Here is a 115343-nt window from a genome sequence, read left to right as displayed (position 1 = left end):
AAGTGTTGTTGCAGCTCGAACCTCTGCAATAGCCCAAGAGCTGATCAGTTGTTCGTCGATGAACGAAGGATTTGACACATTCGGTAGCGTTGATGCTGAATTTCTCACATGATAAGCACGTAAGATCATCACAGCCATTTCTTCTCGAGAAATGGTTTCCTGAGGTGCGAATGTGAACTCATTCTTACCTTTCACTAATCCGCTGTGGTACGCCGTAGCAACTGCCGATGCATACCAAGCACTACTTTTAACGTCCGTGAAGGATGATACACCACTACCTTGATCATTCAGGTTCAAGGCACGAACAAGCATGGCTGCGAACTCCGCGCGTGTCACCAGTTGCTCAGGACTAAATGTACTGTCTGTCGTTCCGTTCACCACATGTTTGGCCGTCAGCTCCTTAACAGCCGTTTGTGCCCAATGACCTTCCAAATCTGCAAACGATTTGTTGTATTCTAATACGGCATACTTGCTGAAATGGTATACGTCTACTTTCAGCTTGCTGTTCTCCCAATAACCACCGACATATTCCAATTCACCGTTGTCCCTGATAAAGTACACCCCAAGGAGTTTTTTATCTGCTGAAGGATCAACGTTGAAGATTAGCGTAATTGGGGTTACGAAACGATCGATCTTCACTTCTTTCCCATCCTTCGTTATGACTGAAAGACTGAAATTGAACATCTTACTCGCCAATTTCAACTTGATTGTCGAGCTATCTGATTTACCAATAAGAGATTGTGCTACAGATTCTTCCACTTCATCCATCTTAAATGAAATGATAGCACCCTCCGATTGATCAGCGGCGATTGATTCTTGAATGGCTTTCAATAATGACGGAGGAACCTCAACCGTGAAGTTACCTTTATTGATTACGATTGGCTTGGATCCTACAAACTCCGCAGACTTCAACGGTAGTAGAACCCCATTTTCCTTATCTCCTAGATCAATGGTTACTTTCTCTTTACCATTCTTCAGCAATTCCTCACTAATGTTCCTCTGGGTCAATTTATTGTTACCGCTGGCAGTACCACTTCCACTAGCGACACCACTGCCATCTTTTCCTGTTTTATTACCATTACCATGATCAATCGGTGGTATGACTGCTGCTGTATCTTGCTTAATAATGACTGCCGTTAATGGATCAAGGGTGATGGAATTCGCCGTAAGGACAAATCCTGATTTGGTAGTAACCTCGTCGACCCCCGCCTCATCATTATCTGCTAGTACCTTCCCTGTTGTTAAATCTTCACTAAGTGTCAGGGTTCTTGACGTGCTGTCTGCATTCAAAAATACATAATAATTACCAGTTCCATCTATTGCTTTGTTCTTATAACCAATAATGAGATCCCTTGATTTCATTTCCGGTGCTGATATCAAAGTGACATTGGAGTCTACTAGTGCTTTATCCCCGAGTCTAAACGCATCCGTTGATTTTCTTAATGCGATCAAACCAGCTGTATATTCTCTTGTTGTATTATTCTCAGGGTATTGCACTTCGTTCGTTGCTTTGTTCCAATCAAACATATTAATGGCATCGGAAGAGTCATAGGAATCATGTACAAAATATCCAAATACTTTTCCTGCTTCATCTGCTAATTCATGATATTTCTGTTCCGGCTTTCCTTGCCCCTTCCACTGTTTGGTACGGCCGTATTCTTGACCTGCATGGAGAAAAGCTGTACCTTGTGACGTTAATACCAGCATATTCCCAAGCCTCACACGTTTAAGAATTTCCTGGTCATTGGCTGGTATGGATGGGTTCTTCTTAATTGACTGAGCAATAATATCATATAAGGGCAGGTTATCGTGGGCTTCGATATATTGCACCATGTCACCCGGGTCATCATCAGCCGTATTGCTTGGCTGCGCTTTGATGTTATTGAGGATAACGTTGATGTCGCGCGCGCCACCTGTAATAAATCTCGGCTCACCTTCATTACCAAATCCAGATTTTAATTCATTTCTTATCTCGTCCGAGAACACGCCCACACTGTCGGTTTTATCCATCCAGTCCTGGTCTGCCCCTTTACCTGCTAACGAAGGATCTGATGCCGCTCCACCAAAGGTTTTCCAACCTTCCCCTATAAACAATGCCTTAGGATTGATTGCTGCTGCTGCATCATAGGCATTCTGCACAGCATCATAGGTTGCATCACCCATCATGTCCCAGCGCATGCCATCAATTTTGTATTCGTCAAACCAGTATTTAACGGAGTCAACCATTAATTTCTCAGCCATCTTATGGTTTGTCGCCAGATTGTTTCCGAAGCCACCAATGTTATTTCCGTTCGCATCTTGGAATGCATAATAATCGGGTACGATATCATCCAAGAAACTTGCTTTAGCCATATGGGTATATACAACATCCAAGACTACACCCATGCCGGCGTCATGTATGGCATCAATCATGTTCTTCAATTCTTTGATTCTGAGTTCCGGATCTGTAGGATCTTCAGAGTACGCACCATCCGGTGAGAAATAGTTATGCGGGTCATATCCCCAGTTGTACTCATTGAACTTCGTAGAATAGTTAAGTACTCTTTGATCCATCTTCGCTTCATCCCCGTAATACCAAGCCATTACAGGAAGTAATTGAATATGTGTAACACCAAGAGATTGAATGTATTCAAGCTTGCTTTTAAAGGCATCGAAAGATCCCCATGTTGCACTGTTCAAGTCATTCTCAATCGCTGGGTCTGATGTGAAGTCTCTCACATGGATCTCCCAAATGATTGCATCTTCTCTTTTTTTATATCCGTTAATATTGGCAAAATCAAAACCCTCAGGATCCGTTCCGCTCAAGTCCACGATAGCCGCTTTTCCAACAACATCTCCATCAGGGCCAACGTCACCTTTCGTATTGACTCTAAATTCAGCCATCGATTTGGCGTAAGGATCAAGCACGTTGGTGGTTACACCATTATTCGTTACTTCATACTGATAGAAATAGCCTTTAAGGTCTGTAATACTGGCACCTACCAGATCCCTTGGAGCAACCATAGCGGACCATACACCCTTATCACCTTTGGTTAAGTTAATGTTGCCCAAGAGCTGTACGGCATCATCTTTGTTATATACATTCGCAACAACAGAGCTTGCCTTAGGTGCCCAAAGTTTAAACATTACACTCCCTGCTTCATATGTTGCTCCGAGGTCATCACCCTCATAGTTGTACATTTCGTCGATCATTCTCCAGCCTGTGACAGCGGATACCGTTGTTCCTGAATATGTGATTCTTAACGGGGCATTTTCCAAAAGGAACGGTGTGGTAATGACTTCGATCGCTGTTGAACTTGTGATGTGGACGCTATTGACTGTCACGACATTATCGTTTTTGTCCGTAATCTTCAGTTCACTTTTCAATGCTCCTTCTTCTAGCCCATCGGTCATCGTAAAATTCACAAGCAGTTTACTTTCTGACAAGATCTCTGCGGACACTAGTCCGGTAGGTACTTCTCCGAAAGGAGAAACGTATACAGTGTTATCACCTTGTTTAATCCACAACTGATTGTGTCTATCCAAAAGATTGAAGCTTCTGTTACCCTCTTTATCTTCATTACCTAAGGTACGATGAACAACAAAGAATCCAATTTTTTTTGCATTATCTTTAAGTGAGATATCAACATATGCTCCATATTTGTCTACTTGGCCCGCTGGGAATGGGGTTGCACCTGATGACCAGCTATCCGAAGGTATTGCTACATCCTCCCAGTTCCAAATACCATAGGGGCTATAGTTATTGTCTGCTCTTTGATAATGTACGCGAACCGTGTTTGCCGGAATATCAACAGGCTCATACGGGGTAACTTGATCTGAACCCTCTTTAATCCACACTTCATTCGTCGCAGACGTCGTAATCGAAATATTCTTGTCGCCGCCATCTTTATCCCCGCTTACACGTTTTACAACGATGACTTTAATTGTTTTCGCTGAGCTTATGAGTGGAACATCCACAAAAGCACCATAATTGTCTACCTGTCCAGCCGGGAATGGCGTTGCTCCTAATGCCCAATTAGCTGATGGTGTTACAACATCTCCCCATAACCATAATCCAAGATCCGCATACTTCCCATCGGTTCTGTTGTAGTGGACTCGAAGGTGGTCCGCCGGCACAGTATCTGTATTACCGTATACATTGCCGTATACTTCTTTGGTAACGGAGTAACCATGGTCAACATCGGTCTCATTGATGATAGTCTGCACATCGCCTACCGACCCAACTTCACTCGAAGCAGCTGCACCAACTTGTAAGGGGTAGAATCCTATGCTTGAAATAATAAGAACAAGAATCATAAAAATAGACAACAATTTCTTTCCTCTAAGAACAGACCTCATCTAGGTAACACTCCCTCATTTAGAATTGCAATTCAAAAATGCAAACGATTGCACAAAACAGCAGTATCCCTCCTTTTTAAATTTAATCTGATGAAACAGCTGTGTTATGATATTCAGCTCCTCATGCAGACGATTCAAAATTTGATATTACCATGCTTATTTAATCATATGAAAGCGTTTGCACATATATACTATAATGCTTTTTACAATACGTCAATTTATATATTTGATATTTTTACCTATTCATCTATGGAATTGAAACTGTCGAAATTCGTCTCAACAAACTCTCCTAAAATTCGCGGATTTCTTTTGATGGCTCAGTTATTCATTTTTCGAACCATCATTTCAATCGCTAATATCTATATTGATTCATTTTTTCTATTTACAAAAAATATTTTATGGGGTATTTTAACATTAAGTAATATTTAAATGTTATGATATCCCAATTAATATTCAGTAAATTCAAACAAAGGTTACTAGGAGGTCAACATGAAGGATCTATTAAATAAAAATATCACTTTTGCTTACAACGAAGCCTTAGAAATGATTGTTTCTATGGGGATGGTCGCTTGTGAAGGGCAATTACTCGCACTGGCAGAGGAATTCAAAATTGAGCTAGATCCTCTCGCTTCGTCCTTTCATGATGAGACACACGAAAGATTGTCACCTCATACACTTCGAGAACTTCAGTTCTTCTTCCAATACCACTTCATACACAAAGGACTTGATTATGCTTTCTACGAATCCATCTGTTCATCAACGGAGGCACTTTCTGCTGAAGAATGGATAACGGTCCTAGCACAAAGTCCTGCTGATAAAGTCGTAGCACAAATGGTATACGGCGTATATTGGGATCAAATGGAGGATCTTCTTCAAGGACAAGAATGGGATGCTATTAAGATGGACCTTCGTATACTATCTGAACTCGTGCATGACACGAAACCACAACAAGAGCTTATCCAAGCTCATGAACCTTTACTTGAATGTCTTGCCCACCCTGAAGAGACGAAACTGCGATATATGCAACTTATACGTCTGTTTTACAATGAAGCCTTTGTACACTGGCGAGAACGCTTCAAGGAGGAGTCAGAACGCGCTTCAGTAATATATCAAGCTCAATTCCATGCCAATCCTGAGCGATTCATTCGTGATCTTAATAAAGTCGAACCTGCTGTTTATGACATCCCTACAAATTTTCATATTAGTTTCATATCACAAGTAGGTAACCACCACCTATCCTTTAATACCGGAACCTCTTGGAACGCATGGGTTATTTTTGGTATACATAACGATCGCGTATTCGGACCCGCTGCTGATCGAGAGAAGACCGAGTTGTTCTTAAAGGCATTCTCCGATAAAAGGCGTCTCGACTTCTTACTATTACTACAAGAACGCCCCCATTATGGGCAGGAAATAGCGACGAAACTAGGTATTACACCAGCCGCAGTCAATTATCATAGCAACTTCTTATTCTTCTTAAATCTTCTTGAAATGAAAAGGGAAGATCATCGCATGTATTACCATCTTAATATGGATAAACTGCGGGAGTTATTGGCTGTAACCACTAGCGTCCTGCTCGGTGAGGATGACTAACTAATCCCATATTTATCATTAATTATTGACCATGAGGAGGATGTAACTTGAGTAGAGAAATGAACGAGGAGGTTGTACATAACCGTGCAATCCCAGCTACGTCTAATACTTTGAAACGTTTAATGAAACTAGGCAAACCTTACTTGGGTCGGTATGTTATATTATGCCTCCTATCGGCAATCGTCTCTCTTGCGACTGTTGCCCTCGCTGAGTCATTACGTCGTATTATCAATGCCGCCACCAACCAGGATATGTCATTATTGCTCACTAGTCTCCTATTTGGTGGTGTCGTCGTTATCGTAGATGCTGGTGCAAACTTCCTCAGGACTTATTTATCAGGGATACTTGAATTCAAATCTACTTCCGCACTCCAGGCCTCTATTCTATCCAAGTTATTGAAAGTAAAACATAAGGATCTGGATCGTTATCATTCTGCCGATCTCATAAGCCGAATCAATGATTCCGCCGTCGTTGCCCAACAAGGTATTAATCAAAAAACAATCGAATTGATAAGCAATCTGATGCAACTCACCTTCCTACTTACGTATCTGTTATCCCTTCAATATGTATTGACCTTAGGAACTGTGATCATCTGCTCCATCGTTCCTCTAGTCCTACTCCCATTTACCTCTCGTCTACGTACCATGTATGGGAAAAGACAACAAATCGAATCTGAACAACAAGTTTTCATCCAAGATACGATACAAGGTGCCGAAGTCGTTCGAACCTTCTCACTTGCTCCCAAACTTCAAGCGCAATTTGCGCAACGAGTAAAGAAATATTTCAAAATTCATTTGCCTATATCGCGAATAGAAGCCGTGGGGTATAACATGCCCCTAGCCGTTATCCTTGGTGGGTTGCTGTATGTTCTATCCTATGGCGGTTACCTCGTCATTGATGGTCGCCTTGATGTAGGTGCCATCGCAGCATTTCTATTTTGTTTCGAGCAAATCACGAATCCCGTTTCTCGTCTTGCTAATCTATGGACTGAGATGCAAGTTTCCTTAGCACAGAGCAACCGATTGTTTGAAGTCCTTGATCTGGCGGAAGAAGGTGTAGGTGTTGAGCATAATACTTCTCTTCCTATTGATCCTTACATGAAGCCTATGGATGCCAGCAAGCAAGTAGTGAATCGATCTCATGCTATCAGATTCGAACGGGTCGGCTTCCGCTATGGCGATGATCAAGTGTTGACAGGTGTCTCACTTACGATCGAACCCGGAAAGGTGACAGCATTGGCAGGCCCTAGTGGCAGTGGTAAAAGTACCCTTCTTAATTTACTGCTTGCCGTATATGAACCCCACGAAGGACATATTCGTACGGGTGATGAATGTCTTAGCACAATTCACCCTCGTGTCTGGCGTCATGGTATTGCTTACGTGTCTCAAGAACCATATCTATTCTCTGGTACGTTGTATGAGAATATCGCTTGGGGAAGAGCCGGCGCCACACGTGATGACATCATTAAAGCCGCACAAAGTGCAGGTATTCACGAGTTCATCATGAGAACCCCCTTACAATATGAGACCTTCATCGGTGAACGAGGGCTCACATTATCGGGAGGAGAACGTCAACGATTATCTATCGCTAGAGCTTTCGTCAGTGAGCCACAACTATTGTTACTCGATGAACCCACAGCAGCACTCGATAGCCACAATGAAGAACTTGTCCAACAAGCACTTCAACAACTCATGTTCGGTCGAACGACGGTTGTTATTGCCCACAGATTATCCACGATAATAGATGCAGATCGGATCTATTATATGGAGTCCGGGTCTATTGTTGAAGCAGGTACACATTACGAATTAATGGCATCACAAAGTAAGTATAGAACGATGGTTGAGACCACCTTTTTGAAAGAGGATATCCTTGTTGAGCCTGTGGAGGTTAACGTATGAAAGAAAAAAGTCCTTCCACTCAATCATTGAGATATATTCTACCCAGACTGATATCTTATTCGGTACCCTACCGTATCGGGCTTATTCTTGCCATTCTCCTTCTGTCTGCTCATCTCGTGATGGACATTGGTTTTGCAGTCGTTCAGCAGGTATTCATTGATACCATCAATAGTTCAAGCATGGACTCTCTTAAGCGTGCGACGGTCATTTGTGCAATAGCTTGTGTCATTATTATCTGTTGTATCATGCTACAACATTATTTCCGATACGTTGTACAGAGCCGTATGTCTTGGGATTTTCGCTCCAGACTTTTTGACAAGAGTCATAGAATCCCTTTCAACCATGTCCAATCCATGCATTCAGGAGATCTGACATCACGCAATAATAAGGATGCAGGTATGGCAATAGGGATGATTAATAGCATCGTATACGATCTAGGCTACAATCTTCTTCTCTGCTTTGTTTCGTTTCTATATCTGGCCCAAATGGACGTGTGGATTGCGCTTCTAGCCCTTGGTTCAGGACCAATTGTATTTCTTTCTGGTCGTTTCTTTGATCGAAAGTTACGTAAGCTATCCACTGAGATCTATAAGAAAGAAGCAGAACTGCGTGGCTTATTGCAAGAAACTTTACAAGGAATGAAGGTTGTACGGGCGTTCGCCCTAGAAGATGTTCTCCTAAACCGATATGTACTTGAACGTGAGAAGTTGAACCAGTTGCAACGAAAAAGGACGATTATAAATGGACTTTTGTGGCAATCATCCGCATTTGTTAATAATCTAGTCTTGATCACTTGTGCTGGATTGATTGCAATGTCTGCCATAAGAGGTGGAACGACAACAGGTGAAGTCCTAGCATTTATCATTCTGATGGGGCGTGTGCAGTGGCCATTTGTCAATATGTCTCAGACTTGGGGTGGGGTACAAGAGGCGCTAGGGGCAGCTGATCGTGTGTTCGCTATACTCGAGATGCCTGATGAGGGGGCCGTTAAGAATTATTCAGAACCGACCTCAACCCCAGAGCATTCAAATGGAATCGCTGCATTGTCCTTAGAGAATATCCATTATACGCACCAATCGCTTGATGGAAGCGAATCACCACTTTTTGCAGGAATACATCTGAATATTGCCGCTGGAGAGACCATCGCTGTTGTGGGGCCAAGCGGATCTGGGAAGACGACACTTGCCCGATTATGTTGTGGGCTGTACGAACCGAATATCGGTATCATTTCCATTTACGGAAAGTCTGTTCAAGATCAACTAGAAGAAACACGCGCAATGATTACATATGTACCCCAGACCCCCTATTTGTTCTCCGGTACTATACGAGACAACATTGCTTTCAGTGCAAGCGATGCGACAGAAGAAGAAATTCATGAAGCAGCTAGACTAGCAGGTGCAGAAGACTTTATTTCAAAAATGCCCGCGGGTTTCGATACCCTGATAGGAGAACATGGTTCAACCTTATCCGGTGGACAAAGACAACGAATCGCCATTGCTAGAGCCTTCCTTCGCAATGCTCCACTTCTTCTTCTAGATGAGGCTACTTCAGCTTTGGATAATGAATCAGAACGGATTGTTCAACAATCCCTTGATTTACTTATGAAGGATAGAACAACGGTAGTCATTGCACACCGACTATCTACGGTACGAGAAGCTTCTAGAATTATCGTGTTAGATCAAGGTAGGATCATAGAGGAAGGGTCTCACGAAAGGTTATTAGAGCTGAACGGACTGTATGCCGAACTATACAACATTCAGTTTAGATCGTCCGAAGATAATGTCATTGATAAAGCATCTACAGTGTCCATAATCTAACCATAATAAAACGGTAGACCAAGCAACACTTTGGCCTACCGTTTCTTTCTTCTATATCTATATTCATCACATGAATTCAATCCATTTATACAATTACACCATGATAAACTCACATGAACTTCTTGGATACTCAGTACCCTCAATTCGAACAGCTTCCACCGTAAAAGATTCTACTCTACCCATAATGACTAGCTTTTGTTCCACCCATACTTCTATATTTCTTTGAAAAGTAATCGATCTTTGAAAATCTGTATCTAATGAACAACTTTTTCTGATCATGACTCTACTCCATTCTTATAGAAAACTCCGCGATTTGAGATAAATTCTTACAAGTAGTATATCATTTTCCATTCCTAATACTAAGACCCCTTCGATTCAATTCGTAGGGGTCTTATCTAATTAGCTATATCTTTCGTGATTAAAGCGCACTTCCGCCGAACAAGAATCGTTTCTCCCAGTGAGTTCCACTAATCTTGCTAATCGTAACACCACCGGATTCCTTAGAGTAGGTATGAAGAATTTCTCCATTTCCTAAATAAATGCCTGTGTGTGTAATGGTAGCTTTGGCTTTGTTCGCACTTGAATAAGCTGATGAGCTTGTTCCTTTATAGGACATGAAGAACATTACATCTCCGCGTTTCAGCTTGGACACATCCTTCACAACCGCACCTTTAGCCTTCACGTAATTGCCTTGTGCTCTTGAATCTGCTGGTAGCTTTATCCCAACACCGTCAATGAAAGCCTGACGTACAAAGTCGGAGCAATCGAATGTAGATGTATTGGAGCGGCTTGAACCATACTCATAAGGTGTTCCCAAATACTTCATTCCTGCTTTAATTACTTTCTCTACACTATTATTTATAGTGGTGTTGTTATCCGTACCAGTCGACACTGGTTGCGTATATTTAGACAACGAAGAAATATAACCAACTTTCCCCTTCGTGTCCTTGACTTTAAGAAATGCTGTTCCGGATTTCCCTAGAACTTCGACATTTTCACCTTTAGGGATCATTCTAATAATCGTTGACGTACTGGATGGAGCCTGACGTAAATTCACTCCCCAAATTACTTTTGAAGTTGTTGTTGTAGCAGCCTCTACTTGTTGTACAAAAGCTGTTGCGGACAAGCTTCCGAACAGCATTACTGCTGTTAGTGATGCAGTTATCACTTTTTTACTAATCATCATGTTGTTATTACCTCCTAAGATGCTAATGTTCCTGCATTGCTTGTCCCCATTGTAGAGTTCTTCCTGCCTAGAGATAATCGGTCTATGGTCTCAATTCACAATTAGTAATTCAGGTACAAAGAACTGTCACGTTATAAGTAAAAATCATAAATATCCCAATTATAATAAGTAAAAACTTTGTAACTAATAGGTTAAAATATTGTAACTATTATATATACCGCTACTTTCATCCACATATGCGAGAAAAATAGACACAAAAAACAGACTAGGTCTAAAGACCTAGTCTGTTTCAATGCAGCAATCTCTATTTACCATTAATTACTATGAAATAATCATCAACAATGGCAAGAAGTACAGCTATTTTCTAATAAGGATCAGTTAAACTGATGTAAACTGGCTGTTATATAACTCAGCATAATGCCCGCCACTCGCTAATAACTGTTCGTGGCTTCCACTTTCAACGACATCGCCGTTCTTCATATACAGAATCAAGTCTGCTTCTCTAATCGTGGATAGTCTGTGAGCAATCACAAAGCTCGTTCTACCTTCAATCATCTTCTGAAAAGCCTTCTGGATACGAATCTCAGTCCGAGTATCAATACTACTGGTTGCCTCATCTAAAATTAACATGGGTGGGTCGACTAACATCACGCGTGCAATCGTCAGAAGTTGTTCCTGTCCTTGGGATAGGCTTCCTCCTGCACCCGTAATCAGCGTGTCATACCCCTCAGGTAATCGCTTGATGAAGCTATGCGCATGGGCTGATTTCGCTGCCGCAACGACCTCTTCGTCAGTCGCATCCTGTTTCCCGTAAGCTATATTATCCCGTATGCTAGCCCCATACAACCATGTTTCTTGTAGCACCATACCGAAATTTTGCCGTAAGCTATCACGTGTGATCTCATTTATATTGACGCCATCAATCATGATTACCCCACTATTCACATCATAAAACCTCATGAGAAGATTAACCAATGTTGTCTTACCAGCCCCCGTCTGACCGACGATAGCAATACGTGTACCTGGGTGTACTACTAGGCTGAAGTTCGTGATCAAAGGCCGATCTGGTTGATATGCGAACTTTACTTTATCAAAAGTAATCGTCCCTTTACTTTGTTTCAACTGAAGTGCATTGGCATGATCAGGTTGTTCAGGGTTCAAATCAAGAACTGAGAAAATACGCTGAGAAGATGCGGTTGCCGATTGAAGTTGTGTTAAGACGCCCGTAATTTCATTGAACGGCTTAGCAAATAAGTTCGAGAAGATGAGAAAGCTAGAAAGTTCCCCCGCCGTTACGGTGTTAAGAATGACAGCCACACTACCAATAATGGCAATAATCGAGAACGTAACGTTGTTCACTAAGCGGGTTGCAGGATTGGATAGTGAACCATAGAATTGGGATCGCATTCCCTTTTCATATAACGCTTGATTCTTCTGCTCGAACTCACTAAAAGAACGCTCTTCGTATTGCAATGCCTGCACGACTTTTTGTCCGCCAATCATTTCTTCCACATACCCATTTAATCCACCTAGAATGGTAGCTTGTTCACGAAATAGTTGCTGTGACCTTGTCGTAATGAACCGTGCCACATAGTACGATACCGGAGCTGAGATCAGAACAACTAGGGTCATCATCGGACTGATATACAGCATGAACACAAGTGCCCCCACAATGGTAATGACACCTGTAAGCAATGTCGAGAAACCTTGAAGAAGTCCATCTGACACAGCATCCATGTCATTAACGAATCGACTTATGCTGTCACCTTGCGGGTGATTATCGTGGTAACTTAACGGAAGAATATTCAGCTTATCAAAGAGCTCCCGGCGCATATCATATACCGTCTGGTAAGCGATACGGTTCGTCAAATTGATTAACAACCATCCAAAGAGACTCCCGATGACATATACAATCGCTAATATAACTAATAACTCTCTAATATTATCGAACTGGACTTTACCAACACCAATCATTTGGTCGACCGTTTTACCAATCAACAACGGACCAATCAGACTTGCAACAACACTGATAACAGCACATATCACTGCCCAAATGGCATTTTTTCTATATTGTCCGGCGTACGTTAATAGTCTATTCCATGTTTCCTTCGTATTCATTTGCGTGACTCCTCACTGGAAAGTTGGGACAGGTAAATTTCCTTATATACCTCGCAACTGGTCATCAGTTCATCATGTGTGCCTATGCCAGCAATCCGCCCTTCCTCAAATACAATGATTTTATCGGCTTGCTGTACACTACTGACCCGCTGCGACACCATAAGCACCGTCATCTGTACACTGTTTTCCTTCAATTCACGTCTTAGTGCTGCATCTGTTGCAAAATCTAACGCACTCGATGAATCGTCTAGAATAAGAATGTGTGGTTGAGCTACCACGGCACGAGCAATCGTCAACCGTTGCTTCTGTCCACCAGATAAGTTAATTCCACCTCTAGACACCTTTGTGTTGTATCCTTCCGGAAGCTTTAGTATAAATTCCTCAGCCTGCGCAATAGCAGCTGCCTTCATCATCTCATCGTCTGTCGCGTGCTCGTTACCCCAACGGATATTTTCCGCAATGGTACCCGTAAAGAGCAAGGCCTTTTGCGGAACAATACCTATTCGACTTCTTAATTGTTGCAACGAATAGTCTTTCACATGAACTCCATCTATCCATATATCTCCTTGTGACGCATCATAGAACCTTGCAATCAGGTTCACAAACGTGGATTTCCCTGATCCAGTACCACCGATTATTCCAATGGTCTCTCCATGTGCAATCTCAAGTGTTACGTTCTCAAGCGCCAATTCGCCCATCTTATTGTAGCCAAAGGACACGTTATTAAATTGAATGGCAGGTGCATTTATCCTGTTAGTCACATTGACCGAACCAACATCTCCGTGATCAGGAATGGAGGTTGTTGTCGCTAACACTTCATTAATTCTCGCTGCCGAAGATGAGGCTTTGGTGAAAATAATGACAAGGTTCGATACAACGATTAATGCCAACAAAATTTGCGTTATGTAGTTGATAAAGGCGATAATTTCACCTTGTGATAGTTCACCCACATTAATGTGAACACCACCAACCCATAGTATAGCGATGATAGCTACATTAACCACGAGCGTAGTCAACGGGTTTAACAATGCTGAAATCCGACTTACACGAATAGCTGTCCGAGTTAAATCCTCCGAGGATTCATTAAATCGCGCTCTTTCTTGTCTACTCTTTGCGAATGCACGAATAACTCGAACACCCGAAAGATTCTCACTTAAGACAAGTGCAATTCGGTCTAACTTCTGCTGATATGTTCGATACATCGGTGCTGTACGTGTGATGATGAAATATAAGATAATGCCAAACACAGGTGTAGCTACCAGTAAAATCAGTGACAACCTGAAATCTAAGATCATCGACATGATAATCGCACCAATACAAATGAATGGCGCTCTAATAACGAGACGTATCAGCATGGCGACAGCCAATTGAAGCTGATTAACATCATTCGTTATCCGATTGATGAGTGATGATGTACCATACTTATCCATCTCTGCATAGGACAGTGAAGAGATATGTTTGAATAACTTGTTACGCAGTGTAGTACCGAAACCTTGTGAGGCACGCGACGCATAATACTGACAGATCAGCGAACAGCCAAACCCGACGATGGAGAGCGCAAGCATAAGCCCTCCCATTTTAAATACATAGGAAGTATCCCGCATCCCTATTCCTTTATTGATCATAAGCGCGACGATGGTTGGAAGTAGTAGTTCAAATATGGCTTCCAATAGTTTGAAAATCGGACCAATAATAACCTCTTTCTTATACGCTCTTAAATATACAGCTAGCTTAAACAATGTTAATCATCACCTACCGTTAAGAATTGGTTGAAGCATTTGACTATTATGTAGTATTGATTATGATTATTGCATAGCTCATATCATATTAAAAATATTCGTTTCGTATCCTTTCGATACTTTTTTCGTATCTCAATTTACTACAGGAGGATTCATATGGATATCAGACAACTCAAATATTTCCTTGCTATCGCTGAAGAAGGTCAGATTACCTCAGCAGCCAAGAAACTTCAAATGGCACAACCCCCTCTGAGTCAACAGCTCAAGCTTTTGGAAGAAGAGCTTGGTGTTACGCTTGTGGAACGCAAACCACGTAGTGTTCAACTCACGGATGCAGGGATTATCCTACGAAATAGAGCACAACAAATCTTAGAGCTAACCGATTCTACAGCTAGGGAAATCACGGATTTCGTGAAAGGACTAAATGGAACACTTTCCATTGGCACAGTGTCCTCTTCGGGTGCAACGCTTTTGACGGAAAGTCTCTCCAAATTTCACAAGACCTATTCGGGCGTCAAGTTTGAGATCCATGAGGGAAATACCTTTATGATTATCGATCTTTTATCTAAAGGCATTGTTGAAGTAGGCATTGTCAGAACTCCTTTTAACACATCCAATCTCGAATACAGATACGCACAGTCTGAGCCCATGATCGCTGTCATGACGCAGGAATATGATTGGACAACCACTGAAGATACCATTGATGTGAACGAGTTAATAGATAAACCCCTCATCATTTACCGCAGATTTGAACAACTTATTCGCGAAACCTGCTTGAAGGAAGGATTTGATCCTGTAATCTTTTGCAAAAATGACGATGCACGTACAACACTGTTCTGGGCAAATGCAGGGCTTGGCATCGGTATTGTTCCTAAATCTGCTCTAGACCTCGCGAATCGTGAGAATCTAATCTACAAAGAGATCCGAAACGAAGCATTACGAACACAAATCGCGGCCATCTGGATAAAAGATAAATATATTTCCTCTCTGGCAACCAAATTTATCGAAAATTTCGGCCAACATTAGTAACCCCAATGGGCTTCCCTTCATCTACTTCCTGAGGGGTATTGTGATCTCTGAATAATTGGTTATATTGTGGTGAACTCTAACATTCATGATACAAATAAGAACCAAAAAGGGAGGACTCATGAAGATCTGGAATATAACTCGAATACTAACCATATTCACTATAGCCAATCTATTCATCAACACTACATATGCGGAGCCTCATTCTACCTTTAGTAAAGGAAGAGACTATTATGAGAAACGTGGTGATATCGTATGGGAAGTTCCTACAAAGAACAAAGTTATTGCCCTTACCTTTGATGACGGACCTGATTATACAAAAACCCCTGCGATCCTTAATCTTCTAAAAAAATATCAAGCCAAAGCCACTTTTTTTGTCGTAGGTAATCGCGTAGAAAAGTATCCCGAAATTGTCAAAAGAGCATATCTCGAAGGACATGAGATCGGCAATCATTCCTTTGATCATGCTTCTTTTCAGAATATCCCTAGAACTAAATTACTCAATGAATTAACTCGAACACAAGAAGCTATATATAAAGCTATAGGACAAAAAGCAACACTATTTCGTCCACCCGGTGGTAGCTATAGCGAATCTGCTGTTAACATCTGTAAAGACAATCAATTGTTAATGATTCTGTGGTCATGGGATCAAGACACCAAGGATTGGATGAGTCCAGGTGTAAACAAAATTGTGAATAAGGTACTTAACAACGTTGACAATGGCGATATCGTATTGATGCACGACTTTGTTCATAACAGTGTTCAAACGGTCGATGCCTTAACTATTATTTTGCCAGAATTAATTAAGAGAGGTTACTCATTTGTAACGGTCTCCGATCTAATCTCAAATAAAGAAAATGTAGGACAAGATATAAGAGTCACTCACTAATCATTCACACAGACGAGACTGCAGTACTATCTTCTATAGAGATAGTGCTGCAGTTTTTTCATTCCATAAATAACTATTGACTATGACGTTACGTCAAGGTGTACGCTTATGAAGTCAGGGAGGTGAGCTCATGGAATATACCGTGCATAAGTTAGGACATATGGCAGGTATTAGCACTAGAACATTAAGATATTATGATCAGATTGATCTACTTAAACCCGCTAGAACGAACTCATCAGGATATCGTATTTATGGTCAACCCGAAGTTGATCGGTTACAGCAGATTCTTTTTTTCAGGGAGTTAGGAGTGAGTCTTGACATCATAAAAGAAATAATGACCTCTCCCTCCTTTGATGGGAATACAGCACTGAGAGAACATCGTGCGAAACTTCTTAAGAAACGAGCACAATTAGATCAATTAATCGCTAATGTTGATTCAACATTGGCCCACTCCAAAGGGGGAATAACAATGACAAATGAAGAGAAATTCGATGGGTTCAAGCAGACTTTAATCGACGATAACGAGAAGAACTATGGTAATGAAATTAGAGCGAAATATGGTGATGAATCCATTAATCTAACCAACCAGAAGATGATGAACATGACGGAAACACAGTATGCAGATGTTGAACAATTAGAAGCTTGCGTCCATGAAGCTCTTGCTAAAGCGATGATCACAGGTGATCCCGCAAGCGAACCCGCGCAACATGCTGTAGATCTGCATCGTCAATGGTTGAGTTGTTATTGGACTACGTATAGTAAGGAAGCTCACGCTGGGTTAGCTCAAATGTACGTGGATGATGAACGATTTACTGCTTATTATGATGTGAAACAACCGGGCACAGCCGCGTTCCTAAGAGATGCTATTCTGATATACACTGCGTAAAATAGTCATATATTGTTAAGGTAATATGGTATAATCAGGTATAAGTTATACTGGGGGGTCGGAGCGTTCGGCTCCCTTATTCATGTACACACAGTGACACAGCCCGGTAGATGGGACAAATATCTAAACGGAGGTTACATATGTTAAATCGCAAATCATTATTGTGGAGAATCGTTCATTCATGGTGGATACTGCTAACCCTTATTTTCTTCTTATACTGGTCAGCCTTTTTCTACATTGCCATGAGAGTGAGAAGTAAATCGTTTGCGATTTGGGGCGTTGTTTATGCTGTAACTTGTTTTGGAGGACTTACACTTATATCTCCAAACGAGCAAGAAAGTTGGCAAATGAACTTAGGAGTACCCATTCTCCTCATCAGTTGGATTATTAGTATCATACACACATTCAAGGTTAGAAAAGAATATCTCCTTCGATTAGAAGCTCGGCAATTATCTTCCATAAGAGAAGAGAATGAACTGAAGCACAAGATTGAAGATGAGTATGGCGTTGACTTCAACCTTAATACAACTGAGCCGGAGCATTCGAAACGTGCGCTTCCTCAAACCATCCCAGCAAAGGGCAATTTAATTCGCCAATCATCACACAGTAAGTAGCACTATATACATATTTAAATTGTACGGCAATACGGATAACTTGGAGGTTTATAAATGATGAATCATTCACGTAAAAGTTTATTTTGGAAGTTGGCGCAATCTTGGTGGATTTTACTAACCTTCACCTTTCTTTTAAATGGAATTGCTTTCTTCTATATTGGCTCGAAGGTGAAAAGTAAACGTTGGTCAATGTATGGAGCGATTTACTCTTTCCCCTTCATTTTCATGATCATAGCGGCAATCATTGATCCAGAATTCGGGTTAATAGCAACAATAGCAGTAAGTTCAATTTATGTAGGAGGGTTATCTTCTATGGTTCACGCCTTCATCATTAGAAAAGAGTTCCTTATTCGATTAGAAGGTCAGCAGTATTTAAAAGAAGAACGCTTTCGTCAGATCCAATCTGAATATGCGCTCAATTCTAATAAGGTTCATTTTAATAAGGAACATTCTGAGGTTAATTCTAAGGTTCATTCTGAGGTTAATTCTAAGGTTCATTCTGAGGTTAATTCTAAGGTTAATATTGAGGTTAATTTTGAGGAACATTTTGAGGAACATTTTGAGGAACATTTTAAAAGTCCTGTCCCGAAAACAATATACACAAGAGGACCCCTTATTCGGCAATCTTAATTTAACAATAGCACTCGTAAGGCAATTGGGTTATTGGGAGGCGATTTACAATGAATAAGACGCGTAAGGGATTCTTGTGGAATTTAAGACAATCTTGGTGGATTTTACTAACCTTCACCTTTATATTAAATTGGGTTTCCTTTTTGTATATTGGTATGAAAGTGAAGAACAAAAGTTGGACAAAGTATGGCTTGATATATTCTATCCCCTTCTTTTTGAGTTTAGTAAGTGATTCATTTATTGAGAGCAAAAGTGTTAATACTTTATGGGGTGGCGTCTTTCTAGTTGGTGGTGTCATTTCTATTTCACATGCCTTTAAGATTAGGAAAGAATTCCTAATCCGATTAGAAGCTAGTGAGTTGGCCAAGAAATATGCAGATGCGACGCTTACACATCAGATTGAATCTGAATATGGGCTAGGACCAGATCTTCCTGAAGCGGTTCATTCTAATAGACCTGTACCGTCAACGGTTTCTGACAGAGGGCCACTCACTCGGCAATCATAATATGAACATTAGAATAGGAAATAGGATGATTTGGACTTGGAGGTTTATCAATAGTGAATAGGCAACCTAAAGGATTGTTGTGGAAAATAGCACGGTCATGGTGGATATTGTTACCCTTCACCTTCTATTTTAACTGGATTGCCTTTATATATGTAGGGTGGAGAGTACAACATAAGCGCTGGACTCTGTATGGAACACTCTATGCAATCCCTTTTTTTCTTGTGTTCATTGATATACTGTTTAAGATCAACTCAAATATTTTAACTTATGTATGGTCATATTCTCTTTTAATCGGTGCCTTTACGTCTATGATACACGCTTTTAACATTAGAAAAGAATTCTTAACTCGATTAGAAGCTCGTCAATACGGCATACCGTATGTAGATGAGACCCTCATACATCAAATTGAATCAAACTATGGACTGAAGACGGAACTTCCTACTTCTGTTCAGTATGATGGACCTGTCCCGACAACAGTATACACAAGAGGATCCCTTATTCGGCAATCGTAATAACAAATAGAGGCCCTAAACCACAGAAGGTGGTTCGGGCTTCTATTTGTTATGCCACGCATAAAGCGATAAACACTAGCTAATTAGTCAGAAAGACAATGGCGCCGACTTCGTTTTTCTTAATCTTATGACAATTATGCATGCAATTAAGATGATCACCGTAGCTAGAATACTTCCCTCTGCACCAAATTCTCCGCCTGAAATGAGACTGTTTCCTTGTGAACTTATTGAGATAATCGTTTTACTATCGGTACCTGAGACTGCGAATCCAAAAATATTTCCTTGGAAGAAATTCCATGTTAGGTGAAATCCAATTGGTAACCATATCCCACCTGTCAATTCACGTGTAATCGCAAAAAATATTCCAATTAGAAATATATTAATGAGAGTAAAGGGCGTTGATAAAATTCCAGGATTCATAATATGTAGTAATGCGAACAGGATAGAAGAATGGATAATAGCTATATTTGCTCCATAATGATTTCTTAACAATCCTTGAATATAACCCCGAAATAAGATTTCTTCACTAAACGCTACTAAAATAAACAAAACAAAGCTGATGCCAACCCCCCGAAGTGTTTCGGAATCATATTGAATGGAGTTGATGTGTAACCCATTAAACAGCCAAATCGCTAGAAAGCTTAGGCTTATTAATAAAATGCCTGCCAGTAATCCTTGTACCGTACTTTTCACAGCATAAGATTGTTGTAATCCCATACTCCATTTATTCTTTTTCTCAAAAAACATATATGTTAAGAATGGTGCGAGGATCATACTTACCGTTGAAATAAGCCGTGAATCTGATGGAGTAATTTCACCCCCGATAGAAATAGAAAGTAACATCGATCCTAAAGCTAATAGAACAGCAAAGATAACAAAGGTCAATATGATCTTTCCGGTAATGATTGATCTCTTTTTCATTTGAACCTCCATGAGATATGTATTAATGCTAATTAACCTAACTGAATAATTATATTATAAAATATTCCAATATTCTATTTATAGATAAAATTTCTTTATAACCCAGTATTTATATTAATAAACGACCGCTACATTTCTAAAAAATAACAAAAACCCACCCTGAATTACGATCTCAGAGTGGGTTTCAACTTTTCTCATGCTATTAATAAGATTCGGACTACCTCGTAGCTGGGTTCAAAACAAAATTCGCCTTCACAACACCTATCTTTGCATTTCTCGCATTCAGTACTGGTGCATGAATGTAATCTTTCAATAATTCATTTGTGGTCTCGTCACCGATCCCCAGTTGTCTTAACACTTCCATCGCCGCAACGCCTGCTGCACGATCAGTTCCATCTTCAGTCTTAATGGCAATGCCAATACCGCGATCGACGATGCCTATGCACTGTACCCCTTCAGCCCCTAGTTTAGCGACAATGTTCCCTTTAAAAGTTCTCATGACATCTGTATCGAACCGTTTCGTTCCAGCAACCATCTCTGGACGCTCCATCATCGCATCACGGATGGTGGATAACGCCATTGCTCTTCCCTCAGTTACGGTTCCCTCTGGGTGTGCCAATCGAGCGAAACCCAGTGCAGCATTATAGAGTGGGATCTGGTGTACTGGCAGACCACAACCATCTACACTAATACCTATTTGCTCCTTAGGATACTGACAGACTTCTTCAATCACACTTAGAATTCGCTGTTGAACTGGATGCCCAATCTCAGGGTACGTGCGAATATCCTCATTCATATGCACCGCTGTAGCCAGCATCCCAGAATGCTTACCCGAGCAATTACTGAATACGGGTGTGAGTTCCTTCCCTTCTCGAATCAGCTCCTTGTAACTAGCTGTATCCCTCGGCACATGAGTTCCACACTGTAAATCACTTTCTATCAAGTTAGCTCTTCCAAGAATGTTCATCACTGCTTCACGATGAATGGGTTCCCCACTATGGGATGCACAACTTATTGAAATCTCCGCAGCGCTATATCCCAATGCCTTCGCTGTTCCCGTCTCTACAAGTGGAACGGCTTGAAATGGCTTCATAGCCGAACGCGGAAACGTCAAACGGTTCGGATCTCCATATGAGTACAGTAGCTTTCCTTCATGGTTTACTACAGCTACGTGAATGTGGTGTGAACTCTCAACAAATTCCCCTCTAAACACTTCAATCGCTTCAGACATATAGGTTATCTCCTTTTGTACTTCTTATGCGCCGATCTCTTATTATGAACCAACAACTTATTTTATCATAAATATTCTCACAGGAAAAAGGAACATCGATTGACCTTAGTCGTCATCGATGTTCCTCCCAGTATATCTATTAATATCAAGCCAATATTTGATCGATTCGTGTAAGTTCCTCGTCGGTGAAGGATAGATTATTGATTGTGCCTACAGCATCTTCAATTTGGCTAACCTTACTTGCCCCAATCAGGGCAGAAGTAACATGTCCACCGCGAAGTGTCCAAGCTAATGCCATTTGGGACAGCTTCTGTCCGCGTTCCAATGCCATATCATTAAGTTTGGCTACCTTAGCCAATAACTCTTCTGTCAGTTCCGATGGATTCATGAATACGCTCGGACCAGCAGCTCTCGAGTCTGCCGTGATTCCATTTAAGTAACGATCCGTCAGAATTCCTTTATGCAGAGGAGAGAACGCAATAGAGCCTATTCCTTCCTCCTCTAGTACACTCAGTAAGCCTTGTTCAGGACCGCGCCCTAACATCGAATATTGTGGTTGGTGAATCAAGCATGGCGTTCCTAGTCTTCTCAGAATACGAGAGGCTTCGATCGTCATCTCAGGTGAATAATTCGAAAGACCAACATAGAGGGCCTTCCCTTGACGAACGATTAAATCCAGCGCAGCCATCGTCTCTTCAAGAGGGGTATCTTGATCTGGTCTATGGTGATAGTAAATATCCACATAGTCGAGTCCTAATCTAGTTAAGCTTTGATCCAGACTGGCAACGAGGCTTTTCTTGGATCCCCATTCTCCATATGGTCCCGGCCACATGTAATATCCCGCTTTGGTCGAGATAATCATCTCATCACGATAAGCCTTAAGGTCTTCTCTTAAAAGTCTACCGAAAGTCTCCTCTGCTGAACCTGCGGGCGGGCCATAGTTGTTGGCTAGATCGAAATGAGTAATCCCCAAATCGAACGCTCTTCTTATCATAGCTCGTCCATTCTCAAACGTATCTATCCCACCGAAATTATGCCACAGTCCAAGTGAAATCGTCGGTAACTTCAATCCACTTTTCCCACATCTTCTATATGTCATCATTTCATAACGCTTATCATCTGCTGAATATACCATTGCTAATCACTCCTTCACTATTATGAACCTTATTATAGGCACCCCATGGATAACATCCCATAACAGGAAGGACGCATTTTATGGATTAATGTCTGATTTATGATTTATGAATACTATTGTGATACTTCTTCGGAGAAACTCCTTTTACCTTCTTGAACATCCGCGAGAATAACAACGGGTCCTGATATCCAACGGATCTTGCTACCTCACCAACAGTGAATTCTCTCAATCTAAGTAATTCACAAGCCTTATCCATACGGTAATGTAGTAAGTATTGACGAGGTGGAACGTCGAGTGCTTTTTTGAAAATCACACTTAAATGCTTACGGTCAAGTCCCAGACCATCTGCATGACTCTCCAATGAAATGTCTTCGCTATAGTGCGTATGTAAGAATTCAAGCATCTGATGCACATAAGCTTCTTGTCTACCCGATATCAATACAGGTGAGGAAGAATCAGAAGTTACTTCTACCCATGATGCCATGAATTCGTACAGAATAGCTTGCAATCTCAAATCAACGGCTCCACTCGTCAGATCAACGCTTGATAATTGATCATATAACGTAGGCATCATTCTATTATCCATCGGAAAAACAGGTTGCACTGGAGACAATAAGGTCCGACTCACAATCTCTGGCACATCCGTCCCTTCAAATCCGATCCACGAATACGTCCATGGTTCATCATGGTCTGCTTCATAATAATAGACAACGTTAGGAATGATCAGGAATCCTTGTCCTGCCACAAGCGTCTTTGTTTCTGTACCTACACGAACAATTCCTTTGCCTTTATGTATGAAATGAATCTTGTATACATCCCTGACGCACGGCCCAACGGTATGCCCCGGCACGCAATCTTCTTTCCCCCAGAACAGAAGATGAAGGTGTGAAGGCGATTTGTAAGGTCGAAATGGATTATATTGAAATATGGCCATCATCTGTGCTCCTCCTGCAATAGACAGTATGTTGAATATATCTAAATATGTAATAAAACCTTCTATTTGATGAAGTCTACCATGTTCAAGATCCTCCTTCAATTGATATATATTGTACGAATTCCCACGGATCCCAAGTGAACGTGTCAAGCGACATCTTTTCGAATTTTAATTTCTTAAAATGAATGAAAACAATGTGACAAATGTAACAAAATCAACTCAATTTGAAATGATATACTCACGGGACAAGAACGGGATAAGGGGTGATTGTTACGTTAGTTATCAAACGAGATGGATCTGAAGTTTCCTTTAACCAACAGAAAATTATTGATGCTATATGTAAAGCCATGGATAGAACTGAGAAGAAAATAGATATGGATATCGCTCAGCGAATCGCTGATAAAGTAACTCACAAAATATCTAAATTCGAAAAGATTGATATTGAACATATTCAAGATGAAGTGCAATCTGCACTCATGAATAGTAAGAGAAAAGACGCCGCTGAAGAGTACATAGGATATCGTGAGATTCGGACGCTGAAGAGGCGTGAACGAGGCAGTCTGGACAAGAAAGTACAAGGTCTACTCGACCTGACGAATGAAGAAATATTGAAAGAGAACTCGAATAAAGACGGCGCCACGATTCCAACGCAAAGAGACTTGCTCGCAGGAATCATGGCGAAAGACTTCGCTCAGACCTATATGATTCCTAAAAAAGTCGTAGAGGCGCATAATCAGGGGCATCTACATTTTCACGATCAAGATTATAGCCCGTATTTCCCTATCTATAATTGCATGTTGATTGATCTGAAGGGCATGTTAGAGAATGGATTCAAGCTCGGTAATGCTCAGATCGAAACACCTAAATCCATTACAACCGCTACCGCGATTACAGCACAGATTATTGCCCAAGTTGCTAGCCATATCTATGGTGGAAATACGATAAATGAGATTGATGTCATTTTAGCCCCTTACGTCGAACGTTCTTACAAGAAACATTACAGAAACGGACTTCATTGGTTGTACATGCTAGATTCCAGTACAATCGATATTTTGGACATTTCTTATGACAATCAAGAACTACATGCACAGTATCCACGATGTTTCGATTATGCCGAGAAACTGACAGAGAAGGAAACCTTCGACGCCTTTCAATCCCTTGAGTATGAGATCAATACCCTAGTAAGTGCGAACGGTCAGACCCCATTCAGTACTTTCGGATTCGGTAGAGGAACGTCTTGGGCAGAGCGACAGATTCAAATCGCCATCCTGAAGAATAGAATTAGAGGTCTTGGCAAAGACGGAAAGACACCGGTATTCCCTAAACTAATCTTTGGCATCGAAGAAGGCGTAAACCTGAAACCTCAAGATCCTAATTATGATATTAAACAATTGGCTTTAAAATGTAGCACACTGCGCATGTACCCAGACATTATCTCCGTACCCAAAGTGAAAGAGATTACAGGCTCCTTCAAGTTCCCTATGGGATGCAGGTCCTTCCTAGGTGTATACGAGGAGAATGGAGAAGCCATTCATGATGGTAGATTCAATATGGGTGTCGTAACAGCCAATCTCCCTCGAATTGCCATTCGAGCTAACGGGTCTGAAGAAGCATTCTATTCATTACTCGACGATTTACTCGATACTTGCAAAGAAGGTCTTATGTATCGCGTACAACGATTGAAAGGCGTCAAAGCCAAAGTTGCCCCTATTCTTTATATGGAGGGAGCCGCAGGTAGTCGACTTCAACCGGAGGATACGATTGATCATTTATTAGAGAATGGTAGAGCTAGTATTTCCCTTGGATATATAGGCATTCACGAAACCATACTGGCCTTATATGGTCAACATATGTTCGATGATGCAATGCTTCGCCAAAAAGGTTTAGACATTGTGAAGTATATGAGTGCCAGAACAGAACAATGGAAGATTGAAACAGGATACGGATTCAGTCTATATTCCACGCCAGCGGAATCATTATGCTACCGCTTCTGCAAGCTCGATGAAGAGCAGTTCGGCGTGATCGATGGCATCACAGACAAAGGATATTACACGAATTCTTTCCACTTGGATGTTAACAAGAAAGTGACTCCTTTCGAAAAAATATCTTTCGAGAAAGAGTACCCTCAGCACGCAAATGGTGGATTTATCACTTATTGTGAATTCGATTCCCTTGTGAAGAATCCAGAAGCATTAGAAGCTGTATGGGATTTCGCTTATGAGAATATCCCTTACTTCGGAACGAATACCCCAACGGACAAATGTCTAGAATGTGGCTTTGAAGGGGAGTTTGAAGCTTCGAACACAGGATTCGAGTGTCCCAATTGTGGTAACCGCAATCCAAAGACCTCATCTGTGATTAGACGCTGCTGCGGGTATTTATCCGAACCAAGTCAAAGACCATTTAATGCGGGTAAACAAAAAGAAGTCCTCTCTCGCGTAAAGCATATGTGACTCCATGAATATAGCGGATTATAAGAAATTCGATGTCATTAATGGCACAGGACTGCGCCATTCCATCTTCACATCAGGATGCCAGCATCATTGTAAAGGCTGCTTCAATCCACTCACATGGAATTTCAACTATGGCACACCATATACGCAGTCTTTCGAGGATCAGGTCATCCGTGATTTGAATATCGAATATGTCAGGATATCTGGTCTTTCGATACTTGGAGGCGAGCCCTTCCAGAATGTTGATGGATTATTGGGACTCGTGAAGAGAATAAAGAACGAATGTGTTGGCAAAGACATATGGATCTGGTCAGGATATACATACGAGGAACTTATAACGGATGATTCTCGATTAGCGTTACTATCATATTGCGACGTTCTCATCGATGGGAAGTTCAAATTAGAACAGAGGAATCTGAAGCTAACCTGGCGAGGTTCTGAGAATCAACGTGTACTTGATGTACAGCAAAGTTTGAGTCAAGGACAGGCTATTGGGTTGGGGATGTTTTAAAGGATTTCAATGTAAAAAGGGATTTTGAGTTTAACCTCAAAATCCCTTTTTTTATTCTAAATACGATTGTATGCTTATAGTACCAACATCGTATTACTGGTTATTCCCGAACACATGATTGTCGAAGTCAAAAAGACACCGTAGTATATTCATTAAGGAGCGTGGTGCTAAGTGATTGAACATGTACGTAATAACAATGTAGAACGCTTTGCTGGTTTTGGTGATTTGTATGATCAGCAACATGCACATAAATGGAACAAGGATGAGCATTTACATCATATTCAAGAATCAGGATTGTTCCGCTTCGCAAGGGAAATCGTCTTCCACAGCTGGGAACTGTGCGATGCGCATAGATACGCGAACATTGCTCTCAGTCAAGGTGGGCTTCAAACGGCCATTAAATTAGGCGCCGAAGAACTCCATCCCGAAGTATCGAACTTCCGCGAACTTGTATCGAAAGCATTTGGCGGAGAATCCCACAACATTCTATTCAGTTATCGGATGCGGCTCGGTATTCGATAACTAATCATAATGTCGTCTATTCAATACGCCCTATACGCTAGAATCTGCCAACAGAAATAGCAACAATAACCCACTGACAAGTGATGATGTCAGTGGGTTATTTCGTTGAATCATCGATATCACTGTCGTGATTCGAATCTATCTCTCATAGAACGCTACAAGTTCTTTAACAATCTCTTCTTTATTATGATCAATAACCAACTGATGTTGCGGTTTCGCGAACAACTGCTCAATCTCTGTTGGGAAGGCTTGCTCGATGTCACATTGTTCGATCGCTTCATTGAATTTAGCAGGATGAGCGGTAGCGAACGAGATACAAATCTCATCTTCACCATTACAAGCTTCATATGCAGCAACGCCACAGGCCGTGTGCGGATCTAATAAATAATCATACTCGGCTTTATAGGTGCTGATCAATTGAAGACCTTCCTCATTGCTAGCTCCATGTGCTTCGAAATCATTTTGAACTCTCACTAAATCCTCTGCGCTAATAACAATCTCTCCATCATTCTGAAGATTCTTCATGTAAGCTGACACTTTCTGCGCATCTTGCCCCAAGAAGTAATAGAGATATCTCTCAAAATTACTAGCCACTTGAATATCCATTGATGGACTGTGCGTAGACTTGAATTCGCCAGGTTTGTATTCGCCACTCTTCACGAATCGCTCAAGAATATTGTTCTCATTCGTTGCAATAATCAACTTATGGATTGGTAATCCCATCATCTTCGCTAGGAAGCCTGAGAAGATATTCCCGAAGTTTCCTGAAGGGACACTAACATTAACCTTCTTCGGTTGATCTCCTTGTTCGATTTGGAAATATGCGTAGAAATAATAGACGCTCTGTGCCAAGATGCGAACGAAATTGATGGAGTTAATCGCACGTAGGTTATGCTTGCTTTTGAAATCTAAGTCTGCAAATTGTTCTTTGATGAGTTTCTGGCAATCATCGAAATTCCCTTTAACTGAAAGGTTCAATACGTTCTTATCATCAACCGTTGTCATTTGCAGTTCTTGTACCTTACTTACTTTCTCATGAGGATGAAGAATACAGATCTTAATCCCTTCTTTGCCACGAACCCCTTGAATGGCTGCTGCCCCTGTATCTCCCGAGGTTGCTCCAAGAATATGAATGATTTTATTCTGCTTCTTAGATACATAAGAATAGAATTCACCCATGAATTGCAATGCTACGTCCTTAAATGCAAACGTTGGTCCATGAAATAACTCAAGAATATAAAGAGAATCATTAAGTTGCTTAACTGGTGTTACTTCAGGCGAACGGAAACTAGCGTAGCTCTTGTCCACCATTTCCTTCAGATCTTCATTTGGAATCTCTTCATTCGTGTAGAGAGAGAAAATTTGAAGAAATAACTCCTTGTAACTTAATGTGCTCCATTCCTTCAGTGTCGCTGCTGAAACATGTGGAATCTTCTCTGGAATCATTAATCCCCCATCATCTGCTAATCCCATGAGTACTGTATCGATGAACCCTTGAGGCGCTACGTGGCCTCTTGTGCTAATATATTTCATACGAATCCTCCATTGATATCATTTAGAATAGTTATACCTATAATACCTTCAGTTGCAAATATAGCCAATCCCTTATTTTTCTGAAGTCCAATGTAGGAGGGCTATTCTGGGTCAATTTGTTACTTTCTCTTGTTGTCATTCATGTATGATAACAAGACATAGGTCTACTCATAATCACTAAATTCTATAAAAGGAGCCTAGTCCATGATAAAGGCCTCCGTAATTCACAGATATGGAAAGCGACCAAGCGCATGCGCTTTATGAGACGTCCAAAGTACGTGGTAAAATTGTCATTCAAGTTCAAGATTAGGAGGTTATCTTTAATTGATCACAAGAGAGCAACTCGAGAATAAGCAAATTTGGGTATATGTCGTGTCTTTAGTTATTGGAGCTATTGTAGGATTGATGAGTCCTACCCTAAGTTCGTTTCTGTTCTTTACCATTTCTCCCGTGCTTGCGATCCTTCTATATAGTATGTTCGCACAGATACCTTTTCTTCATCTACGGGAGTCACTTTCAAATGGAAGATTTATCGGTGCATTGCTGGTTACCAATTTTATAATTGTACCTATTGTCGTGTGGTTGCTAACACAATTATTCCCACAGTCTCCCCCAGTTCTCGTCGGAGTCTATCTAGTGTTACTAACGCCATGTATCGATTATGTCATCGTATTCACACAATTAGGACGTGGTAATGAAAAGTTAATGTTAGCCGCGACACCTATTCTATTCGTCATTCAAATGATATTACTTCCGTTCTATCTATGGCTGTTTATAGGCGAAGAAGCGGCTAACATCATGAAAATAGGTCCGTTTGTAGAAGCTTTCTTAAGCTTAATTGTTCTGCCGCTATTGCTAGCTATATTTACGCAAATCTGGGCTAAGCGAAGACCAAAAGGGCAGTCTGCACTCAATGTAACTGCTTGGTTACCCATCCCATTCATGGCCCTTACGCTTATCGTTGTCGTAGCATCCCAGATTGAGAAGGTACATACCGATTTCAGTATCATCGTTCACGTCATTCCGATCTACGTCCTGTTTCTTGTCATCATGCCAGCACTCTCTAGATTAATCGTTATCATATTTCACTTAGATATTAGGGACGGTCGAGCACTTATTTTTAGTTCTGGAACACGGAACTCACTGGTTGTACTTCCCTTAGCATTGGCCTTGCCAGAGGAATGGGCCACGATCGCGGCAGCGGTTATTGTTACCCAGACCATCGTGGAATTGGTTGGAGAGTTAATCTATATAAGAATCATACCAGGGTTTGTTCTAAGAAATCGTCATAAGCAATAAGATTCCAATCGTTTCAAGTGTTTTTTTGACACTTCACCAACCATCAGTCCATTGCAATATAGACACAATACATCGATTAATAAGAATAATTTTAAGGAGAGTTACAATGCTACCCAACGATTCCCTTAACTATGACTTAGTTTTTAAACATGCCAAGATTGGCATGGCCCTTATTTCTCCCACAGGAACATTTATGAAGGTTAATTCAACCTTATGTGAACTGTTAGGTTACGAGCAGCATGAATTAATTTCCTTAACCTCACAAGTAAACATATACCAAGCCCAAATAGATGAACTCGTTAAGTATGGACAAACCATGGAATCCATGAACATCGATCAACATCAATTTGAACAATGTTATTCTCAAAGATCTGGAAATCGATTATACATAACTATGAATGTTTCTATCGTCCGGGATATCACCGGGATTCCTCAATTTTATTTCACACAATTTGAAGACAAGACATTACTAAGGCAAATGGGGAGTATGCTTCAGTCTACGGAAAGAAATCTGAACGAGAATGAAGATTCTTTTCGGCAATTATTAGATAAAATCCCACAATCCGTATTCATTACACAAAATGGAGTTTTCCTGTATGTGAATCCGGCGGCGTTACGTTTGGTGTATGCGACAAATATAGAAGAGCTTATAGGGATATCCACGAGAGCAGTTGTGGATGAGTCTAATCATGCAGCCCTCTACGAACGAGAAAGAAATCATGATAAAGATTACCCGCTTGCCCCAATCTGCTACTTAATCAATTGTTTAAATGGTCAGCAAAAATTAGTAGAGGGATTTTCACTTACGATTACCTATGAGGGAAAGCGTGCGGTAGCTGGAATATTCAAAGACATCACCGAGCAGAAACAACATGAAGAACAAATTATGCGATCTGAAAAATTATCCACTGCAGGGCAATTAGCAGCAGGAATTGCTCATGAAATTCGAAATCCATTGACCGCGATCAATGGTTTCATGAAACTTTTACGCACGTCAGATCACAAAAAGGAACTATATTTCGAAATTATTGAATCCGAGCTTAAACGCATCGAATTTATCGTCAATGAACTACTCATATTATCGAAACCTCAAGCATCGCACACAAGTAATCCCCTTAATATCCTACCTATATTAGAACATGTGATTACACTAATGAATGTACAAGCGGCCCTGAATAATATCGAGATCATCCCGCTCTTTACTATGACATCCATTTGGATTGATGGTGATATCAATCAATTAAAACAAGTATTTATTAATTTACTAAAAAATGCGATGGAAGCGATGAATTACGGAGGAACGATCCGCGTAACCGTCTATTATAACGCGTATGAAGTTCAAATCGCCGTCCAAGATGAAGGCATAGGAATGTCTCCAGAGCAGATCAACTCACTTGGCCGGCCATTTTATTCAACAAAGGATAAGGGTACTGGTCTAGGGTTCATGATTACCCAGAATATTATTCACAATCATGGTGGGGCTATTACGGTGGAAAGTGTACTAAAACAAGGAACGACGTTCACTGTGAAGTTGCCTACTATTTCTGAAACCGAAGAGTACATGTAAGCCCCTGCTGAACGACGATGGACTCCTATTAGGAAATTACTCATTCCCCCTTTCCAAACAGTCCATAATATCTTATGGTTATATAGGTAAATAAAACAAAAAAATATTTAGGAGTGTATATAATGTCAATTGCACATGCGTCACCCATGACCGGTAATTTATTCAGGAACCGGTTCTATCAAACCATACTCATCTCTAATTTATTCTTACAAATTGGAATATGGGTCAGAAACTTTGCGATTCTTATGTTTGTCACCGATCAGACGAATAACGATCCCATCGCTATCTCTCTCATATCGGTAGTTGAATTCGCACCGATCTTTGTCTTCTCCTTCATCGGAGGTGCATTCGCAGATCGTTGGAGACCGAAACGAACGATGATCTGGTGTGACTTCCTTTCCTCCATTTCAGTGCTGATCGTCCTCGTCACATTATTGTATGGTTCTTGGGAGATGATCTACTTTGCTACTTTCGTCTCCGCTATTTTATCGCAGTTCTCTCAACCATCTGTTATGAAGCTATTCAAGCAACATGTTCATCCGGACCAACTACAACAAGGTATGGCATTGTTTCAATCACTTGTTGCTATCTTTATGATCATGGGACCTGCGCTTGGTATATTCTCATATCATCAATTCGGCATTCATATCTCCATCGCCGTGATGGGCGTTGCCTTCTTATTGTCCGCTGTCGTACTCTTCCGTCTTCCTCCCGATGAAGTACAGGCAAGTACTAGCGAGAAGACCTTGAATTTACGTAAAGAATTGGCTGACGGTTTTCGTTATGTCTGGAGAAGTCCCGTGTTAAAAGTACTCGCAGGCGCATTTGCCATTGCAGGGTTTTCCGTTGGGATTATCCAGACTCTGGGTCTATTCGTTGTCACAGATCGACTTGGTCAGCCAAAAGAGTTCCTACAGTATCTCATGATGGTTAATGGGGTTGCTATGCTCGCAGGTGGAGCTGCCATCATGACCCTTGCCAAAAAAGTGTCTCCACAAGTCCTACTGGCATTTGGTATGAGCGTCAGCGCCCTATGTATCGCTGGTATGGGATTATCCACTAGCATTCCTCTAACGTTAACGTTGCAATTTATAAATGGCCTTACGATGCCAGCTATTCAAATTGGCATTAACACATTAATCCTACAATGGACTGAGCAATCCTTCGTAGGACGTGTAAACGGTGTGCTTAGTCCGATGTTTATGGGGATGATGGTCATTATGATGTCCTTCTCAGGGTTCATGATGAAACACTTCTCACTCGTCGAAATTTATTGTGCATCCGGAATTGTCATGTTACTGGGAGCAGTGATCCTCATTCCACTTTTCAAACATAAAGCTGACCCATCCTTTGCTACGGTGTCAACGGAAGCTAGCTAGATTTAGAATAAGCAAGAAAAAGTCTTTCCACACCATTGGGAAAGACTTTTTTTTGCTTTTGAAGACTATTGTTATTCCGTCCTTATATAAATCCACCATTCACTCTGATCGTCTGCCCTGTAATCCACTCTGCCTGTTCACTTACTAATAACTCGATTACATTAGCAATATCCTCAGGTTCACCTAACCGTCCGAATGTATTCATTGTCTTCATTGCTTCAATTTGTTGCTCCGATTTCCCAACACTGAACAACTCTGTATTCACAGGACCTGGTGCAATGGCATTGATCGTAATTTGTTTCATACCGAACTCTTTTGCAAGTTGTCTTGTGAACTGTTCAACTGCTCCCTTTGTCCCCGCATACATACTGTAAGAAGGAAACATCTGACCTGTCACTGAGGTAGAGAAATTAATGATACGACCTTGTGGTTCCATATGCTTCAACGCTTGCTGACACGCGAAATACGTTCCTTTTACGTTAACTGCAAATTGCTTATCGAAATCATCTTCCGTTGCTTCCGCGAGGAGTTTATTAATCATGATTCCAGCATTGTTTATTAGAATATCTATTCTGCCAAAATGCTTCATTACTTCATCAAAAAGATGTGTGATATCCGAAACTTTGCTTATATCTGCATGAATCGCAATGGCTTCCCTACCTTTAGCTTTTAATCCATCAACAACCTCGTTCGCTCTTTCCGGACTACTCGAATAGTTGATCACTACTTTGGCTCCCAGATCAGACAATTGTTCCGCTACCACTCGACCGATTCCTCTTGACGATCCAGTGACCAAGGCTACTTTACCATCCAATATCTTTTCCATTTCGTTAACCTTCTCTCATCTATTTGATTGCAATAGCTCGTAGGATCAAATCCCATACATTGGTGAAGTTCGTCTCACAATCTTCATTCTCCCATTCATAGGCGTGAGCAGGATGATGAAATCTAGAAGTTGCCATAAATATGGTCTCTGCTAATGTACTAACATCAGTTACAGCGATCTCACCATTCAGTCTACCTGAAGCAATGAGCGTACTTAATTGCTCAATGATTATCCTGACATGATGCTTAATAAGATTTGCAGATTGTTCTGTTACTTCCGCATACATCTTAAACATCTCTTTATCTGTTCGAGCATATCGTTGTTTAAGTTCTATAAGATGGCCGATATAGATCTTCAGATGATCACATTTGTTAGGCGAAGTTCTATTAAGTACTTCAGTTAACGGTGTAATGATCTTCTCTTCCAACCACCTCTCGGTGACTGCCTCTTTTAGTGCAGCCTTATTCTCATAATGTCGATAGATCGTTCCATGACTTACGTGTAACAGCTTCGCAACATCCGTGACAGAGGCCTTATCAGGACCAAATCTGCGTAATGTTTCCTCCGCAGCATCGAGTATTTGTGTTTTGGTTAATATCGTTTGGCTCTTCGTCATAGGATATTTGCCTCCTCTATTACCGTATAATATCACGCGTCGTAACAAATGACAAATTTTATTATCTGTCATTTGTTACGACGTAATAATAACTTCTTCATTCCACTTCCATCTGATTAAGCTCAGGCAAGCGTTCGCTCACTGAGTCAATAAAGCATCAAAACAGACAGCGGACTCATGCGTCCGCTGCCTGTTTTACTATCTATTAAACAATCGTTATATTTTAATCCCTAGAAGGCCTAAATCCCTCGTCCATCAGATATTCCCTTGCTTCTTTGGGTGTTCCAAGCACCATTTCAATGTTTGGCCCTGTGTAGATATACCATAGATCATCATCACGTGTAAGCGTGAGCGATTCCCCATCCTTATTCGTCCACACTTCTGTGTCATAAAAAATACTTTCCTGAGTCGTAACGCCGTCACTTTCAGATTCGTTCTCCTCTTCATGCGAAGAGAGTGAACGAATGGAAGCATCGATAAGTGTCTTTAATTGTTCTTCGGTGAATTCACGGATATTCGCAAATCCCTTATCATCAAGGACATATCCTTGAAGGAGACCCGCATAGATAAAGCCATTACCATTTGGATGAAGGTGAAGGGCCACCGTTTTTTTATCAGACTGACTCTCTTCATAGTGGAAATTCACTCGTCCGAGAGAGACGTTTTTTCGTTGTAATTCAGGGTAAGATTCTAGAATCTCAAGTTTTTGTTCAAAGGATAACATATGACCTCCGGCGTGCTTTTATATAGTGTATCTGATTATATCATATCCTCAGGCCATTTGAATAAAGATCCCTGCTAAATTAGAACAATCTGTTTCCCATATTGAATAATCTTGCAAACATAGATTGTCTATCTTTGTTCGAACTCTTAGCTTTACGATTTAATTGTGCTAACTCTTTTTTTCTAGCACGAAGTTGGTTTGCGATTCTGCAGCGCTCAGCCTCTTGCTGCAATAAGAGGAGATGCATTTTAGCAAACTCATCATTATTTTGATGATTTAACAATTTTTTAATACCCCATTTCTAAATTTGAAGCCACAACGCCTTCACCACTATTCCAATATATCCCTATTACTACTTCAAAGTAAGGTAAACAATGGCTTTAATTCTTTTTTCCTAAGAACAGCCACTTTTCGTTGAATCACACTATAACCTCTAATCACAGGCAAAAGCAGCCCTTACGGGCTGCTTTTTAGGTTATAACTCATGTCACTGATAGGTGGGAGTAGCTTAAGGTGTGCTAACCTCAACTGGATCTGAGTTGATTCGAGTACCGACGGCTTTCACCACAAAATCATACTTCGTAGCAGCATTAATACTGTTGACCGTATAGGTGTAATCCGTTTTACCGGCTTCTACAGGCACATAAACACTCCAGTATGTTTTCACCTTGTCATTCTTCTCGTAAATTCTAAAACCTCTTACAGGTTCTCCTCCAGCAGCAGGCGCCTTCCATGAGATGACGGCCTTATTACTACTGACCACAACATTCGCAGCCTGTACTGTCGCAGGTTTAGTATCCGTTCTCTTGATACCGTAATGATCGTAAGCTTTTACGCCATTATCTCCATTCTTCTCGTCACTTTTAGCTGCGGTATAAGCCGTAAATTGAAGTACATCACTTGATACCGATACATCTGTAAACATTTTTTTGTTTGGCTGAGTATCAATTGCTGCAAAATAGTCATTATATCCTGGATACTTTGTATAGAATTTATCACCAAATGCATTGGACATCAGATAAATCGTACCCTTAGGATTTATGGCGTTTCCTTGAGCATCAAATGTTAATTGATTAACAGGAATCGTCTTATCATTAAGCATTTGGAATGATCTCATATACATATGATCATGGGCTTCAAATACCATATCAATCCCCATTTCATCAAATGCAGGAATAAGATTTTTTTTGTAAAACTGAACCCGGTCATCCTCATACTCTCCTGCGTTGTCACCAGCTGAATAAGGTCCTTTGTGGAAGGTAACAAATTTCCACTTAGCGCTACTCTTAGCTACAGCATTCTTCATCCATTCAACCTGAGCCGTATATTGTGGGTCTACGGATTGTACACTACCATTGCTCGATAATTTCCCAGCATATTGTGAGTTAAACACGAGAATGAGCGTATCTCCATATTCGAAGGAATAGACAGATCCATCATCCGTATTGGCTATAACTTTTTTCGGCACATTGAAATGATTGTAAAAGTTAGAGTTGGCTGTTGTTTCATCTCCATCATAATCATGTACTTCATGACCGCCCAGCACCGGAACAATAGGTACATTTAGGAGTTGATTCTGTGGAAGTCCTAGCATCCACTGCCACTGCTCTTCCAAATCACCATTATCTACAAGGTCCCCTGCATTGATTAGAAATTTAGGTTCACCAATCGTTGCAATGGCTTTTCGGAATGTATCTGCCCATGGCTCAAAGGATGATTGGCTTGAAGCCTGTGAATCAGATCCAACGATAAAACGAAATGGCTGATTGCCAAGCGCATCCGTCTGGAATGATCCAATTGAACTCCAACTATCGGAAGCTCCACTACCGACACGGAATTTGTACAACGTTCCAGGTGTCAGATTATTAGCAATGGCTTTATGCGTGATAAATTTCTTCTTCTTGTTCCCCGTCCGATCCGCCTTAGTTACATAGGTCTGTATTTCCTCAGCACTGCCTGTAAATACCAAGGCTTCATTCTCTGGGAAATTACTTCCTTGAACTTTGCTAGCTTCTACGACCTGTACGACCGAATTGGCCATAATATCTGTGTACCATGTGAAGGCACGAGTTGTCTTAGCATCCCCGTTAAATGTCATGTTAATAAGTTTAGGTATAATTGGCGTCGTCTGAGCGCCCTGTATTGTAAAGCTCCATGATATATCATTTGTCAGTACAACCTGGTCATCTCTTCCCTTAATCAGTTCCTTAGGAACTTTGACGGTGTACGTTTTCCCGCTCACAAATGCAGCATGCTTGATGTTCAATGTCGTGTTATTAATAATTTCTGTAGTAACGGAACTTAAGCCTACATTGCTACTATCCACAATCGTGACGCTCGCTCCTGAATTGATTGTGACCGGTTTATTAAAGGTCACGCTTACCGGAGCTGCCACTGCCACATTCGTTGCACCTGCTGTTGGCGTCTTCGATAACGCTTCTGTTGGCGTGACTACAGGTCCACCACCGGTTATAGTAAAGCTCCATGATATATCAGTCGTAAGGACAACCTGATCATCTCTTCCTTTAATCAGTTCCTTAGGAACTTTGACGGTGTATGTTTTCCCGCTCACAAATGCAGGATGTAGAATGTTCAATGTATCATTATTAATAATTTCAGAAGTAACCGAAGCTAACGGAACATTGCTATTGTCCACAATCGTGACACTCGCACCAATACTAATCGCAACAGGTTTATTGAAGGTCACGGTTACTGGGGCTGCCACTGCCACATTCGTTGCACCTGCTGTTGGAGACTTTGATAACACTTCGGTTGGTGTAGTTACAGGACCACCTGTGATAGCGTTTCCAGAAACGCTCACCTCTTTGATTCTACTGGAACCAGTGCTACCAATACCACTCGATCCGTTGGTGTTGGTATTTGAATTCATAATCCATCTGATATACAGTACATCCTGATTATCTGCATTCGTTGGAAGAGGTACTTCTACCAATTTGCACGTATTACTCGCACAACTGAAACTGGAGACTACCATTTTCAAAGTCGTGTTCGGTACATCCGTCCATGTGGTATTGTTCGTGCTGATTTGCACTTTGAAATCACGTGGGCCCGTACCTGAAGAGTTCTGCTGCGAAGATAACGTGATATTGTCATACCCTTTAGTTGACACAGTCGCTTGCCAGTACTTTGTACCATTGCCACTATTCCAACCTTGATAACTTACCGCTTTCTGACTACTATCATAATCCTCATAATATCCACCGATGTTCTTAAACGTAGATGAGGTTTTGAACGTCCCATCTGTTGCCGGGAATGCCCCATTCGTTCCCGCATTTGCAAAAATCCATTCTGCCAGTTTCGTCTTTACCACTGCCGCCTCAGCCGCTCCATTATTCGTTGGTGGACTCGGAGCTATTACTTCAGAAGGAGGTAACGTTTCTTCCAGTTGACCTTGAACGTTAATACCGATCAACTGGCTTGAACCATGATCTCCGATCGTAGAACCCGAAGTACTCACATTCGAATTGACAAGCCAACGAATATATAATAGTTCTTGATTATTAGCCGTCTCTGGAAGAGGAGCGTTAATCAGCTTAGTCTCTGAACCCGAACTTAATACAAGATCCGTCAAGTCTGTGCCCTCTCCTGTTATGTTAGACCAGTTTTGCTGATCTGTGCTGAACTGAACCCTGAAATCACGTGGGCCCGTAGTACCCTTACCTTGCTGCGTTGAGGATACCGTGATTTTGCTATAATTCTTGGTTGGAACTACCGTGAGCCAATATTTATCCTGCCCTACTTCTTCTTGCCAGCCTTGATATCTTATCGCTTTATTATCATCATTCCAGTCATAATTCGTTCCAGATGGGATAGCTTTAAGCGTTGAATTTCCTTTATAAATGCCATCACTAGCGGGAAATATACCGAGATCCGTTGGGTTAGACGCGTATTTCCATTCAGCAAGCGTTGTCGGAGCATTCGGAGCCACGACACCCTCAGCAAATGTAAATCCGTTAAACTGTAATGTAATGAACACGATAACTGCCATAAACAATGAGAACATTGGCTTCGATTTCTTACCCGAAAGTATATTCATTTGCATCTCCTTCGCTTTTTCATAATGGGCTTTTCTTTACCTATCTTCCTTATAAACCTCCCCTCCTAATAAAAGAAACCCTGACCGTAACTCACAAAGTTAAAACGCTTTAACTTTTAGTGATTAAAACGTAATAAACATGATAAGCTACTGTTATACACTTTAAACTATATTGGGTTTCTTAATTATTAAGAACATAACTCATATGTCCTTATCCTAATATTACCAAAATATAGAAATTTAATATAGTTTTATTTAGCGATCCGCTTATACAAAAAAAATACCACTGCATAGGAACCAATGGTATTTTTTCTCAAAATTATTCTATTATGAACAAGCATTTCTTAATTTTTGTGTTTATTGAATAGGGATTTGCGGCTGAGCTGTGCCTTGCGCATAAGAATGTAACATTTGCTGACCATCCGAATTGTCTAACATGGCTACTTGATAGTATTTATGTTTATTCTGGTAGAGGAACACTTCATAAGCCATCTCAGTATAGTTCTCTACTTGAGCAGCTACCACACGACGAACTACGGGATTATTCACTTCAGCCGTTATCATCGTCAGGAGTGATGCATTCGTTTTAAGTGCTCCCAGCATAAATCCACTAATCTGTTCATCTTTAATTTCAGTTACAGATTGAACTGGCTTTTTCGGCTGACTTGGCGTAAGTCCGTAGGTAATTTGAATTCCTGTTTCGGGCATCGCATACATCGTAGTATCATGACTTGGCTTCTCTCCCGATATGAAACATTCCACGGTCAGATTGTAATGTGCCAGAATGAAATTGTATTGGCGGTTCAGAATAGTCAACAGCTCGTTATCCTTAGCCAATGATCTGTAGATCACAAATTGATCTAAAAGACCAATGATACTAGATAATGCTTCATGCATATCTAACAGCTCATGTCCCCCACGATGGATATTCTGTATGCCTGAAGAATGATTATTATTCAATTGATCGTGCTGACTTGGATTCTGCATAAAATGCCTCCTCTATTATATATCGATTGCTACCAACCGACTTATGATGAGTCATTTCGTGCAGAATCATACATATAAATATTGGAAAACAGCCTATAGTCAGCAGTAGAACACACTCTATTTACATTCCTGTTATAGCAATTCCGGTCTCTCCTTACCATCAAGTGCAGACCAATGAAGGACTTCTCTTACTGGCTGGGAAAGGCCCTCCGGAGAAATTGACACCTGCCAGTTCACGCCACCAATGCCATCAATCGTATCTCCATCTTGGATTACTGGACCATTCTGCATCAAATAGTTCGCAATATTTCGTAGAAAGTCTGCTGCTTCGTTAGGATCATATACATTACGGTCAAATACGATTTCTTGATCCTGCACATCTAATTGCTCCATTCCAACGGTATCCATTAACAACCAATCCTCTTGCGGTAAATTAAACATACGAATATTCGACCATAGTTCCATTGGCGCAAGATTCGTCTCCTCATATCTCTCAAATAACTCATCAATTAATGCGTCAGAAGCCAAACTTTCACCGGCTGGATTAAAGTAGCAAATTGCCTCCGGCAGACGAAGCAAATCCCTTGCGATTGCCGTTATCTGAAGTAACTCTGGGAAAGCCTCATAGTCCTCAGGTAATATAGGTGCTTCCTCGTTTACACGCCCCGCCGCATAGGTTACACGAATACGAATACAAGCGACATGCGCATCGGTAGCTGATTTTGCATCTGGAAATTCCCAAGCTTGTAGAGATGCCCGTTCTAGATTCCCCTGATGCGTATGAGGACCGAAATGCCCCATTGACCAAGCACCGAACAACATGGATTCTTCTTTGGGATCACCCATGTGATCAGGCCACGGCCGATCTATAATATCAATGTTTATGATGCCATGTACTTCTGGACGATATGCAATCATACAACTCGGCCCACTGAACTCCCATTTATCGGATGACTCATTAACATTCATCACATCGTATTTCTGTTGCAGAACATCCTTAATTTGATGAATAGACACTGTTTCTGACAACAATACGGTAACACCTTGAGTAAATAAACCTTTTGCCATGTTAAACCCTCCATTTAGTCGCTATATACTGTGTGAATTGATTAACCGCTTAGCCCTATTCGAGCATTTCCATCTTTGCCCCATAGGGTAGCGGAAGCCCCATACTTTCAAGTTCATTAAGAACACGATCAATATGATAGTTATAAATAATAAATTGTGAATCTCTTTGAAGCACTTCTTCATCTCCACTTACATCACAGTGATAATTTCCCAACCTCAACATGTTGTCTACACTCAGAATTTGTTCTCCATCTAATTTTTGAATCATTTTCAAATGTTCATAGATCAATTTATAGGATTCGAATTCATCGATGATATGCTCTAATGAATCATCCCCATCTTTGATCAAATGAAATTCTTCCTTGGAGATATCTAGATACATCTCTAGCTTCCTCAATTGAGCCCTAAGTTTCTTTAGATTGAACTCTTTCTTAGCCATCAGGTGATCCACAATATACACCATTTCTTTGGATAACAGTCTACGTGCTCTACGAATGTTAATCTCATATTTCGGAGGGAACACCAAATAATTCACCATGACGGCTACACCGACACCAATCAGCGTATCTATGATCCGGTTGATGCTATAGTGAAGTGGAGAATCTCCTTGTAAATTTAACATAATAGCCAAGAATACAATGATAGCAATCGGAATGGACTTATTCCACTTTAGCAGATTACATATATAAATCGCCACGATGGTACCTAGCGCACATAACCATATATTCTCTGGCTGAATAGTGGCAAAAGCGAGTCCAGCCCCAGCACCTACAAAGGTACCCATCACACGATTTTTTCCCGCTGCAAAAGAGTTAGTCACTGAATTCTCCATCGAGATCACCGTCGCAATAGCCGCGTAGAATGGATACTGTAATTGCAGTAAGTTAGCAATAATCAGACAGACCAAAATAGCTATTGCTGTTTTGATATTTCGCATACCTATCGTTTGTTGCACACAGACACCTCACATTTATACTTGAAAAGAGAACTATTATACTTCGTAGCTTCAGGTTCTGCAAGTTCATCATGATATAACACTATAAAAAACACAACTCAAGCATGTTCAGCTTAAGTTGTGTTCTTGTCCTTTTTTTACGAAATTAGCGCTTGTCTTCCCAAAAGTTAATAGGAGTCATTCCTTCGGTAATAATCTCGAATGAATAGCCTTCTTTCTTAAGGGACGCGATAATCTGTGGAAGAGCCTTCAAAGTCGGTTTCTGATCATGCATAAGAATGATTGGTGTCGTCTTTGACTTCTCTAATTTATGAACCTGATTCATGACAGTGTTGTAGATCGAGGCAGTCGCCTCTTTATATTTCCAATCCAACGAATCTACATTCCAGTCCCATAAATGATACCCCTGTCCAAGAACTTTATTGCGGAAAGTTTGTGTGAAATACGGCTTACTTCCATAAGGTGGACGAATGAGTGTAGACCTAACCCCTGTAATCTTCTCAATGTACTTATTGTCTGTATCCATTTCAGCTAACGCCGAGCTTGGAGATTTATAGAACTTCCCTTTCACATGCGTAAGACCGTGCAATCCAAGTGCATGACCATCAGATAACGTTCGCTTTACTGCACTTGGATATTTCTGAACATTGTTGCCTATCATAAAGAACGTTGCCTTCACCTGATTTTTAGCTAAAATATCAAGCAACTGTCCTGTTGTTGCAGTCGGCCCATCATCAAACGTTAAATAAACGACTTTCCCCTTAGGTACTGTTGGTTTTTTAGTTGGTTGTTGTGCAGGCTTCTCAATCGTCTCTTTCGGTTTCAGTTCTTCTGTGTACTTCGCTATAAAATCATCCTTACTTAGTGTAGCCCTACTATCTTGTATCCTAAGTAAATTGGCTTGAGATTCATAAGAGATACTATATCCGAAAGAGCTAGATACTACGCGTACAGGAATCATTAACTTACCGTTACGGTTAAATGGTTGAATCGCCTCTTCTCTTCCATCGGGCATAACAGCCTTTTTCTCTTGTTGATACACAATCAACGAACCTTCATTTCCCTTAACCGTAACAATATGTACCGTCCCTAACATCTCTAAATGTAGTGCTTCTGACAACTCTCTCAAAGGAACATAGAATGTATTATTCATAGAGACAGCTTCAATATCACTAACTTCATCATTAATACTAAGCCTTAACGTAGAGGCATCTAATGCCTTAACCGGATTCACCGTACACAGACCAATAAGTAACATACATAACAAAACAAGCGGTAATTTCTTCAAAGACACTAGTGATAACTCCTATCTATAGTAGATTCTGTATAACAACCATAACATAGATAGTCTAGTTGAAATTTGATAGATTGTAACCCCCGAGTAAAAGAATTGTTACTTGTTGAACAATAATGTTGACTATTTGCTAGAATAGATTAAAAAACCCCTTGAAGAATATTACTCTTCAAGGGGTTTCTCACATGATAACCATCATGTGTTTAGAAAAAATCATCAGAAGTGTTTTGTTTTTTAACAGTGGCATCAGCTTTATTATTGTTATTGTTGTTATTCTTTTTAGCTTCTGCCTCTTTAGCAGCAGCTCGAATGGCACCGTAGTTTTTTTTGACGATTTGTTTCTTATCCGTCTTGTTCCAGCGCGTCCAACCTTTACTACCTGTTCCTCTGCCTGTTCCACCCTTAGCTTTACTCATATCATCACTCCATAGTTTTTCGTATGTTGAGTTACTTATTTCACTTTCCCAATAGATTGAACCAAAGTTCTTACTCCCCATACTCAATAATTCTAGAATATATCATGAATATGAGCATTCGTCTTTAGTTCAATCTATCCAATTAGATATATTCATTACATGCTATATTCCTCTTTTTTCAACAAGTGAATTCATACTCTCTTCTATTATAGCATCATCTGACCCATGACTTTGTATTCCTCCATCAGAAAAGAAACATTTATATTGAAATCAGGAACAACGATCACTCGATATGCTTAATCGAATCCATTTTCACTCTTCACTTTTAAATAAGAAATGATGTTGGCAATTGTGTTTATTTCTATAATTTGGTTTATTCACAACTTTTCTCCAATCGTTTACGTCTAACCTACTAGATCCTATACATCCGTTAGTTATAAGATCAGAAACCAATAAACATTGAGGAGTATGATATGAAAAAATGGTCTGTTTTCCTTAGCTTTATCGTTGTTCTTACTTTAATATCTAGCATACCTGTCTCTGCAGCTGCAGTCGATAAGTCTTCCAACATTAAATCCTTCGACCCTACATCACTCGTTAAAAATGACGGCTCTTATTGGGTATGGGGTGGTAATCAATCCGTTCCCACGCAATTTCAAGGAATAACAGATGTAATGATTACCTTTGGTAATGATTATATTATGAAGAATGATGGCTCCATCTGGTATATGGGAAGAAGTCAATCGTTATCAAGCACTCAAATTCATGAGATCAAGAGCTTAAATCAAATTAGCACCTTTTATTATTCCTATGGAAATGAGTTATTTGCCTTAGGTCATGATGGGAAAATCTACACAGCTGTCCATACCGATGGCAAATTGGACCTTACTCATTTTGTTCAAATTACTGGAATAGACAAGGTAACGAACATAAGTACTTATTATGATTTCAGCAAGCGGGAAGGCGAATTACGTTCGATATTTCTGAAGGATGACGGTAGCGTATGGAATGATCAGAATGCATTACAATCTTTTGAACGCATCCCATCTCTCAATGATATTACTGCAATTGCCACAAACATCGCACTGAAGAAGGATGGAACCGTCTGGAGATTACCTTGGACAAGACAATTTAGCGAAGATACCCCGGTAGAAACAACACCTACCGTAATAAGTGAATTACGTAACATTAAGATAATCAAATCCAATGGTAACTCACATATGGCTATTGATGATCAAGCCCGCCTGTGGTTCTGGGGAGTAACGATAACTGGCTGGTCCGACGGAACAACGTATCACGACGGGAAGGCTCCAGTATTATTAACCAATATCAAAGACGTGAAGGATGCTTTTGTCGTTGAACGCTCTCTGATCGTTCAGACTGAATCAGGGAATGTCTATGAAACATCTATCGAAGGTACCTCCCTACCTGAGAATGCTAAATTCACGTTACTGACTACTAATGTTAATCTAATCAAGCAAGGCGACCGCTCTATCATTATGCAAAAAGACGATGGAACGCTTTGGGGTTGGGGTGTCAATAAGGATGGGCAGTTAGGTTACGGAGACTACGAATTTATGCATAGCACACCAGTCCCCGTACAAAAACCTATTTCAGTCCATTTAAATGGAGAATCAGTAGCTTTAAATACTGGTGTAATTATTCGGAATTCTCAAGCCTTCATCCCGCTTCGTTCCATATTTGAGAAACTAGGGGCTACGATTACATTTGAGGAAATGAGTAAAGTCGTTACTATTAAACGTTCTGGCGTCGGGACGCCTCCCCTAACGATAAGTATCAATATGAAATCTGGAGAAGTGACTGTCAATAACAAAGCTGTTATACTTCAAAATACTCCTTTCGGCGTAAATGGAACTTCCTACCTCCCGCTTCGTTTCATTAGCGAGACGCTCGGTGCAAAGGTCGATTGGGTACAACAAACTGACAAGATCTCGATTATAATGAAATAGACCTGTTCATAAGATGCATCCAATCATAACCAAAACGGCAAGCCACTCCCTGCTTCATGCAGTTCGTGCTTGCCGTCTTTGCTATTCTTATGGACAACGTAGACACAATCTCCTCTCACTTAAGATAGAAGAAATGAGTTTATGAGTTCTTCTTCATGAATTACAGTGAGTGTGGAGCAATGATTCGTCGTACTACATACTGACAGCATGTACTCTGAATTCACTTGACGAGTGTGAAGGAAATATGGAATGTCATCCTCTTTTTCCATCGTAATTTCATTCCTATCATTAATATCGATGGAGAAAGAATCTAAAGGAATATGTAACCCTTTACCTACAGCCTTGATATAACTTTCCTTCAGCGTCCACAGTTTATAGAAATGAGTCTGTTGCACTGACGTGTCCCTTTGTATTAAATCTTCATATTCTCTTGGTGTGAAAAACCGTTTCGCAATCTCCAAATTAATATCTAACATTTGTTCTATGTCTATGCCAACGCAATGATGATCTATTGCACAAGCAACCCATTCCCCTGAATGGGAAAGATTGAACTCAAAATTAGCATGCGATTGTAAATATGGTTTATGATATGTATTCTCGCCAAATCTAATATTTCTATTAGGAATGTTCAACTGATCTATGATAAGTGATCTTATTAATAATTCAGCAATGACTGATCGATGAACATCATCAAACATTCTAAGTTTCGATACTTTGTTCTGTCTATCTAACGATAAATAGGGTAGCATTTTGTTAATTAAGGAAGGATCTATTGCTGTATTAATATTAACGATATATATTCCTACCATGATGTCATCTACCTCCTACTCGAATATTTCTAGCTCTTGCACAAACAGACCATCTTTTATGTAGGTATCTAACGTAACGTTGCTACATTGTGATACGATCTCTTTTAAATTGCTCAACCCTAAGCAACGATTCTTTCCTTTTGTAGAGAATCCCTTCTCATATATCTTATACAGCTCCGGTCCATTTGGACGACAACTATTCGTAGTCACGATCAGCACCGTACCTTCCCTCTTAATCAGAGCCACACGCAGCGTTGGATCTTCACATTGAAGAGCTTCCTCAGTCGCGTTATCCAGTATAATCCCCTGACAACGGCATAACTTAATCGAATCCATATTTAATATTTCAATCGGTTCTACAACTTCAATAACTCCATCAATGTTTAACTCTTGTGCTCGAAGGATTTTGGAAGATAAAATCCCTTTTACCTCTTGTATCTTAATATTCTGCAATGTTCCCAGCTTATAGTTATCGGATTGCATCCCTTGACTGATGGGAAGAATTTTGTTGGTGAAATAAATATCTAGATTCTCGATATCTTTCGTATGGATATATTCTGACATGGTTAATAATATATTGATATAGTCGTGACGGAATTCTGCATGTCTGTATACAATCCTTCAAGGTTCTCCGTGTATTCCGTTAGCCTTTCATATTATAACTGTTTATTTTGCATTTTACTTTCTTTACTTACCATTCGTGTCAACACCACAAATACAGTGAGTAATAACACAAAATAAAACGGCAAGCTACCTACCTGCTTCATGCAGGAAGTGCTTGCCGCTTGCTATTCTAGTGGACGATCACACGAATCTTCTAGTAGAGATTTCATTTAGTGCTGAACAATATCTTTTAGTCCCTTTAAAAACCGACTCGATGCATAACAAATCTGTCCATTATTCATTCGGATCTCTCTATCCTTCATGTCAACATCAGCAATATTGTCTTTATTCACGACATAGGAGTTATGACATCGGTAGAAACGACTGTCCATCTCAATGATGTCCTTGAGTTTCCCGTAAAATTCTACCTGTCGGTTCTTTGCATGCAGTATAATTTTATGCAGTTGAGGTGACGTTTCAAAAAATAATATGTCGCTATAGTCAATGCTGATGATTTTATCGCCAGATTTCGTCTGAAATATTTTCTTGTTATTATGCTTACTTTGTAAATAACGCATATTGGCGGTATCAATACAGTCAATAACTCGTTTCTGAATATCTGTGAACTTGTCTTTCGTAATATAATCCATAGCCTCAACTTTGTAAGTAAACGTTAAATAGGTCAATTCTGAATGTGTTGTAACGAATACGATGGCACCTCGGTTATCATACTGACGGATTTCTGCTCCTAAGGCGATTCCACTCTGCTCCTCTTGCAAATCCACATCTAAGAAATATAACCCTGTCACTTGATTGTTCTTCAAATAATCAATCACATCGTTCGAGTTAGCGGTTGATACAACAACCTTCATATCTAAGTTCTCTATCATGATATAATCTTCTATGTATTTAGTCAGACGTTTTCGTTGTTCCACGTCGTCTTCACATATAAATATTTCCAACATTGTATTCACCTCCTACTCGAATATTTCTAGTTCTTGCACAAACAGATCATCTTTTATGTAGGTATCTAAAGTAACGTTGTCGCATTGTGATACGATTTCTTTTAAATTGCTCAATCCTAAGCCGCGATTTGTTCCTTTTGTGGAGAATCCCTTCTCATATATCTTATACAGCTCAGGTCCATTTGGACGACAACTATTCGTAGTCACGATCAGCACCGTACCTTCCCTCTTAATCAGAGCCACACGTAATGATGGAGCAACACATTGAAGTGCTTCCTCAGTCGCGTTATCCAGTATAATTCCCAGACAACGGCATAACTTAATCGAATCCATATTTAATGTTTCAATTGGTTCAACAACTTCAATAACCCCATCAATGTTTAATTCTTGTGCTCGAATGATTTTGGAAGACAAAATCCCTTTTACCTCTTGTACCTTGACATTCTGTAGTGTACCTAGCTTATAGTTATCGGATTGCATCCCTTGACTAATGGGAAGAATTTTATTAGTGAAATAACTATCTAGATTCTCAATGTCTTTCGTACGGATATACTCTGACATCGTTAATAATATATTGATATAATCGTGACGGAATTTCTGCATGTCTGTATACAATCCTTCAAGGTTCTTCGTATATTCCGTTAACCTTTCATATTGTAACTGTTTATTATGCATCTTAGCTTCTTTATTCACCATTCGTGTTAATACCACAAATACAATGAGCAATAAAACAAAATAAAACAAAAATAAGAAACTATTTGCCTGAAGATTTTCATCAGAGAAACCTTGTTGCTTTCCTATTAATATATTAACGTAGAAAATAACAATCGTAACTACACTAAGCACAGTAAACAAAACACCGTAGCGCTTGAAGAACATCTCATGCCCTTTAAACTTACTGAATAGATACCTACCTACCTGACTTAAAATCAGAGCTAATACAGACACTACAAAAACATTGATTACTTCTTGATTATCTAGATAATCACCTATTGGGTTAATAATTTTAATAAGCACAATAATATAGTCGCTTATAACAGAAAGTAACAGTGCAATAATGGGTAAAATTATGCTTAACAGTATTTGTTTTAGTTTAATATAAAGGGCTATCATGAGAAATATGATTATATAAAGGATTGTTATAATTCCTATTTTTGGAAAAAGAGTATATCCGATTGCCTGAGCCCCTATAATCATCAATAGTACAAGCTTTAAATTGAGTCTAGATTTTAGAAATATAAATATGGACAAGCAATATGTACTAATTTGAAGTAAACTAACCAAAAAAAAGACTATCATTTGATACCTCCCTCAACTTTTTAAATTGCTCCCACCGGACTTGTATTAATTCCAAAAACCAATATTCTCTGGAATGCGTCTAAATAAGTAGAGGACCCGCCTACATAGATTAAGATGGAAAAAACTTGTAATTAGTAATGAGTATAATAATTAAGTTTAAGGTCTGTCAAATCTTTTGTGTAAACTCTTTTAATATTCTCCTTCCCATAGGGAGAAAAGTTATCTGAGATACTACCCTATGCGATACCGAAAGAATATGGCAAATTGAAAGAGCGTTTATCCCAACTCTGTACACGGTCTGCCCATTTACGGGTAACATCCATCGCAGCCTAGTTGGCTGCTTTGTTTACATTCGCACCATCCTCTCAGATGATGCCTTTGATTGTTCACACGAAAAGCAAACGGCAAGTACTACCACCTTCATGAAGGTGGTAGTACTTGCCGTTTGGGATATTGCTTGGTGATGTTAACTAGCGTTGATGACTCATTTCCCAACCCAAAATCACACCGTCATTTGTTTACGTTCGGTCATCATAGTCATGTGAATAGTAAGTGTTACTATATGAAAGAGGGGGGTGATAGTTTTAATGGGCTCTGCTTGCTAGCTTATTGTTTCTTTATGTTTGTCACCTAATTCACTCATAATTTGCTTTGATAGCGTAGCAATGGAAGGATTAGAAAAAAGAATTTTCATAGAAATCTCTATTCCAAGTTCATTTTTCAATAACCAAATTAATTTCACAGCCATTAGAGAATGACCTCCAATATGAAAGAAATTATCATTAATACCAATAGAAGAGATACCAAGTACCCTCGTCCAAATACTTGCCACTTGACTTTCAACTTCCGTTCTAGGAAAAAGATAAGTCTGATGATCAAACTCTTCCATTTGGAATCTTTCCTTCAAAATAGCACGATCTATTTTTCCGTTTAATGTTAATGGCAAATGATCAACTTCAATAATAATAGATGGCCTCATATATTCTGCTACTTGTTCATTTATGTAATACCATAACTTATTTTTAAATTTTTTTTGTTTATTGTGAGAGGAGACGTAGGCAACCAAATGCTTATAACCCATATTATCCTCGTGAACGAATACAGATTGTTCTTTGACATCGGGATGCTGGCTAATCAAAAATTCAACTTCAGCAAGTTCAATACGGAACCCCCGTATTTTTACTTGGTGATCAATTCTGCCTAAATATTCAACATTTCCATCAAGTAAAAATCTAGCCATGTCCCCAGTCTTATATATACGCTCGCCAGGAACAAACGGATTAACGACAAACTTTTCTTCTGTTAAGTCTTGACGCTCATAGTATCCTCTTCCTAGTGAATCCCCCGCAATATAAAGTTCACCAACATTACCAATCCCTTGCTCGTCCATATTATCGTCCAATATATAAATTTTTGTGTTAGAAATAGGTGCTCCTATCGGAGGCAACCCGACTTTTATCTCATCCGGAAACATTGTAAAAGTCGTAACTACATGTGTTTCAGATGGACCATAATGATTATGCAGACATATTTGATTCTGATGCAAACAGGATTTTATTTGTGCTGTAACAACAAGTTGCTCTCCAGCAGTAATAATATGTTTAACATTACTAGGGAAATTATCAAACCATTCCGATTCTGAAAAAATAAAATTTAAGAACGTCACAGGAAGATATAGTACCTCAATATTCTTTTCTTTAATTATAGTAAATAGTCGACTTGGATTTTTCCTATCTTCCTTGTTGATCAAGATTATACTTCCTCCAAATAACAGTGCAGAGAACATTTCCTGATAACATACATCAAAGCTACTTGAAGCATACTGCAAAATATTGGATGAAAAAGGAAGGATAGAAGAATTATATTGATGATATAACAAGTTTACCAAATTGCGATGCTCAAGCATTACCCCTTTAGGGTTCCCGGTAGTTCCTGATGTATAAATGATATACATTAAATGCGTGGATTCATTCCAATTCTGTAAATTCTCAGTTTCCCTTTGCAGAAGAGACGCTTCGTAGACATCTAACCTATCAATATCTTTTGGTATGGCCGGATGCCACGGTTGTTGTGTCAATACACATTTTATACCGCTTTTTTGTAGCATATATCGGATACGTGTTTCTGGATAATCCGAATCCACCGGAACAAATGCCCCTCCTGCTTTAAGAATAGCTAAAACACTCACGACAAATTCAAGAGAACGATCAAGCATGATACCAACTGGCTCCTGAGCTGAAACACCTTTTTCTCTCAATATCCAAGCAATTTGATTCGCTCTTTCGTTAAGCTCTTTATAAGTCAAGTGCTGGGAATCGAATATAACAGCCGTTTCATTCGGGCTGTATTTAACCTGTTCTTCAAATAACTCGTGGATTGTTTTATCTCGCGGGTACTCTTTAGACTTATCATACACTTGACATAAGTCTATGTAAGATGATCCTTTCATACGTAGCCTCCCTATCATATTTTTAATAAGAGAACGATTACAATTTTAAAACTATATATTACATATTATCTTCTAAGAAACCCTAAATCCGCTCTTCATATTAGGGAGCCCCCTATTAGCAAGGGATCATTTAATGCAAAGTTTTCAGAATGGGTGAGAAGTGTACGCCGGAGGTAAGATATTCAGTCTGATGTAATAATTTGATTCTCTTAACTTTTAGGACTCAAAGCAGAAACTAGTGGTTAACAAAATAATCTTAGGTTTAAAATAGAAAAACATCTGCAAATCCCGTATTGTTGTAAGTCCTACCAAACAACAAGGAGGGAAATGACAGATGCAACTTCAGTATATCAACGAAATGCTTGAAATGCCTGAAATACCAGAACTACAAATCCATAATATCCTATCTATAGATGGGAATGAGGTTCATCTGGAGGCAACTCCTGTGGCCTACAAACAGCCCTGTCCTATCTGAAGGCAGGTATTTTGAATGTAATCAGCACCGAATGCCTGGATGTTCTGTCAACCACTCATTGTGAGATAGAGCCACTTTTAGATGACATTTTTAACAACTCCACCGGAATTGCAGGTTCATAATTATATGTCATACAACATCTTTCCATAGCAGCCTCTCCGCTTTTCATTGCAATACTCCCTAGTGATTTAGAAACATTGTTTCTAATACCTTTAATTAGTAGTTGCTTCATATTTTTCATAATTATTAAAACTCCTTTTTAATAGTTTATAAGTAACTGGCAATACGGCAACGACTTGTAGCAACACTCCAAGAACAAGTAAGCTCTTAATCATTGGACTCGGACATATTAAGGCAATAATCATTATGATTATGCACGTTGTAACTGCTTCTTTGCGCATTTGTTTTCTTCTTTCGACTCCTAATAGCGGGTATTTATCGGTGTCAGCTGGTGCGTAACGATAGAGTAACGCAGTCAAGATCACACCTAATCCTATTACTAGATAGTTATTAAACCATATGTATTGACATAATATCGGCGTACCCACAAACATTAGTACGCTTATGATCGTGCACATTGTACTTGAATTGGCATGTAGTCCAAAGGCGACCCTCCGAATAGCAAAATAGGCGGCATGTAGGATGAACGTTTGAAGGAGACTCTGGAAGGCGATAGCCACTCCATAAACAATGAAGCTTTTAGACAAATTAATAACTAACATTTCAATGCCTAACTTCATTTTCAAGTAATCCATTCGGCTTCCATCACGTTCCTTATTTATTCGCATGGCGAGCTTACTAGCAAATGATTCCGTCATACCCATTCTGTTTACCGTTTCTTCTACCAACTTGATCACCTCTTGAATCTAATAATATAGCCTTTGATCACCTTGTGATTATTCCTGTCTTATATCACCCATTATTTAACATAAATGATATTACATACGGACAAGCCCTTTCCTAGATGCTCATAAATGACACTTATCTGTTTCTATATAAAATTCCACTACTATGAAATAGGGGATACTATTTCATAGTAGTGGAATCATTAAGAGATTTCTAAGATACGATTAAATACTCTAGCACCTGCTCAACATTCACTTTTTGCGGAACCACTAGACTACAGATTTCTTTATCGTTCTTCATAAAAGAATATGCGGTTAAAAACGGGAACTTTTTAAACTCTAGTTGGAAGACTTCCTTGCCAAACCACTGTTCTGATTCAATACTTTTAATTTCGTAGATCGAATAATCGGCTAGGAGTCCCATCTTCAAGGCCTTTCCTAGTGCCTCCTTACAACTAAAGAAGATATAAGCAAATTGCGCAGGTGAACAATAGCCAGCTATCATGTTCTTCTCAGCGGTACTCAGCATATCCTCGATCGGAATATCCGAACGAATGGTTTCAATATCAACGCCTACCACTTGATCTTTTGAATAAATAATAGAGAAGACGTATTTCTTAGAATGGCTTAATCCAACTTCGATCAAGCTATCTCTAATAATTGGAAACCGTAGCTTTCCGTATTCTACGCTAATATCCTGAAACTCTCCCATGAAAGAAGGGCCATTCTCCGCCAAATTCTTCTTTATAGCATACCGACCGACCAGAAACTCTTTCTGCCTGCTTTCATTCGTTATGTTCTGATAGATGTCTAATTCGAATGAACTTAATATTAGATTCGCATCCATGGACTCCTGTTCATTAATCTCGAGTAAGTTAGGACTAATCATGCCATCATCATCCTTATCGATAATTAGTCGTTGTCTTTAATTTCATGTGTAAGTAATAGAAAAGAAACAGATCTACCAGAAAACCCAAATTCAGCAGTATAATAAATCCTAAATAGACGCTTTGCATAATCGAATCCATAGGAAATTTAATGAAGATACATGCTGAGATAATTACACTTACTATTGCACTAAAAGGAACTACCTTTGATTTCTGATAATGAATCTTCCGATATAGACCAACTGTTATTAATAGAAGACCTGGTATAAATAACGATTCTCGAAGCCCACTTATGTCATAGCTACTATCCCCAAAGGTGTACACAGGTAATTTAATACATAATATTATTCCCGTAAGAATCAATAACGTATCAATCCATTTGCGGTGCTTACTTAATGTGATTACAAACCATGCACTAAATACGTTTAAGTAGGAAAGAGTAATCAAGAGGAGTCCAGCAACAACACTCCCTACAAACCAATAGGTTTCCGTAGGTAAATAGATATCTTGTCCAACAAACCGTAAGAATAAGCTGAAATAAATTGTGACTGCCAATAGCTTCAATCCCCAATATACTTTCATACTTCCTTTGAATTGATCACGTAAAGATGCGTTATCTCTTGTTTGAAAGAAATCATATTTTTGAAATAAGAAATCATAAATTGTTCGCTGCATAATATTCCTCCCCCAACATATTCGAGATTTGATGAACGGTTGGATTCTCAATAATATCGAAGAAGCTTAGATCCGAGTTGAATTGATGGTTAATTTCTCTGCTGATTTCCCACACAATGATTGAATCAATTCCAAATTCAAATATATTCTTATACTCACTTATCTTGTCTGCATCACCGACGTACTTCTGTATAATCTGCGCAATCTTCTTGCTTTTCGTTATGAAATAATTGTTATATACTGCCTTCGTATCCGTCTTGCCATAAGCCGTTAAAGGTAGTTCATTCATATACACAATCTTTGAGGGAATCATATAGACAGGCAATATTTGTTTTAATTTAGAGCTCAAATGCTCATCTTTCGTTGTTATCGCAAGATATATTCTCTTCTCTTGCACGAAAGCATGACAGTTTTTAATGCCTAGAGACTTTACAGTGTATTCTATTTCTTGTAAATCAACTCGATAACCATTGATTTTCACCTGAGTATCCTTTCTCCCCAGATAGACCAATTTCCCTTCGTCGTTCATTCGGACAAGATCACCTGTCTTATAGACATCTATATTATTCCATGTCACAAATGATTCCTTAGTTCTCTCCTCATTTCCTAAATATCCCAATGCAACACCCAACCCACCCGTATACAATTCACCTTCGGTACTGAGGTTGCCATGATCATCAACGATATATGTCTCTGTACCGTAGATTGGAGTTCCAATCGCAATTTCATCCACACTGTTTTCCATGACATCAAGTGTAGTAATAACAGCATTTTCCGTAGGGCCATATCCATTAATGACTTTCGTATATTTTAGCGCTTCTCGTACATGCGTTAGACTAAGCTGCTCTCCTCCTGTAATCACATGACTCAATCGTTGGAGCATCTCTGGTTTCTTATCCACCCAGAAATTAAATAATGAACAAGTAACCCACATCATATCTATTCCTTGATTAATTCGTTTCTCCACTTGATAGATATTCAGTATTTCTGTTTTGGAGATTAATGCAATGGTCATTCCACTGAGTAATCCTCCCCAAATCTCAATGATAGAGGCATCGAACTCTAGTGGACTGATATGTGAGATGGTCTTGTCTGGCGAGAATCCAAACCGTTCTTCTTGTAATAACCTTAGAATTCCTCGATCCGGTATCCCTACTGCCTTAGGTAGTGATGTCGTTCCTGAAGTAAATATGACATAACATAGTTGTTCAGGTGATCTGGGAACACACGTCCACTCATCTGCTAGATTACGATCTGGCTCCATAATTTCATCGATCGTAAATTTTACATCAAGTATCTCTCTCATAAGCTGCTTTCTACTCTCTGGGTAGTCTTTATTAATGACAGTATATGCTGCTCCAATTTTCAGAATAGCAATCATAGCCGCAATAGCCTCAATACTGCATTCTAATGCAACAGCAACCACATCTTTCGCTTTAACTCCACCATCTTGTAGCTTCTTCAAATACCCATTGGATAGTGCGTTTAAATTCCCATAGGTAATGTCTCTACTATTCTCTGAGATAGCCACCTTCTCTTTGTAGATCCTGACGTTACGCTCTAGAATATCCAGTATCTTTTCCATTGGATTAGTCCTCCTAATAATATTATTGGCTATGCTAAAAGACTGTCCTGTACATCTGATATAAAACTTACGATGTCTTGATTAACTGCTTCCTGGTACTCATAGAAAAAGAAGTGTCCCGCAGGGTAATCGTAATATCTGATTTCTCTCTCCGTTATATCGCTCCAATGCTTAACGGATGATACCGACATATCTTCTTTACCTTGGAATATCGCGATGTCGATCCTCTCATCAAATGAATGACATTGATACAAATTAATCATGTTATATTTATTTACAGATATAATGTCGCTACGCAGTGTTGGCAGAAATAATTTACGCATTTGTTGGGATGCGAATTGATTTTCTTTAATCAACCCATAAATCTGGCATCTCTCAAGAAGTTCATCATCGTTCAAATAGTCTTCTTTCTCTATCTGGATTTTATGTGGAGGGGTCGCTGCCATAAACATCAGCTTCGTTACTAGGAATCCCTGCTTTAGGAGTAACTGAGCTACCTCATAGGCAACAATACTTCCCATACTGTATCCCAATAGCATGAGTTCTTCTGAAGGGTCTAATGAATCAACCAAATATTCATACAGATTGCGGGCATTATCATGGATAGAGTCATAAGCCTTTTCTGAGAATCTTCTTCCATGACCCGCGTATTCTAATGACACAACCTTGATATCTAAAGGACTTTGTTTCAGATACTTCTCTAAATCTGCGAATACATTAACATGAGCACCCGCATAGGGTAAACAAATTAACTTCAACTACCATCACCTACTTCATCTAAGACTTGCTCATAGTCTAAATCGAGCAGCATATTATAACAGTTACCATGCATGGAATATGAGAGAATGGATACAACATCATAATCATTCACATTTGTTGCCCATAGATCGTTATCTATCGTTCCTATAAACTTATTAGGTTGATGGATGACACTACCCTCCAACGGCGTATGCGATTTCTTGGAGTCTAGTAACCGACAGAACCCTATCATTCCGTAATAGCCAACGATATAATGGACATCCTCCTTCAAGAAACCACCTTTCGTATTGGGATATTTTTTCTTCACATTTTTCAGGCAAGAGATTTCTGCCGTATCGTCAATTTCATTGCCTCGACCATAAAGTTCCAAGAAGATGTTCGAATCTTCGCTTATGTTGGCATTTTGAAAGGATTTGAATATCAGTTTCTTAACTGCATTACGATTTACAACGATATTCCCCATCGTTCCAGATGAGATGTCTCTAATTTCCGCTAGAATGGAATCTCCATCAGCAATTGCTTGCTGCCTTTCCTTCAGAAGGAAGGCAGCACCCCCTTCGGAGAAATAATGTCCAGCAGCTTCCGCTTCGAAAGGTTGGATAGAACGCTCGCTTCCTATTCCAAAATGAGAAAGTTCATAAGGAATTGGAAAGGTCACTCCACTTGCTCCACCAGAGATAGCTACATCGAATTCGCCTTTCTTAATTTTTAGATAAGCATTATAGAGCGCACCCATGCCAGACGTTGAAGCTTCGGTTATACTTTCTACTGCCATAGGGTTGTTCGAATTCAATAACTTGATATACCCCAGTGGATCGATTAAATCGATAGCGTTAGCCAGATCAGGACCTTCTTGGCTCATCAATGCACACTTGGAGAGGATATCCGTCTGTGCTGTCCCCACGGACAGGAGGATGTCCGTCTTAGCTCCCTGAGAACCTCTATCGATTAAATCTTGAAACAACGATAACGTGATTCTTTCACTTGAAAGTAGAAACTTGCTGACCTCATTGGGTATTGCGTCCAACTTGAATTGTTGTTCAATCGATGAATAAAATAGACCATCAAAGGAACTTGCCCCTTCAAGTTTCTGTGTATAATTGTGTTCTAATTCCGCAATTCGATGATCCCATATTTGGTCTTTATGCTTCTTGATCTCTCCTATATTGCGATCATCCTTATTGGGATAATCATAGATATAATCGACAATAACAACTCTGCGACTATTCATTCTCTTCCCCCAACAGTTCCTTTACATATTCACTTAGTTGCGCAACCGTCGGATAAATGAACACATCAGCCACTTCAATATCAATTTCAAATTGCTCAGAAATCGGACCATAAATACCGAATGCTTTTAATGAATCTCCACCTAGATCTGTGAAACTCTTATGAATATCAATCTCTTCACAATCCAGTACGGAGGCAAATACGACTGTTACAAACTTTTCAACTTCATCTTGAAACTCTGTGCCAATAATCTTTAATTGTTCGTACGTCTTAATCTGAACCTTGTTGACATCATCCGTACTTGTTGCTGCAACAAGACTCTCGACGTTACTTAGATGCTGTGGCAATCGGATATATTCCGACAAATAGTCATTCACTTTTGCCATATTAAATTCACCAACGATGACCTTATCAACCTTATTTTCAAGCGATAGCTTAATATATTGTCGACCAACAGTTGAAGAGATCGATTTCATCAATAAGTGCTCTTCTGCTGCAGCCATATCACCGAAATCCAGAGCCATACCCGTATCGTTCCAACCTGGCCACAATATCGTTGAGATCCGCTCGTCCATCAACGCGCATCCTTCTAGGAAAGCATTGGCAAAGGTATAGGAGAATTGACCCGCAGAACCAACGATGGTTGTCATCGAGGAACTGGTAACAAAGAATTGCAGTGGTGCATCTTTCAAATACTTATGAAGTAGAACCGTTCCAGTTACCTTTGGCGCAACTACTTTCATAAATTGCTCGCTTGATTTGGCAAACAGCATCCCTTCTTCCGGTACACCCGCCAAGTGTACAACCCCTGCGATGTTTCCGATGGCCGTTAAGTTACCTACAAGCTTCTTCACATCTTCTTCAGATGAGACGTCACATGGATGGAACTCAATATTTGCCCCTTTCAACTTAAGTTTATTAATTTTATTTAGTTTGTCCGCTTCAATCGGTGTTAGCTGCTCTTTCTCTGTGAGTACAGCCCATGTATCTGTTCGTCCCACAATAGCAATAGTGGTATCTTTGTTCATGCTCAGCAGTTGTTCAATATATTCCAACCCGATACCACCGTATCCACCCGTTACAATCACGTAGTCCTTATCTGTTAAAATGATTTCCTTAGGTTCGAGTTCCTTCTTTTCTATGATTGTCTCTTCATAGATGATGTCGTTGTCCCATAGGACCTTCTTTCCATCCAGATCATCTAATAGAGCCAAAGAAAGAATCTTGTTGATATCGAATGGCTGTATATTAATCATCTGAGTCTTAAATCCTGTATTCTCCAGTCCTAATACCCTTCCTGAACTTAGCAAGGAGTAACTAAATGGATTAACCTTCGTATGATGACGATCTAATGTGAAGCCGTTATCTGCCACAATGAGTACTTTCCCATTCTTCTTGACTAACTTGCTGACCGTCTTCGCAAAATCAAAGTAATGAAGCATCTCACTCTCTAACTCATCACTTTCAGGTGTTTCTCGAGATAGCCAAGGCGCGTAGATCACGTAATCAAATTTGTCCAGGGCCGTCATATCTTTCACGTTTCTATAATCCGCATAAGAGCACGCAATCGCTTGGTCTAATTCTGTATTTCTAGAACTATCCATATCGGTAACAACGAGCACCTTCTTATCCAACAATAGCGGTGTGATTTCTTCTATTACGCTAAGCGTGGATTGCTCCCACAGTACTTCATGTACATAAGGCTTGAAATAAACATTTGCGAAAGATTTCATTATATATTTATCTAAATAAGCCACTAAGTCTCCATTACCGTTATACACTGATATTTGTGCCGATATAACATCATGGTCATCATCCGTATCGTATAGAAACTCTGTTGTAGAATAAACGGTTTGAGTAAAACGCTCCCCTGTATACGTGAATTTTCCATAGGATAATGGTAAATACGTTTTGTTATATGCCTGTGCCCGTTCATATACCATGGCACCTAAAATGCCGTCGAGAATAGATGGGTGTAAGTGAAATTCATTTAGATCTTGTAAATATTCATCTTCCAAGGTAAGTGACAATAACACTTCTGATACAGACTTCCTCGTCAGACGGAATTGATGTTTCATAAAGTCCCAGCGTCCTTTGAAGAAGTTATTCTCTTCCGATCCAAAGTTTGCGGTCTGCAAGTGTGGTTCAAACGCAGTATTCACATCTACTTTTTCAATGAGGATGTCTTCTGCTCTCTTCATGCTAAAGGTAGCATGTGTGGAATAGTTCTCCATGTCTTCATTTTCGTAAGAGAAAACTTCGATATCCAAATGTTTGGATGATGTTTTGTTCACATGAATCAGGAACTTTCTCTTCTTGTCCTCCAACTGAATCAGTTTCTTGAAATATAGCTTCTCCAATGTAAATGCAGAAGTCTCAAAATAGAGGCTAGCTAATTCTGCTGCTAATTCGGTATACGTCGTTCCTGAGAATGTGCGTTTACCTCCAATACGATGATCATCTACAAACCAATCCTCTGGTGAAAGGGTAACGGAATACACATCTGAACTTTCCGTCTTCAACACTTGTTGTTTAATCAAAGTAGACTTAATTGATAGACTAGGGCCCGCATGAGCATACGTATTATATTGTTTCACATTAGCCCATAGTACTTCCCTCTTGAACTCATACGTTGGCAAGGATCGTGTCAATGCATCCCCAAAGTCGAAGGATTCTAGCGCTATATCATAACCGTCCATATACAATTTAATTAATTCGTCCAACGTGAATTGATCGTATGCTGTTTTCAATCGATGTTGCTGCATTTTCTTCAAATCACCTGAAATGACCTGTATATCTGAAGAATAGATTTCATGTGTATCGGTCCCTGTCTCAACAACTGCGATGGCGTTCTTGATGTTATCCATTAACTCGGTCATCGACTGCGCTTTGAAACCAACACTTGTTTTGAAATGATTCCGTTTATGAATTAACGTGTATGAGATATCTTTTAATCGGTAGGTCGCCATATAATCAGCATGTCGAACGAATTTCTTCAATACCTGGATTAGTTGCTCTGCTGATTGAGCCGAGAAGACGAAAGGATATACCTGAGCGTCATCCACATTCGCTGTTGGACTCTCATATTCTTCTAGAATGACATGGGCATTTGTACCACTGAAACCGAATGAGCTAATTCCGCCCCGACGTGGATATTTCCCCTTTTTCCATGTAGATACTTTTGTAGGGATGTAAAATGGACTGTCTACGAGCTTAATATACTCATTAGGAGCTTCGAACGATTCATTCGGGAAAATCTCCTTGTTTCTTAAAGCAAGCGACATTTTGATTAATCCACCTACACCGGCTGCTCCCACCGTATGCCCAATGTTCCCCTTTAAACTTGTTAAAGCACAGAATCCTTTTTTATCCACATATTTCTTATAGGCATCCGTAAGCCCTCTAACCTCGATTGGATCACCTAATTTGGTTCCGGTCCCATGGGCGTCGATATATTCAACCGTTTCTGGGGAGATATGGTTACGTTCATATGTTTCTATCAATAAATCTTTTTGAGCGTGTGGATTAGGCGCTGTTAGACCGTTTGATTTGCCATCACTGTTAATCAAGCTACCGCGGATAATCGAATATATATTATCGTTGTTAGCAATCGCATCCTTTAATCGCTTGAGAATGACAATCCCGACACCTTCTCCGAAGATCGTGCCTTGCGACTCTGCATCAAATACTTTGAGGAATGCGCGTGGTGTTTCAACATTGCTATACTGATTCAATACACTTCCTTGTCTTGGGAAAAGGCCTAATGCAATTCCACCGACAATAGCTGTGTCGATCTCTTTATCACGAAGTGTCTTAACTGCCAAATGAGCAGCAACCAATGAAGAAGAACAAGCTGTATCAATGACGAAAGAACCACCTGATAAATTGTAGATATAGTTAAGACGACTTGCTAAAATCCCTTCCCAGCATCCAGAATTCACATAATTAGAATCTTCTTCGATCTCAGAACGATAATTGGCTGTGATCGACTTATCTTTACCTATATAAATAGCCGTTTTACTATCCTTAACTTCATTTAATCTAATCCCCGCATCCTCCAAAGCTAAATATGAATGTTTCATGACTAAACGATGCGTGGGATCAATATACTCTGCTTCTTCCGTCGTGATGCCAAAAAATTCAGGGTCAAATGTATCTATATCATCCAAATAAGACCCTTTTTCTTTACAAAGTCGCTCTAAGAAAGCCTCTGGCGTCGTCTTTAAATGATCTGCACCTTTGTTTAAGTAATCGTGATCCTTCGGGATATATTGGACTCTCTGCTCAGGGAATTCCTTGAATCCTCGCATACCGTATTTATTTACATAATAGAATTCAAATACATCTTTTACGTTCGTGTATTCGCAGGATATCCCTACGATAGCAATATCGTCTGGCATTACTTCCTCCAGTAATGCCTTTCCCGTCGTTGAATCCAGATTCCCTTTTTTCACTTGATCAAAAATATACTCGCTAACTTTCATCGTATTCGCCTCTTTCACCGTTATTTATTCAAGAAATCAAACATTTCTTTCGCATCGAAATGGACATCACTTTCATGGAACTGCTTCTCTTCTTGGACAAGTGACTTCTCAATTAATTCAATCTGGCCATTAATCGTAGGTATAGAGAACAACGTTGTGACGTCAAAGCCTCCTGGAAATACCTTGTTTAGTTCATCGCATAGATGAACGATGGTGATGGAGTCTCCACCTTGTTCAAAGAAGCTACCGAAGAAGTCATATTCATCCTCACCCAGCGTGTTCTTCCATGCGTTCACGATTTTACTTTCAATTGGACTATCTTTCTTATTCTCATATGAAGACATGCTATCTGTTTTCACTTTAATTACTTTACTGAACACCGATGAATAATCGTCTGCTGCATTTTTCAACTTGAACATGAACGCTTCTTTAATAGTAGATTGGATAAATCTATCAATTAGCTTCACTCCCGCATCGCTGTACAGCTTCTCGAAATAATAATCTGCCTTGCCGGCTGACATCCCTACATCTTCCCATCCCGTCAGGTTTAAGGTTCGTATCTTATCTGTGTACGCTAGGCCCGATTGATAGGCATTAGCTGCACAATATTCGGTTTGTCCCATGGCACCAATAAGTCCTGCTAATGATGAGAAATGGATTATTTCATATACTTCCGTAAAATACTTTTGCAGCAAATATGAACCATTAATTTTACTTTTCGTTTTCTCGCAAAAGTCATCTCGAGTCTTATTCATGAACAATCCTTTGGCAGGCTCACCAGCAAAATTAAGAATATAATGGATCTGATGGCCATTCGTGGCGGAGAATAATTTAACCTGATCCTCATCCGTAATATCTAGCCTTACGTATTGAACATTGTCGGCCAGCATCTCCCCGCTCCACGCAGGCTTTCGACCTGCTACTATCACTTGGATGTTCGGATATTGTTCTACAACATATTTCATATATTGTTTGCCTATCCCTGATGTGCCACCGATAATTAATAACTTACTAGCGTTCCATTTGGGCTCTACAATGGGTTCTAGCTTTAAACCTTTGAACCGAAGAATATGGAACCCTTCATTCCTGTGTACAATCAAATCTTCTTGCTTGAAATCGAAGTCCATTAGATCCGTAGATCGCTTATGACCCTCAGTATCAATGATTATAATTGCAAAGTTAAGTTCCAATCGCAGCGAGTACGCCCCCATAGCAATACTTCGATTTAACGCGTTCATACCGTCATAGCCGAAGACACCTGTCGTAATATAATGAAAAGACTTCAGCTTCCGTTCTTTATTTAATCGCAGTAAGAACTGACCCAAATCATATGTCTGGCTAGCTATGGTAGATTCATCATCATAAGATTTGTCCCATAGGTACACGTTCTCAATCTCAACAATTTCCAGATCGTATTCTACTAAATCCGATAAATGCTCAAAGTAAAGTACTGGACTAGAAGGACTATATTTATACCTCAGTGATTCATGCATGATGATTAGTTTATTGGATTTCTTCACATGCTTCTCGAATTGAAGTGGTACAAAGTTTTGTTGTTTAAAAAATGTTTGTTGCTCTTCTTTATTTCCAACCAGTGCATTTTTGACTTTATAATTATGGACACTCATAATCTGTTGTTTATTCTCATCATACAAACGGATATCGAGTGAAAGAATAATGTTACCTATAGCATCTGTTGTCTTGTCCCGTAGTTGGATATCTGAGTAGAACTCCGTTCCCCTCAATCTATCCGTGGAGAAGTTAATTTCACTCCAATGCCATGGAAATAAAATATCATTAGGTTCAGCCATTCGGTTCAATGCATTGAACGTTGGATCAAGGATAGACGGATAGAAATGATAGCGTTCGAATTCTTGTTCATATCCTGGTGGTACTCTTAATTTCACTACCGCCCTTGTCTGATCGTTATTTACCCACAACTTGTCTACAACATCCCATCGCTGTGAAACATTGATATCTTCATCATCTGACTCGCCCACTTGATTCGTTACAACGATTTCCTGCATGCTAGCATCCTCTTGTAAGCTATCTTGTTCACAGCCGAGATCTTGTTTGATCGTTAATTCGAACTCAAGCCAATTCTTTACCGTTTCATTGATCGTAAAGGTAACATTCCCCTTTAATTGCTCTTTATCCAGCGCGAGTAAGACTGAAAAGGCACCTTCTTGTACAGTTAGCTGATTTAATATATGTAAGTTTTTCACGCTGTAAGTTTCCAGACTGTATTCAGTGTTCCTTAGACCCTGCGCAATCATTTCAAAAATACTTGTGCCCACCAGTAGATGTTTTTTATTAAATTTGTGTTCCTTAATCTCCCAGTTGTGATTCACACTCAGCGGGAATTGAACAAACCATGTTGTCTCATTCTCCATTCGCTGCAGCTCATTCTTTATTGCAAAGGAGTTACTTTCTAGCGGGAACCAATACGCATGTAAATTAAAATCTAAGTCCTTTACGGGATGCTCAACATCGCTATCATATCTTTGCAAAACAACATGTGCGTTGGTGCCAGTCATTCCAAATGAGCTAACTCCTGCTAACGCGTTGTCTTCTATGACTTGATATTTATCGGGTATAAAAAAGATGGAATCCTCGAAATCAATTTCTGAGTTGGGAATCTTGAAATCAGGATGAGGTAGTATCGTTCTATTCCTTAGACTTAACACTGACTTAATTAGAGAGAATAAGCCCGATGCTACATCTAAGTGTCCAAAGTTGGACTTACCGGCTGTCAATGCAACAGACTGTTTGTGTAAATCATGAGACAAGAAGTAATTGTTCAAGCTTTCAAATTCGATCGTGTCTCCAACGGCCGTTCCTGTTCCATGCGCTTCAATAAAAGCAATATGCTTAAGATCTTTCTCCAGTGGAGCCCATGCCTGCTCAATTAAGCTTCCTTGTGCAAGTGGATTAGGAGAGGACATGTTCATAGTCTGTCCGTCGTTATTCATCGCATAACTCTTGATAAGACCGTAGATGTAATCTCCGTCCTCTTCCGCATCTTCTCTTCTTTTAAGAATAACCGAGCATACGCCTTCTCCCATGGAAGTTCCAGTGCTTCGATCATCGAAAGTTTTGGTCTTAGCATCCTCTGCCAAAATGTCGACTAGTTTGTCATTCTTAAAACCCGGTTTCACATATACATTGGCGCTGACAACGACTGCACTATCAACAATGCCTTGTTGCAAATCATTACAAGCCTGAATAACGGATACGAGAGATGATGAGCATGCTGTATCCGTCATAAATGAAGGACCTTTCAAATCATAGATATAATTAATTCGACTCGATATGGTGGAATTCAACATGCCAAGTAAATCTGGTTTTAATTGACGCTCCTGAAGCAACCCAAGATATTGATACTGTTGCGTTGTATTCACGCTAGCATAGACGCTCGTTATAGAACCTCGTATTTTATCCAAGTATCCACTATCATTCAGAGCTTTTGTCGCCGAAAGTAACGTCAGCCTCTGATTGGGTTCCATATAATCCGCACTTTTTTGCGATATACCGAAATATTTATGATCGAATTGGTCAATTCTCTCTAGATATGAGCCATCCATAAGGTCATTCTCACCCGCTGCTAACCCAAGTTGCTCTCGTCTTTGTGCTGGGAATTTCCCTTTAGAGATTCGCTTATTCCTCAGAAAATTCCACACGTCATCTTGGTTTGGACAACCTGGCAACGTAATATCTATGCCGATGATAGCAATATCCCCTGTACTCACACGCTCTCAACTCCTTCTATGATAAATTTGAACTATGGGGATTTAGGATTACCCTACATTCCATGCCAATTTATTGTGATATTGAGCTATTTCATCCTCAGGTACTTCTTTCGTCTGAAGTATTAGTTTCAGTAAAGCAAGTGTTTCGGATATTTTCTCTTGTGTCGCATCGGTTCCAATCTGTGATTTAATTTGGTTATATCCACTCATAACGATGTTGTCATAAGCCTCTGCATCATCACTGTTATTCTTGGTAGATACAATGATGCCTAATGCTCTTGAGAACAAATCATAGTGTCGATTCACTTCGATTTCATCCTTAAGTTCCACACTTAAAGCGGCCATATCATCTTCATTACTGAAAGCAAATACTTGATCCAACTCTTTAAACATCTTCTCGAACATTCCGTTAGGAGATAGATCAACAAACATTTGAACACCATGATTCAAAGCATAATCAATCGATTGATTCCACCGTACAGGACTGATGATTTGACTCGATATTTCAGTACGTAACTGTTCTATTTCATATAGGTCAGCATGTTTATTGCTAATCACTTGTGTTTGTAACGTTGGATTATACTTGAAATCTTCTAACTGTTCATAGACTGAGTCTGCTGCTTCCTTCATATGTTCCGTGTGAAATGCGCCGCTAACTCCTAGCATTACACCTTCCAGCTGATGTTCTTTCACGAACACTTGAATTGCCTGTTTCGTTCCAGCAATGACTGTCTGTTTGCGAGAATTGAAATTGGCAACATAGACACCCTCTGAATCCTTGACTAACGCTTCAATTCTCTCTGGCCAAGCGAACAATGCCATCATCCCCATACTCTCTTTACCTTCAATGACCTTCTTCATCGCTTTTCCTCGAATATCGACTAATCTCAGTCCCTCTGTATAGTCAAAAGCTCCTGCGATCGTAAGGGCTGTTAATTCACCTAAACTATGCCCCATCACATAACTTGGATATAATCCAATTCTTTGCTTGTACAATTGATACATACACATGGATCCGATATAAGTGACTAATTGCGCCTTCCAAGTATCTTGACTCAAATCCTGCGTCAACCATTCCTTAATTGGTTGTTGCAACTCTTTCTCTGCCAACTCAATAAGTTGTTTAGATTCTTCATTTCCCAACCAAATTTCCTTCACCTGTTCTGTTATTTGAGTCCCTTGTCCAGCTAGCAATAATGCAATATTCATATCATTTAGCCTCCTTTAAATTGTCCATAATTTTCCTTGTCAATAATTCTGATGTATAAAAGTTAAAGAAATCCGATATCTTTAAGTTAATATTGAAAGCTTCTTTAACCTTCTTCTTGAACTTCACTAGAAGCAGAGAGTCCATACCAAGATCGAAGAAGCTTTCATTAGCACCCAGGATCGTCTCCTCTTCAATCAAGGATGTCACGATACTAGTCACTTGATCGAAGACCGACCCTTGCTCACTACTTGTTACTGTTTCTATCTTTTCCTCTTCCTCTGCTTCATTTAAGGTTAATAATTCACGGACATACACATGTTCCTGAGCATACAGCGACTGTACATTATGTCTGAAAGAAGCAAGCAAGTCCTGCAAATCATCCATGCCATACTCGCTAGAAATGATGTTAATTGTGAGGTGATTCAAGTCTTTATATATGGAGAAATGCAGTCCATACTTCTCATCTCGATACATGCTCGCTTCTTCTAATACAATTTCATGATCCTCGTTTATCACTTTTTCGATAAGACTTCCAGATTTGTAATCAAAAATAACATCTCTGAAAATATTCATACAGCTCATACGTTCTTTACGCATCACTTCATCGTAACCGTCCTGGTTAGTAAAACTCGAGAACACAGATTGTTGTATGCCAGCAATCATATGGTCAATCCGCTCATCTTGTTCACTTGCAAAATGATGATGAAAAGGTATAAGTTGAACAAAATTACCTAACATTTTATAATTGCGACAGTCTCTTCCTAAATGTGGATAACTCATATAGATTGCTCTACTCTCCACCCATTGCGCCATACTCATCGAAAAGGCTGTTACACATATTGCGAAGTCGGTATATTTCTGAGTATTATTGCCTGTTATCACTAGCTGATCATCGATATAATTTACGCTGTCAATCTGCTTTTGTATTAACCTTGATTTGAAATACTCGTATTTCTCAAAACTTATCAAGCTTTCATTATGTTGATCGGCCTTCGTTCTATCCCCTTCATCTACAAGAGTGCTCAGCTGCAGATCGATCTCTCGATCGTATAAATACACCTCTATCAAATCCTGCAAAAATAAGTTAATACTAAATCCATCCAATAGAACATGATGAATATTAAAGAACATATAATCGCATTCTTCATCTGCGACCTTGCATAACACTACGTGAACTAGTTCTTTGTCTTTGATGGAGATCAAATTCATATCACACAATAACTTCTTATCCAAATGCTTAAACGACTGGATCTCTATTGTTGGGATTGCTCCGTCAGTGCATTTCGTAATTTCCTCTTCCACGTGATAAAAGGTTCTAAAAATAGCATATTTCTCAAAATATTGTGTTAAGAGATTGTACATTTTAGAGATATTTAATCCTTGGTGAAACTTAATAAAGAATGGAATATTGTACGCTGTTGCATTCAATAGACAACTATTAATGACTTTCCTCTCATTCTCACTAACCTTTGGCAACAGATGCAACATTGTCTACGATCTCTCCTAATGTTCGACTGAACAGCATATTTAAATCTAACGGGTAGCCTTTACTTCCTAACTCCCAAATGATTTCCATAGCTTTAATAGAATCACCGCCTAATTCAAGAAACGTTTGTTCCATGGAGACATCTTTATCCAACACTTTCCTAATGACCGTTATAATCTCATGATCGATGTTGCCGTCTGCTGGATTTAACTCGTTCATTGCTTTGACATCTGTTTTACCATTCGCATTCATAGGAATAATGTCCACCACCTTAACTGTAGGAATCATATATTGAGGTAATCTACTCTTTAAGAACTGACGCAAATCTTCAATATTAATGTTGTCTTTAATAAATAAATGAAGTCGTTTGCCATCATAATTGGCCAAGCAATCCTTCTGTAACCCAAATTCATAGGCACACTTCTCCACTTCACCCAATTCGATACGATATCCTGATATTTTCACTTGTCTATCTTTTCTTTCCACATAGATGATTTGTTTGTCCAGATTCTCATACACGATATCACCAGTTCTATAGAATCGCTGATTCGTATCATTATGGAAAAATACCTTATGATTCGCCGATTCATCCCCCATATAACCTCGCATTAATCCGGAGTCTGAGATCATTAACTCACCTAGCTGCCCATTTCTTACCTCTTCGTTGTTCTCATCTAGTATTAAATAAGTGCCTTTATCGAATAACTGTCCAATCGGAATTTCTCTCTCGTTACCTTTCACCTCATACTTCGTTGCAAAAACGGTTGTTTCTGTCGGGCCATACACATGTAATACCTTGCAATGTTTAGCCGCTGCATTCATATGACTTACAGAACAACGCTCTCCCCCGGTTAGTACTAACGATAGATGGTTAAAACATTCCACGCATTCATCCACATAAAGGTTGAATAGTCGTGTGGTTAAGAAGATCGAATCGACCTCTTCCAATAGACTTGGTAATACGTCGAAATCCAAGCTCTCATCTTTACTTATTAATCTCAACGTCAACCCATTGAGCAATCCACCCAACACTTCATAGATCGATGCATCGAATTCTAGTGGTGCTAATTGACCGATCACCTCACCCTTATAAAAGGGTTCATGATTCACGATCTTAGTGATGGCTTTGTCTTCAATAGCTACCGCCTTTGGTTCACCTGTTGACCCCGAAGTGAAAATAACATATAAAAGACTATTATCATTCCGCTTTCTGGGCTCATAAAGTAATGCTGATGGTTTCTCCTGCAACATATTTAAATCGCTCAGTACCCATTTCACTTTTACTTTTTCTCTCATTTGTTCTTTCCTATGATCGGGATAGTCGTTAGGAATGACACAATACGCTGCACCTGCTCTTATAACTCCCATGATCATGAGAATCGCTTCAAGCTTGCTGTTTGTTTCTATGGTTACAACATCTTCTTCTCCAATACCTTCTCCAATTAAGTAAGATGCAACTTGTTGAGAACTATCATCTAGCTGTTTATACGTAAGCGAGGTTGAACTGCTTATAAGGGCGTTTTTATTTGCATAATTTTTAAAAGATTTAGTAAATTTTTCTATTAAATTCACAAAAGGACCTCCTCTTCTTCGTAGCTATCTAGTACTTTATACAATGGCTCGTACAAATCGGTAATCTGCTGTTCGGTATACTTACCTTTGTTATATTCCACTTCCACATTCGTCTCTTCTTGTTGAACATAGACTCTAAAATAAATATCGAACTTAACTAGTTGGTCAACTGAGATATAGTGGAAGTAATGAAACATATCTTCTTCGTAAGAATATACAACGTTGAACTCCGGTGTAGTGGACGTTACCTCCTCTATCTTTCCGAATCCATTCCAATTCTCAATAAATATTTGCTTTACCCTATCTTCTAGGTTTAGTTCGCTCATGATGACTTTAGGGCTCAATTTCACAAAGCAGCCTACTTCGTTGAAATTTCCTAGGTTCATTCGCCAATTTCCAATGGCTCCATACACTTGACCTACACAGCATTTACTTAATACCTGCTCAATAAGTCCTTGATAGACTGTATTTTTGGTGACGTTTAGTTTCTTCGCTATTCGATCAATCTTAGTAAGCCTGTCCTGACTAATTCGATCTGTAACCCTACCCACTTGCGAAGACCTAGCTAGTTCTTGCGTTGGTAATTTCAACAATTCCAAAGATGGAAAGGGCTGTATCACACTCTTTGACTGCAACTCGCTTATTGTATGGTATGTAGATAGATCCAAGGATGATTGTGATTGAGAGCAGACTTGATTTAATAAGTGTTGAAAAAGTACTTCCTCAAATCTTCCAATTCCTAATCCATCTATACAAATATGATGAAATTCGATATAGAGATATCTCTTATCCTTATGTTGTAGGAACTGAATCCTCCAGGGATAATCTTTAGTTAAATCAATATTCTCTTGCTGTTTCGTTATATATAATATGATGTCTTCATTGATTTCAATTTGTGGGATTGTAAATTCTTCTTGTTGTAGAGGAATAACCTTCTGAAAAAACTTTCTGTGCTCTGCATCATAAAAGTACTTCACTTGTAATGTAATCTGATTAATCAGCGTATGATAGACTGAGGAGTATATAGAAGAATACGTCATAGATGCTTCTAGTTCATAAAATAATGGTAAGCGATAAATCGGTAATTTATTGCAAATATACATTCTTTTCTGCATAGAGCTTAACTCGTAACCTATGTCTGGAAGCTCAACCTTACCTGTGTTAACCGCTTGATTAAACATACACTTCCTCACCTTCAGACCGTTTCAAATCGTCAATCGCTTCTACTAACGCTGAATTAATAATTTGCACTTCTTCATCACTGTACAAGTGGTTATCGATATAAACACTTACTTTGCATTCCTCTGTCCCCACATATAGATTGATGAATAATTGAAATTTAGAAATGCCCTCGAACTCCATCGTGTGATTAAAAAAGCTTGGTTCATTTACATTCGCATACAACGTTTGAAACACAACCTTAGGGAATTCAAGCTCAAATCCTGATTCATTCAAATCGTACAAAGATACCGATTGGTGATGTCGTGCTGTACGTAAGCTTTCCTGAATCACTAGTTTATCCTGAACATCAAAGAAGATGGGTAGCACTCTAGCAAATGAGCTGATTACCTGATTCGCTTTTGGCACAACTCTACCATGATATACAGCTCCAATATATCCTTGTGTACATTTGAAATAATTAGCCAATCTATTCGTAATTGTTGTTAACAATACGCTCTCCATTTCTTCGTATGTCGAATAATTCACATAACACTTCCATTCATAGAGATTAAACTGTCCATTCCCCATGGAGGATTTCCCCTGATTCACAAATGCTGAATGCTTCAATAATGAAGACTGCCAGGTGTTTAAATCCTCTACTTTAGCAACATCATAATGGCCTGCTATGTTCCTATATTGTGCATAGTTCACTTCTTTATTATGATAGTTGGACTCAATCTGGTTTAGCAGAATACCCATACCTATATGATCAACCAGGATATGATGCATATTGATATAAAGATAGATTTCATTGTTCGTACGAACGCGAATCAACCGGATATCCCATAACTTCTGATCACCCTGTATCCGAAGCACGCTCTTTAAGTCACACATATCAGCCAGGGTCTCTACATCAATTTGTTCAATATCATCATATTTCTCTGATTGTTTAATGGTCGCTATGATATCCCCTTTAACATATTCGAATTTAGTGAAAAACACTTCGTTATGCTGAATAACTTGATTGATCGCATGACGTAACCTATGAAGTTGTTTACATACGTCATCCGTTAATCGGTAAGCATATTTGACGTTATACATTTCTGAGTTAATGAATCGAAAACTATCAATAAATATGGCCTTGATGAAATTGGGACATACATAATCGTTAGGATCATGTCCATCTCTAACTTCTTCAAGAGAATTCATGCCAACTTTGGACATGATCATTAGTTTCAGTTCCTTTATCGTGTGAGAAGCGTAGATATCTTGATAGGATAGTTGAACACCGAAATTCTCGTACACATCCGTAATAATGTGAGCAATATCAAAGGAAGAAATATTGGAATCAAACATGTTCATTTCGTCCTGATATCCAGGGAATAAGCAATCTACGGATTTCAGTTCAGATACCTCTTTCACATGTGTAACCATCGGCACATCACCTTGATCCATCAGCTGCTGTTGAGCAAGAACAGACAAGTCAATCTGATCGAGCACGAGTAGCATTTCCTCTAAATGGAGATACACATGATGCAAAGCTAGATTATCGCATCGAAATTCCACTGCAATATCTTCTTTATGCTCAATGAATTGTAAGTGATTGTCGTACTTATAGAGGTATTCGCCTAACTCCAACTGAGAGAAAATAGTCGAATGTTGCTCAACAGTACTCATCTTTGTGTAAGACAGGATACACTCATATCCTCTTACGCCAACCATATTCATATATTGGTCATACGATAGATCGGCTGAATGCACAATGGCCCCAAATAACTGTTTGAAAATGATGTTAGCATTATCCATATAGCTTCGATTAACGTCTACTTGAAGCAAGTAAGGTACAACATCCGTGAAATTTCCAATGGTTTGAGATTGAGTTCTCTTATCCTTACGCGAAACGACAATTCCGATGATATTCTGCTTATGATGAGATAACATAGCCGTTGCAAATAATATGACTCCAAATTTGGTTACACGTAGCTTTTGAGATAATGAACCGACAGCTTTGTATGCTTGCTTAGATAACTTCCGATTATCATAAAAGGGCTCGTCCAACTGCATTGAAACTCTCCTCGTATTTGGAAGACTCTCTATGCCATCTCTATAGCCATTAACTTCATTGGATGGGTTAAGAGCAATAAGAGATTCATATTTCTGTTCTTGTATAGTGAGCTTCTCTTTACGAACAACAACCTTCTCAATCTTGTCCAACAACTCGTATAACGAATCTCCGTCAAATACAAGGTGGTGAATCAAGAACTCTATTCTATGATTTCCTTCGTCAATATAATAGTTAGCTAATAATTGCTCCTTAAAAATATCTATTCTCTTGTTCCTCAAGGGTGTTGCGCTTCTAAAATCATTCTCGCGATGATAGTGTTTCGCTGATAGTACATAACGACTGCCTGTTTGAATAACGACACAATTAAGCACTTCGGTAGCATTGAATACGTAATGAACCGCTTGATCTAATTCCATACTCGTTAGGCTATGATCATAATTTACTGCGAAATAAATATCGTAATTTTTTTTATGTTTTTCAGCATAAAGGATTTTCTCATGTAATGGGGTTAGTTCATATAGATCCGTATTACATTCTATCGTTCCCATCGTATGGTGCTTCCTCCTCTCATTGTGTTGCGCTATTGGATTCCCCGTTAGCGCAACGATTGTATTTAGAGTCTTCACACATGTTTAAATATCCTCTGTCTTCACACGAGTTAATAATAAGAAGATCACCCCTGCACAGCCTAGTAGACTAATGAAGTGTATCGTAATCATTCCACCATGATCAGTAACGCCGCTAAACATCTGCGTATTAAGCTCTGTTATCCAGTTCGTTGGTAGAAATTTGGCCAACGACTGCATCCCTTCAGGCATAATTGAAGTTGGCCACAAGGTTCCACCTAACATCGCAAGCGGCAGCGACACGACGGTTATTAATAGCCGCCCTGTTGATTGCCGTGTTGTACGGCTAACGATTAAGAGTCCAATGCCTGCGGCGATGATATTTAATAGCCCATACGCCAATACCAACAGAAGTAGCTCAACCACGGATAAGGAAAGATTAATTTGAAAGACCGTAGTCATTAACAGAATCATAAGCACAAACTGTGCAACACCGATGACCGCAAATACGCCTACCGTCTGTAAGTAATAACTCAGTTTACTTTGAGCTGCTAACAACACACGTTGTGTCGTTGTATGCACTTTATCACTTAAGAATAACAATGTATTCGTCATGGTCAGGAACAACATGATAAAGACAATCATATTAAAGGTACTGGTCAATACCACCGCATTTGGATTACCCAGAATGTTTTGTTGTACTTTAATAGGGGCAATCGCACCTTCTACCGATTTCATATTTGCCTCGAAATCTTCTAGTGTAGGAGAGTTCTTAGCAAGAGTAATCAACGTCGAGAAGACGCTATTCAGCTTGATCTCCAGTGATTTAGAATTGAAGCTCACTCCCTTCGTATACATTTCAACAGTTAACGCATCTGGTTTCGCATACAAATCTTTCGCACTTGTGGTTAGAACAATGCCCAAGTTCGTGCTATTCTCAATGGCCTCCTGTTCATTGTCAGAATGGGTAAGGATAACCTCTTGCTTGTTCAACATCTGAGTCACGTACGTATTAATCGATGCATCCTTTACATACATGTTCAAAGTTACTTTCGTCGCTTCCTTGTATTGTGCTACGACCATGAATGTGAACATGATCGGTAACAAGAGGATGAAGAAAAAGGTCATTTTCCTTTTCAGAATACGCTTCATATATAATTGGAATACCCGCATTTTATCTGATCTCCTTTCGTGTCAGTGCAAAGATGGAGATTAATACAAAGCCTAGCGCCAGTACCAGCGTGCTGTACAACGGCATCAAATCAATCACGCCTTGCTGCATGTAATTAAATAACGGTCGTTGAAAAACTTCATTTATGCTGAGATTACTCAATGCACCGAAATCAAGTTTAATGAATCCTCCACCTATAAAGGTCATGATAGGTATCAACAGTGTCACTATCCCATCCAGCTGCTTAAATCTTCGACCAATTACACCAAGGATTAATCCTAGTGCATTGAAGAATATGGCTCCAGCCACGATGACGAATAGAACGATTAGTATATTCTCTCCATAACTGACATCGAAGAATAGTTTCGCGCACAATACAATAACCAACCCTTGGATAATGGAAATTGTACAACCTGTCAATAACTGACCCATGATTAGTGAGGTCTTAGATACAGGTGATATGAGATATCGATCTCCCAAAGCTTCGCTATACTCCTCTTGAATAAAGTTCATCGTATTGGCAAGTCCATACAATAGAATCAAGATAAGCATCGTAACTCCGTAATAACTAAGTGCTGAAACCGGGTTAGATGATTCTGTGGTTTCTACTGAATTCGTCTTCCCAACCTTTAGTAGATTGTTATACACATGGGTATAAGAAACCGCCTTATTATTTGCGCTAGAGACATCCATTGCTAAATATCCATCACCGAACGCTGAAAGTGTTAATCCGGTTATACCTACTTTTTCGATATTGCTATCTTCTCCATAAATCGTGACATAACTTTCCTTCTTATCCGTGAAGCCACTTGTCAAATCCTTTGGTAAATAGATGTATTGGTCGTATTCTCCATTTTCAAGTAACTTCTTCGCAGTACTTGAATCGGTCTGCAGAGTAACTTCAAACATCCCTGCGTTCTCCTCATTTGTTAGAAACGCTACAATATCCTTACCTATCTTCCCTGTATCCTCATTTACAACCACGGTTCTTACCTTCGTCATACTTACAGGCACTGCATCCTTTTCACCAGACTGAAACACTGAAGAAAGGGCATTTCCTAATATCACAATGAGTAGTAGTGGCAGCAATATATAGTTGACAAAAATGATTGGATTCTTCATTTTTCTCTTCATACTTGTTAGAAATATGTTCCACATGGCCTTAATCCCTCAAATTCTTTTTGGTTAATTTGAAAAATACTTGTTCTAAATTAGGTGCGATATATTGGAAACTTTTGATATCATCACCGAAATCCTCTTTAATGCTACTAATTACACCAACATCATTCTTGAGAACGCCAAGCTCTACTAGATTTCCTTCCGTGGATATCACTTGATATTTCTCTAGTTGGGTTGTATAAGCCGATGCCCTCTTCTGTAACTCCAACTTGATAACTGCTTGATCTGTATGTTGCGAAATCACCTCGTTTAGTGTCCCCTCGACCAACAATTCACCTTTATCCATAATACCGACATGGGAGCAGACCTTTTCTATCTCCTCCATATAATGCGAGATATAGATAATCGTTGTTCCTATTTGATTAAGTTCTATAATTCCTTCCAGAATTCGATTACGAGATTGTGGATCTACCCCTACAGTCGGTTCATCAAAAATAATGACATCTGGATTATGAACAATACCGCATGCAATATTTAACCGTCGCTTCATACCTCCCGAGAACTTCTTTGGTTTCTGTTTACGTTCATCCCACAGACCAACAAACTCAAGTGCATATCGAACTTGTTTCTTCAACCTTTCACCTTTCAAACCGTAGAGTTTACCGAAGAATAATACGTTCTCGTAGGCAGACAAATCATAGATAAGCGCAAGATCTTGTGGAACATATCCAACCCTTTTATTCGTGCTTCGATTCGGAATTTCATTGAACCACTGTAACTTGCCACTTTGTGGCTTATCTAGTCCCAACATCACTTTTGTTAATGTGGATTTACCTGCACCATTGGGACCAAGCAACCCATAGATTTGTTTATCTCCGATGGAGAGCGATAATCCGTTCAATACCGGTTTCTTTGTGTCATAACTAAAATTAATTGAATCTCCTGCAAATACAGTTCGCATGAATAAACCTCCTAATATTGTTGTTCAATGTATGGCTTTTAATCTAATTGTAGTGTAGCACCACCAACACAGGGGTATACTTCATCGTCGTAACAGCTCCTAATCATGTAATAACTGCGCCATTCCTCGCCAAAAAAGGTACACTAATGAAACATAAGTGCTTGTAGGTTGCTCATATTTATATACAAAAATAGACCTCCTCATATCAAGGAAGTCCATCATATATACCTATCTCATCACTATAATCATTCGATCGAGCCTATTGATTCAGCTGGTCTTGTAGTATTCGTAGCTCTTCTTGCCTAAGATCTCTCCACTGCCCTTGCTCTATACCCTCAAGGGTTATATTCATAATTCGAATACGTTCAAGTCTTAACACGCGATAGCCAAGAGTCTTACACATTCTACGGATTTGAAGATTTAGTCCTTGGGTAAGAATGATGCGAAACTCACACTCATTCATCCGAAATACTTTGCAGGGTTTGGTTGTCACATTAAGAATATCTACCCCATTGGACATCTCTTCAATGAAGAGGTCCGTAACTGGCTTATCGACATTCACCACATATTCTTTCTCATGACCATGCTCTACACGCATCATTTTATTGACGATATCACCATCGTTCGTAAGTAAGATTAACCCTTCCGAGGCTTTATCCAATCTCCCAATAGCAAATATCCGAGAAGGATGGTTAATGAACTCAATAATATTCCCTTTAACATGTGGAGCCGCAGTGCACGTAATCCCTATGGGCTTATTCAACGCTATATATACGGGTTGTTCTTTGCTTGGTATGGGCTGACCATCAATTAACACCGTGTCTCCATCAACAACATCATCCCCTGGCTCACAAATGACATCATTGATTGTAATCCTCCCAGAAGCTATTAATCTATCCGTTTCCCGTCTAGAGCAGTAACCCGTCTCGCTAATGTATTTATTAATTCTCATGTTTCATCAAATCCGATAGCTCATCAGCTAATTCTTTTGTATATCCACATTTCCATGCGTCATAATGGTTAGTCACATTTGGGTTCAGTACTACATATCGTTCCCACAGATGCTGCGCAGAGTTGTTATCCATTCTATTACCTCAATCTATTATTTTATAGTGCTGTATTCATCGATAATTATAGCGGTCAATAAGCTATGCTTCAAGAAATCCTTTCCCTCCCACAGGACATAACTTGGTTTGTTCTCCAAAGCCTGCAATCAAGGGTCTTCCACGTTGAATGATCGCTTTAGTCTCCCCCATCATAAGCGAAGCCTTATGATCTGATTCATCACGCCATATCTCTGTCACCCATACTGCGTCAGGTTCACTATCCAAAATGTTGACGATGTACAATTCACAACCTTCGACAGTTTCCATTAGCGTTGCAGCCTCTAAGAGCACTTTAACGAGAGCGTCACGTTGCCCTGTATGGGCGGTGATTTTACCGAATAATCCAAATTTATTCATGTTTATCTTCCTTTTCTATGTATTAGGCTCATATGGAGTGAGTTCGCTTACTATCCATTTCTCGATAGTATTCCCCTAACCCTGAGGTCACTTCGACCATCTTCTTCAGTAGCACATCAGGCTCAATAATGGTAATCGACTTTCCATACGGGAGTAGAAAATAAGGCACGTACGTTATAAGTGATTCCATACCCAATTTGAATTCTGCTACTGTCGGAGAACGTTCTACGAGCGCATGTCCAAATAACCAATGTTGACATAAATCGTTCATTGCTTGCTCATAACCCTGAATCCTTACCGTTATAAGTGATTCCGCTTCGAGAGAATTGGGAAGCAGGTTATTCATCAGAAAGTCTCGGGCCGAGAAATCCTCTGGTCTCTGAAAGGCATGCTGTGTCAGTTCTAATGATTGGATACGATCAACGCGAAAGCTACGCGGTTCTTGCCGCTTATGACAGTACCCAACGACGTACCAATGCCCCTTCCAATATATGATTCCGTAAGGATCGATACTTCTCACGCAGGAAATCTCTTCCTTCCCACTCTTATATTCCATTTCAACTGTACGGCTATTCGCAACGGCTACCTCTAATTGTTGAAGAACGGATTGTTGGAATACATCGACTGGAGGATGAATAACGGATAATCCCTCTGAATGTCGCTCCATGTGTTCCAATTGTTCCTCATTTGTATATAACTTTAATTTATCAATTGCACGGTTCAATGCTTCCGCGAACGGATAACCTGCCTCTCTCGCAAAAGTAGATGCGTGTATGAGCGCTTTCTGCTCATCCATATCAAACATTAACGGGGCTTCTGAGAAGTTCTCTAACATCCGGTATCCACCATAATGTCCCGAGTCAGCGATAATGGGTACCCCACTTGCACAAAGGGAATCAATGCATCGGTATACCGTTCGAATATGGACTTCCAATTCATCCGCAAGCTGTTGAGCAGTCTTTTGCTTTCCTGACTTCAGCAACCATAGAATAGATAGCATATTATCTGCCTTCGACATCACCTTATCGACACCTTTCTTCTTGTATACAATCTTCTATCGAAGTGGTTCCATTCCTCTTTCAATCCAATCCTCTCGTGTTGGACCATATACATCAGGCACACGTAACCCAGCCTGCCGCATAAGAATTGTCATCTGTCCACGATGATGCGCTTGATGCATAATTACGAAACGGAGTGATGCACCGTTCATCCATTTCTCACCACCCATATTCACGGTCTCTGTAAGTCTCGTATCTGTCCACTGTGACTTTATGGCATGTATCATGTCCCCACTGATACGACCATACTCATCAACTATGGACTTCGCCAACAGAGGTATATGCTCACTCTTCGAAAGAGCCTCAAAAGACAGTTCCATCGCTGTCATATAGTTGACCGACTCCACAAGATGCCAAGCAATCTCTCCTAATGTTCGATAGTCAGAAGCAATCACCTGCAATAGCGATTCATCCGTCAACACCTTAAGCACACGTTCAGTAATTTCAGCCTCTCTAATCCACTCTGCAACAAAATCATCTACTCTTACGAACATACACTTCTCCTCCAACATTTCAATATAGTGATCATATATCTACTATAATGCACCTTCACTGACATCTATGGTCAGTGAAGATATATACTACAGTACTGTTTGACTATTCAAACTATTGAACAATAAATAACCCGCTCCGGTAAACACCAGAACGGGTTATTTTCAATACTTTTCAGTGAAAATCACTGAATTATTTCATTATTTTACAGATATCATTTGTGAATTGTACTGGGTCAACGACTTGCAATCCTTCGATCAACAACGCCTGATTGTATAAAAGGTTCGTATATAAGCTTAGTTTGTCTTTATCGTTGGCATAAGCATCTCTTAAGGATTGATACACTTCATGATTAACGTTGATTTCCAATACCTTATCAGCCTTCGCATCTTGACCGTTAGCCATTCCCATTAATATTTTTTCCATTTCAATGGTTAGCTCACCCTCAGAAGACAGACATACCGGATGGGATTTAAGTCTCTTCGACGCTTTCACGTTAGTGACTTTATCCGTTAGGATACCCTTCATCGCTTCGAAGAGTTCCTTGTTATCGTTCTCTTCAGCTTCCGTAGGCTTGTCATTCTCATCAACTTCGATACCTAGATCACCGCTCGATACAGATCTGAATTCTTTCTCTTTATAACTCATGATCATCTTGATCGCGAATTCATCAATATCATCTGTGAAGTACAGAATCTCATATCCCTTATCTGTTACGATCTCTGTTTGTGGTAGTCTATCGATTCTTTCCATGGAATCACCAGATGCATAATAGATGTACTTCTGATCTTCAGGCATTCTAGCTACGTATTCATCCAAAGTAACAAGTTTTTTCTCTTTGGAAGAGAAGAACAACAACAAGTCTTGTAGCAAATCTTTATTCATGCCGTATTCATTGTATACTCCGAATTTCAACTGTCTACCAAAGGCACTAAAGAATTGCTCGTATTTCTCACGCTCATCCTTCAATAGACTTTGCAATTGACTCTTGATCTTATTCTTAATATTCTTCGCAATGAGCGTCAATTGACGATCATGTTGAAGCATTTCGCGGGAAATGTTCAGAGATAGATCTTCTGAATCGACCATTCCTTTAACAAAGCTGAAGAAGTCAGGTAGTAAGTCAGAACACTTGTCCATGATCAACACACCATTGGAATACAATTCTAGTCCTTTTTCATACTCTTTGGTGTAATAGTCAAACGGTGTATTCTCAGGAATGAATAGAATGGCATTATAGACTACAGCACCATCGGCACTGATATGAATATGTTTGAGAGGTTTATCGAAACCGTAACGTTTCTCAGCATAGAAGTTGTTATAGTCATCTGCTGTAAGCTCATTCTTATTTTTGCGCCAGATCGGAACCATGCTATTGATCGTTTCTTCTTCAATAACTTCCTCTAGTTCATCTTCACTACCTTCTACAGGTCTTTGACCTTTGGCATCCATCTTAATCGGGAATTTAATGAAATCCGAGTATTTCTTAATGATGGTTTTCAAGCGGTATTCTTCAAGATACTCATCATATTGATCATCTTCGGTATTCTCTTTAATGCTCAGAATAATCTCCGTACCTACGGTATCTTTCTCACATGGCACAATCGTGTAACCATCTGCGCCTTCAGATTCCCATTTGAACGCTTCATCACTACCTAATGCTTTACTGATTACAGTAACTACATCAGCTACCATAAAGGCAGAATAGAAACCAACACCGAATTGACCGATAATATTGTGTCCGTCTTTCGCTTCATTATCTTTCTTGAACGCTAATGAACCACTCTTCGCGATCACGCCCAAGTTGTTCTCAAGTTCTTCTTGTGTCATACCCATACCAGTATCAGAGATCGTAAGCGTTCTATTCGCCTTATCCGCTGTTACTTTGATATAGTAATCTTCCTTGTTAAATACGATTTCCTCATCAACTAATGCTTTATAGTACATTTTATCGATCGCATCACTGGCATTCGAAATAAGCTCTCTTAGGAAGATTTCTCTTTGCGTGTAGATGGAGTTAATCATCATTTCTAGTAATCTTTTCGATTCTGCTTTAAATTCTTGCTTAGCCATGAATAGTAGTTCCCCTTTCAATATGAACAAATAGAGTTGTCTTCTAGTTAATAATACATTCTGTAAGTTTATACTTAAAATCGCTTGTCCAAACAATTAGCACTTCGATAGGTAGAGTGCTAATTCTTATTTTTACACATTGTGATTCTTGTTGCAACATCTGAATAAGAAACATTGACCAAATAGATATATTTTCTATAGCAAAAACCCCCATCAAGTTAGCAGTAAGCAATCTTACCGTCCACCTGAAGGGGATTATTTGTTCTATCTATAGCTCGATTCTATCGTAAATTATTTATTTCTTTGGTGTAGATGCCCAGATGCCTTCAAGCCACTTATCGAAGTCAGCGCCTTTATCACCTTCGTAGGTGTTGTATACATCAACGCGCATTTTTTTCAACTTCTCTTTGAACTCTTCAAAAGTATGTCCTACTGGCAAACTCTTCTTAACTCTTAGAAGAATTTTATTTACGCCTTTAAACAATTCGCGCTCTTTTCTTTGCGGCATCTCAACATCTTCGCCACATTCTTTCAATGCATGGAAAGCAGCCTCTTGCACTTTATAGACAGAATCGTTAGCCATGATGCGTGTAAGAATACCGATGGCTTGTTTATCGTTCAATTTGCCTAGCTCTACAACAGCTTGTACACGTTCTTCCCAATTTGCTGCACCATTCGCAGCCTTTTTAAAATCATCAACAGTTGGAGCTAACTCCACAACTTCTTCTTCCATTACTTCTTCAACAACAACTTCTTCATTATTCAAACGATCCAATCCCCTTCTATATGAAATCTATATCATAATTATACCTTATAAATGTCTATTATTGCTCTACACTTTCAAAGCTAAACAGGAACATAAGGTTTATCTACTCGGCTTACTAGTTGGTCTACTGCTCGGTCTACTCGAATTACCGCTCGGTCTACTACTTGAGTTACCACCCGATTTACTTCCTTTTGTAAACCACTCCGACTTAGGCTTGCGTGTAGGGTTTGCCTTAGGATTAGATGGTTTGGAAACAGCTGCCTTCGATGATCCTAAAGCTGCTTTTTTTACAGGCTCAGTCGTAATCAACATCGGAAACGGATTGTCTTTCACTTCGGGAATGGTCTTCCCGATCAATTTCTCAATATCCTTAAGGAATGGAATCTCTTCATGCTCACAAAATGAAATCGCAACCCCACTTAATCCAGCTCTACCCGTACGACCGATGCGATGAACGTAGGTCTCCGGAATATTCGGAAGGTTGAAGTTGATTACATGTGAAAGTTCATCAATATCAATTCCTCTTGCCGCGATATCTGTAGCTACCAATACACGCGTTACACCACTTCTGAAATTACTAAGTGCAAGTTGGCGTGCATTCTGAGATTTGTTACCATGAATGGCCTGAGCCGGAATTTTAACTTTATCTAGTTCACGTACAACACGGTCAGCGCCATGCTTCGTACGGGTAAACACAAGTGCTGAAACAATAGATTCATCTTGCAACAAGTGATTCAATTGTTTTTGTTTGTTAGCCTTGTCTACCATATAAAGAGATTGCGTTATTCTATCCACTGTAGATGACACTGGCGTGATTTCTACCTTCACTGGATTATTCAGTAACGTTTTAACCATTTTAGTTATTTCTGGAGGCATCGTTGCTGAGAAGAAAAGTGTTTGTCTCTTCGCTGGCATTTTCGTAATAATTCTCTTCACGTCATGAATAAAGCCCATATCGAGCATACGATCCGCTTCATCAAGTACTAATATTTGTACATGTTGCAAATCAATACGTTTTTGATTAATCAAATCGATCAATCTACCTGGCGTTGCGATAATAATATCTGCACCATTATTTAGTGCTCGCTCTTGTACTTTTTGGGATACACCACCAACGATCGCAGTACAACGCAAATCGGTAAATTTACTATACGCTTGAATATTGTCCGAAATCTGAAGTGCCAGTTCTCTAGTCGGTGTCAGAATCAAAGAACGAATACGGCGTATTGTGCTTGGTTTACTCTTCTGTGCGCTTAATAGTTGGATGATCGGCAAAGAAAATGCCGCTGTCTTCCCTGTTCCCGTCTGAGCACAGCCAAGTAAATCTCTGCCTTCTAATACAGCTGGAATCGATTGTTCCTGAATTGGTGTTGGTGCAGTATAGTTCTCATTGCTTAGAGCCTTTAATATCTCTGGTATAAGTTTCAAATCATTAAATGTCATGTTGTCTCCTTAATTTTCAATACATATATTCTGGTTCACGTAACTTTCAACATTCTCTTGTAGCATCCCCAGGAAACCGTCCATTTACGTCATAACATATAAGGATACCACAATTGGGCTCCCTTATGGTAACAAATCCTGATCCATTACAACATCTTTTTATGTAAACATACGAAAAAAGCGGGAATTCACCCGCTTCAAGGTCGCAATTATCTACAATATCTACCATTTATTATTTCCTAGCCCACATCGACCATACGTATTTGTTATTTAATATTTTCTAATTGTTCCGTAACCGATTCTATCATACTAACAAAGGCAGTTAATTCTTGAGAGCTTGCCGCTTGCTCCCTTGCTAGTAAGGTCGTTCTCTCTGAATCCTTCATTACTTCTTGTAGAACCTTAGAAATCTCATTTATTGTGAGTTTAATTTCCTTCAAAGACTCTTTAGAATGTAATGCTAATTTACGAATTTCGTCTGCTACTACGCCGAACCCTCTGCCGAACTCTTTCGCATGTGCTGCTTCAATCGCTGCATTCAACCCAAGCAAATGACTCTGATCTGATACTTGTTGTAATAAGTCTCCCACAACTGCTATTTCACCAATCTTTGAACGAAGTAAATTAACTTTTCCATAAGCTTGATCTTGAAGATCAGCAGTATTCGTCGCTGTTTCGGCTATGGACTGACTACTACCACTTAACTCTACCATCATCGTTACAAGTTCCTGCACGGCCTTATTTATTTTGATAAGGGTATCTTGTCGTTCTTCAGATAATTCTTCAACCTTCTTCTTTTCATCTTGTTCATAAGATTCTAATACCAACTGAGAATCAAAATTAAACATTTTAGAAAGGCTAAGTACAATCGTCATCCAATTCTCAGGAGCAACCTGTCTCAGGTTTTCAATAGCCAGATTTAAATAGGTCATATATGTACCCAAGTACCAATTTGTCTTAAGCCCTATGCGGGAGTGTACCTTGCCGATAAACAGTCTCTTTTCAATAAATTCCATATCGATTGTACCTTCTACCATGGTCATGAAGTACCATCTTTGCGTCTTTTTAAGGGCTTCTATTGAACTATGCTTATTTATAATTGCTACTAGCTCAGGCTGTTCAAAAATACGATCATAAAGATCATCGACTACTACATCCGTAATGACTTTGAAATGTTCTTTCTGTTCACTTAAATACTGTAAATCTGATTCAGTAATTCCCGTATAATCCAATTGTTTTTTTCTTGATTCTGTAACTTGAATCATGATGATTCCTCCAATGCAATTCATTTCATATCGCTATAAATCCATTTGTTATATAATTCGACAATTTTCTTGATTTTCCTTTTCATAACATCCCGTGTCATCCTATAGAATCTAAATAAAAGATAAGTTTAATGCTCCTAATTAATGCTATAAAATGCTATAAGTTGAAATACATATTGAAATCATTATATGTTTATTAGCCTTTATTTACAATAAATCCCTCATTTTAGATCGAAATAAATCATTTTGTGTCACTAAAGGTCATTTCATAAAAAAATCCCACCTTAGTACGCGCAGTATGGAGGCGTGGTGGGAAGCACTTAATATATCTATAGTGATCTCGCAGCGGCCACGTAACTTGCCGCATGTTCTTTCAATCGCTCATACTCTCCTGCTTCAATCCAAGAAAGATTGACTAGACTACCGCCTAATCCGAAGGCGTACGCCCCCGAAGCCACATAAGTAGCCATATTATCCAAGGTCACACCACCTGTCGCCACCATTGGAATGTGCGAAAGGGGACCTTGCAACTCTTTAATGTACGAAGCGCCTAATGTCCCTGAAGGGAACACTTTAACGGCTTGTGCCCCGAACTTCCAAGCTTGTACGATTTCGGTTGGTGTCATTGCACCTGGAACAATTGGAATACCTGCGTTCACTGCATGCTTAATGGTATCTTCATCCGTATTGGGTGTGATCAAGAACTCAGCACCCGCCTTGATCGCTGCAGAGGCAAGATCTGCATCAATTACCGTACCTGCTCCAATATTCACCCGACCATCGAACCGATCTCGCCAACGTCGAATAATATTCAAGGCACCTGGCGTATTCATCGTGACCTCGAGGAAACGGACTCCCCCTTCCCATAAAGCTTCAACCGCTGCATCTGCCTTATCTTCCGGTATCCCTCTAACGATAGCGATGATCTTCGTTTCTTTCAACGATTCCATAAAATCCATAGGACATCCCCTTTCTTACTTTCGACCCTTATCTTGTCATGCGCTTCATCCCCTGCAACATCAATTCAAGTTCGATAAGCTACTTTAGGCAAACCTGCCCAATCACCTTGGAATTGCGTCGCTAGTGCTCCGTATACATTAGCACGTTCCAATCCATGGGAAAAGCTTTTATAACTCAGTCTTAATGTCATTCCATTATTGGTGAATCTCAGATGTTTATAGTAGAATGGTGTGAATCTATATTACAATTAGGAGCTGTCCAAATGGCTATAAGTTTCACGAAATCTGTTGTAAGTAACTTAACTAAAGAAATAGCTGAAATCCAAAGCAAAAGTAATCATGAAAAGAAAAGAACAGAAAAGGCATTAGCAAAAATAAATCAATTACAAAATGATGTGAAATTAAGTACTTCAGCTTACGACTTAAGCAATAAAATGAGTCGAATCAATAAATTGAAAGAAGATATCAAACAAAGTAAATCTTCACAAGCTGAGTTATCCAAACAGTTAGCTATTAAAACCTCTACGCTCAATAAGCAGCTTCCGAAAGAATAAATCGAACATATTGTTCCTTCATATCAATATGAAAACTCCCTGATCGGACCACATCCGAGTCAGGGAGTTTTCATATTTCATAAATTATTAGAAGATTGTATCCCTGTATATTCAAATGTATCCCCTGGATCATATTGCAATAATTAGGAGATTATCATAATATCATGGTGACAACGTGGTAGCGCATACATTTCCATTTATATCATTTTAAAGGGGGATTTAGAAAGTGAAAAAACCATCGTTAGTTCTTATCAATATGTTGTTAATCTTCACAATGTTCTTGGCAGCATGTGGTGGTAACAACACAGCTAAGAACGCTCCAAGTGAAACTCCGAAAGAAGTAGAAACTCCAAAAACAGAGGATCCCAAACCAGAAGAACCGAAAAAAGACGTTTCATTACGTGTTTTCTCGACATTCGGTGGTACAGACACAGCGCGTGAAGCTTTCCAAGCTGCTTTAGATGAATTCACAGCTAAGAATCCAAATGTAAAAATAAATAATGATACCATGTCCGCAAATGATGACGGTTTCAGAACAAAAGTTAACACGGATATGAACTCAGGCAATGAGCCTGACTTACTATTCTACTTCGCAGGTATTGATGCTCAAGGTTTTGTTGATGCTGGCAAAGTCGTTCCTATGAACGATATCCTTGATGCTGATGCTGAATGGAAAAATGGCTTCACTCCAAGTGCTCTTGAGAATACAAGACAAGCGGATGGTAACATCTACGCTATTCCATTAACTGGTTTCTACGAAGGTCTATTTGTAAACAAGCAATTGTTTAAAGATAACAACCTTGAACTTCCAACCGATTGGGACAAAATGAAAAAAGCAGTTCAAACTTTCGCTGCTAAAGGTATCATCCCATTGGCTGCTCCATTCGACCAATCACATTATGTAGTTGAACACTTCATCTTGTCGGCTGCAGGTCCTGCAGGTCAAGCAAAAGGCTTGAAAGATGGAATCGACCCTAATTGGGAAAAAGGCTATGCTGCTATGAAGGAACTTTATGACCTTGGCGCATTCCCTAAAGATGCTGCTACAATCGACCTTGGTATGGCTTCTAATTACTATGGCACAGGTAAAGCTGCAATGATTCTTGAAGGATCATGGGCATTTGGTGGTTTCGCAGATGCTGCAGTTAAAGACAATACAACGGTCATTCCTTTCCCAGTCGTTCCTGGTGGCCTTGGTAGCGGAAAAGACATCATCGGTGGCTTTGGTTCTGGTTTCTATCTAACTAAAGCAACTTATGATAATGCAGATAAGAAAGATGCTGCTATCGCTTTGATGAAACACTTGACTTCACCTGCTACTATTCAAAAGATTGCTGTGGCAAACGGTGGTACTCCTGCTGCGAATGTTGAAATCACTGGCTTAGCACAAGCTGCAAATGATGGTATGGCAATGGCAGCTAACTCCACTTCGATCAACAACCCAGTGGATAGCAAAATTGCACCAGAAACATTCTCTACGCTACGTGCTGCTGTTCAACAAGTTGTAACAGGTAAGAAGTCTCCAGCTGACGCACTTAAAGAAGCGAAGGCAATCGAGGATGCAAACAAAAAGTAATCATTTTATTGTAAATATGATCTAATCTTGCATAAAGTACGCCGCCCTTCTTTTCCAGGCGGCGTAATCTTTTAATTAAAAATGGAAGAAAATAAACATCAAAGGTGATAAATATGAAGGGCGATAGAAAGTATATCTTAATATTCTTGTTCCCTATGGCAGCGTTTATGTCGATCTTTTTATATTATCCATTCTTCAAGAGTCTTTATCTTAGCTTCTTTCGTACAAAGGGATTCTTTGACAAGAAATTTGTTGGTTGGGATAACTATGAGCGGTTAACATCGGATAGCCTCCTAGGTGCATCAACATTGCATACCTTAGAACTCATGTTATATGTCATTATATTTCAGGTTGGGATTGCCTTAGTACTTGCTGTAATGGTAGATAATATCAGTAAATTTCAGGGGTTTTTCCGCACTGTATTTTTCTTTCCAGTCGTAATCTCTGGTACTGCTATTTCGTTGTTATTCGTTCTCTTCTACAACTATAATTTCGGTTTGTTAAATAGTATTTTGGCTAACCTTGGATTAGAGAAAGTACTATGGCTGAGTGAAAGTAATGCATTGAAAGCAGTCGCAGTCCCTACCGTATGGCACTATGTTGGTTTTTATTTTGTATTATTCTTAACCGCTATGTCGAAAATACCTAACGATTATTACGAGGCCGCCAAGCTTGAGGGAATCAAGGGATTCCAGAAGATGACGAAGCTCACAATCCCATTAATTTTGAGTGACATAAAGGTTGTTATTACGTTAGCTATTACTGGTAGCATGAAAGTATTCGAGTTCGTGTGGGTCGTTTCTAGAGGAAAGAATAATACAGAAGTATTGGGAACATATATGTATAAAAAAGCGCTAGTCGATCAGAACTTCGGTTATGGTTCCACGATTGCAATTTATATGGTTGTTCTCGGTGTCATATTAGCATTACTTGCCAATCGTTTATTGAAAAGCGAAGAAATCACATACTAAGCCGTTATTAGGGGTGTTATTTTATGCAACCAGTCATTAACAATGAACATACTATAAGGCGAGTTAAAACCAGCCGATTCAGTCTAGGGACCCTCTTCATGTACATTGTATTAACCGCATGGTCCTTAACGACAATTTATCCACTATTCTGGATTGTTAATAACTCGTTTAAGGTCTCTAGTGATGTTATGAATAAGTCGTTCTCATTAGCGTTAGAACCAGTGCTTGTTAACTACACGACTGCATTTGATCGAATAAACATAGGTAAGAGTTATATCAACAGCTTGATCATGTCCGGAGGAACCGTATTATTCGTTCTACTGTTTGGTGGATTAGCAGCGTATGTGTTGTCTAGGTTTACTTTTAAAGCCAAGAGACCTATATACTCGCTTCTCTATGCAACTTTACTTATCCCTGCTTTCGCGACTGTCGTTCCTGTTTATGAGATTCTTATCAAGACGGGTTTAGTTAACACGTATTGGGGATTGATTTTGCCACAAACAGCAGGTAACTTAACCTTTGCAACATTAGTTATTGCAGGATATATGACGACGATCGCCAAAGAACTGGAAGAAGCAGCGTTTATTGATGGGTGCAATAGGTGGCAGATGTTCGTTAAGATCTTTTTTCCAGTATCTAGACCAGCATTTGCATCCGTAAGTATTTTCGTGTTCTTGTGGTCCTATAATGACTTGTTCTCTGCATTGATCTTTGTTAATAAAGAGAGCGTTCGTCCCATTGTCGCATTGTTGAATGAGATCAGCTCGCAATATGGAACTGACTTCGGACTCATGGCAACGGCTGTAGCGCTTACCGTCATACCCGTATTAATTATTTATCTGTTCATCTCCAAGTTCATCGAAAAAGGATTAACTGAAGGTGCGATCAAAGGATAACCAGTCTATTCTAGATCAGAGGTAAAAGGGGTGCCCTACAAACCATTACGGTCTGTAGGACACCCCTTTTCTGTACCATTGTATGATTATTTCAAACCGCTAGTCGTGTAACTCTCAATAATGTTCTTCTGGAAAATAATAAATACGATGATAATCGGCATAACCATAAAGGTTGCACCTGCCATCTGTAAGGCAAAGTTTCCTCCGTACTGACTTTTCAGTAATGAGAGACCGACGGACAAAGTATATAACTTCTCATCGTTCGCCATAATTAACGGCCATAGGAAGCTGTTCCATCCACCGATAAAAGCAAGAATGGCTTGTACAGCAAGAATAGGCTTGGAAACAGGAAGAATGATTTGAATGAAGGTTCTGAATTCACTAGCACCATCAAGTCGTGTCGCTTCTATAATCTCATCTGGAATCGTCGTCATAAACTGGCGGAATAAGAAAATCCCAAATGCCCCCACGAGACCAGGTAATACAATCCCAAGCATCGTGTTCGTCAAATTCAGTTTATTCAAGATCAAATATACTGGGATCATAGTAACTTGGCTCGGAATCATCATTGTTGCTAACACCATAAAGAAAATACCATTTTTCCCTTTAAAGTTATACTTAGCAAAGCCAAAACCAGCCATCGCATTGAGGAACATCCCAAAGAATGCGAACAGGACGATGATCAATGTATTTTTCAAATACACAGCGAAATTCATATTTGCAAATAAATTCTTATAGTTCTCAAACGTCAAATCCTGCGGCCATAATGTCGGCGGAATCAAGATAACTTCACTTTCCGTCTTAAAGGATGATAAGATCATCCAAATAAATGGAAGTACAAACATGATTCCCCCGATTGTTAATACAATCCCTGCAATCCATTGAAATAATCTATCTTTATTATTGCCTTTCATCGGTTCACCACCGCTCTATTAATAATCTGATTCTTTATTCTGTACTTTGTATTGAACCAACGTTACCGCGATGACTGCGATAAATAAGACAAATGATCCTGCTGCTGCATATCCAAAGTTACTTAATTGGAAACCATTCTTATAAATAAACAAAGCAGCTGACATCGTACCATCCAATGGTCCACCCTTCGTCATAATGAACGGTTCTTCGAAGAACTGTAACCATCCAATCATTGTCGTAATCGATACGAAGAAGATTGCAAAGCGCAACATCGGAAGTGTGATTGCCCTAATCTGCTGCCAGGTATTCGCACCATCCAATTCCGCAGCTTCATAGTAAGACCTTGGAATCCCTTGCAATGCCGCAATGAAAATGATCATATTTAGACCTACCGCTCTCCATAGAGCCATGAGAATCAATGATATCTTAGCGACCGTAGGCTCGGTTAGCCACGGAATGGCAGACAAATTCATAGATTCTAAAATGTAATTAAATAAACCAAAAGCTGGGTTGTACAAATAAGCCCATACAACTGCTACAGCTACTACGTTCGTAACCGAGGGTAAATAAAAGACAACACGAAACACTTTGAAAAGTTTAGACTTCCCTAAGTTAATCAATAAAGCAACACTAAGTGATGTTAGAATAACCAACGGAACACCAATAATAACGTAAAATAACGTGTTAAAAATGGCTTTCAAGAAAACCGGATCCGACAGCACATTAATATAGTTCTTGATACCAACAAAGCTCAAATTTGAATAGTCTGCTAATCCCGCCAAGTCCATATCCGTGAAGCTGATGAACAAGGCCACAAAGATAGGTAGCAACGAAAATACAGTGAGTAATATAATCGCAGGTGCAATAAATAAATAAGGCGCTTTTCTTGATGTGAAACCTTTCATACCCTAGTCACTTCCTTTACTCAGGTTCCAATGAACAGACAATGAGCATGCTAACCTGCTATCGTAGCAGGTTAGCCTCATTATTCATTATTATTTATTAATGATAGATTCCGCTTTTTTATTGAATTCATCCATTTCTTTTTGAATATCAATACCTGGTGTACGGTACACTTTTTCAAAGCTACTCAAGAAACTTTGTGCCGTTTCTTCAAATGTTTTTGTAGATGGCATTGGAATTGCTGTTGCTAACTGCTCACCGAACACTTTGTAATTCGCATCATTTTGAAGAACAGGATTGTTCCAAGCTTCTTTCGTAGAAGGAAGAGATTTCGTCAATTCCATCCACTTCAATTGGATTTCAGGCTTCGCCATGAACTCTACAAATTTCAGTGATGCATCTTGATTTTTAGTGAATTGGAATACGGACATATTTGCTCCACCAAGAGATGAGAAATTGTTTTCTTTACCTGTTGGTAACACCGCTGTTGCCCATTTACCTTCAAGTTCAGGCGCTTGTTCTTGAATCAAATTAACCATCCAAGGTCCACTGATGAACATTGGTGACACGCCTTCGCCACGGAATCCTTGAATCGCATCGATACCAAGATCCATTGGAGCGGATTTATCTGTAAAGAATTGTTGCATGTACTTAACTGAACCTACAAATTCCGGTTGATTGAATAACGGTTTACCGTCTGCATCAAACAATTTGGAACCATTTTGACGTGCTAACATAAATGCTAGAGATTGTTCTTTCACATCAAGGGAGAATCCGTACTTCCCTGCGCCACGAGCAGCTAATTTCTTAGAAGCATCAAGCATTTCATCCCATGTTTTTGGTGCTTGATTATAACCTACTTCTTTTAATAGGTCCGTACGATAATAAAGAACACGAGTATCGATGTACCAAGGTGCGCTTACATAAGTACCTTCAAATGTTCCCGTTGCAACAGAACCAGGATAAAAGTTCTCTTGTTTCAATCCAGGGTATTTATCTAAATATGGTGTTAAGTCCATCAATGCTTTGGCATTTGCGAATTCCGGAATCCAAGTTGTACCCATCTGCACAACGTCTGGACCTTTCTTGGATGCAACAGCTGTTAACAATTTGTCATGTGCTGTATCCCAAGGTAATGTTTGTACCTCAACTTTAATATTTGGATTTTCTGCTTCAAAGAGTTCAGCGATTTTTGGAATCGATTTAGCTTCCTCACCCATACCCCATACATTAATGGTTGTCTTTTTATCACTTGCGTTACCTGTGTCTGCTGAATTTGCTCCACATCCTGTAAGGACACCCATAACAAGTACAGTAGATGCTAATCCGGTTGCTAATGTTTTTTTACGCATATTTAATTTCCTCCTAGGTCATGATTAGTTAATATACCTCTTCAATCTCTTGTCTAATATAAGGCTAGACCGGCCTCCTTCGGAATAACAGTAATACTAACCTTTAATTCCCATAACTAACTAAATCATTCTAACAAACGTTTCTATCAACTCAATTAAACAATATAAAATCGTTGAACTTGTAATATAAACGTTTCGATAGTCATTATATAACAGGATGAAATCGTATTCAAGTGGTTAATTTTATTTTTTCGAAACGTTTTCATTATTATATAAGATGGGTTGACTCCTCATTTAAAGGTGTTTATAATGGTCTTTGTCGATCATAGAAACGTTTCGACAATCTATAATGTTCCTAAAAAACGTTTATAGCTTTACAAGATGGAGGGAATCATATGCCAGAACAACAGTTACGTACATTAATCAATCAAATGTCTATAGAAGAAAAAATTAGTCAGCTCCTTCAGTTGGCCGGACCGTTTTTTGAAGGCGCCGAAAGCCAAGGTGAAATTACAGGGCCTATGGAGGCTCTTGGAATAACAGATCATTCAATTCGAAATACAGGTTCCGTATTAGGGTTAACCGGAGCTAAGGAAGTCATACAAGTACAAGAAGCACATTTGAAAAATAATCGCCTAGGTATTCCATTATTAATGATGGCGGATATTGTTCATGGATATAAAACGATCTTCCCAGTCCCACTTGCTATCGGTTGCTCATGGGATATGGACATGGCTGAGAACACTGCTGCAATTGCCGCTGCAGAAGCTTCAGCCGCTGGTGTACACGTAACGTTCGCACCGATGGTTGACCTCGTACGTGATCCACGTTGGGGAAGAGTTATGGAATCTACCGGAGAAGATCCTTTCCTTAATAGTGAATTTGCACGAGCTTTCGTAAGAGGCTTCCAAGGAACTGATTTAACACAAGATCATACTCGTGTAGCCGCATGTGTGAAACATTTCGCCGCTTACGGTGCATCAGAAGGTGGTCGTGACTACAATACGGTGGATATGTCCGAACGCCAATTGCGCGAATCCTATCTCCCGGCTTACCGCGCAGCATTAGATGAAGGTTGCGAGATGGTGATGACAGCATTTAATACGGTCGATGGCATACCAGCTACTGGAAACCGTCGTCTAATGAGAGACTTACTTCGCGATGAATGGGGCTTTGATGGTGTCTTGATTTCTGATTGGGGCGCAGTGAAAGAGATGATTCCTCACGGGATTGCTGCGGATGAAGCTGAAGCTGCATATAAAGCTATTCAAGCTGGTGTTGATATTGAAATGATGACACCTGCCTATGAACATCATCTAAAAGGACTCATTGAGAACGGTCAAGTGAATGAATCCCTCGTTGATGAAGCCGTCATGCGTATTTTGAAATTGAAACACAAACTAGGCTTGTTCGATAACCCACATCGTGGTGCGAGTATCGAACTTGAAGAAGAGCTTATATTATCAGAAACTCATCGTGAAGCTGCGCGTGATGCAGCTGCTAAATCTTGTGTGTTATTGAAGAATGACAATGTTCTACCTTTAAAGGAAGAGCAAAAGATAGCCTTGATAGGTCCATTCGCTCAAAGCGGGGATATCCTCGGTCCATGGTCATGGCTGGGATCGAAAGAAGAAGCTATCCAGTTATATACCGGTATGGTCAATCTAGTAGGTTCTACGAATATCACTACCGCACAAGGTTGCGATATTGAGACAGGGACTGAAGCTCAATTGGCAGAAGCATTATTAGCAGCACAGCATGCCGATGTCATTGTGCTCGCATTAGGTGAGCATTCCGACATGAGCGGCGAAGCTGGTAGCCTTGCAGATATTCGTCTGCCGCAAATTCAACTTGACTTAATCGCTACATTACAATCGTTGAACAAGCCTATGGTTACGATTCTCTTTAACGGTCGCCCACTCGATTTACACGGGGTCTACGACCAAGTGGATGCCGTACTTGAAGCTTGGTATCCAGGAACTGAAGGCGGAGCAGCTATTGCTGATTTATTATATGGCAGAAGAAATCCATCGGCTCGATTAACCATGTCATTCCCATATTCAGTAGGTCAAGTACCTGTCTATTACAATCATTTCAATACAGGTCGTCCACAGGGTGCACCAGATGCACAAGTCCGTTATGTATCGCAGTACTTGGACATCCCAAATGAACCGCTATTACCTTTCGGTTATGGTCTTAGCTATACAAGCTTTGAATATAGCGAAGCTTCTGTGTCCTCTACAACGATGACGATGGAACAACCTTTGACTATCAAAGTGCGTGTCACCAACACAGGAGAATGTACAGGTGAAGAGCTTGTACAATTATATATCCGTGACATAGCTGGAGAAGTGGTTCGTCCAGTCAAAGAATTGAAGGCTTTCCGCAAAATCATATTAGAACCAAAAGAGAGTCAAGAACTTACCTTTACCTTAACGGAAGAACAGCTTCGCTATCATCATTCAAACTTAGAATACAAGAGCGACTCAGGCGACTTCTATGCCTATATCGGCAGTAATAGTAAAGACGTTACGGAACTGAAATTTACATTAATTAAGTAAGAAAGCGAGTGAGGACAATGACAGCTAGGAATACTTCGAATTTCCAGATAACATCAAATAACTTAGCCTTTACATTTATGAATAGCGGAGATATCCGTGAAATACTTATGAATAAGACGATGATTAATCAATGGATCGCCAATCCTTTAGATGGATCACTAAACAATTTATACCTTCGTATACACAACGAATCAGGCATGAATATCACACCACTACTTGGTATTCAATCAACTAGTGAGGTAAGCTATACTGACTCTCAAGTGATCTATAACGGCATATTTGAATCCCTTCGTTATCGTGTAACATTCACGTTAACACCGATGAACATTTGGTTCTGGGATGTTCAAGTTGAAGGACAAGGCGAAGTTGTTGATATCATTTACGGACAAGATATGGGTCTAGCAGATCAAGCAGCTGTACGCTCGAACGAAGCCTATCTCTCTCAGTATATTGACCATGCCATGTTTGAAGATGCTGATAAAGGTTACGTCGTATGCTCACGTCAGAACATGCCACAAGGCGGCGCGTTCCCTTATATCCAACAAGGTTCATTAACGAAGTCCGTAGGCTTCTCAACAGACGGCTTCCAATTCTTTGGACTATCTTATAAATCTACGAACCAAGCTGCTGCTCTTCAGCAGACACAATTAAATAATGAAGTCTATCAATATGAATTTGCTTATACTGCTTTGCAATCAGAACAGGTAACACTCGATGGGACTGCAAATTTTGTATTCTACGGGCTATTCAGACCAGATCATCCGAACGCCATTACATCCCTTGAATTCAATCAAGAAATTGCAGAAGCATGGGCTTACGTATCTGAACTACAAATAGCTGAAACCATCTCCATTAGTAAAGTAAGCATTGGATCGCATATCGCTTCACCACTAGCAACGGAATCGATGACATTAGAAGAAGTGAAAACACTCTTCCCTAATCGTCACCAAGAAGAGTGGAACGGCGAAGAACTATTGTCCTTCTTTACGGATACGCACGAACATATTGTATTGAAAGCAAAAGAATTACTCGTAGAACGCCCTCATGGTCACATTCTAATGACTGGGGATAACGCGCGTTTAAATAGTAAAATCTTAACAACAACATCTTACATGTATGGTATATTCAACTCACAATTGGTTGTTGGAAATACGTCTTGCAATAAAATGATAACGAATGCTCGTAACGCACTGAACGTGATGAAAACATCTGGTCAACGCATTTACATCGAAATCGAAGGTACCTATCACCTACTCACTATGCCTTCCATGTTCGAAATGGGCTTCAACTATGCTCGCTGGCACTACAAAATGGCTGACGATATGATCGTTATTACGAATCATACAACGGTAAACACACCGGAATTGCACTTACAAGTTCGTTCTGCAAGTGGCAAAGCTTATCGTTATCTCGTAACAAATCAAGTCGTAATGAACAACAATGAGTACGTTACACCTTATCACATGGAACAGTCTGATTCCGTACTTACATTCCGTGCAGATTCAGCTTCCGATAGTGCCAATACACTTCCGGAGCTCTGCTATCGCATGAAGTTTACAGGTGCTGATATGACGGTCCAAGACGAGACCTCGATGGCTTCACATGTAGATGCCGGATCAACTTCACTTGTAGTCCTTGAACTATCTACGACAAGCGAGTGGCATATGACTGCTCAAGGATTAATTGATGGTGAATTTATTCCTTTCGGAACTTCCGATGCAACTACCGAGATCGCTCAGTATCGTGCGTTCTTTGAGCAAGTGATGAACGGATTTAACCTGAATCATCCCGAAGGCCTTACCGACGATATTCAAAAAGTAAACGCACTAGCATGGTGGTACACACACAATATGCTAGTACACTATTCCGTTCCACACGGTTTAGAGCAATATGGTGGTGCAGCATGGGGTACGCGTGATGTATGCCAAGGTCCTATAGAATATTTCATGGCGACTCAAAAATATGATGAAGTACGTGACATTATTAAGATGGTGTTCACGCATCAATATGAAGATGAAGGCAACTGGCCGCAATGGTTCATGTTCGATCAATACTATCGAATTCAACAAGAAGAAAGCCATGGCGATATTATTGTGTGGCCACTCAAAATATTAGGTGACTACCTGAACTTCACGAAGGATTACAGCATTCTCCAAGAAGAAGTGCCTTATTCCATCCGTCACACAGGCGAATTAACAGAGAAGAAAGTAAGCATTTATGATCATGCTAAGAAAGAAATCGATTATATTAAAGGCCATTTCTTACATGATACGCACTTATCTTCTTATGGCGATGGTGACTGGGACGATACGCTTCAGCCTGCGAATGCACAATTGAAACAATATATGGTCAGCAGTTGGACCGTTGCACTCACATATCAAGTGTTTAACCAACTATCTTCTGCGCTATCCCATCATGATGAAGCGATGTCTGCTGAATTAAGCAATCTTGCTACAGGTATTAAAGCTGACTTTAATCGCTATATGTTGCAAACCGATGTCATTCCAGGCTTTGTATATATGGAAGAACCAGGTCAAGCGGAATTGATGCTACATCCTACGGATACGAAGACTGGCATTCAATACCGCCTGCTTCCGATGACTCGCAGTATGATCGGTGAATTACTAACTGAAGAACAAGCAGCCGCTCACTATGAGCTTATTAAGAAAGAACTTTATTGTCCGGATGGCGTTCGCCTGATGAACCGTCCAGCTCAATATGTTGGTGGTGTAAGCTCGAACTTCAAGCGTGCTGAACAAGCAGCGAACTTTGGTCGTGAAGTCGGTCTACAATACGTTCATGCTCACATCCGCTTCGTTGAAGCTATGGCCAAGCTCGGTAAAGCCGATGAAACTTGGAAAGGCCTTGCCATGATTAACCCTATTGGCATCCAAAACGTCGTACCGAATGCTGAAATACGTCAGAGTAACGCTTACTTTAGTAGCTCCGATGGGAAGTTCAATAACCGCTATGAAGCACAGGAACGGTTCAACGAATTACGTACGGGTGATGTCGCTGTCAAAGGTGGTTGGAGAATCTACTCTAGCGGACCTGGGATCTACATGAACCAATTGATCTCTAACTGCTTAGGTATTCGTCATGAAGGTGGCGATCTTATTCTAGATCCTGTCCTACCAACAACATGTGATGGTATGCAATTTGACTTCACACTCAACGGATATAAGGTACGCTTCGTCTACCATATTACTGGTCAAGCAATCAGCCGTGTCACTGTAAATGAACAAGATGTTGCTACAACGCAAACAGCCAACCGTTATCGTGAAGGTGGTATTCGAATCAGCGAGCAACAACTAGGTGATTTGATGAACGAAACGATGAATGAAATCAACATTTATATGTAAAATTTATGTGGCGATCTTTCGGGATCGCCATAAACTTTGATATAGTATTAGAATAAAGAAGTATCATAATGACGGAGAGAATGTTAGGAGCGAATGTCGTGATCAGTATTAAAGATATCGCTAAAAAAGCCGGGGTCTCAATCTCGACCGTTTCTTATGCGCTAAACAGGAGTTCCAAAGTCACCGAGGAAACCGCATCAAGAATATTAGCTATAGCAAAAGAATTAAATTACGTACCTAATGCAGCTGCTCGAAATTTAAAAAGACGTGAGACTAAAATTATCGGTGCGTTCTTAACAGATTACAACGGTGTATTTTATGGTGATTTATTACAAGGCATGAAAGAAGTTCTAAACAAAAATGGCTACGATTTAATCGTCTGTAGCGGCAAACAGTCGCATCGTCTTTTGCCGGAGAAAATGATCGACGGAGCTATCGTTCTAGATGCATTATTCTCTAGTGAGGAATTACTACTCCATGCGGATCGTGGTCATAAATTAGTTGTGCTCGACAGAGAATTAATACACCCCAATATCAACCAAGTATTACTCGACAATAAAGCCGGGGCAGGACTTGCTGTTGAATACTTAATTGAACAAGGCCATCGTAAAATTTATATTGTTACAGGACCTCCTGACTCTTTCGATTCGAATCAACGACTACAAGCCGTGAAGCAAACGATCGATAGAAATCAACCTATTGAATGTATTTCCATTCAAGGGAAATTCGATAAATTATCTGGCGAACAAGCGGCGCATCAAATCATGCAAGATTATACCGAACCCGTTGCAGTCTTCTGTCTTAATGATGAAATGTCCATCGGTATGTATAATGCCGTTCAGAAAAGTGACTTCCGAATCGGTGAGCATATCCACCTGATCGGATTTGATAACATGGAGCTAACGCAATATACACAACCTCGATTAGCCACCATCGATTATTCAAAGCACAAATGGGGTTCCATCGCTTCAGAGCAATTATTAAAACTTATCGCTTGTGAAGAAGTAGATCAGGAACGAATTTATGTCACTTTAATTCAGGGTGATTCTGTACATCCAGTATAATTCTATCCTACAGACAAAGACGAATCCTATCTAATAAGGTAGGATTCGTCTTTGTATTTGCATATGTTATGCGCTTATTAAATTGATGAGAAGTGTACAAAAGAGCACGCTGATTTACAATGCTTAGACCTAATAGTTTATAAAGATCCATTTTGTCAGTATGGCGAGGAAAATTTTATGCTTGGCTTTCGTAAAAACCCGTCACAGATATTTATCAGTGACGGGTTTGGGTGCTAAGTTATTAGTACGGCAATGGAAATTTAGTGACTCAGCTAATGCTTCTGTTACTGCTGGTGCATTACATTACCTATGGCGCCGGAGCTGGTGTCGGTGCTGCATTTTCCTCTTCCAAATAATATCGAATTTGTTTATTATCAATCGTTGTATTTTTAAATTCTAGTCCGCTTTCTACTTCTCCTTGGTCTATTACTAACCAAATTGTTGGTTGTTCAGTTGCTTCAGAATCGTTAACTAAAGTTCCAGTAACCGTTAATACTGAGTTTGATAGTCCTTCTGCAGAACCTTTTGATACTTCAATCCCACCAAATTCGTTATCACTAACGGTGGTTTGTCCTTCTAATGTTACTGCAGATGCGTTTACTAGAATACCTCCATCTGCACCTCTTGCCGTTACATCTTTAAGTGTTACTTCTGTTGCTTTATAAACCTGGATTCCGTATACACCCTGCCATCCTGTTACCCCTGCCATTACAACGGACAGACTATTTACCTTTGTTCCGTTAGCAAGAACAAGAATTCCTTGTCTTTGTCCGTTTGTCAGTTCGTTAAGTGCATTTGTGAAGGTTAATGTCTTACCTCCACCGTTAATTGTTACTGCATGGTTTACTACTAATGCTTCAGCGATAGCTGAAATATCTTCTGTTACATTTATTGTTTTAATTGCTTCTGTTGCTAATGCTGTTTTCAATTCTTCTACGGTAGCTACATTTGCTACTGTTACTACTGGTGCTTTTGCATTGTCCGCCACCAAATAGTATTGAGTTTGATCAGCTTTGATCGTTGTATTTGTTGTTGCTGGTCCACCTGTTACTGTTCCTTGATCATTCACTAACCAAATCGTTGGTTGTTTATATACTTCAGAACTGTTAACTAAGGTTCCAGTAACTGTTAATACTGAGTTTGATAATACATCTGCTGTTGCATTCGATACTTCAATCCCACCAAATTCGTTATCACTAACGGTGGTTTGTCCTTCTAATGTTACTGCAGATGCGTTTACTAGAATACCTCCATCTGCACCTCTTGCCGTTACATCTTTAAGTGTTACTTCTGTTGCTTTATAAACCTGGATTCCGTATACACCCTGCCATCCTGTTACCCCTGCCATTACAACGGACAGGTTATTTATCTTTGTTCCGTTAGCAAGAACTAGTATTCCTTGTCTTTGTCCATTTGCTAGTGTGTTAAGTGCATCTGTGAAGGTAAGTGTCGTATTTTCTCCACCGTTAATTGTTACTTCATGGTTTACTACTAATGTTTCAGTGATTGCTGGAATACTAGTAGTGATGTTGATTGTTTTAATTACTTCTGATTCTAATGCTGTTTTCAATTGTTCTAAGTTAGCTACGTTTGCTTCTGTTACTACTGGTGCTTCCACCTTCACTAAAGCTTTTTGTGCCGCTTGGATTGCTGCTATGGCTGCATTTACTTGTCTTTGAGTATTTGCTGCTGTAACTACATTAGCCAATACTACCGTTTGATAGATTGTCCAGCTTTCTTGCGTATAATCAGCTTTTACAACCGCTGCTAAAGTCGCATTGTATGCTGTTAGGTCTGCTACTTCCGGAGTTGTACCTCCACCAGAACCGCCACCATTAGAACTTCCACCGCCAGATGTTGGAGGAGTCGTTGTTGCTACGTTACTCGCTGTTCCACCTACCGTTGTACCTCCGCTAATTTGGACACCACCGACACCTGTAATACCTGTTACGCCAGGACTAACTACGATTTGCGTCTTTGGAGTTTCAATTTTGGAATCTGTTGCACCGCCCTGTACTTCCACTCTCGTTACTGTACCTGTACCTGTTATCTCAGTATTTGCTGCAGCTGTTACAATAGTAGCTACCGCACCCGCAACCTCTACTTTTGTTTTACTTGCTGCTGCATTAATATCTACAGAATTCACTTTTGATTTAGCATCGATAATGACCTTCGAGTTCTGAGCAGAAATATTAATATCTTTGATATTTGCGCCAATGGTACTAACCACAATATCTTCTGCATGAATCTCAACTTTGCCAACGGTACCTTCAATATGAACGTCGTCGGACCCATCATCTATATACACGATTCCAACGTTGGCATCGCCTTTAACCTTAACGCTAACTGCGCCGTCTATTCTTGCAACGATCACATTGGACACATTGGATGTTCCTGTGATAATAATGGAATTCACCCCACCACCACGAACGACCATTCGACCGGTAACCTTCACATTGTCTAATGTAACCTCACCATTACCTACACCGTCACCAATAATGAGATCACCACTCACTGTTACGTTCTTCAAAGTAACATTCGGTGTATTCACCATGATATTACCTTCAGCAACTGTGGTATATTCGCCTGCTGTTCTAATATATTGTTTTAGAATATTATCTAAGGTTTGAGCAAACTCTGCTCTCGTAATCAATCCCTTAGGATTCAACTTTCCATTGGACCCCTGAATATATCCACCATTTACAATCGCATAAATATCACCTTTTGCCCAATCGGATATTTCATTCACATCTGCAAAATTCTTATTGATCGTAGTTGCAGGTTGTAACTTCAATGCTCTTGCGATAACAGCAAACACTTCTTGACGAGTGATCGCCTTGTTGGGATTCATCTTTCCGTCTGAACCTTGGATGACATTCATCTGACTAGCAATTGCCAAACTGTCTGCATACCAATCTGTAGATTTGATGTCTGCAAACTTCAAATCATTTTTCGCAGTAGCTCCAAAAGCACGTGCGATGACAGTTGCCATTTGGGCTCTGGTCAAATTATCATTAGGTGAAATCTTTCCATCTGCTCCGCTCAGCAACCCATTCGTTACAGCATTGTTGAGTGCACCCGTCGACCAGTTGTTCGTCATATCCGAAAACACAGGTAGATTGATCTCTGGGCTACTTCCCTCAGCAGCGTAAGATATAGGTGGCATCATTCCAACTACCATTACTCCAGTCAACATTACAGATAATAATTTCCTTTTAATCTTCATCATTCAGTTCTCCTCTTATCATGTATTTTCAAGAAGGTTGTGACAAATTCTCTCCCCCTAGTAAACAGGGCTTGAAATAATCCATCATCTTATATAAAATCATCTGAATTCTAGCTAACATTCAGTGATTACAATCCTCTTACATTTATATAGGCGATTATACCCACACGACTTTTCTAAAAAAAATCCCCTCAAGAATGCTTAGTTCTTTAGTCTCTATTACATTTTCACCAATTAACGCCCTAAAATATCGACATGAAAAGGCGCACCTCCACCAACTCTCGATGTGTGTAATACCACTACTACACACCGCAGAGAACGAAAGAACTCCTAATGTAGAATATTAAACAAGTATATTTGCTAGTTTCTAGTGATTCTTAGTATATTCACAGGATTATATCCTGTAATCTAGTCTTACATTATGTATTTCTCAAAACTTCCTAGGTATCATATATTTGGGTATATTACCCAAAGGCAATGATGTTATATTATCATAGTCACAAATAAAACGCTACCAAAATACTACATTATTTTTAGGTCTTAGGACTCAGTTCGACTAACAACCCCTTCAAGCGCACTATTTCCCCAGAATTATTGATGGGATAGTAGAGTGTCTACTTAAAGGGGCTACAATTAATTTATATCAAGCACTAATCGCTTGCTTTCATAGAGTCAACCATTTCTATCTTCTTCAGCTTCCTATACAAAATCAACTGTACAATAAATGAGAATACCATCGTAATGACCGCAGATGCTATAAAACTTGAGATAGAAATACTTCTGCCAAACATTAAATCTGTTCTTTCTGATGTTCTTACCACAAATGCATGAAGAGCCATCCCGAGCAGCAGACCCACACCTGTTCCAAACATACTTAGTATGAAGATCTCACGGAATATATACCCTCCAACTTCTTTATTATGGAACCCGAGCACTTTTAATGTGGCAAGTTCTTTTCTACGTTCACTGATATTGATATTAGTAAGATTATAAATTACAACGATAGCAAGCCCACCAGCCGCCATGATAAGCGCAAAGACAACAAAGTTAATGCTAGATAGTAAATTGTCATACGACTTCTTGGTTTGTGATACAAATGCTGCACTCGAAACGGTGTCACTCGTTAATAACTTGGTAAGTGCCGCATCCTGCTGCGAATCGTCGGTTATAAAGGTGTTTAACATCAACGTATTGTAGGAAGGAGCTTTACCAAAAGCATTGTTATAATCCGCTTGATTAAGATATATATAACTACCTACATAGTTTTCAGCTATTCCTGAGAGAACGAACTTACCTGTTTCTCCATTAGCATTTTCAAGGGTGAACGTATCTCCCTTTTGTATGCCTAAAGCGGACGCAAGCATTTCTGTAACAATCACAGAGGACTTATCCGTAACAATCGATTTACCACTTCGTCTATCCCTCAGATTAACAAAATCCTTGAGAACACTTGGTTCCTTCGGAACATAAACAGTCGCCATAAATCTTTCGTTTTTCCGCGTTGCATATCCTGTTTGACTCGAGATTTCCGTGAAATTATCGACCTTCTTCGTATCCTTGATGAATTCATTCACGACCGAGTCCAAAGGATGATCCCCATTTAATTCGATAAGTAAGTCATATTGGAAGATCTCATTAAATTGTGTGTTTGCAATATCCCCTACGGAATCACGCAGACCGAAACCCGTAACGATCAGGGCCGTGCAGCCCCCAATGCCAATAACCGTCATAAAGAAGTGCTTCTTATACCGGATAAGATTTCGAGCCGTAGCCTTATACGTAAATTTCATACGCGACCAAATAAAAGGTATCCGTTCAAGAAAAATACGTTTTCCCGCCTTAGGTGAACGGGGAAGCATCAGACTTGATGGTTTCTCCTTGAGCGCATGATAGCAAGCCCAGATCGTCGCAACCATCGTACATACAATAGCCAGAAACGAAGAAATCAAGGCCAACCCCCAACTAAAGTTCGCAATAAACTCAGGTAAATGATATCCCGATGCATAAGCATTCCACAATATATTGGGTAACACTCGAAATCCTACAAGCAAACCAACGATACTCCCTAGCACCGTTGCAAGACCACAGTAGACCAAATATTTAAACATGATCGTACCTTTGCTATATCCTAATGCTTTTAATGTTCCGATTTGTGTACGTTCCTCTTCGACCATACGCGTCATCGTGGTCAGAGCTACAAGTGCAGCAACAAGAAAAAAGAATATTGGAAATACCGTTGCAATTGACGCTACCTTCTCCGCATTTATCGAAAAGCTAACATAACTAACATTAGCGTTACGATCAAGAACATACCATTTCTGTGTTTTTTGCGAACGAGATTTACCGAGTGCTTCAAGCTTTGTAACGATTCCATCCATTTGTGTATCATATTCTTCTTTAAAGGTGTTCAAATCAGACACACCCGAAGCCGTAATGAATACATCTGTGTATGCACCAAGCTTATAGTTGCTTTCATCCACATACATTATTGCGCCAATTCTTCCGTTACCAATTTTACTTGCTTCAGCCTCTTTGGATAAATATTGAGAATTACTTACAACACCCACTACGGTATACTCCGTGGTGTTATATATTTCACCGACATTCCCGTAATTCTCATTGTCCTCAGATACGCTCATTGTAGTCCCAAGCTCAATTTCAGACAGAAAGTTTCCTTTCTGTTCTACCAATGCTTCGTTGTTAGCCTGCGGCATTCTGCCTTTAATGAGCTTTAATTGATTAATAAATCCATCATCATTTTGATTCAACCTATTAAGTGGTAACCCATAAATTCGAGTCGGTAATACCTCATTATCATTTGTTTTCATTAACGAATCGGTCACATAGGCAGGCATAACCTTATTTATTTCGTCCATAGAGGAGATTGCCTCTATATCTGCATTCGTTAATCCCATGGTAGCTTTAATATTAATATCAGCCATATGGCTGTCATCATAATATTTATCAACCGAGGCTTGCATATCAGGCGTTGTTGCAAGCAGCCCCGCAAGAAACCCGACACCAAGAGCAACGATAGCGAAGATTGCCACAAACCGTCCAAAACTTTCTTTGATTTCGCGGGTTATCGTCTTAATATAGGTTTTTTTCACGCCTACCACTCAATCCTTTCAACGGGAACAGGATCAGGATTAATTATCATTTTGGATACCGCTCCGTTCTTAAAGTGAATGACACGGTCTGCCATTTGCGTAATTGCTAAGTTATGCGTAATAACAATAACTGTTTTGCCCGTTTGACGACAAGTGTCCTGCAACAGCTGTAAGATGTTCTTGCCTGTATTGTAATCGAGCGCACCTGTCGGTTCGTCGCACAACAGAATCTTGGGATTCTTCGCTAGTGCTCTCGCAATGGATACACGCTGCTGCTCACCACCCGAAAGTTGTGCTGGAAAATTCAACATACGCTCCGATAGCCCTACTTGCTCAAGCACCTTCTTCGCATCCTGAGGGTTTCGGCAAATTTCGGAGGCAAGTTCAACATTCTCTACTGCCGTTAAATTTTGAACCAGATTGTAGAACTGAAATACAAAACCGACATCATGTCTTCGATATTCTGTTAATTGCTTTTCATTTAGCCCACTTATTTCGCTACCGTCCAGTCGAATCGTACCACTGTCACATGAATCCATTCCGCCAAGCATATTCAGTACAGTCGTTTTCCCCGCACCACTTGGACCGACAATGACACAAAATTCTCCCTCTTCAATGGAGAAGCTAACATTATCCGTAGCGGCAATCTTTTGTTCACCAATATGATAAAATTTACTTACATTTTCAAATTCTACATAGTCTCTCACAGGCGATTCTCCCCTTTATTCATCGTTCCAATGGACAACTCTATCAATCGAATTAATTCCAATCCATTTGCTTCCCCCAAACCTTCCACAAGGATATCAAAGTATCTCTCGATATTTCCTTGTTTCTCCTTTACGAAGGACTTCCCTTCTGGTGTTATCATGACACTCATTCTCCGCCTATCATCCTCAGCCATTTTCATTGTGACATACCCCTTCTTCCTTAAAGTTGAAAGAGCAGCTGTAATTCTTGGCCTTGATACATTTAGATTATCGCTGAGAATGGATGGGTTAATTTCCAAATCGCTATTTTGACATAAAAAAAAGAGCAAGTGGAGTTCTCCCTGTAAGAATTCTGCAAGATGGCTGAAGGCTTTCATCTCATACAACCCAGCAAGAGATCCGATTAAACGATTTCTTAATTCAATTTCTTTCATAATGAACCTCCGATAATGATTCCAAATAGTGAATAGTAAATAGTATTTATTGTTAACACTGTTCACTATAATCTACGCACTAATTTTTTACAATATACCCAGATAAATAATCAAATTAGGTTCAATAAAAAAACTGTAGAATGATTGAAAAATCAATCATCACAAAACTGATCTCTCACTATTCTTAGGGTAAATCTCAAGGTATACTTGTTAAATGTTGGATCATATTTTTCCACAGGAGGATCACAGATGAAATTATGTTTTGAAGGAGATTTGACAACACTTACGCCTGGTATTCAGGCACTATCTCATGATCTTGGGTTCTTCGAAGCTGATGGCGGATTAACCGTTAAAGTCAAGCAGTCGACAAATGCTGAAGAATTGGTCGTTGGCTTAAATCAAAGCCATGCATACATACATTATGGACAGAAACATCAGTTTTTCCGCGGACTTGGTCTTCTCCTACAACATAGCTCTAGCGGTGAGCCCTTCGAGCTCCAAGAGAAACAACAGTTCGATACGATCGGGCCAATGTTCGATCTATCCCGTAACGCAGTATTAACAGTAGATAGCTTCAAATTCATGTTGAATAAGATGGCGTTAATGGGACTGAACACCGTCATGTTGTATATGGAGGACACCTATGCCATCGAAGGTGAACCTTATTTCGGCTATATGCGTGGTCGTTATACACATGCAGAACTGAAAGAGATTGACGATTACGCTGACCAATTCGGCATCGAAGCTTTCCCAAGCATTCAAACGCTCGCTCATCTTGAAGAATTCCTCAAGTGGCAGCCCGTATCGAACTATAAAGATACGAAGGGTGCACTCCTTGTTGGGAAAGACCTAACTGATCTATTAGTCGAGAAAATGATCGAAGCTTCCAGTGCCCCGTTCCGTAGCCGTAAAATCCATATTGGTATGGACGAAGCAGAGGAACTCGGTCGCGGAAAATATTTAGACTACAACGGCTATAGAAGCCGGTTCGATATCATGACAGAACATCTAGAGAAAGTACTCGACTGTGCTCGTGGTCGCGGCTTGAAACCCATGATGTGGAGCGATATGTTCCTTAAGCTTGCTTCAGAGAATAGCAGTGAGTATTACGATAAAGACACACAGATCCCTGAGGAAATGGCTCGTAAGATTCCTCAGGACGTAGATATGGTGTATTGGGATTATGTACATACGGAGAAAGAAGAATATGAGGATTTGATCGCGAAGCACCGGAAGCTCGGCAACAATCTAGTGTTCGCTGGCGCTGTATGGATATTCAATACATTTGGGGTCAATTACGGATTGTCTTTGAACGCCTCCGACACAGCGTTACAAGTATGTAAACAAGAGGGTATTCGCGAGGTGTATGCAACGATGTGGGGCGATGACGGAAATGAAAGTAATCCATTCATTGCACTGCTAGGTTTACAACTCTACGCAGAACATGCCTATTCGGAAGAGAAACCAGATCAGGATCATTTAGCAGCACGGGTCAAGTTCTGCACAGGAATTGATGCCGATACGTTCCAACAGCTGAAGAATTTAGACGAAACACCGGGCGCAGAGCCCAACAACCAGAAGCAGAGCAATCCTTCGAAGTTTCTATTGTACCAGGATGTGCTACTTGGACTCTTCGACAAACAGATCGAAGGATTGGACATGGCTGAGCATTATGTTCAGGTGGAGCAAGATATACGTAGTCGACGCAACAAGGACGCTGAACTGGATTATTTATTCGAAGTACCTGAGAAATTATGCGGTGTACTGAAGCGTAAGAGTGAGATTGGGATTGAGTTGAAACGGGCTTATGATACCAATGACAATGAGACATTACGACACATTGCTACAGAAGCACTTCCCGCGATCTCAGAAGCTGTGCGCGAACTGCGTATAGCTCATCGTAGTCAGTGGTTACGTATGTTCAAGCCTTTCGGGTGGGAAGTGATCGACATTCGTTACGGCGGAGTCGTTAACCGACTCGACACGGCAACGTATCGAATTCTCGATTATGTGGAGGGTAAAATCAATCGAATCGAAGAGCTTGAGCAAGAACGCCTGCTCTATAGCACAACGAACCGCTTCACGAACAAGGGAGCTGGTTGGTGCAGTTATTACTACAGAATGGCATCACCGAACGTATTCTTCCACATCATTAACCCATTTTAAATCATCGTTAGCAACTAACGTACTTATACTTAACGAATAAACGACGACCCCTCCCGATTACTATCGGCAAGGGGTCGTCGTTTGTTATCTATGCTTTATTTTATTAATCCCATTAATCAACAGCCCATCTTTCTTATGTCCCTTCTCAATAAAGAACATAGATACGGCCCCTAATCCTACATGAGTCCCTACCGCTACACCCATTTGCATGATGAATATTTCACCTTTAAATGCTGTCTCTTGCCTGATCTTCTCCATCAAATTATCAGCAATCGTTCTCTCCGAAGTGAAGCCTATAATAATGAAATCTGTAACATCCCAATCATTTCGCAGGTTAAATTCTTTCACATAATGGTTTAATACGCCTTTTAATCCTCTTTCCTTAGCTACGATAGCCCCTTTACCTTGTCTCATAGACATGATCGGTTTGATTTTTAGAATTCTCCCTATTATAGCGCTAGCATTATTAAGCCTACCACTCTTAATCAGATGATTTAGATCATCAACACAGAGAAAGTGTTTCACACTATTGTTATATGTTTCATTAAATTGTATTAACTCTTCAAAAGTAGATCCTTTCTCTCTCAACATAGCAGATTTCAACGTTAACCATCCGCTGCCATGACTCATAGATCTTGAATCTACAACGTGAATTTTAATAGAAGAGTCCGGATGATCATCATAAAATGTTTCTTTTGCTATCTCAGCCGATTGATAAGATCCACTTGTACCACTCGACATACAAATACATAGTATCTCTGTGCATCCATCTTCTATTGCTTCATGTATGATATTCAAATATTCTGTTGGGTTAGGCATCGATGTCGTTGGGGCTTCTTCTAAATTACCAAGGATTGCATAGAAATCATCAGGTTGTATATCTATCTTATCTCTACACTCTTGACCGTTGACCATTATCATTAAAGGTGCGATTCCGATGTTATATTTCTCAATCATTTCTTCTGTCAAATCACATGTAGAGTCAGCCATAATCTTAATCATCTTTGTCCCCCAAAGAAAAAGAAGTAGGGCATTATTTCGTGCCCTACTTCTCATATATTTTTGTATCTACAATCTAGTATTCTTAATTTTCTATAGACTAACTTAATACGTACCTAGCGTCAATGAAACTTGTCACTTAATGTCGAATTAAGAGATATCCCGTTCACCAACTATACACAAAAAAGAACTGCTAACCCTAAAGATCAGCAGTTCTCTAACAAGCAAAGACACAATAAGTACACACTTGTTGTTTAATTGAATGACATCCAGATCGTATCCCCAACAACCTCGAACTGCTGCTTGTACCAGAAATTCCGTGATGTCGTTATCGGATATACATACATTTTCTTATTAGGATATTTCACTTTAAGCCAATCCATAAAGAACGCCGCATAACCATTGCCTTCAAAATCTTTCAAAACATCCAATGCTTCTATAAATAGAATATCTGTTTTGTTTTTAATATCTATATAGAAATCTTTTTGTAGATATCTCTCTTCATCACTGAAATAATCTTGCTCCGCCTTATGAACTAACTGCTTCCCACTTTTATATTCCCAAATCGCGGCATACCCGACCATACTATTGTCATCTTCAATGATGTATAGTTCTTCAGGTAGTTCCGAGATATCCTTCTTACTCAATTCCCCGGAATGATAACCAGAGGTTAATTCAGCTAATATCGTTTGCATGTCTTGATCAAATGATTTTGTAGTAATCTTAGGCATTTTCGATCTCCTTTGTGCTATTTACCGCATATTTGAATCCATTGTTCTACCGTTATTTTTTTACTGAGTTCTCCAATTAATTCATAAGGAATTTGATTCATCTTCTTAAACCGAATACAACTTTTCCCCATATCGAGCTTCGTCTTCATATGATTAGGATACTCTTGTACGAACCAATTTAATAGCTCTTGATCCGCGTATACCCCCATATGATAAACAGCCACAAAGTTTTTTTGAGAAGCAATACTCATAAATGGTAAAGGTTCTTTAGGATTGCAATGGTAACCTGCGGGATACAGTGAATGAGGCACCACATAACTGATAAATCCATAACTCATGGTCTCTTCAAATCCTACAGGAAGACTCTCCAGTATGATCTTTCTTAATTCTGAAATGACTGCTTTTCGTTCCTCAGGTAATTGATTTATATAATCTTCTGGTGAATTAGCATCATACATCATAATCATCACTCCTTATGCTCTATTCATCGAACTTCAAGTCATCTTATTATTCTTGTCCATAATACGCTATAACAACATCACCTTTCAATAAAACGCACTTACGTTACACGTAAGTATATACATAAAGAAACCGCCACGCATACGCGGCGGACATGAAATATCAACATCCTCATACAATACTAATGACTCGGATCTGTATATCATTTCGTTTACTCAAATCAATAAATTCATCATCGACCTTAATGAGGGGTGTCTCGATATTATGAGGATTCAGTGATACGACCTCACCCATTCGACCATCTGTCAAAACAACATTCTCACCAACCATACGTTTCATGATGTTATCCAGAAACACAGAAACAATGGTAGGATCAAGTTCACCAAATATCCCTCTCCTCATTTGACTTACAATTTCATGGAATGGGATTGCATCGTGATATGGACGCTTAGATGACATCGCATGAAAAATATCAGCGACGGCCACAATTTTGCTAAAGTGATCTACTTGGTCTCCTTTAAGGCCTAAAGGATATCCTTTACCGTCATTTCGCTCATGATGCTGCAGCGCTACTAACGGAATTCGTTGGTTTAATCCTACTGTATCCTTCAGAATCTCGTAACCATAAATCGTATGTTTTTTGATCAACGCAAATTCTTCATCCGTTAATTTCCCAGGCTTATTTAATATTTCAATCGGTACTTTGACTTTTCCAACGTCGTGTAACGTAGCTGCAAGAGACAATATTGAAATGTCAGACTCCGATAAATGTAGCCATCTACCAATTAACGTAGATAATATTCCCACGCCGATGTTGTGCTGATATGTATACTCATCCGTTGCCTTCACGACTTCAAATAATTGAAAAATATTAGTGTTATTAGAAGATTCCTGTACAAACGGAAGAATGCCTTTCCTTATTTCCATTAATGGAATCTTCCCAGATGCTTCAATGGAATGGAATAAAGTCTTCGATATATTAACGACTTTTTTTAATGACTTATCAGTTATTTTTTTATTTTCTGATACGAATGAAATGGAGATAGGGTCAATGATATGATTTTTCAGAAACTTAATATGATCATCTTGAATTTTTGTTAACGCTGGTATCAAAGACACGCCATACATATTAGTAATATCATTTTTGATCGTTCTACCTAATAAGTTATCCATTGATTCCCTCCCACAAACCATGTTTACTGCCTTTACATTATTTATAGTGACGCCTTCATCAAGTGTCCATTACTGACTAGCTTTTTGATATCCTGGTTATTACGGCATCGTTTGTCTCTATACATATTCTTATCGGCAATTGTAATAAGATCATTTAATTCCACGCCCTCATCTGGATACATTGCATGTCCGATAGACGCAGATACATTCACTGAAATCCGAGTTGATAAATTATTGAATCCATTGTGGAGTGCAAGGTAGCGTTCATTCAGTCCTGATACTTCTGTCCATGGGAAAATACATACAAATTCATCGCCGCCCCACCTAACCATATAATCCAAATGCCCGCACTCCTTCTTAAGAGCATTTGCAATCATTTGTAGCACACGA

At 39.7% G+C, this 115343-nt stretch carries 90 protein-coding genes (2 of these 90 running past the window's edge); 26 read left to right on the top strand and 64 right to left on the bottom strand.

The genetic code is table 11. The annotated features are described in order from the left end of the window. Window positions 1-4338, bottom strand: partial view of a pullulanase gene (locus BW961_RS16130; protein WP_068579623.1) — the 5' portion only. It extends 105 nt beyond the left edge of the window; the window shows 4338 of its 4443 coding nt (coding positions 1-4338); its start codon is at window positions 4336-4338; the stop codon falls past the left edge of the window. 489 nt (window positions 4339-4827) lie between these two features. Here BW961_RS16130 and BW961_RS16125 point away from each other — a divergent pair, with 489 nt between their 5' ends. Genes BW961_RS16125 through BW961_RS16115 form a run of 3 tightly spaced genes read left to right on the top strand, consistent with a single transcriptional unit; the run spans window position 4828 to window position 9646 of the window. After that, complete coding sequence (locus BW961_RS16125; RefSeq protein WP_068579620.1) at window positions 4828-5931, top strand: ArsR/SmtB family transcription factor; 1104 nt, start codon at window positions 4828-4830, stop codon at window positions 5929-5931. Window positions 5932-5978: 47 nt separating this feature from the next. After that, window positions 5979-7829, top strand: coding sequence for an ABC transporter ATP-binding protein (locus BW961_RS16120; RefSeq protein ID WP_068579617.1), 1851 nt, complete (start codon window positions 5979-5981; stop codon window positions 7827-7829). Beyond that, on the top strand, window positions 7826-9646 hold the full coding sequence (locus BW961_RS16115; RefSeq protein ID WP_068579614.1) for an ABC transporter ATP-binding protein: 1821 nt from the start codon (window positions 7826-7828) through the stop codon (window positions 9644-9646). Before BW961_RS16120 ends, BW961_RS16115 begins: the two co-directional genes overlap by 4 nt. 93 nt (window positions 9647-9739) lie before the next feature. On the opposite strand, the gene BW961_RS16110 is transcribed toward BW961_RS16115, so the two are convergent. The 4 genes from BW961_RS16110 to BW961_RS16095 form a co-directional block, all read right to left on the bottom strand. Further along, on the bottom strand, window positions 9740-9925 hold the full coding sequence (locus BW961_RS16110) for a hypothetical protein (protein WP_068579611.1): 186 nt from the start codon (window positions 9923-9925) through the stop codon (window positions 9740-9742). A gap of 139 nt (window positions 9926-10064) precedes the next feature. After that, window positions 10065-10832 carry a C40 family peptidase gene (locus tag BW961_RS16105; protein ID WP_068579608.1) on the bottom strand — a complete coding sequence of 256 codons (768 nt, stop codon included), beginning with the start codon at window positions 10830-10832 and terminating at the stop codon, window positions 10065-10067. A gap of 378 nt (window positions 10833-11210) precedes the next feature. Next, on the bottom strand, window positions 11211-12950 hold the full coding sequence (locus BW961_RS16100) for an ABC transporter ATP-binding protein (protein WP_068579605.1): 1740 nt from the start codon (window positions 12948-12950) through the stop codon (window positions 11211-11213). Continuing rightward, window positions 12947-14689 carry an ABC transporter ATP-binding protein gene (locus tag BW961_RS16095; protein ID WP_068579603.1) on the bottom strand — a complete coding sequence of 581 codons (1743 nt, stop codon included), beginning with the start codon at window positions 14687-14689 and terminating at the stop codon, window positions 12947-12949. Before BW961_RS16095 ends, BW961_RS16100 begins: the two co-directional genes overlap by 4 nt. 156 nt (window positions 14690-14845) lie before the next feature. Here BW961_RS16095 and BW961_RS16090 point away from each other — a divergent pair, with 156 nt between their 5' ends. The 7 genes from BW961_RS16090 (at window position 14846) to BW961_RS16060 (ending at window position 19752) form a co-directional block, all read left to right on the top strand. Beyond that, window positions 14846-15715 carry a LysR family transcriptional regulator gene (locus tag BW961_RS16090; RefSeq protein ID WP_068579600.1) on the top strand — a complete coding sequence of 290 codons (870 nt, stop codon included), beginning with the start codon at window positions 14846-14848 and terminating at the stop codon, window positions 15713-15715. A gap of 121 nt (window positions 15716-15836) precedes the next feature. After that, complete coding sequence (locus BW961_RS16085; RefSeq protein WP_068579596.1) at window positions 15837-16604, top strand: polysaccharide deacetylase family protein; 768 nt, start codon at window positions 15837-15839, stop codon at window positions 16602-16604. A 130-nt stretch (window positions 16605-16734) separates the two neighbouring features. Next, a complete protein-coding gene (locus BW961_RS16080) occupies window positions 16735-17490 on the top strand; it encodes a MerR family transcriptional regulator (protein WP_068579592.1) in 756 nt (251 codons plus the stop codon). A 140-nt stretch (window positions 17491-17630) separates the two neighbouring features. Then, on the top strand, window positions 17631-18104 hold the full coding sequence (locus tag BW961_RS16075) for a hypothetical protein (protein WP_068579590.1): 474 nt from the start codon (window positions 17631-17633) through the stop codon (window positions 18102-18104). A gap of 54 nt (window positions 18105-18158) precedes the next feature. Continuing rightward, on the top strand, window positions 18159-18734 hold the full coding sequence (locus tag BW961_RS16070; RefSeq protein WP_068579588.1) for a hypothetical protein: 576 nt from the start codon (window positions 18159-18161) through the stop codon (window positions 18732-18734). A gap of 50 nt (window positions 18735-18784) precedes the next feature. Beyond that, a complete protein-coding gene (locus tag BW961_RS16065) occupies window positions 18785-19240 on the top strand; it encodes a hypothetical protein (RefSeq protein WP_068579586.1) in 456 nt (151 codons plus the stop codon). 53 nt (window positions 19241-19293) lie between these two features. Beyond that, entirely contained in the window at window positions 19294-19752 is a 459-nt protein-coding gene (locus BW961_RS16060; RefSeq protein ID WP_068579585.1) for a hypothetical protein, read from the top strand. A gap of 87 nt (window positions 19753-19839) precedes the next feature. Here BW961_RS16060 and BW961_RS16055 read toward each other — a convergent pair whose 3' ends face one another. The 4 genes from BW961_RS16055 to BW961_RS16040 form a co-directional block, all read right to left on the bottom strand. Further along, complete coding sequence (locus tag BW961_RS16055; protein WP_068579583.1) at window positions 19840-20673, bottom strand: CPBP family intramembrane glutamic endopeptidase; 834 nt, start codon at window positions 20671-20673, stop codon at window positions 19840-19842. A gap of 217 nt (window positions 20674-20890) precedes the next feature. Further along, complete coding sequence (locus tag BW961_RS16050; protein ID WP_068579581.1) at window positions 20891-21904, bottom strand: asparaginase; 1014 nt, start codon at window positions 21902-21904, stop codon at window positions 20891-20893. 145 nt (window positions 21905-22049) lie between these two features. Next, window positions 22050-23039 (bottom strand): aldo/keto reductase, encoded by a 990-nt coding sequence (locus tag BW961_RS16045; RefSeq protein WP_068579580.1) that lies wholly within the window; start codon window positions 23037-23039, stop codon window positions 22050-22052. Between the two features lie 97 nt (window positions 23040-23136). After that, window positions 23137-23976: an AraC family transcriptional regulator gene (locus BW961_RS16040; protein ID WP_082867287.1), complete on the bottom strand. Its 840-nt coding sequence runs from the start codon at window positions 23974-23976 to the stop codon at window positions 23137-23139. Window positions 23977-24236: 260 nt separating this feature from the next. Between BW961_RS16040 and nrdD the strand changes: the two genes are divergently transcribed. The 3 genes from nrdD (at window position 24237) to BW961_RS16025 (ending at window position 27459) form a co-directional block, all read left to right on the top strand. Continuing rightward, a complete protein-coding gene (gene nrdD, locus BW961_RS16035) occupies window positions 24237-26426 on the top strand; it encodes an anaerobic ribonucleoside-triphosphate reductase (protein WP_244555978.1) in 2190 nt (729 codons plus the stop codon). Window positions 26427-26430: 4 nt separating this feature from the next. After that, a complete protein-coding gene (gene nrdG, locus BW961_RS16030) occupies window positions 26431-26937 on the top strand; it encodes an anaerobic ribonucleoside-triphosphate reductase activating protein (protein WP_068579576.1) in 507 nt (168 codons plus the stop codon). A 171-nt stretch (window positions 26938-27108) separates the two neighbouring features. Continuing rightward, on the top strand, window positions 27109-27459 hold the full coding sequence (locus tag BW961_RS16025) for a hypothetical protein (protein ID WP_068579566.1): 351 nt from the start codon (window positions 27109-27111) through the stop codon (window positions 27457-27459). A 138-nt stretch (window positions 27460-27597) separates the two neighbouring features. Here BW961_RS16025 and thrC read toward each other — a convergent pair whose 3' ends face one another. Continuing rightward, window positions 27598-28992, bottom strand: coding sequence for a threonine synthase (gene thrC / locus BW961_RS16020; protein ID WP_068579563.1), 1395 nt, complete (start codon window positions 28990-28992; stop codon window positions 27598-27600). 324 nt (window positions 28993-29316) lie between these two features. On the opposite strand from thrC, the gene BW961_RS16015 reads away from it, so the two are divergent. The 3 genes from BW961_RS16015 (at window position 29317) to BW961_RS16005 (ending at window position 33237) form a co-directional block, all read left to right on the top strand. Next, the gene (locus tag BW961_RS16015) at window positions 29317-30291 is read left to right on the top strand and encodes an arsenic resistance protein (RefSeq protein ID WP_068579559.1); all 975 of its coding nucleotides are present in this window, start codon (window positions 29317-29319) and stop codon (window positions 30289-30291) included. 106 nt (window positions 30292-30397) lie between these two features. Then, on the top strand, window positions 30398-31858 hold the full coding sequence (locus BW961_RS16010) for a PAS domain-containing sensor histidine kinase (RefSeq protein ID WP_068579557.1): 1461 nt from the start codon (window positions 30398-30400) through the stop codon (window positions 31856-31858). Between the two features lie 122 nt (window positions 31859-31980). After that, a complete protein-coding gene (locus BW961_RS16005; RefSeq protein ID WP_139331664.1) occupies window positions 31981-33237 on the top strand; it encodes an MFS transporter in 1257 nt (418 codons plus the stop codon). Between the two features lie 82 nt (window positions 33238-33319). On the opposite strand, the gene BW961_RS16000 is transcribed toward BW961_RS16005, so the two are convergent. From BW961_RS16000 to BW961_RS15955, 10 genes are all read right to left on the bottom strand, one after another. Further along, window positions 33320-34063, bottom strand: coding sequence for an SDR family oxidoreductase (locus tag BW961_RS16000; RefSeq protein WP_068579554.1), 744 nt, complete (start codon window positions 34061-34063; stop codon window positions 33320-33322). Window positions 34064-34082: 19 nt separating this feature from the next. After that, on the bottom strand, window positions 34083-34679 hold the full coding sequence (locus BW961_RS15995; protein WP_068579552.1) for a TetR/AcrR family transcriptional regulator: 597 nt from the start codon (window positions 34677-34679) through the stop codon (window positions 34083-34085). A gap of 223 nt (window positions 34680-34902) precedes the next feature. Continuing rightward, window positions 34903-35403, bottom strand: a complete 501-nt coding sequence (locus BW961_RS15990; protein ID WP_068579549.1) for a hypothetical protein — start codon at window positions 35401-35403, stop codon at window positions 34903-34905. A gap of 79 nt (window positions 35404-35482) precedes the next feature. Beyond that, window positions 35483-35686, bottom strand: a complete 204-nt coding sequence (locus BW961_RS15985; protein WP_068579546.1) for a hypothetical protein — start codon at window positions 35684-35686, stop codon at window positions 35483-35485. A gap of 225 nt (window positions 35687-35911) precedes the next feature. Further along, window positions 35912-39460, bottom strand: coding sequence for an Ig-like domain-containing protein (locus BW961_RS15980; protein WP_068579544.1), 3549 nt, complete (start codon window positions 39458-39460; stop codon window positions 35912-35914). 357 nt (window positions 39461-39817) lie between these two features. After that, entirely contained in the window at window positions 39818-40447 is a 630-nt protein-coding gene (locus BW961_RS15975) for a spore coat protein (protein ID WP_068579541.1), read from the bottom strand. 132 nt (window positions 40448-40579) lie between these two features. Beyond that, window positions 40580-41515, bottom strand: coding sequence for a DUF4261 domain-containing protein (locus BW961_RS15970; protein WP_068579538.1), 936 nt, complete (start codon window positions 41513-41515; stop codon window positions 40580-40582). A gap of 55 nt (window positions 41516-41570) precedes the next feature. Further along, window positions 41571-42470 (bottom strand): FUSC family protein, encoded by a 900-nt coding sequence (locus BW961_RS15965; protein WP_082867281.1) that lies wholly within the window; start codon window positions 42468-42470, stop codon window positions 41571-41573. A 145-nt stretch (window positions 42471-42615) separates the two neighbouring features. After that, window positions 42616-43764, bottom strand: a complete 1149-nt coding sequence (locus BW961_RS15960; RefSeq protein ID WP_068579535.1) for a polysaccharide deacetylase family protein — start codon at window positions 43762-43764, stop codon at window positions 42616-42618. A gap of 203 nt (window positions 43765-43967) precedes the next feature. Next, entirely contained in the window at window positions 43968-44180 is a 213-nt protein-coding gene (locus BW961_RS15955) for a DUF3934 family protein (protein WP_068579532.1), read from the bottom strand. Window positions 44181-44653: 473 nt separating this feature from the next. On the opposite strand from BW961_RS15955, the gene BW961_RS15950 reads away from it, so the two are divergent. Further along, complete coding sequence (locus BW961_RS15950) at window positions 44654-46150, top strand: stalk domain-containing protein (protein ID WP_068579529.1); 1497 nt, start codon at window positions 44654-44656, stop codon at window positions 46148-46150. A 119-nt stretch (window positions 46151-46269) separates the two neighbouring features. Here BW961_RS15950 and BW961_RS15945 read toward each other — a convergent pair whose 3' ends face one another. The 5 genes from BW961_RS15945 to BW961_RS15925 form a co-directional block, all read right to left on the bottom strand. Then, window positions 46270-46959: a 4'-phosphopantetheinyl transferase family protein gene (locus BW961_RS15945; protein WP_068579526.1), complete on the bottom strand. Its 690-nt coding sequence runs from the start codon at window positions 46957-46959 to the stop codon at window positions 46270-46272. A gap of 15 nt (window positions 46960-46974) precedes the next feature. After that, window positions 46975-47523 (bottom strand): GHKL domain-containing protein, encoded by a 549-nt coding sequence (locus tag BW961_RS15940; protein ID WP_068579521.1) that lies wholly within the window; start codon window positions 47521-47523, stop codon window positions 46975-46977. 269 nt (window positions 47524-47792) lie between these two features. After that, a complete protein-coding gene (locus BW961_RS15935; protein ID WP_068579517.1) occupies window positions 47793-48527 on the bottom strand; it encodes a LytR/AlgR family response regulator transcription factor in 735 nt (244 codons plus the stop codon). Between the two features lie 12 nt (window positions 48528-48539). Then, window positions 48540-49544, bottom strand: a complete 1005-nt coding sequence (locus tag BW961_RS15930) for a sensor histidine kinase (RefSeq protein WP_244555977.1) — start codon at window positions 49542-49544, stop codon at window positions 48540-48542. Between the two features lie 883 nt (window positions 49545-50427). Next, a complete protein-coding gene (locus BW961_RS15925; protein WP_068579509.1) occupies window positions 50428-52275 on the bottom strand; it encodes a non-ribosomal peptide synthetase in 1848 nt (615 codons plus the stop codon). A gap of 334 nt (window positions 52276-52609) precedes the next feature. On the opposite strand from BW961_RS15925, the gene BW961_RS30605 reads away from it, so the two are divergent. Further along, window positions 52610-52750 carry a hypothetical protein gene (locus BW961_RS30605; RefSeq protein WP_156510083.1) on the top strand — a complete coding sequence of 47 codons (141 nt, stop codon included), beginning with the start codon at window positions 52610-52612 and terminating at the stop codon, window positions 52748-52750. Between the two features lie 55 nt (window positions 52751-52805). Here BW961_RS30605 and BW961_RS15920 read toward each other — a convergent pair whose 3' ends face one another. The 27 genes from BW961_RS15920 to BW961_RS15790 form a co-directional block, all read right to left on the bottom strand. Next, entirely contained in the window at window positions 52806-52991 is a 186-nt protein-coding gene (locus BW961_RS15920) for a cyclic lactone autoinducer peptide (RefSeq protein WP_068579506.1), read from the bottom strand. After that, the gene (locus BW961_RS15915; RefSeq protein WP_244555976.1) at window positions 52963-53598 is read right to left on the bottom strand and encodes an accessory gene regulator B family protein; all 636 of its coding nucleotides are present in this window, start codon (window positions 53596-53598) and stop codon (window positions 52963-52965) included. Before BW961_RS15915 ends, BW961_RS15920 begins: the two co-directional genes overlap by 29 nt. A gap of 211 nt (window positions 53599-53809) precedes the next feature. After that, the gene (locus BW961_RS15910) at window positions 53810-54484 is read right to left on the bottom strand and encodes a 4'-phosphopantetheinyl transferase family protein (protein ID WP_068579503.1); all 675 of its coding nucleotides are present in this window, start codon (window positions 54482-54484) and stop codon (window positions 53810-53812) included. Window positions 54485-54497: 13 nt separating this feature from the next. Further along, complete coding sequence (locus tag BW961_RS15905) at window positions 54498-55157, bottom strand: hypothetical protein (RefSeq protein WP_068579500.1); 660 nt, start codon at window positions 55155-55157, stop codon at window positions 54498-54500. Beyond that, a complete protein-coding gene (locus tag BW961_RS15900) occupies window positions 55138-56742 on the bottom strand; it encodes a non-ribosomal peptide synthetase (RefSeq protein WP_068579497.1) in 1605 nt (534 codons plus the stop codon). The genes BW961_RS15905 and BW961_RS15900 overlap by 20 nt, the downstream gene beginning before the upstream one ends. A 29-nt stretch (window positions 56743-56771) precedes the next feature. After that, window positions 56772-57500 (bottom strand): thioesterase II family protein, encoded by a 729-nt coding sequence (locus tag BW961_RS15895; RefSeq protein WP_068579495.1) that lies wholly within the window; start codon window positions 57498-57500, stop codon window positions 56772-56774. Further along, entirely contained in the window at window positions 57497-58732 is a 1236-nt protein-coding gene (locus BW961_RS15890) for a beta-ketoacyl synthase N-terminal-like domain-containing protein (RefSeq protein ID WP_068579492.1), read from the bottom strand. The genes BW961_RS15895 and BW961_RS15890 overlap by 4 nt, the downstream gene beginning before the upstream one ends. Next, window positions 58725-63215, bottom strand: a complete 4491-nt coding sequence (locus tag BW961_RS15885; protein ID WP_068579490.1) for an SDR family NAD(P)-dependent oxidoreductase — start codon at window positions 63213-63215, stop codon at window positions 58725-58727. Before BW961_RS15885 ends, BW961_RS15890 begins: the two co-directional genes overlap by 8 nt. A gap of 20 nt (window positions 63216-63235) precedes the next feature. Continuing rightward, complete coding sequence (locus BW961_RS15880) at window positions 63236-66964, bottom strand: SDR family NAD(P)-dependent oxidoreductase (protein WP_068579487.1); 3729 nt, start codon at window positions 66962-66964, stop codon at window positions 63236-63238. 48 nt (window positions 66965-67012) lie between these two features. After that, window positions 67013-68173 (bottom strand): ACP S-malonyltransferase, encoded by a 1161-nt coding sequence (locus tag BW961_RS15875; protein ID WP_068579484.1) that lies wholly within the window; start codon window positions 68171-68173, stop codon window positions 67013-67015. A 1-nt stretch (window position 68174) separates the two neighbouring features. Continuing rightward, window positions 68175-69662, bottom strand: coding sequence for a condensation domain-containing protein (locus BW961_RS15870; RefSeq protein WP_068579481.1), 1488 nt, complete (start codon window positions 69660-69662; stop codon window positions 68175-68177). Then, a complete protein-coding gene (locus tag BW961_RS15865) occupies window positions 69637-71232 on the bottom strand; it encodes a non-ribosomal peptide synthetase (protein ID WP_068579478.1) in 1596 nt (531 codons plus the stop codon). The genes BW961_RS15870 and BW961_RS15865 overlap by 26 nt, the downstream gene beginning before the upstream one ends. Continuing rightward, window positions 71229-72413 carry a condensation domain-containing protein gene (locus tag BW961_RS15860; RefSeq protein WP_068579475.1) on the bottom strand — a complete coding sequence of 395 codons (1185 nt, stop codon included), beginning with the start codon at window positions 72411-72413 and terminating at the stop codon, window positions 71229-71231. Before BW961_RS15860 ends, BW961_RS15865 begins: the two co-directional genes overlap by 4 nt. Then, window positions 72406-75006, bottom strand: a complete 2601-nt coding sequence (locus BW961_RS15855; RefSeq protein ID WP_068579473.1) for a condensation domain-containing protein — start codon at window positions 75004-75006, stop codon at window positions 72406-72408. The genes BW961_RS15860 and BW961_RS15855 overlap by 8 nt, the downstream gene beginning before the upstream one ends. 84 nt (window positions 75007-75090) lie before the next feature. Beyond that, window positions 75091-76197, bottom strand: a complete 1107-nt coding sequence (locus BW961_RS15850) for an ABC transporter permease (RefSeq protein ID WP_068579471.1) — start codon at window positions 76195-76197, stop codon at window positions 75091-75093. Between the two features lies 1 nt (window position 76198). Next, entirely contained in the window at window positions 76199-77353 is a 1155-nt protein-coding gene (locus BW961_RS15845) for an ABC transporter permease (protein WP_068579468.1), read from the bottom strand. A gap of 4 nt (window positions 77354-77357) precedes the next feature. Beyond that, window positions 77358-78275, bottom strand: a complete 918-nt coding sequence (locus BW961_RS15840) for an ABC transporter ATP-binding protein (RefSeq protein WP_068579465.1) — start codon at window positions 78273-78275, stop codon at window positions 77358-77360. A gap of 259 nt (window positions 78276-78534) precedes the next feature. Next, the gene (locus BW961_RS15835; protein WP_068579463.1) at window positions 78535-79227 is read right to left on the bottom strand and encodes a pseudouridine synthase; all 693 of its coding nucleotides are present in this window, start codon (window positions 79225-79227) and stop codon (window positions 78535-78537) included. Then, the gene (locus tag BW961_RS30600) at window positions 79217-79360 is read right to left on the bottom strand and encodes a hypothetical protein (RefSeq protein ID WP_156510082.1); all 144 of its coding nucleotides are present in this window, start codon (window positions 79358-79360) and stop codon (window positions 79217-79219) included. Before BW961_RS30600 ends, BW961_RS15835 begins: the two co-directional genes overlap by 11 nt. 63 nt (window positions 79361-79423) lie before the next feature. Further along, window positions 79424-79738, bottom strand: a complete 315-nt coding sequence (locus BW961_RS15830; RefSeq protein WP_068579460.1) for a putative quinol monooxygenase — start codon at window positions 79736-79738, stop codon at window positions 79424-79426. Between the two features lie 28 nt (window positions 79739-79766). After that, window positions 79767-80756: a helix-turn-helix transcriptional regulator gene (locus tag BW961_RS15825; protein WP_068579457.1), complete on the bottom strand. Its 990-nt coding sequence runs from the start codon at window positions 80754-80756 to the stop codon at window positions 79767-79769. A gap of 36 nt (window positions 80757-80792) precedes the next feature. Beyond that, a complete protein-coding gene (locus tag BW961_RS15820) occupies window positions 80793-81290 on the bottom strand; it encodes a DinB family protein (protein ID WP_068579454.1) in 498 nt (165 codons plus the stop codon). Window positions 81291-81480: 190 nt separating this feature from the next. Next, on the bottom strand, window positions 81481-83361 hold the full coding sequence (htpG, locus tag BW961_RS15815) for a molecular chaperone HtpG (RefSeq protein ID WP_068579451.1): 1881 nt from the start codon (window positions 83359-83361) through the stop codon (window positions 81481-81483). Between the two features lie 295 nt (window positions 83362-83656). After that, a complete protein-coding gene (locus BW961_RS15805; protein ID WP_068579750.1) occupies window positions 83657-84094 on the bottom strand; it encodes a HEAT repeat domain-containing protein in 438 nt (145 codons plus the stop codon). A 132-nt stretch (window positions 84095-84226) separates the two neighbouring features. Beyond that, window positions 84227-85570, bottom strand: coding sequence for a DEAD/DEAH box helicase (locus BW961_RS15800; RefSeq protein WP_068579443.1), 1344 nt, complete (start codon window positions 85568-85570; stop codon window positions 84227-84229). 266 nt (window positions 85571-85836) lie between these two features. After that, window positions 85837-86835 (bottom strand): globin-coupled sensor protein, encoded by a 999-nt coding sequence (locus BW961_RS15795; RefSeq protein WP_068579440.1) that lies wholly within the window; start codon window positions 86833-86835, stop codon window positions 85837-85839. A 329-nt stretch (window positions 86836-87164) separates the two neighbouring features. Further along, window positions 87165-87794, bottom strand: coding sequence for a bifunctional 4-hydroxy-2-oxoglutarate aldolase/2-dehydro-3-deoxy-phosphogluconate aldolase (locus tag BW961_RS15790; RefSeq protein ID WP_068579437.1), 630 nt, complete (start codon window positions 87792-87794; stop codon window positions 87165-87167). 212 nt (window positions 87795-88006) lie between these two features. Between BW961_RS15790 and BW961_RS15785 the strand changes: the two genes are divergently transcribed. The 4 genes from BW961_RS15785 to BW961_RS15770 all read left to right on the top strand — a co-directional run bounded on the left by BW961_RS15785 (window position 88007) and on the right by BW961_RS15770 (window position 91791). Continuing rightward, complete coding sequence (locus tag BW961_RS15785; RefSeq protein ID WP_139331663.1) at window positions 88007-88348, top strand: hypothetical protein; 342 nt, start codon at window positions 88007-88009, stop codon at window positions 88346-88348. 226 nt (window positions 88349-88574) lie between these two features. Beyond that, window positions 88575-89924, top strand: a complete 1350-nt coding sequence (locus BW961_RS15780) for an ABC transporter substrate-binding protein (RefSeq protein WP_068579432.1) — start codon at window positions 88575-88577, stop codon at window positions 89922-89924. A 113-nt stretch (window positions 89925-90037) separates the two neighbouring features. Then, on the top strand, window positions 90038-90895 hold the full coding sequence (locus BW961_RS15775; protein WP_068579430.1) for a carbohydrate ABC transporter permease: 858 nt from the start codon (window positions 90038-90040) through the stop codon (window positions 90893-90895). A gap of 23 nt (window positions 90896-90918) precedes the next feature. After that, window positions 90919-91791, top strand: coding sequence for a carbohydrate ABC transporter permease (locus BW961_RS15770; RefSeq protein ID WP_068579427.1), 873 nt, complete (start codon window positions 90919-90921; stop codon window positions 91789-91791). 86 nt (window positions 91792-91877) lie between these two features. Here the strand turns inward: BW961_RS15770 and BW961_RS15765 are convergent, their stop codons facing one another. From BW961_RS15765 to BW961_RS15755, 3 genes are all read right to left on the bottom strand, one after another. Continuing rightward, window positions 91878-92705, bottom strand: a complete 828-nt coding sequence (locus BW961_RS15765) for a carbohydrate ABC transporter permease (RefSeq protein WP_068579424.1) — start codon at window positions 92703-92705, stop codon at window positions 91878-91880. 18 nt (window positions 92706-92723) lie between these two features. Continuing rightward, window positions 92724-93611, bottom strand: a complete 888-nt coding sequence (locus BW961_RS15760; protein WP_068579421.1) for a carbohydrate ABC transporter permease — start codon at window positions 93609-93611, stop codon at window positions 92724-92726. A gap of 90 nt (window positions 93612-93701) precedes the next feature. Next, window positions 93702-94961: a sugar ABC transporter substrate-binding protein gene (locus tag BW961_RS15755; protein ID WP_068579419.1), complete on the bottom strand. Its 1260-nt coding sequence runs from the start codon at window positions 94959-94961 to the stop codon at window positions 93702-93704. Between the two features lie 395 nt (window positions 94962-95356). Between BW961_RS15755 and BW961_RS15750 the strand changes: the two genes are divergently transcribed. The 3 genes from BW961_RS15750 (at window position 95357) to BW961_RS15740 (ending at window position 101948) form a co-directional block, all read left to right on the top strand. Beyond that, window positions 95357-97522 (top strand): glycoside hydrolase family 3 N-terminal domain-containing protein, encoded by a 2166-nt coding sequence (locus BW961_RS15750; RefSeq protein ID WP_068579416.1) that lies wholly within the window; start codon window positions 95357-95359, stop codon window positions 97520-97522. 17 nt (window positions 97523-97539) lie between these two features. Continuing rightward, window positions 97540-100884 (top strand): GH36-type glycosyl hydrolase domain-containing protein, encoded by a 3345-nt coding sequence (locus BW961_RS15745; protein WP_068579413.1) that lies wholly within the window; start codon window positions 97540-97542, stop codon window positions 100882-100884. Between the two features lie 98 nt (window positions 100885-100982). Next, window positions 100983-101948 carry a LacI family DNA-binding transcriptional regulator gene (locus BW961_RS15740; RefSeq protein WP_068579749.1) on the top strand — a complete coding sequence of 322 codons (966 nt, stop codon included), beginning with the start codon at window positions 100983-100985 and terminating at the stop codon, window positions 101946-101948. A 307-nt stretch (window positions 101949-102255) separates the two neighbouring features. Here the strand turns inward: BW961_RS15740 and BW961_RS15735 are convergent, their stop codons facing one another. The 4 genes from BW961_RS15735 to BW961_RS15720 form a co-directional block, all read right to left on the bottom strand. Continuing rightward, window positions 102256-105177, bottom strand: coding sequence for an S-layer homology domain-containing protein (locus tag BW961_RS15735; RefSeq protein WP_068579410.1), 2922 nt, complete (start codon window positions 105175-105177; stop codon window positions 102256-102258). 647 nt (window positions 105178-105824) lie between these two features. After that, window positions 105825-108284, bottom strand: a complete 2460-nt coding sequence (locus BW961_RS15730; RefSeq protein WP_211269741.1) for an ABC transporter permease — start codon at window positions 108282-108284, stop codon at window positions 105825-105827. Window positions 108285-108286: 2 nt separating this feature from the next. Next, on the bottom strand, window positions 108287-108991 hold the full coding sequence (locus BW961_RS15725) for an ABC transporter ATP-binding protein (RefSeq protein ID WP_068579405.1): 705 nt from the start codon (window positions 108989-108991) through the stop codon (window positions 108287-108289). Further along, window positions 108988-109425 (bottom strand): MarR family winged helix-turn-helix transcriptional regulator, encoded by a 438-nt coding sequence (locus BW961_RS15720; protein ID WP_068579402.1) that lies wholly within the window; start codon window positions 109423-109425, stop codon window positions 108988-108990. The genes BW961_RS15725 and BW961_RS15720 overlap by 4 nt, the downstream gene beginning before the upstream one ends. 249 nt (window positions 109426-109674) lie before the next feature. On the opposite strand from BW961_RS15720, the gene BW961_RS15715 reads away from it, so the two are divergent. Continuing rightward, window positions 109675-111591 carry a beta-N-acetylhexosaminidase gene (locus tag BW961_RS15715; RefSeq protein WP_068579399.1) on the top strand — a complete coding sequence of 639 codons (1917 nt, stop codon included), beginning with the start codon at window positions 109675-109677 and terminating at the stop codon, window positions 111589-111591. An 84-nt stretch (window positions 111592-111675) separates the two neighbouring features. Here the strand turns inward: BW961_RS15715 and BW961_RS15710 are convergent, their stop codons facing one another. The 5 genes from BW961_RS15710 to BW961_RS15690 form a co-directional block, all read right to left on the bottom strand. Beyond that, the gene (locus tag BW961_RS15710) at window positions 111676-112593 is read right to left on the bottom strand and encodes a DegV family protein (protein WP_068579396.1); all 918 of its coding nucleotides are present in this window, start codon (window positions 112591-112593) and stop codon (window positions 111676-111678) included. 251 nt (window positions 112594-112844) lie between these two features. Then, window positions 112845-113321 (bottom strand): GCN5 family acetyltransferase, encoded by a 477-nt coding sequence (locus BW961_RS15705; RefSeq protein ID WP_068579393.1) that lies wholly within the window; start codon window positions 113319-113321, stop codon window positions 112845-112847. Between the two features lie 17 nt (window positions 113322-113338). After that, window positions 113339-113782 (bottom strand): DUF1801 domain-containing protein, encoded by a 444-nt coding sequence (locus BW961_RS15700; protein ID WP_068579390.1) that lies wholly within the window; start codon window positions 113780-113782, stop codon window positions 113339-113341. Between the two features lie 169 nt (window positions 113783-113951). After that, complete coding sequence (locus BW961_RS15695) at window positions 113952-114953, bottom strand: HD-GYP domain-containing protein (RefSeq protein ID WP_068579387.1); 1002 nt, start codon at window positions 114951-114953, stop codon at window positions 113952-113954. A 41-nt stretch (window positions 114954-114994) separates the two neighbouring features. Continuing rightward, window positions 114995-115343 carry the 3' portion of a GGDEF domain-containing protein gene (locus BW961_RS15690; RefSeq protein WP_068579384.1) on the bottom strand. 344 nt of this gene lie beyond the right edge of the window, so only the last 349 of its 693 coding nucleotides appear in the window; the start codon falls outside the window, past its right edge — the gene reads right to left on this strand; it ends in the stop codon at window positions 114995-114997.

The sequence above is a fragment of the Paenibacillus macquariensis genome (assembly GCF_900156375.1).
GTDB classification, from domain to species: Bacteria; Bacillota; Bacilli; order Paenibacillales; family Paenibacillaceae; genus Paenibacillus_AQ; species Paenibacillus_AQ macquariensis.
Note: the sequence above shows the minus strand (reverse complement) of the source record. Positions and strands in the feature narration are given on the sequence as shown.

What these genes read in the sequence shown, in the direction of transcription:
- BW961_RS16125 (WP_068579620.1), top strand. Translation starts at nt 4,828, where the DNA reads ATGAAGGATCTATTAAATAAAAATATCACTTTTGCTTACAACGAAGCC.
- BW961_RS16115 (WP_068579614.1), top strand. Translation starts at nt 7,826, where the DNA reads ATGAAAGAAAAAAGTCCTTCCACTCAATCATTGAGATATATTCTACCC.
- BW961_RS16110 (WP_068579611.1), bottom strand. Translation starts at nt 9,925, where the DNA reads ATGATCAGAAAAAGTTGTTCATTAGATACAGATTTTCAAAGATCGATT.
- BW961_RS16105 (WP_068579608.1), bottom strand. Translation starts at nt 10,832, where the DNA reads ATGATGATTAGTAAAAAAGTGATAACTGCATCACTAACAGCAGTAATG.
- BW961_RS16100 (WP_068579605.1), bottom strand. Translation starts at nt 12,950, where the DNA reads ATGAATACGAAGGAAACATGGAATAGACTATTAACGTACGCCGGACAA.
- BW961_RS16090 (WP_068579600.1), top strand. Translation starts at nt 14,846, where the DNA reads ATGGATATCAGACAACTCAAATATTTCCTTGCTATCGCTGAAGAAGGT.
- BW961_RS16085 (WP_068579596.1), top strand. Translation starts at nt 15,837, where the DNA reads ATGAAGATCTGGAATATAACTCGAATACTAACCATATTCACTATAGCC.
- BW961_RS16080 (WP_068579592.1), top strand. Translation starts at nt 16,735, where the DNA reads ATGGAATATACCGTGCATAAGTTAGGACATATGGCAGGTATTAGCACT.
- BW961_RS16075 (WP_068579590.1), top strand. Translation starts at nt 17,631, where the DNA reads ATGTTAAATCGCAAATCATTATTGTGGAGAATCGTTCATTCATGGTGG.
- BW961_RS16070 (WP_068579588.1), top strand. Translation starts at nt 18,159, where the DNA reads ATGATGAATCATTCACGTAAAAGTTTATTTTGGAAGTTGGCGCAATCT.
- BW961_RS16065 (WP_068579586.1), top strand. Translation starts at nt 18,785, where the DNA reads ATGAATAAGACGCGTAAGGGATTCTTGTGGAATTTAAGACAATCTTGG.
- BW961_RS16055 (WP_068579583.1), bottom strand. Translation starts at nt 20,673, where the DNA reads ATGAAAAAGAGATCAATCATTACCGGAAAGATCATATTGACCTTTGTT.
- BW961_RS16050 (WP_068579581.1), bottom strand. Translation starts at nt 21,904, where the DNA reads ATGTCTGAAGCGATTGAAGTGTTTAGAGGGGAATTTGTTGAGAGTTCA.
- BW961_RS16045 (WP_068579580.1), bottom strand. Translation starts at nt 23,039, where the DNA reads ATGGTATATTCAGCAGATGATAAGCGTTATGAAATGATGACATATAGA.
- BW961_RS16040 (WP_082867287.1), bottom strand. Translation starts at nt 23,976, where the DNA reads ATGATGGCCATATTTCAATATAATCCATTTCGACCTTACAAATCGCCT.
- nrdG (WP_068579576.1), top strand. Translation starts at nt 26,431, where the DNA reads ATGAATATAGCGGATTATAAGAAATTCGATGTCATTAATGGCACAGGA.
- thrC (WP_068579563.1), bottom strand. Translation starts at nt 28,992, where the DNA reads ATGAAATATATTAGCACAAGAGGCCACGTAGCGCCTCAAGGGTTCATC.
- BW961_RS16010 (WP_068579557.1), top strand. Translation starts at nt 30,398, where the DNA reads ATGCTACCCAACGATTCCCTTAACTATGACTTAGTTTTTAAACATGCC.
- BW961_RS16005 (WP_139331664.1), top strand. Translation starts at nt 31,981, where the DNA reads ATGTCAATTGCACATGCGTCACCCATGACCGGTAATTTATTCAGGAAC.
- BW961_RS16000 (WP_068579554.1), bottom strand. Translation starts at nt 34,063, where the DNA reads ATGGAAAAGATATTGGATGGTAAAGTAGCCTTGGTCACTGGATCGTCA.
- BW961_RS15995 (WP_068579552.1), bottom strand. Translation starts at nt 34,679, where the DNA reads ATGACGAAGAGCCAAACGATATTAACCAAAACACAAATACTCGATGCT.
- BW961_RS15990 (WP_068579549.1), bottom strand. Translation starts at nt 35,403, where the DNA reads ATGTTATCCTTTGAACAAAAACTTGAGATTCTAGAATCTTACCCTGAA.
- BW961_RS15980 (WP_068579544.1), bottom strand. Translation starts at nt 39,460, where the DNA reads ATGAATATACTTTCGGGTAAGAAATCGAAGCCAATGTTCTCATTGTTT.
- BW961_RS15975 (WP_068579541.1), bottom strand. Translation starts at nt 40,447, where the DNA reads ATGCAGAATCCAAGTCAGCACGATCAATTGAATAATAATCATTCTTCA.
- BW961_RS15970 (WP_068579538.1), bottom strand. Translation starts at nt 41,515, where the DNA reads ATGGCAAAAGGTTTATTTACTCAAGGTGTTACCGTATTGTTGTCAGAA.
- BW961_RS15955 (WP_068579532.1), bottom strand. Translation starts at nt 44,180, where the DNA reads ATGAGTAAAGCTAAGGGTGGAACAGGCAGAGGAACAGGTAGTAAAGGT.
- BW961_RS15950 (WP_068579529.1), top strand. Translation starts at nt 44,654, where the DNA reads ATGAAAAAATGGTCTGTTTTCCTTAGCTTTATCGTTGTTCTTACTTTA.
- BW961_RS15945 (WP_068579526.1), bottom strand. Translation starts at nt 46,959, where the DNA reads ATGGTAGGAATATATATCGTTAATATTAATACAGCAATAGATCCTTCC.
- BW961_RS15940 (WP_068579521.1), bottom strand. Translation starts at nt 47,523, where the DNA reads ATGTCAGAATATATCCATACGAAAGATATCGAGAATCTAGATATTTAT.
- BW961_RS15935 (WP_068579517.1), bottom strand. Translation starts at nt 48,527, where the DNA reads ATGTTGGAAATATTTATATGTGAAGACGACGTGGAACAACGAAAACGT.
- BW961_RS15925 (WP_068579509.1), bottom strand. Translation starts at nt 52,275, where the DNA reads ATGAAAGGATCATCTTACATAGACTTATGTCAAGTGTATGATAAGTCT.
- BW961_RS30605 (WP_156510083.1), top strand. Translation starts at nt 52,610, where the DNA reads ATGCAACTTCAGTATATCAACGAAATGCTTGAAATGCCTGAAATACCA.
- BW961_RS15920 (WP_068579506.1), bottom strand. Translation starts at nt 52,991, where the DNA reads ATGAAAAATATGAAGCAACTACTAATTAAAGGTATTAGAAACAATGTT.
- BW961_RS15910 (WP_068579503.1), bottom strand. Translation starts at nt 54,484, where the DNA reads ATGATTAGTCCTAACTTACTCGAGATTAATGAACAGGAGTCCATGGAT.
- BW961_RS15905 (WP_068579500.1), bottom strand. Translation starts at nt 55,157, where the DNA reads ATGCAGCGAACAATTTATGATTTCTTATTTCAAAAATATGATTTCTTT.
- BW961_RS15900 (WP_068579497.1), bottom strand. Translation starts at nt 56,742, where the DNA reads ATGGAAAAGATACTGGATATTCTAGAGCGTAACGTCAGGATCTACAAA.
- BW961_RS15890 (WP_068579492.1), bottom strand. Translation starts at nt 58,732, where the DNA reads ATGAATAGTCGCAGAGTTGTTATTGTCGATTATATCTATGATTATCCC.
- BW961_RS15885 (WP_068579490.1), bottom strand. Translation starts at nt 63,215, where the DNA reads ATGAAAGTTAGCGAGTATATTTTTGATCAAGTGAAAAAAGGGAATCTG.
- BW961_RS15875 (WP_068579484.1), bottom strand. Translation starts at nt 68,173, where the DNA reads ATGAATATTGCATTATTGCTAGCTGGACAAGGGACTCAAATAACAGAA.
- BW961_RS15870 (WP_068579481.1), bottom strand. Translation starts at nt 69,662, where the DNA reads ATGTTGCATCTGTTGCCAAAGGTTAGTGAGAATGAGAGGAAAGTCATT.
- BW961_RS15860 (WP_068579475.1), bottom strand. Translation starts at nt 72,413, where the DNA reads ATGTTTAATCAAGCGGTTAACACAGGTAAGGTTGAGCTTCCAGACATA.
- BW961_RS15855 (WP_068579473.1), bottom strand. Translation starts at nt 75,006, where the DNA reads ATGGGAACGATAGAATGTAATACGGATCTATATGAACTAACCCCATTA.
- BW961_RS15850 (WP_068579471.1), bottom strand. Translation starts at nt 76,197, where the DNA reads ATGCGGGTATTCCAATTATATATGAAGCGTATTCTGAAAAGGAAAATG.
- BW961_RS15845 (WP_068579468.1), bottom strand. Translation starts at nt 77,353, where the DNA reads ATGTGGAACATATTTCTAACAAGTATGAAGAGAAAAATGAAGAATCCA.
- BW961_RS15840 (WP_068579465.1), bottom strand. Translation starts at nt 78,275, where the DNA reads ATGCGAACTGTATTTGCAGGAGATTCAATTAATTTTAGTTATGACACA.
- BW961_RS15835 (WP_068579463.1), bottom strand. Translation starts at nt 79,227, where the DNA reads ATGAGAATTAATAAATACATTAGCGAGACGGGTTACTGCTCTAGACGG.
- BW961_RS30600 (WP_156510082.1), bottom strand. Translation starts at nt 79,360, where the DNA reads ATGGATAACAACTCTGCGCAGCATCTGTGGGAACGATATGTAGTACTG.
- BW961_RS15830 (WP_068579460.1), bottom strand. Translation starts at nt 79,738, where the DNA reads ATGAATAAATTTGGATTATTCGGTAAAATCACCGCCCATACAGGGCAA.
- BW961_RS15825 (WP_068579457.1), bottom strand. Translation starts at nt 80,756, where the DNA reads ATGTCGAAGGCAGATAATATGCTATCTATTCTATGGTTGCTGAAGTCA.
- BW961_RS15820 (WP_068579454.1), bottom strand. Translation starts at nt 81,290, where the DNA reads ATGTTCGTAAGAGTAGATGATTTTGTTGCAGAGTGGATTAGAGAGGCT.
- htpG (WP_068579451.1), bottom strand. Translation starts at nt 83,361, where the DNA reads ATGGCTAAGCAAGAATTTAAAGCAGAATCGAAAAGATTACTAGAAATG.
- BW961_RS15805 (WP_068579750.1), bottom strand. Translation starts at nt 84,094, where the DNA reads ATGGAAGAAGAAGTTGTGGAGTTAGCTCCAACTGTTGATGATTTTAAA.
- BW961_RS15800 (WP_068579443.1), bottom strand. Translation starts at nt 85,570, where the DNA reads ATGACATTTAATGATTTGAAACTTATACCAGAGATATTAAAGGCTCTA.
- BW961_RS15795 (WP_068579440.1), bottom strand. Translation starts at nt 86,835, where the DNA reads ATGATTCAAGTTACAGAATCAAGAAAAAAACAATTGGATTATACGGGA.
- BW961_RS15790 (WP_068579437.1), bottom strand. Translation starts at nt 87,794, where the DNA reads ATGGATTTTATGGAATCGTTGAAAGAAACGAAGATCATCGCTATCGTT.
- BW961_RS15785 (WP_139331663.1), top strand. Translation starts at nt 88,007, where the DNA reads ATGTTTATAGTAGAATGGTGTGAATCTATATTACAATTAGGAGCTGTC.
- BW961_RS15775 (WP_068579430.1), top strand. Translation starts at nt 90,038, where the DNA reads ATGAAGGGCGATAGAAAGTATATCTTAATATTCTTGTTCCCTATGGCA.
- BW961_RS15770 (WP_068579427.1), top strand. Translation starts at nt 90,919, where the DNA reads ATGCAACCAGTCATTAACAATGAACATACTATAAGGCGAGTTAAAACC.
- BW961_RS15765 (WP_068579424.1), bottom strand. Translation starts at nt 92,705, where the DNA reads ATGAAAGGCAATAATAAAGATAGATTATTTCAATGGATTGCAGGGATT.
- BW961_RS15760 (WP_068579421.1), bottom strand. Translation starts at nt 93,611, where the DNA reads ATGAAAGGTTTCACATCAAGAAAAGCGCCTTATTTATTTATTGCACCT.
- BW961_RS15755 (WP_068579419.1), bottom strand. Translation starts at nt 94,961, where the DNA reads ATGCGTAAAAAAACATTAGCAACCGGATTAGCATCTACTGTACTTGTT.
- BW961_RS15750 (WP_068579416.1), top strand. Translation starts at nt 95,357, where the DNA reads ATGCCAGAACAACAGTTACGTACATTAATCAATCAAATGTCTATAGAA.
- BW961_RS15745 (WP_068579413.1), top strand. Translation starts at nt 97,540, where the DNA reads ATGACAGCTAGGAATACTTCGAATTTCCAGATAACATCAAATAACTTA.
- BW961_RS15735 (WP_068579410.1), bottom strand. Translation starts at nt 105,177, where the DNA reads ATGATGAAGATTAAAAGGAAATTATTATCTGTAATGTTGACTGGAGTA.
- BW961_RS15720 (WP_068579402.1), bottom strand. Translation starts at nt 109,425, where the DNA reads ATGAAAGAAATTGAATTAAGAAATCGTTTAATCGGATCTCTTGCTGGG.
- BW961_RS15715 (WP_068579399.1), top strand. Translation starts at nt 109,675, where the DNA reads ATGAAATTATGTTTTGAAGGAGATTTGACAACACTTACGCCTGGTATT.
- BW961_RS15710 (WP_068579396.1), bottom strand. Translation starts at nt 112,593, where the DNA reads ATGATTAAGATTATGGCTGACTCTACATGTGATTTGACAGAAGAAATG.
- BW961_RS15705 (WP_068579393.1), bottom strand. Translation starts at nt 113,321, where the DNA reads ATGCCTAAGATTACTACAAAATCATTTGATCAAGACATGCAAACGATA.
- BW961_RS15700 (WP_068579390.1), bottom strand. Translation starts at nt 113,782, where the DNA reads ATGATGTATGATGCTAATTCACCAGAAGATTATATAAATCAATTACCT.
- BW961_RS15695 (WP_068579387.1), bottom strand. Translation starts at nt 114,953, where the DNA reads ATGGATAACTTATTAGGTAGAACGATCAAAAATGATATTACTAATATG.